The following is a 115,343-nucleotide window of genomic DNA, read 5'->3' as shown; positions in this document are numbered from 1 at the left end:
AGAAGCTCTTCACCGCCATGGGCGCACTCCAGATCGAGAACCAGGCGCGTATTTGACACTCCGCCACCGTTCCCGGTCTGGGAACCAGCTTCGGCCGTGGCGGGGCCACCGGATTCCTCCAGGATCTGGCCAACGCAGACTGCATCATCATCCAGGGCTCCAACATGGCGGAGGCCCACCCGGTGGGCTTCCAGTACGTGGTGGAGGCGAAGAAGCGCGGCGCGAAGATCATTCACGTCGACCCCCGGTTCACCCGGACCAGCGCGCTGGCGCACAGCTACGTCCCGGTGCGGGCCGGCGCGGACATCGCGTTCCTGGGCGGGATCGTCAACTACATCCTCAGCAACGAAAAGGACTTCCGGGAGTACGTGGTCGCGTACACCAACGCGTCCATGATCGTCAGCGAGGACTTCCGGGACACCGAGGACCTGGACGGGCTGTTCTCCGGCTACGACCCCGAGACCAACGCCTACGACCAGGCGTCCTGGGCGTACGAGGGCCAGCAGGACGACGAGGCGGCCACCCAGGACGAGGGGGAGTCGCACACCGACCGGGAGACCGCCTCCGGCCTGGAGCAGGAGTCGCACGGCCCGCCGGTGCCCGCCGACGTGCCCCGCGACCCCACGCTGCAGCACCCCCGTTGCGTCTACCAGGTGCTCAAGCGGCACTACGCCCGCTACACCCCGGAGGTCGTGGAGCAGGTCTGCGGCGTGCCGCGGGAGAAGTTCCTCGAGGTCTGCGAGGCCTGGACGGCCAACTCCGGCCGCGAGCGGACCACCGCGCTGGTCTACTCGGTGGGCTGGACCCAGCACAGCGTGGGCGTGCAGTACATCCGCACCGGCGCGATCATCCAGCTGCTGCTGGGCAACATGGGCCGGCCGGGCGGTGGCGTGATGGCGCTGCGCGGGCACGCCAGCATCCAGGGCTCCACGGACATCCCGACGCTGTTCAACCTGCTGCCCGGCTACCTGCCGATGCCGCACCACACCCAGCACGAGACGTTCCGGGAGTGGGTCGACGCGATCCGGCACCCGGAGCAGGCCGGCTTCTGGGCCGACGCCGAGGCGTACGCGGTCAGCCTGCTCAAGGCGTACTGGGGTGACGCGGCCACGGCGGACAACGACTGGGGCTACGGCTGGCTGCCCCGGCTGACCGGCGACCACGGCACGTACCAGCAGGTCCTGGACATGATCGACGGCAAGATCAAGGGGTACTTCCTGCTCGGGCAGAACCCGGCCGTCGGCTCGGCCCACGGCAAGGCCCAGCGCCTGGGCATGGCCAACCTCGACTGGCTGGTGGTCCGCGACCTGTTCATGATCGAGAGCGCCACCTTCTGGAAGGACGGCCCCGAGGTCGCCACCGGTGAGATCGTGCCCACCGAGTGCCGCACCGAGGTGTTCTTCCTGCCCGCGGCCTCGCACGCCGAGAAGGAGGGCACGTTCACCCAGACCCAGCGGATGCTCCAGTGGCGCGAGAAGGCCCTCGACCCGCCGGGCGACTGCCGCTCCGAGCTGTGGTTCTTCTACCACCTGGGCCGTCTCGTCCGGGAGCGGCTGGCCGGCTCGACGCTGCCCCGCGACCAGGGCATCCTCAACCTGACCTGGGACTACCCGCTGCACGGCGAGCGCGGCGACGAGCCCAGCGGCGAGGCGGTGCTCAAGGAGATCAACGGCTACGACGTCGCCACCGGCGCGCCGGTGCCCAACTTCACCTCGCTCAGGGCCGACGGCTCGACCGCCTGCGGCTGCTGGATCTACTCCGGCGTCTACAAGGACGGGGTCAACCAGGCGGCCCGCCGCAAGCCCGGCGCCGAGCAGGACTGGGTGGCCCGCGAGTGGGGCTGGGCGTGGCCGTCGGACCGGCGCACCCTCTACAACCGCGCGTCCGCCGACCCCGAGGGCCGGCCCTGGTCCGAGCGCAAGAAGTACGTCTGGTGGGACGCCGAGGCCGGCGAGTGGACCGGCTACGACGTGCCCGACTTCGAGAAGACCAAGCCGCCGTCGTACCGGCCGCCCGAGGGCGCGAGCGGCGTCGAGGCCATCTCCGGCGACGACGCGTTCATCATGCAGGGCGACGGGAAGGGCTGGCTGTACGCGCCCAGCGGCCTGATCGACGGCCCGCTGCCGACGCACTACGAGCCGGTCGAGTCGCCGGTGCGCAACCCCCTCTACACCCAGCAGGCCAACCCCACCCGCAAGGTGTACGAGCGGTCCGACAACCTGACCAACCCGAGCCCGCCCGAGCGGCACTCCGAGGTCTTCCCGTACGTCTTCAGCACCAGCCGGCTCACCGAGCACCACACCGCCGGCGGCATGAGCCGGCAGCTGGCGTACCTGTCGGAGCTGCAGCCGGAGATGTTCGTCGAGGTCTCCCCGGAGCTGGCCGCGGAACGCGGCCTGGAGCACCTGGGCTGGGCCCACATCGTCACCGCCCGGGCCGCGATCGAGGCCCGGGTGCTGGTCACCGACCGGCTCACCCCGCTGCGCATCGACGGCCGGGTCGTGCACCAGCTCTGGCTGCCGTACCACTGGGGCGGGGAGGGCCTGGTCACCGGCGACTCGGCCAACGACCTGATCGGCATCACGCTCGACCCGAACGTGCTCATCCAGGAGAGCAAGGTCGGCACCTGCGACATCCAGCCGGGCCGCCGCCCGACCGGGCCGGCGCTGCTGGAGTACGTGGTGGGCTACCGGGCCCGGGCCGGCCTGGAACCGGACCACCACACGCCCCTGCAGACCAGCCCCGAGCCGGAGGAGGCCTGATGGCCGGTCCGAACAGCCTCTACGGCCCGTTGGACCCCGCGCCGGACGCGGGTCACGTCGACGCGCCGCCCCGGATGGGCTTCTTCACCGACACCAGCGTCTGCATCGGCTGCAAGGCGTGCGAGGTGGCCTGCAAGGAGTGGAACCTGATCCCGGACGACGGGTTCAACCTGCTGGGCCAGTCGTACGACAACACCGGCGGCCTGACCGCGAACTCGTGGCGCCACGTCGCGTTCATCGAGCAGCCGGTGGCCAACCGCGGCGGCGCCACGGACAGCCCGGGCGCGTTCGCCGGACTGCCGGTCGGCCCGTCGGTCAGCGCGCACACCGCCGTGGTGGCGGCCGGCTCCGGGCAGGACATGGGCACCGACCCGGGCATCCCGCCCGCTGTCGACGCGCTCGCCGCCGCGGCCACGATCGCCCCGCCGCGGGCCGAGCCGCAGTTCCTCGGCATGCCGATGGCCGACCTGCCCGGCCGCACGATGGACGCGCCGCGCAGCGACTTCCGCTGGCTGATGATGTCCAACGTCTGCAAGCACTGCACCCACGCCGCCTGCCTGGACGTCTGCCCGACCGGCGCGCTGTTCCGCACCGAGTTCGGCACGGTGGTGGTGCAGGAGGACATCTGCAACGGCTGCGGCTACTGCATCCCGGCCTGCCCGTACGGCGTGATCGACCAGCGCCAGGACGACGGCCGGGCCTGGAAGTGCACGATGTGCTACGACCGGATCGGCGACGGCCTGACCCCGGCCTGCGCCAAGGCCTGCCCGACCGAGTCGATCCAGTACGGCGAGCTCGACGAGTTGCGCGCCCGCGCCCAGCACCGGGTGGAGAAGCTGCACGAGCAGGGCGTCGACTCGGCCCGCCTGTACGGCAACAGCCCCGACGACGGCGTGGGCGGGGACGGGGCGTTCTTCCTGCTGCTCGACGAGCCGGAGGTGTACGGCCTGCCCCCGGACCCGATCGTGACCACCCGGGACCTGCCGGACATGTACAAGCGGGCCGCGGTGGCGGCGCTGGCGATGGCCGCCACGGTGGTCGTGTCCTTCCTGGGACGGCGCCCATGAGGCCGCGCGAGGAAGCGGAACGTCCCCGCGACGAGTCGCTCAGCCCGCCCCCCGCGGGCCGGCCCGGCAGCGGCCTGGCCCGCGACGAGGCGGCCGGCGGCCCGGTCCGCGACCCCGCCGTCAAGGGACGCCGGCGGGGCGGCGGGGGAGGCCGGGGCGGGGACCGGTCCATGGTGCCGCCGGCCGAGTTCCGGTCCTACTACGGCCGGCCGATCGTCAAGGCCGCGGTCTGGCACCACGACGTCGCCGCGTACCTGTTCACCGGCGGTCTCGCCGCGGGTTCCGCGCTGCTCGCGGCCGGCGGCGACGCCTCCGGGCGGCCCGCCCTGCGCCGCGCCGGCCGGGTCGGCGCCCTGGGCGCGCTCGTGGCCAGCACGTACTTCCTGGTCCACGACCTGGGCCGGCCGGAACGCTTCCTGCACATGCTGCGGGTGGCCAAGCCCACCTCGCCGATGTCGATGGGCACCTGGATCCTCAGCGCGTTCGGCGCGGCCGCCGGCGCGGCGGCGGTGGCCGAGGCGGCCCCGCTGCTGCCCGAACGGGGAGTGCTCGGCGTGGCCCGCAAGCTGCTGCCGCCGGCGGGCACGGCCGGACAGTACGGCGCCGCCCTGGTGGCGCCGGCCCTGGCCACCTACACGGCGGTGCTGCTGGCCGACACCGCGACGCCGAGCTGGCACGCGGCGTACCCGGAACTGCCCTATGTCTTCGCCGGCAGCGCGCTGGCCAGCGGGGCCGGGGTCGGCCTGCTGGCCGCCCCGGTCGCGCAGGCCGGCCCGGCCCGGCGGATGGCCGTCTTCGGCGCCGCGATGGAGCTGTACGGCGCGCACCGGGTGGAGACCACCAAGGGCATCCTCAGCGAGCCGTACGCGCTCGGCCGGCCCGGCCGGCTGCTGCGCACCGGGCGGGCGCTGACCGCGCTGGGCGTCGCCGGGGCGGTGCTCGGCCGGCGCAGCCGGGTCGTCTCGGCGCTGTCCGGCCTGTCGCTGCTGACAGCCTCGCTGGCCACCCGGTTCGGCATCTTCGAGGGCGGGCTGGCCTCGGCGCGCGACCCGAAGTACACCGTCCTGCCGCAGCGGGAGCGGCTGGCCCGGCGGGCGGCCGAGAACGGCGGCGCCCCGGACGCCAAGACCCAGGGGCCGGCGCAGTAGCGACCGCCGCGCCGGGCGGTCAGCCGGCGAGCAGCCGGCCCACCTCCTGGGCGCGGTCGCCCAGGGCGGTCCGCAGCATGGCCGCCGTCTGCTCGCTGGACCGCTCGGGATCGGCCAGGGCGGCCGCCGCGGCGTCCAGGACGGCCTGGTCGTCCAGCCCGGCGAGCAGCTGCTTGGCCGCCTGCTCGGGATCCACCCCGGCGGCCTGCTGGAGCAGGGCCAGCATGTCGGTGAACACCACTTCGTGCGTGCTGCGCCCGGTGCGGCCGACGGTCTGCTGCCAGGGGGCCACGCGCAGGGCGGCGCGCTGCGGGTTGTCCTCGGCGTTGGGGCTCATCCGGGAGTTCCACCACGCGTCCATGCGGGCGTTGAAATCGGACTGGGTGATCGTGGCCATGTCGTCTTCCTCGGCTTCCAGTAGGCCCCAGGGCCGGGTGTCGCGCTCCTGGGCGGTGGTGTAGCGGGCGGAGAAGTGCGCGTGCTGGGTGTGGGCGTTCGACCCGGTGTAGGCGCGCGCCGTCCAGCCCCACGAGCGGGACCAGATCCGGCGGTTGTAGATCACGTTCTGCAGGCGGTCGTCCCGGCCCTGGCGGTGGCGGACGACGATGATCTCCACCGCCTTCGGCATCGTCCAGCCGGGCGTGCGCAGGTCCCGGTCCACGTCGATGGCGTGGACCTCGTTGATCGAGTCGGCGTCCTCGTACGGCGTGCTGCCGGTCTCGTCCGGGTTGTGGTCCGACGAGCTCTGCGCGTGCGCGGTGTCGCCGATGGAGCCGTCGCTCGACTTGTCCCGGCCGGGCGCGACCTGGTTGAACTCACTCCTGAGGGTCACCAGGCACGGCACCAGGCTCCAGCTCGCCATCGGACGCCTCCTCCCACGGGTCGGGGACGGGCGCGCCGGCGTACTGCTCGGCGGGGCCGGGATCGTGCGGCTCGGCGTACCTCTCGCCGGCGGCGATGTCCGCGGGGGACAGCTGCGGCTCGTCGGGGTCCGGTATCCGCCGGGCGAACGGCTCGGTCGTCACGGGGGGCTCCTGTCGGAAATTCCCGGTCCGGATCGGACCGGCGCGGCTGCGAGCCGCGTCAGTACCCCCGACCCGGGACGGCCACCCCGGAGCGACCGGGAATTGCCGGGATGTGCCACTCCCGACGGTCGTCAACCGGCGTGGTCCAGCCGGCGGGCGCCGGCCGGGCGCTGCCCAGGGTGCCGAGCGCCGCCAGCACGGCCGTGTGCCGCAGCGCTCGCAGAGCACTGACGGCGCCGGCCCCCGCGCTCACCCGACCAGCACCGTGGTCCCGTCGCCGTGGGCGGCCAGCAGCTCGCCGATCACCGGGTGGCCGGGCAACTCGCCGGCCACCAGCAGCCCGCCGGAGGTCTGCGCGTCCGCCAGCAGCAGCAGCTCGTCCTCGCCGACCCCGGCCGCGACCAGGTGCGGCCGCACCCAGTCCAGGTTGCGCCGGGTGCCGCCGCTGACGTGGCCGGCGGCCAGCGCGTCCCGGGCGCCCTCGAGATACGGCACCGCGGCGGCGTCGATCCGCGCGGTCAGCCCGCTGGCGCGGGCCAGCTTGTGCAGGTGCCCGAGCAGGCCGAACCCGGTCACGTCGGTAGCGCACACGACGCCGGCGGCCAGCGCGGCCTCGGCGGCGGCCCGGTTCAGCTCGGTCATGGCCGCGACGGCCTGCGGGAACACCTCACCGGTCCGCTTGTGCCGGCTGTTGAGCACCCCGAGACCCAGCGGCTTGGTCAGGGTCAGCGGCACCCCGGCCACCCCGGCGTCGTTGCGCATCAGCCGGTCCGGGTCGGCGATGCCGGTGACGGCCATCCCGTACTTGGGCTCGGGATCGTCGACGCTGTGGCCGCCGGCCACGTGGCAGCCGGCCTCCCGGGCCACGGCCAACCCGCCGCGCAGCACCTCGGCGGCCAGTTCCATCGGCAGCACGTCCCGCGGCCAGGCCAGCAGGTTGATGCCGACGACGGGCGCGCCGCCCATGGCGTACACGTCGGACAGCGCGTTGGCCACGGCGATCCGGCCCCAGTCGTAGGCGTCGTCCACCACGGGGGTGAAGAAGTCGGCCGTGGCGACGATCGCGACCCCGCCGGAGATCCGCACCACGGCCGCGTCGTCCCCGTCGTCCAGCCCGACCAGCAGCTCCCCGGGGCCGCGCGGCGCGGACTCACCCAGCAGGCCGGAGACCACGGTCTCCAGCTCGCCGGGAGGGATCTTGCAGGCGCAGCCGCCGCCGTGCGCGTACCCGGTCAGCCGCCGGGCCTGTGTGCTCGTCACCATCGCACTCTCGCATGACCGGGGGCATCCCGCCGTGCGGGGCCGGGGCGGGCGGCCTAGGGTGATCGGCGGAGGCGTTCAGGTGGCTGGTGCCCCTCCCGGTCTTCAAAACCGGTGTGGCCCAGTATCTGGGCCGGGCGGGTTCGATTCCCGTCCGCCTCCGCCACTCCGCAGTCGCCCGTTGAGCTGTGGACGCGGTCGCTGTGAGTACGGGAAAGTGTTTGCCGGCGGACGCGGCGGTGGGTGATGCTCCGGCTGTGCCGGCTCTTCCAGTGCTGTGGTTGTGTGGCCCTTCGGGCGTGGGCAAGTCCGCCGTGGCGTGGGAGCTGTTCACCGGGCTGCCCGCAGCCGGGTACATCGACATCGACCAGGTGGGCATGTGCTTCCCGGAGATTCCGTCCGATCCCGGCCGCACCTTGCTGCAGGGGCGCATCCTCGGTCGTGCGGTCGCCAACTTCGCGGCGGCCGGCGCCGGCTGCCTCATCGTCTCGGGATGTATCGACTCCCGCCGGGGCATCCATACCGAGTACCTGACGCGGGCCGCGCTCACCGTGTTACGGATGCGTTGTGACCAGCCGGAGCTGCGCCGGCGCCTGGAGGCCCGGGCCCGTCCCGGGGAACAACGGGAATCGGCGCTGCGCGACGCGGAGGTCCTCGACCGCGGTTCGCTCGACTACCCGGTCCTGGACACCACCGGGCGCACGGTCGCCGAGGTACTCCGAACCGTCCGCGACCGGTGGCCGGACCAGCCCGTCCGACAGCCCGGTCCCTGGCCGGACCCGCCGCGAACGCCCGGTGAGATCCTCTGGCTGTGCGGTACGACGGCGGTCGGCAAGTCGATGATCGGCTGGGAAGTGGCTGACCGGTCGCGGCGTGCGGGACACATCACCGGGTTCGTCGACCTGCAGCAGATCGGCTTCCTCCACCCGGCGACCGGGCACGATGCCGGCCACCACCGGCTCAAGGCGGCGAATCTCGCCGCTGTCTGGGCCGACTTCCACGGGTACGGCGCCCGGCGCCTGGTGGTGGTCGGCCCGGTCGAGCACCACAGCCAGGTCCTTCGCTATCTCCGGACCCTGCCCGCCGCCACCGTGCGGCTCTACCGGCTGCACGCGGGTCCCGACCAATTGGCCGAGCGCATCCGGCAGCGAGGGCTGGGCGGCGGCCCACCCATCGCCGGTGACGAGCTGCGTGGCCGACCCGCTGTCGTGCTGGCTCGTGCGCGCGAAGCTGCGGTCGCGCAGGCGGCGGCGTTGGAAAGCGCCGATATCGGCGACGTGCGGATCGACACCGACGGCCGTACCGTCGAGGATGTCGCCGACGAGATCAGCAAGCGGAGGGGTTGGTGATCGACGCCCGGCGGCCGTGATCATCCTGCTCCTCGCCTGGCCGAGGTGAGCCGTCCCGCCCACCTCGGGCCGCTCGCAGTACGGTGGATCGGCGGCACGCGACGGAGGAGGCAGGGGTTGGCTGAGGCCACGGTTGACCGGCGCAGGCTGGTCCCGCGTACCGATGCGGTGCTCGCCGATCCCCGGCTCGTCGAGGCCGCCGCCCGGCTCGGCCGTGGGCCGGTCAAGGCCGCGGTCGTCGCCGCCCAGCAGCGGGTCCGCGCCGGCGAGCTGGAGCCCGCCCAGGTCGCCGCGGCCGCGGTCGCCGCCCTGCCCGGCACCGCCGGCGGGCTGCGGACCGTGCTCAACGCCACCGGCGTCATCCTGCACACCAACCTGGGCCGGGCCGCCCTGTCGCCGGCCGCCCTCGCCGCGGTCGTCGCCGCCGGCGGGCACACCGACGTCGAGCTGGACCTGGGCACCGGCCGCCGGGCCCGGCGCGGGCGCACCGCGCTGGCCGCGCTGGCCGCCGCGGTGCCCGCCGCCGGGGACGTGCACGTGGTCAACAACGGCGCCGCCGCGCTCGTGCTGGCCGCCACCGCGCTCGCCGCCGGCCGGGAGATCGTGGTCAGCCGGGGTGAGCTGGTCGAGATCGGCGACGGGTTCCGGCTGCCCGACCTGCTGGAGTCGACCGGGGCGCGGCTGCGCGAGGTCGGCACCACCAACCGCACCGCGCGCGCCGACTACGCGGCCGCCGTCGGGCCGGACACCGGTTTCATCCTCAAGGTGCACCCGTCCAACTTCGTGGTGCGCGGGTTCACCCGGGCCGTCGAGGTGGGCGAGCTGACCGGTCTCGGGGTGCCGGTGGTCGCCGACATCGGCTCCGGGCTGCTCGCGCCCGACCCGCTGCTGCCGGCCGAGCCGGACGCCGCGTCCACGCTGGGCGCCGGGGCCGACCTGGTCATCGCCAGCGGCGACAAGCTGCTCGGCGGCCCGCAGGCCGGGCTGCTGCTGGGCGCCGCCGAGCTGGTCGGGCGGCTGCGCCGGCATCCGCTGGCCCGCGCCCTGCGGGTCGACAAGCTGACCCTCGCCGCGCTGCAGGCCACCCTGACCGGCCCGGCCACGCCGACCTGGCAGGCGCTGCGGTACGACCCCGGCGCCCTGCGGGCCCGCACCGAGCAGGCCCGCGCCGGGCTGGCCGACGCCGACGCCGAGCTGGTGGAGTCCGTCGCGGTCGTCGGCGGCGGCGGGGCGCCCGAGCTCGAGCTCCCGTCGTGGGCGCTGTCGCTGCCCGGCCGGTACGCCGAAGCGCTGCGGCTGGGTCCCACCCCGGTGGTCGGCCGGGTCGAGCGGGGCCGGCTCCTGCTGGACCTGCGGTGCGTGCCGGCCGACCGCGACGCCGACCTGGTCGCCGCCGTCCGGGCCGCGGTCGTGGCCGGCCGCGCCGAGGGCCGCTGATGCACGTCCTGGCCACCGCCGGGCACGTCGACCACGGCAAGTCCACGCTGGTCCGCGCGCTGACCGGGATGGAACCCGACCGGTGGGCCGAGGAACGCCGCCGGGGCATGACCATCGACCTGGGCTTCGCCTGGACGTCGCTGCCCTCGGGCGCCACCGTCGCGTTCGTCGACGTGCCCGGGCACGAGCGGTTCGTCGCCACCATGCTCGCCGGGGTCGGGCCGGTGCCGGCCGCCGTCTTCGTCGTCGCCGCGGACGAGGGCTGGCGGGCGCAGTCGGCCGAGCATCTCGCGGCCCTCGACGCGCTCGGCGTACGGCACGGCCTGCTCGTCGTCACCCGCAGCGACCTCGCCGATCCGGGGCCCGCCACCGCGGCGGCCCGCGCCGAGCTCGCCGCCACCTCGCTCGGGGCGGTCGAGGCGGTCGCGGTCAGCGGCGTCACCGGCACCGGGATCGACGCGCTGCGGGCCGCCCTGGACCGGCTCGTCGCCCGGCTGCCCGCGCCCGACGCGGCGGCTCCGGTCCGGCTGTGGATCGACCGCTCGTTCACCGTCCGGGGCGCCGGGACCGTGGTCACCGGCACGCTCGGCGCGGGCGAGCTGCGGGCCGGCGACGAGCTGGAGCTGACCGGGGCCGCCCGGCCGGTGCGGGTGCGCGGGCTGCAGAGCCTCGGCGCCGCGGCCGGGCGGGTCGGCGCGGTGGCGCGGGTGGCGGTCAACCTGCGCGGCGTCGACAAGGAGACGGTCGGCCGCGGCCGGGCGTTGCTGACCCCCGGCCGGTTCCGGCTCACCGACCTGGTCGACGTCCGGGTGCACGGGGACCCGGTGGCCGGGCTGCCCGCGACCGTCACGCTGCACATCGGATCCGCCGCCGTCAGCGCCCGGGTCCGGCCGCTGGGCGCGGACACCGCCCGGCTGCGGCTGCACAGCCCGCTGCCGCTGCGGATCGGGGACCGGGCGCTGCTGCGCGATCCCGGCCGGCACCACGTGGCCGGCGGCGTGACCGTGCTGGACGTCGTACCGCCCGGGCTCGACCGGCGGGGCGCGGCCGCGGCCCGGGCCGCCGTGCTGGCCGAGCTGCCGGGCCGGCCCGACCTGGCCGGCGAGCTGCGCCGCCGGCTGCTGGTACGCCGCGACGACCTGCTCCGGATGGGCGTCGAGGAGCCGGGCGACCCGGTGGCCGGCGACTGGCTCGCGGACCCGGCGCACTGGTCCGGGCTGGCCGGGCGGCTGGCCCGGGAGGTGGACCGGCACGCCCGGGAGCACCCCCTGGAGCCCGGCGCCCCCGTCGAGGCCCTGCGGCGCCGGCTCGGCCTGCCCGACCGGGCGCTGGTCGAGGCCCTCGTGCGCCCGCCGCTGGTGGCGCGGGGCGGGCGCGTCTCCACCGCCGGGGCCGGCGTGCCCGCCGAGCTGGTCGCGGCGGTGGACCGGGCCTTCGACGGGCTGGGCGACCGGCCGTTCGTGGCGCCGGAGGCGTACCGGCTGGCCGAGCTCGGGCTCGGCGCCCGGCAGCTCGGCGCCGCCGTCCGCGCCGGCCTGGTGGTGCAGCTCGCGGACAACGTCGTCCTGCGCGCCGACGCGCCGCGGCGGGCGGCGCAGGTGCTGGCGCGGCTGCCGCACCCGTTCACCGTCAGCGAGGCCCGGCAGGCGCTGGACACCAGCCGCCGGGTCGCCGTGCCGCTGCTGGAGCTGTTCGACAGCACCGGGGTCACCCGGCACACCGCCGACGACCGCCGGGTGGTGGCGGCCGCTGAAGTCGCGCCCCGCTGAGCCGCCGGCCCGTTCAGACCACGAGCAGTCCCAGCCGCGACCCGGAACGCCGCAGCGCGGACACCGCATGGTCCAGCGGCAACCGGCCCGGGGCGCCGGTGCGTCCGTGGCGCAGGCGCAGCACCTCGGAGGCGTGGCTGATCGGCAGCGGCAGCGTCGGATACCGGCTGAGCGCGGTCCGGCTCAGGTGCGGGTGTTGCCCGGCGAAGGTGGTGAGCGCCCGCCACTGCGCGGCCCCGGCGTACGCGTCGCAGATGGTGCCGGGCGGGTCCGGCAGGGCGGTCACGGCGGCGAAGGCCCGGCTGCCGGCCAGCCACCATTCGGCGGCGTCGAGCGCGGGCCGGGCCGCCGACTCGCACCAGTACGGCACCAGCCCCGCGGTCAGCACCTGCCACGGGTCGATCAGCCGGCCGCTCTCCACCACACAGCTGTCGCTGTCGCGGCCGGAGCTGTCCAGCCATTCCCGGTACAGGTCGGCCACGCAGGCGCTGAGCACCTCCGGCCCCGGGTACAGCACCCGGTGCACCGGCCGGGCGGCGTCCGCCCCGAACCGCCGCAGCTCGCTGTCGAGTTCCGGCTCGCCGGCGGTCTCGGCGTAGCGCGGCGGCGTGTCCAGGTGCGGCGTCGACCAGCGGTCCTCGCCCAGGCTCTCCAGCAGCCGCCGGAACGACGGGTTGTCCACCGTCTGGTCCTCGTGCCGCAGCCCGTTGGCCGGGCTGCCCAGCTGGAAGCTGTGCCGGTCGGTCAGCTCCAGCACCGGCCAGGTCCGGGTGTCCCGCAGCGTCAGCGCGGTGCCGCCCGGCCGCAGGCCGGTGTGCAGGAACTCCCGGTACGCGGCGGGCAGCCGCTGCCAGCGCACGTGCAGGGTCACCGTCGCCCCGCACAACGGGCCGCGCCCGGCCGGGTCGTGCACCTGGCGCACGGTCACGCCCGGGTTCCCGGCCAGGATCAGGTCGGCCAGCTGCGCGCCCCACTCCATCGCCGCGGGCCAGTCGCCGACGCTGCCGCCCGGCCACGGCACCCGGACGGTGAAGCCGGTCGGCAGCCAGGGCGCGCCGAGGGCCGCGGCCAGGTGCGCCGCGCTGCCGTGGGCCGACCCCAGCACGACCGCCGGGTACGGCCCGGCCGGGTAGCGCCCGGTGACCCAGCCGGCCACCGCGGCCGCGTCCACCCGGTCCACCTGGGCCAGCGGCACGGCTTCGGCGCAGTCCTCGTACGCCAGCGCCGGGCCCCGCAGGTCGCCCGGCAGGTTGCCGCGCCGGCCCAGCACCGGCACCCGGTCCAGGTCCTCGCAGCCACGCCGCAGCAGGGCCCGGGAGACGGCCTCCAGCAGGGGCCGTTCCGGGCCGTCCGGGCAGACGACGCGCTCGGCGCCGAGAGCGGGCGGCGCCAGTGGATCCGTCACGGCGGGCTCCTTCGGGTGGGGCGTACGGCGGGCAGGGGTGACGGCCGGGGTCGCCGGGCCGCGTCCCACCCGGCCGGCGCCTCGTCCCGTCCCGTCCGCGGCGCCGGCGGCCGCGCGGCGAGTACCCCGGTCCGCGCCGAACATTCGTGGTATCTGCGCCGTCGCCGGCTCAGCTCACGGTCAGGCGGGCCAGCTCGGTCAGGGTGGCCGGGACGTCGCCGGTGCGGCCCAGGATCCGGCGCTGCCGCTCGGCGCCGGTGCCCGTCCGGCGCAACCGCTGCAGCCCGTCGTGCGTGCCGGCCAGGTCGCCGTGCCGGGCCAGGACCGGGGTGACGGCGGCGACCAGCTCACCGACCAGGTCCCAGGCCGGCCGGGCGACGCCGCGGACCGGGTCCAGCAGCGTGCCCGCGAGGCCGGCGTGGGCGGCGTTCCAGTGCGCGGCGCGCAGCACGTGGTCGGGGACCTCCGGGGCCGGCCGCCCGGCCACGACGTCCTCGACGGCGGCGCCGACCAGCCCCCGGATCAGGCCGGCGACCAGCACGGCGTCGTCGACGGTCAGGCCGACGTCGCCGACCCGGACCTCCACTGTGGGCCAGGTGGCGGACGGGCGGGCGTACCAGAGCACCATGCTCTCGTCGAGCATCACGCCCGAGGCGACCAGCGTGCGCACCGTACGGTCGTAGCCGGCGCCCGAGCCGTGCAGCGGCGCCGGTCCCAGGCCGGGCCAGCGCTCCAGCTGCATCGACCGCCAGCTGGCGTGCCCGGTGTCCGCGCCGGAGAACAGCGGCGAGTTGACCGTCAGGGCCTGCACCACCGGCAGCCACACCCGCAGCCGGTCGCAGACCCGGACGGCGAGCTCGCGGTCGCTCACGCCGACGTGCACGTGGCAGCCGCACACCGCCGGGTCGTGGGCGATGGGGCCGTAGTGCCGCCCGATCGCCCGGAACCGGGGGTTGTCGGTGACCGTGCGCCGCGGGTCCGCGATCGGGGTGGCGCCGATCGCGACCAGGGCGGCGCCGGTGGCGGCGGCCGACTCGGCGGCGGCCCGGCGCAGCCCGCCGAGCTGCTCGCGGACCTCGGCCAGCCCGGTGCAGACGCCGGTGACCATCTCCACCATGCTGTGCCGGACCTCCAGCCGGCTCTGCGCCCGGGCCGCGCCGGTGAGGCCGGCCAGCACCTTCTCCACCACCGGGGCGTTCTCCCCGGTGACCGGGTCGAGCAGCAGGAACTCCTCCTCCACGCCCACCGTCAGGACCATCGTCTCCACCGTTCACGCAGGGCGGCGCCGGGCCGCGGGGCGGCCCGGCGGGGGATCGGCGCCGGCCGGCTCAGTCCGGGCGGACGGCGGTGAGCAGGACGACGGCGATGCGCTCGGCGTGCGCGTACGCCGGGCCGTCGAGCTCCTCGCCGTAGACGTCCGGGTCCACCTCACGATAGGACCACCGCAGGTCCGTGCCGGCCAGCACCTCGGCGGCGGCCTGCCGGAACGGGTCCCGCCCGGCCACGATCCCGGTGCCGCTGAACAGCACCAGGGAGCCGCCCGGGGTGAGGCGCTCGGCGGCGGCGCCGAGGACGGCCAGGGGCAGCGCGTGCCCGTGTTCGCCTCCGCCGTCGCGGTAGGCCCGGCCGGCCGGATCGATCATGAACGGCGGGTTGGAGATGATCAGGTCGAAGTCGCCGTCGACGTCGGCGAGCAGGTCGCTGCGGACGGGCCGGACTCCGGGGGTGCCGGCCAGGTCGGTGTTGACCGAGGCGAACCGCAGCGCGGCGTCGTTGACGTCGACGGCCAGCACCTCGGCCTCCGGCGCGCGCTTGGCCACGGTGACCGCCCCGGCCCCGGTGCCGCAGCCCACGTCCACGGCGCGGCGCACCGGTCGCCGGCGGGTCCGCAGCTGGGCGGCCGCGGCGTCCGCCATCCGGTGGGTGTCCGGGCCGAAGAAGACCGCGTCGGCCGCGGTGGTGGGGAAGGACGAGTGCACGAACAGCTCGCCGTCGTACGAGGAGAAGCGCACCCGGCTGCGCCAGCCGTCCCCGTCGCGGTCCAGGACGCCGGCGTCGTCCATGAGCGCGAGGAACGGCCCGGGGAGCACGCCGGGGCCGAACGGCCGGCTCCAGCCGAACACGTCCCGCAGGTCCCGCGCGCGGGCGTGCCCCGCGCGCGCGTTCACCCGTTCGTGGGTGGCTGGTGTAACGGTGGTGAACGCATAACCGCTCTGCTGGAGGAGACGGCCCAGGCGGCGCAGCGCGGTATCGGCCGCGACGTCGGCCGTCGCCCTGGTCCTCGTCTGGTTCGTCGTGGTCATGGGCGCGTGATGCCCGGGAACACGTCAGTCATTCCTGCTGATTTCGTGCGTTTCCCAACGAGGAATGCGACGAATGGTGACGGCAGCGTCGATGACCTGACTCTTCCCGACACTTCGGGCGCTGCCCCATTGCCCGGCCCGGGATCGACCACGACCATCGTCGTCGCCAGCGATGCCGCCGCCGAAAGGACACCACGAGACGTGCAGCCAGACTCCGCCACCCACGGAACGGGCCTCGACGAGCCCGCCACCGTCGACCTCAGTGGCCGGTGCGTCGGCAACTCGTACATCCTGATCTGCCCCGTCGGGCAGGGCGCCACCGGCACGGTGTGGCGGGGGATCGAGCGCACCTCGGGCGAGCAGGTCGCCGTCAAGCTGCTGCACGAGGGCCTGCTGCGCCAGCCGAAACTGGTCACCCGCTTCGTGCAGGAGCGCACGATCCTGATGCTGGTGCGCCACGAGCACATCGTCGGCGTCCGGGACCTGTTCAGCGCCGGCGAGTCGCTCGGCCTGGTGATGGACTTCGTGGCCGGCGGCAGCCTGCGCGAACGGCTGCGCTCGGCGGGCACCCTGGCCGGCGCCGAGGCGGCCCGGCTGCTCGCCCAGGTCGCCGCCGCGCTGGCCGAGGCGCACGCGCTGGGCGTGGTGCACCGCGACGTCAAGCCGGACAACATCCTGCTGCAGACCGTCGACGGGCGCGCCGACTCTCGGCTCACCGACTTCGGCATCGCCCGGGTCGTCGACGCGGCCGGGCTCACCACGCCGCACGCCATCATCGGCACGCCGCACTACATGGCCCCGGAGGTGATCAGCGGCGGCGACGCGGGCCCGGAGGCCGACGTGTACGCCGTCGGCGTGGTCCTCTACGAGCTGCTCACCGGGCGTACCCCGTTCACCGGCGAGCCGCTCGCCGTGCTGCGCCGCCACCTGGACGACGCGGTCACCCGCCCGCCGGGCCTGTCCGACCCGGCCTGGGCGGTGATCGACGCGTGCCTGGACAAGGACCCGCGGCGGCGCCCGCCCGGCGACGAGCTCGCCCCGATGCTGCGCGACCTGGCCCGGATCGCCGCCGGCGAACCGCCCCTGCCCGCGCCGCTGGGCCACGGCGACACCGAGCCCCCGGGCGGGGTGGCCCCACCCGCCCCGCCGCGCCCGGCCGTCGCCCCCCGCCGCCGCCCGCTGAACCGGCCGCGCAGCTGGGTCTGGGGCCGCTCGGGGGCGATCATCGCGCTGATCGCCGGGGCGCTGACCGCCTCCGCGGTCGGCGGCTACACCGTGTGGCAGGCGATCGGCGCGCCGGCCGCCGCCCGCACCAGCGCCGGACCGGCGCCGGCGCAGGCGCTGGGCACCCCCGGGCCGAGCGCCGCGGCGCCGGCCGTGCGGGTGGCGGAGCGGGGCTCGGCCGTCCCGCCGGGCGACGGCGCCCGGTCCTCCGCCGCCCGGTCCTCCGCCGCCGCCGGCGGCCCGGCGAGGGAGTCGCGGCGTCCCCCGGCCGGGCTGCCCGCCGGCGCGCCGGCCGCCGGCGCGTCGGTGGGAGCGGCCGCCGAGGTGGCCTTCGGGCCGTGGCAGTGCGGCGACGAGCTGAACTGGGACATCGGCCATCCGGTGCTGGCGCGGCCCTGCCATGCCGTGGGCGCCGCGATCCGGGTGGTGGGTCACATCGAGGCCGGCCCGGGCGTGCAGGCGGACGTCTCGCTGGCGGTCCGCGAGGCGGGCACCGACGAGGTCGTCGCCGGGCCGTACACCTGCGAGGGCATGATGTTCACCGACTTCGCCCCCGAGCACACCTGCGGGCCGGTGGACCTGGAGGCGCCGCGCGGGCACCGCTACGTCGTGGTCGAGTCCTGGCGGTACACCGGCCGGTCGCTGCTGCCGGGCGGCGAGGCGCAGGGCCGCGAGTTCACCTGGTGAATCCGAGGCTGCGCAGGTAGGACGCGCCGTACTCGTGGACCTCGGCGAGGTTGACCCGGGCGTTGTCAAGCACCTCCAGCACCTGGGTCAGCCCGTACGACGCCTGCAGGAGGGCCTCGGACTGCGTCTCGGCGGCGGACCAGCCGAGCCGGTCGGAGATCGCCTGCAGTTGCTCGATGATCTCCGCCACTGTGTGGTGCGAAGCCGCGAAGTGGTCGAGGCACGCTTCGATCTCCACCTTGAGCTCGCCCAGCGTGGAGAAGACCTCGGTCTCGTGGAAGTCGTCGTCTCCGCCGCCCCGCGACCACAGCGGCGGGTCGTCTGGATCACTAGGAGTAGGCACGTCCTCACGCTAAGTGTGAGTCGGTCTGCCGGTCCATGACGCCATCGTGACGGCACGATCCTGCACAGAGACGGCCCGCTGGCGTCCGCCACGAGCATCGGCAAGGATCAGCGGGCACTCGGTCCGGACGCTCGGAGGTCGACGTTCCATGCAACTGCGGATCGCCGTCGCCGATCCCCTGCCGGTGTTCCGTCACGGCGTCCGGCGAATTCTGCACGACGCCGGCTTCGAGTCTGACGCGCCAGAGGACCTCGCCGGCTGGGTCCGCGACGAGCAGGTCCGGGCCGTGGTCCTGACCATCCGGTCGGAGACCGACTGGGAGCTGCTGGAGGAGCTGCACCACAGCCGGTCGGAGGTCGTGCTGGTCGCCCTGCTCGACCAGGTGTCGGTCGCCGCGTCGGTGCGGGCGCTGCGCGCCGGGGCGGCCTGCGTGGTCGCCCGCGATGCCAGCCCGTCGGCCCTGAGCGAGGCTTTCGCCGCGGCGGTACGGGGCCAGAGCCTCGTGCCCGTCGAGGTCCTGCGCGCCCTGTCCCGGCCACCGGAGCCCGCATCGGACCGGCCGACGCCGGACCAGCGCAAGTGGCTGCGCGGCCTGGCCGCCGGCCGGACCGTCGGTCAGATCGCCGTCGAGGCGGGGTACTCCGAGCGGATGATGTTCCGGCTGTTGCGTGAGCTCTACACCCGGCTGGGCGCAGAGAACCGCACCGACGCCATCGTCAGGGCTCAGGCGCGTGGCTGGCTCTGATCACCCGAGCAGGTCCCGCAGGCGGGGGAGCACCCGATCGGACTCCTCGGCGGTGAGGGCCGCGAACAGCACCTGCCGCCGCCGGGCCGCGCCGGGAACGTCGTGGTCCACCGCGATCGCCCGGCGGTACGCCGCGACGGCCGCCTCCTCGTCGCCGCCGTCCTGCAGCGCCAGCCCGGCCAGGGCCAGACCATGCGTCTCGTGCAGCCGGTAGGAACCGGGTTGACGGTCCAGCAGATCCCTCGCGCGCTGCGCGGCCTCCCGGAACGCGGCCGCGGCGAGCCGGTCGTCGCGGCCGGTCCGGTAGGCGGCCACTCCCTTCACGGCGATCGCTTCGGCGACCAGCGGGTTCCGCCGGAACCGGGCGGCCACCCGCGCCGCCACCAGGGCCGGCTCGATCTCGCCGCGCCACAGCCGCACCGTGGCCAGCGTCGTTCCCGCCGTCCGGGTCAGCTCCGGGCTGCCCACCCGGGTGCCCACGCGGTACGCCGCCGCCGCGGCGGCCAGCGCGTCCTCGCGGCGGTCGCGGAGCATCCACGCGCGCGCCAGCACCTCGTCGCACCGAGCGCCGAGCACGTCGGCCCCGGCGCGCCGGGCGGTGTCGCCGGCTTCCCGGGCCAGCTCCAGGCAGCCGCGTTCGCCCAGCTCCAGTCGGATCGCCGCCTCGCTGAGCCGGAGCCGTACCCGGAGCAGTTCGGAGCCGGACGCGTCCCCGCCGACGGCCTGGCGCGCGGTCCCGATGCCGTCCAGCGCCGCGGTGAAGTCACCGGTCTCGGCCCGGCACAGGGCCAGCCCGGCCCAGGCCGCGGCGATCATCCGATGCCCGGCCGGCGCCGCCCGGAGCGCGTCGCCGTACCGGGCCGCGGCCCGCCGGACCTCCCCGGCCCGGAAGTGGTAGCCGCCCAGCTGGACCAGCAGGGTCAGCTGGTTGTCGGTGCTGCGCAGCGCGTTGTTCAGCCTTCCGGCCGCGTAGAGCGTCAGGATGGCCTGGTCCAGCCGGCCCTGGTGCGCCAGCGCCCGGCCCAGCAGGGCAGCGTTCTGCACCTGCTCGCCCAGGTCGGTGAGCTCGCCGGACAGCCGGCGCAGCCAGGGCGTCAGCACGTCACTGTGGCCCCACTCCTTCAGGTGGCGTTCGTCGAGGTCCGTCATGAGGGCCAGCGCATGGGACGCGTTGCCGGCGGAGACGTGCAGGTCGATGGCGTCGAGCGCATCCGCCAGATCGGCCAGGCAGCCGGCCGGCCGGCCCCGCGCGGCGGCCTCGAGGAACCGGGCGGCGTGCCGGCGCCGCTCGGCCAGGGTCCCGGGCGCGAGGGCGACCGTCAGTCGCTCCGCCTCCGCGGCGGGCAGGTGGTGACGATCGCCGTGCCGGCGGACGACGCGCCGCCGGACGAGTTCGGCCAGGATCGCGCCGACCTCCGGTTCCGGCAGCTCGGCGAGGTGAGCCACCGCGTCGGCGCGGGCGGGGCGGCCGTAGACCGCCAGCGCCTGCAGCACGCCGGCCCCGGCCTCGTCGAGGCTGTCCAGCAGCGCGGCCTCCAGGCCCGGGGGACCGGCCCCCGCGGGGAGCGGGTCGTAGGCCGGCGGGGACTGGCCGGCCCGGATCCCGTAGATCAGCTCGGCCGACCGCGGCCGCCCCCCGGTCACCCGCTGCAGCTCGGGTTCCGGCAGCGTGGCGAGGCCCACCGCGCGGGTGGCCTCCAGGTCGGCCAGCAGACGGCCGAAGAACGGCGAAGGCAGGCCCTCGGCCACGCGGACGCGGGCCAGACCGCGCAGCGGCAGGGGTTCGGCCGTGACGAACAGGAGCTGGACCCGGTGCCCGTGGTGGCCGGCCAGCTCGGCGAGGAGCAGGCCCAGCCCGTCGTCCGGCAGCGCGCCGCCGGAGAGCAGTTCCTGCGCGTCGTCGACGACGAGGAGCACCGGTTGCCGGCCGAGCCGGTCGAGCACCTCGTCCAGGCGGGTGAGCAGGTCCATCTCCGGGCCGGCCAGCCGTTCGAGCAGCCGGTCGTGGTCCTCGGGATCGGGCACGGCGCGGGCCAGGCTCTCCAGGACCGAGTTCACGGTCACGGCCGGGTTGCCGGTGGCGGTCAGGTATCTCGCCGTCCGCTCCCGGGCGAGGTCGTGAGCGAGTTGCACGGCGATGGCCGTCTTGCCGATGCCGGGTTCGCCGTACAGCTCGATCGCCACGGTGCCGGGCTGCGCCAGGGCCGCCTTCAGGTCGTCGAGAACGCCGACGCGGTCCTGCACCGGCACCGGCACGAAGTCGGGGAGGGCCGGGACGTCCGGCGGGGGCCGCGTCGGGCCGGCGCCGCCGGTCCGGTCGCGGGCGAGCCGCTCCTTGATGTGCCGGGCCAGCTCGGCGATCGTCTGCTTCACCAGTGGCGACGCGATCGACCGGCGGCTCAGGGCGGTGAGGTCGGGCATGGTGCGGCCGGACAGCAGGTCGGCGACGGCGTCGGCGCCCCGGAGCCGCTTGTCGGTGACGGCGTCGGTCTGGACGAGGTGCACCGGCAGGATCAGGTCGGCGCGGCCCCGGCGCTGCTCGGCCCGCCGGAACAGCTCGACCTCCTCCCGGCAGTATCCGCTGCCCAGGAACGACGGTGTCACGATCGGGATGAGGAACCGGGCGCCGCCCACCGCCGCCTCGATGACCTCCTGCCAGTTGTCGCCCCAGAGCATCGTCTGGTTGTCCTGGAAGATCGTGAAAGGCTCGCCGGTCTGCAGGCGCACCTCGTCGGCCAGCCGGTTGCGGAAGCCGGTGATGAATTTGTTCAGGATCCGGTCGTCCTCGCGGGCGTAGCTGAGGAACGCGTCCGGCATGTCTTCGGGCTGCACACCGCGATCCTGAACCCGGCTGTTCGTCGATGTCCATCGATCTGTCTGATGGTGCACGAGACCGTTACGCACCGTGGCCGCAGGCGCTAGTCTGCTCCCCCTGGGGCGCCTGGGCCGGTGGCCGCGCCGGAAGGCTTCACCCCTCCCGGCGCGGCCCCGCTCGGCGGGGCCCGGTCGTCCACCCCGGGTCGCGTCGGCGACCGCTTCCCGCCCTCATGATCCCCCTGGCCATGAGAGCCCGTACCGCCCGGCCGGCCCTGGTCCGTGGCCGGCTGACCCCCGTCGCTCCCCAATAGAGCATCGCCGCCGGTCCCGGGCCAGAAGTCGACCGGCATCGATTGCGCAAGTGGGCAGTGAGCGGCGATGCTGATCGGCATCGGGCCCGGACCCGGCTTGCGCACGAGCGCAACGTCGAGTCCCGCGGGCCTTGCCCGCACCGTCGCGGGCGTGATGCAGTCGCGGCCGAACGGGGGTACGGGCAGTGGGTGACAGGCGATGACGAGGGCCACCACGGTCATTGCGCCATTGGGCCGGTGGGGACTGTCCCCGCACGCGGACCTGGTCTACCGGACCCTGACCCTGTCCGGACCGGCCACCGGCGCGCAGCTGTCCCGCCAGGTCGACGTGCCCGAGGCGCGGATCGGTCGCGCCGTGGAGGAGCTGTTCGCCGTCGGCGCCGTCCGGCCCGGCTACCACGGCCGGGAGCGCGTCTGGTCGGCCGTCGAGCCCGGCCGGGTCACCGCGCTGCTGCAGCGCCGCCGCCACCCTGCCGCGGTCGGCGAGGTGTACCAGCGGCACCTGGCCACGGTCGCCGGCCTCCACCTCGACCGGATCCCGCCGGGCCTGCTGCGCCGGCTGCCCACCCGGCAGGCCACCCGCGGCCGGATCGCCGAGCTCGCCGCGGCCGAGCGGCACGAGCATCTGGCCATCAACACCGAGGACGTCATCAGCCCGGACGCCGTGGCCGCGGCCGACCCCGTCGACCGGGCCCTGCTCGCCCGCGGCGTGCGCCTGCGCACGCTCGGGCGGCCGCGGCGGGGTGTCACCTGGCGGGAGCCGCTGCCGGGCAGCGAGCACCGCGAGGCCGAGAGCCTGCCGCTCAAGCTCATGGTGTTCGACCGCCGGGCGGCCATCTTCCCCGCGGACCCCGCCGACTTCGAGGCCGGGGCGGTGGAGGTGGCCGACCCCGACGCCGTCGACCGGCTGGTCCAGGTCTTCTGCCGGCTCTGGGTCACTGCCGCCGATCCTCAGCGACAAGGGGTGCCACCCATCATGCTCACCACCCGCGAGCAGGCCATTCTCGACATGCTGGCCGCCGGCCACAGTGAACAGACCGCCGCCCACGAGCTCGGTCTCAGCCGGCGGACCGTGGTCTACGCCCTGCGCGGCCTCATGGACCGTCTCGGTGTCGAGAACCGCTTCCAGCTCGCGCTCGTCCTCGGCGCCGCGCACGCGATCGCCGTACCGTCCCCCGCCGTCCCGGCCACCCACCCCGTCGAGGAGTCCCGATGATGAGCCCGCGCACGCTGTCCGCCGCCGCCCTGGCGGCCGCCCTGCTCGCCGTGGCGCCGGCCGCACCGGCCGCGGCGGCGGTCCCGGCCGGCGGGACGACGGCGCCGCCGCCGGTCGTCAGCCCCCTGGTCGTCCACCCGGGGACGCCTTACCCCGGGGGCGTCGTCGACGAGCCGAACGGCAACTGCGGCACCTGCTTCTGAGCCGGCCGGCCGTCACAGCGCCGGCGGCGTGAAGCGCTCGCCGTACGTCTTGGCCAGCTCGGCCGCCCGCGCCGCGAAACCGGCCGGCCCGCCCGGGTACTGCCGGACGTAGCGCAGCACGCCGCCGGTCCAGGCCGGGAAGCCGATGCCGAGCAGCGAGCCGATGTCGCCGTCGGCCTCCGAGCGCAGCACGCCCTCGTCGCGGCAGCGCAACGCGTCCAGCGCCTCCGCGAACATCATCCGTTCCTGCAGGTCGATCAGCGGGATCGCGCGGCCCTCGGCGGTGGCCAGGGCGGCCAGGCCGGCCCAGAGCCGGCCGCGGCGGCCGGCGTCGTAGTCGTAGAAGCCCCGGCCGGCCGCGCGTCCGGGCCGGTCGTGCTCGTCCAGCATGCGGTCCACGACCGCGTGCCCGGGCAGCACCGGGAAGTCGTCGCCGGCGGCGGCCTCGAACTGGCGCCGGATGCGCTGGATCAGGCTCAGCGACACCTCGTCGGCCAGCGCCAGCGGCCCGGTCGGGTAGCCCGCCTGCAGCGCCGCCTGCTCGATCGACGGCGCCGGCACGCCCTCGGCCAGCATGGTGACCGCCTCGTCGAGGAACCGCCCGATGACCCGGCTGGTGAAGAAGCCCCGGCCGTCGTTGACCACGATCGGGGTCTTGCCGATCCGCCGGGCCAGGTCGAACGCCCGGGCCAGGGCCGCGTCGCCGGTCCGCTCGCCGACCACGATCTCCAGCAGCGGCATCCGGTCCACCGGCGAGAAGAAGTGCATGCCGATGAAGTCCGCCGGCCGGCGCACCCCGGCGGCCAGGCCGGTGATCGGCAGCGTCGAGGTGTTCGAGGCGAGCAGGGCGTCCGGGGCGAGCACCGGCTCGGCCTCGGCGAACACCGCGTGCTTGAGCGCCGGGTCCTCGAAGACCGCCTCGATGACCGCGTCGCAGCCGGTCAGCGCGGCGACATCGGCGGTGGCGGTGATCCGGGCCAGCACGGCCGCGGCGCGCTCGGCGTCCAGCCGCCCCTTGGCGACCTCGCGGGACAGCAGCTTCTCGGCGTGCCCGCGGCCCCGCGCGGCGGCCTCGGCGGTGACGTCCTTGAGCACGACGTCCAGCCCGGAGCGGGCGCACGCGTACGCGATCCCGGCGCCCATCATCCCGGCGCCGAGCACCGCCACCCGGGTCACCGGGGCGACCTCGACGGCGGGCCGGCTCGCGCCGCCGTTGACCGCCCGCAGGTCGAAGAAGAACGCGCCGATCATGTTCTTGGCGATCTGCGAGGTCAGCAGCGACACCAGGTAGCGCGTCTCCACCCTCAGCGCGGTGTCCACATCGACCTGGGTGCCCTCGACCGCCGCGGCCAGGATCGCCTCGGGCGCCGGCAGGCGGTTGCCCTTCAGCTGCTTGCGCAGGTTCGCCGGGTACGCCGGCAGCTGCGCGGCCAGGGCCCGGCCACCGCCGGGGATCCGGTACCCGGGCCGGTCCCAGGGCTGGGCCGCGTCCGGGTGGGCGGCGATCCAGGCCCGCGCGCCGGCCAGCATCTCCTCGGGGGTGCCCACGACCTCGTCCACCAGCCCGGCGGCCCGGGCGGCGGCGGGACGGAACTGCCGTCCGGTCAGCAGGATCCTGGTCAGGGCGTCGGCCAGGCCGAGCATGCGGACGGTGCGGGTCACGCCGCCGGCGCCGGGCAGCAGCCCGAGGGTGACCTCCGGGAAGCCGATCCGGGCGCCCGGCGCGTCCAGCGCGATCCGGTGATGGCAGGCCAGCGCGATCTCCAGCCCGCCGCCCAGCGCCGAGCCGTTCACCGCGGCGACCACCGGGCGGCCCAGCCGCTCGAGCCGGCGCAGGTCCGCCTTGATGGTGGTGAGCAGCGCGGTGAGGGCGGGCGCGTCGGCCGGCGTCGCCTTGATCATCTCGGGCAGGTCGCCGCCGGCGAAGAACGTCGGCTTGGCGCTGGTGACGATCACGCCGGTGAGCTCGTCCCGCTCGGCCTCGAGCCGGTCCACGGCCGCGGTCATCGACGCGGCGTAGGCCCGGCTCATCGTGTTGGCCGACTGACCGGGATCGTCCAGGGTGAGCGTGACGACACCGCCGGCGTCGCGGTCGTACCGGATCGTGCCCGTCATGCTGGGCCTGCCTTCGTCATGCCCTCGTGGCAGTCGGTCATGACAACCTCTCGATGATCGTGGCGACGCCCATGCCGCCGCCGATGCACAGGGTGACCAGGGCCCGGCGCAGGTCCCGGCGTTCCAACTCGTCCAGCGCGGTGCCCAGCAGCATGGCCCCGGTGGCGCCGAGCGGGTGGCCCAGCGCGATCGCGCCGCCGTTGACGTTCACCCGCTCCGGGTCCAGGCCCAGGTCGCGGGTGTACTTGAGGACCACTGCGGCGAACGCCTCGTTGATCTCGAACAGGTCGATGTCCTCGACGCCCAGCCCGGCGGTGGCCAGCGCCTTGCGGGTGGCCGGGATCGGGCCGGTGAGCATGAGGGTCGGGTCGGCCCCGCTGACCGCCGCCGCGACGATCCGCCCGCGCGGCGTCAGCCCGAGCTCCCGCCCGGCGGTGTCGGAGCCGATCAGCACCAGCGCCGCGCCGTCCACGATGCCCGAGGAGTTCCCGGCGTGGTGGACGTGGTCGATCTCCTCCAGCCAGTGGAACTTCTGCAGCGCCACCGCGTCGAAGCCGCCCTGCTCGCCGATCGCCGCGAAGGACGGGCTGAGCTTGCCCAGGGCGGCCCGGGTGGTGTCCGGCCGCAGGTGCTCGTCCGCGGCCAGGATCACCCCGCCGGTACGGTCGCGCACCGGCACCACCGAGCGGGCGAAGTGCCCGCCGGCCCACGCCTTGGCCGCGCGTTCCTGCGAGCGCAGCGCGTAGGAGTCGACGTCGTCGCGGCCGAAGCCCTCCAGGGTGGCGATCAGGTCGGCGCTGATGCCCTGCGGCACGAACGAGGTGGCCAGGGCGGTCTCCGGGTCCATCGCCCAGGCGCCGCCGTCGGAGCCCATCGGCACCCGCGACATCGACTCGACCCCGCCGGCCAGCAGCAGGTGGTCCCAGCCGGACCGTACCTTGGCCGCCGCGATGTTGACCGCCTCCAGCCCGGAGGCGCAGAAGCGGTTGAGCTGGACGCCGCCGACGTGGTCGGGCAGCCCGGCCAGCAGCCCCGCGGCCCGCGGCAGGTCGCCGCCCTGCTCGCCGACCGGCGTGACGATGCCCATCACCAGGTCGTCCAGCCGGTCGGTGTCGAAGCCGGGCAGCCGCTCGCGCAGCGCGTCGATCAGGCCGACGGTCAGCGTGATCGGCTTGACGCCGTGCAGGGAACCGGTGGCGCGGCCACGGCCGCGGGGGGTGCGCACGGCGTCGTAGACGTACGCCTGACCGTCAGAGGGCACGGGCGATCAGCTCCTTCATGATCTCGTTGGTGCCGCCGTAGATCTTCTGGGCGCGGGCGTCGGCGTACATCTGGGCGATCGGGTACTCGGTGGTGTAGCCGTAGCCGCCGAACAGCTGCAGGCAGCGGTCGACCACCTCGCACTGGCCCTCGGTGAGCCAGTACTTGGCCATCGCGGCGGTGGCCACGTCCAGCTCGCCGCGGACGTGCCGGGCGATGCAGTCGTCCAGGAAGACCCGGCTCGCGCGGGTCCGGGTGGCGCACTCGGCGAGGACCATGCGGGTGTTCTGGTGGCCGATCAGCGGCTTGCCGAAGGCGGTGCGCTCCTTGACGTACGCCACGGTCAGCTCGATCGCGCGTTCCATGGCGGCGACCGCGCCGATGCCGATCACCAGGCGTTCCTGGGGGAGCTGGCCCATCAGCTGGGCGAAGCCCAGGCCCTCGGCGCCGCCGAGCAGGTTGGCGGCGGGCACCCGGAAGTCGTCGAAGAACAGCTCGGCCGTGTCGTTGCCCTTGAGGCCGATCTTGGAGAGCAGCCGGCCGCGGCGGAAGCCCGGGCTGTCCTCGCCGACCTCGCAGACGAGCAGCGAGACGCCGGCGGCGCGCTGGGCCGGGTCGGTCTTGGCGGCCAGGATGACGAGGTCGGCCAGCCCGCCGTTGCTGATGAAGGTCTTCGCGCCGGAGACCAGGTAGTCGTCGCCGTCGCGCACCGCCCGGGTGCGCATGGCCTGCAGGTCGGAGCCACCGTCGGGCTCGGTCATCGCGATCGCGCCGATCAGCGTGCCGTCGCACAGGCCGGGCAGCCAGCGCCGCTTCTGCTCCTCGGTGCCGTAGGCGACCAGGTAGCCGGTGACGATGCCGCTGTGCACGGCGAGCCCGAGGCTGCTGTCGCCCGCGCGCATCTGCTCGTCGAGCAGCACGGCCTCGTGGGAGAAGCCGCCGCCCCCGCCGCCGTACTCGGCCGGGACGGAGAGGCCGAGCAGGCCCAGCTCACCCGCCCGGCGGTAGTGCTCGCGGTCCGGATGGCCCTGGGCGAGCACCCGGGCGGTGTGCGGCAGGACCTCCTTGGCGAAGAAGGCGCGGACCAGATCGGCGAGCTCGTCGTGCTCCGGCTCGCGCCACGGTGAGGCTCCCGGCGTCGGCATGGTTCCACCCTGGCGAGTTATTGGCGGACTGTCAATAGTTCGGCGCAGCGGGCCGGGTCGTCCGCGAAGGGCAGGTGCCCGCACCCCGGCAACACCACGTGCCGGGCGGCCGGGAGCTCCGCCCGGGCCCGCGCGGCCTGGCGGCGGTGCGGCAGGACCAGGTCCCGCGTACCCCAGGCGATCGTGACCGGGATGCCGCCGAGCGCGCCGGGATCGGCCCCGACCGGCAGCCGCCAGACGCCGAACGCCCGCCGGGCGGCGGCGAAGCCGGGCGCGCGCGACAGGGCCCGGGCCGAGCCCAGGCAGTCCTCGGGCGACAGCCGGCCGGGGCGGCCGTAGAAGATCCCGCAGAGCGCGACGCGGCCGGCCCGGGTGGCGAAGAGGCGGGGGAGCGCGGGGGCGAGCGCGGTGCTCAGCCCGCGCGCCCCACCGACCACCGTCTGGCACCAGCGCCGGCTCACCGGACCCCAGAACCCGACCGGCGCGAACGCGGTGACGGCCGCCGCCCGGCCGCGCCGGCCCAGCTCCAGGGCTATGCCACCGCCGAGGGAGCTGCCGGCCAGCTCGGGGCGCGCGAGGCCGAGCTCGTCGAGGAAGGCGGCCACCAGATCGGCCAGGTGACCGACGGACCCGGGCGGCGCGCCGGCCGGCGGGAGGTCGCCGGGCGCGGATGGGTGGCCGGGAGCCGGCTGATCCACCGGGGGCCACAGCGGGGACTCCCCGAAGCCCGGCAGGTCCAGGGCGATGACCTCGCGATGCCGGGCGAGCTCGCCGAGCACCGGCTCCCACACCTGCCGCCGGCTGCCGATACCGTGGATCAGGACCAGTGGCGGACCGCTGCCGCGGCGCTCGTGAGCCAGCATCCCCGCACTCCTTATTGACAGCCCGACAATAACGGTGCCACGGTAACTCATGACGTACGACTACGACGTCCTGGTCATCGGCTCCGGCTTCGGCGGGGGCGTCACCGCGTTGCGCCTGACCGAGAAGGGCTACCGGGTCGGCGTCCTGGAGGCGGGCCGCCGCTTCACCGACGAGCAGTTCGCCAAGACCTCCTGGCGGCTGCGCGATTACGTGTACGCCCCCGCCCTCGGCTGCTACGGCATCCTGCGCCTGACCCTGCTGCACGACGTGCTGGTGATGTCCGGCGCCGGCGTGGGCGGCGGCTCCCTCGGCTACGCCAACACGCTCTACGAGCCGCCGGACGCGTTCTTCGCCGACCCGCAGTGGGCGCCCATCACCGACTGGAAGACCGAACTCGGCCCCTACTACGACCAGGCCAAACGGATGCTCGGCGTGGTCACCAACCCGGTCGAGACGTTCGCCGACGTGACGCTGCGGGCGGTCGCCGAGGATCTGGGGGTGGCGCACACGTACCGGCGTACCCCCGTGGGTGTGCTCTTCGGCGAGCGGCCCGGCGCCGCCGTGCCGGACCCCTTCTTCGGCGGCGCCGGACCGGCCCGGCGCACCTGCACCTCGTGCGGCGCCTGCATGACCGGCTGCCGGGTGGGGGCCAAGAACACGGTGGTCAAGAACTACCTTCACCTGGCCGAGGCGGCCGGCGCGGCGGTCCATCCGCTGACCACGGTGGTCGCGGTCCGGCCGCGGCCGGACGGGGGGTACGACGTGGACACCCGCGCCACCGGCGGCGTGCGCCGGCGGGCCCGCCGTTTCACCGCCGCCCAGGTGGTCTTCGCCGCCGGCGCGCTCGGCACCCAGCGGCTGCTGCACCGGATGCGCGACCGCGGGCTGCTGCCGGCGGTCTCCGCCCGGCTCGGCGAGCTGAGCCGGACCAACTCCGAGTCCATCCTGGGCGCCCGCACCCGCCGCCGCGACCTCGACGTGAGCCGGGGCGTGGCGATCACCTCGTCCATCCACCCCGACCCGGTCACCCACGTCGAGCCGGTCCGCTACGGCCGCGGCAGCAACCTGCTGGCCCTGCTGGCGACCGTGCTGGTGGACGACACCGGCGGCCGCCGGCGCTGGGTGGCCGGCCTCCGCGAGCTCGCCCGCGGCTGGCGCGACCTGCGCCTGCTGGCCGTGCCCCGGCGCTGGTCGCAGCAGACCATCGTGCTGCTGGCGATGCAGCCGCTGGACAACTCGGTCACGGTGCACACCGCCCGGACGTGGCTGGGCCGCCGCCGGCTGACCACCCGGCCGGGCATCGGCGAGCCGAACCCGGCCTGGGTGCCGGCCGCGCACGACGTGGCCCGCCGGGTCGCCGCGAAGATCGACGGGGTGCCGCTGGGCGCGGTCACCGAGCTGGCCGGCCGGCCGGTGACCGGCCACTTCATCGGCGGCTGCGCCATCGGCACGGACCCCGCGACCGGCGTGGTCGACGCCTACCAGCGGCTGTACGGCCACCCCGGCCTGCACGTGATCGACGGCTCGGTGGTCGCCGCCAACCTGGGGGTCAACCCGTCGCTGACGATCACCGCGCTGGCGGAACGGGCGGTCGCGCTGTGGCCCAACGCCGGCGAGCCGGACCCGCGGCCGGTCCTCGGAGCGCCGTACGCCCGGGTTGCGCCGGTCGCGCCGCGGTCCCCGGCGGTTCCGGCGTCGGCGCCCGGCGCGCTGCGGCTGGGATGAGCCCCCGGCCACGCCCCGGCGGGCTCCGAGCGTCCCTCCGAGCTGCCGGCGGATAGGGTCGGGCGGTGACTGTCGACGCGGCGCAGGGGCGCAGACGGCTGGAGCCGGACGTCCGGCGCGGGCAGATCCTGACCTGCGCGGTCCGGCTGTTCGGCGAGCGGCCGTACGCCGAGGTGTCCACCACCGACATCGCCCGGGCCGCCGGTGTCGCCCGCGGTCTGATCAACCACTACTTCGGCACCAAGAAGGATCTCTACCTCGAGGTCATCCGGGTGATGCTGACCATCCCCGAGGTGGCCGTGCAGAGCCTGCCCGCCGGCGACCTGCGCACCCGGGTCGACGCCAGCGTGGCCTGGTTCCTGGACGTGGTGTCCCGGCACAGCACCTCGTGGCTGGCCGCGGCGACCGCCGCCGGCACCGGCCGCGACCTCGACGTGGAGCGGGTGCTGACCGAGGCGGAGGACACCGCGGCCGACTACGTGCTCATCGCGGTCGGGCTGGCCGAGGAGGCCGAGCACCGCGAGGAACTGCGCGGGATGATCCGGGCGTACGTGGGGATGGCCACCGCCACCGCCAAGGAGTGGCTCAACCGCGACGCCCTGACCCGCGCCCAGGTGCACCTGCTGCTCGCGACGACCCTGCTGGCCATCGTGGAGCAGGTGTTCCCGACCGTCGTGGCGCCGCCGCGCTGAGCCTATTGGCAACCCGCCAACAGCTTGCTAACGTTCGGCGGCATGACAGGCAACGGGGGCTGAGATGGCGCCCCGGATCGCGATCATCGGTGCCGGCTTCGGCGGGGTGGCGGTCGCCGCGGCGCTGCGGCGGGCCGGTTTCCACGACTTCGTGCTGCTGGAGAAGGCGGAACGGCCGGGCGGGGTGTGGCGGGACAACGCGTACCCGGGCTGCGCCTGTGACGTGCCCGCGCCGCTCTACTCCTTCTCCTTCGCCCCCAACCCGGGCTGGTCCCGGCGTTTCCCGCCGCACACGGAGATCCTCGAGTACCTGGACCGGTGCGTCCGCGACCTGGGGCTGACCCCGCACCTGCGCCTGGGCACCGAGGTGACCGGCGCGCAGTGGGACGAGGCGGGGTCGCAGTGGACGCTGGACCTGTCCGACGGCACCCGGCTGACCGCCGACGTGCTGGTGCCGGCGGTGGGCCAGCTGTCGCGGCCGGTCGTGCCCCGGCTGCCCGGTGCCGAGCTGTTCCGCGGGCCGGCCCTGCACACCGCCCGCTGGGACCCGGCGCTGCGGATCGCCGGGAAGCGGGTGGCGGTCGTCGGCACCGGCGCCAGCGCCATCCAGCTCGTCCCCGCGATTGCCGGCACCGCCGCACAGGTCGTGGTCTTCCAGCGCACCGCGCCGTGGACCCTGCCCAAGCCGGACCGCCGGTACGGCCGGCTGCGCCAGGCGCTGTACCGCCGGGTGCCCGCGCTGATGCGCCCGCCGCGGGCCGGCACCTGGGCGATGACCGTCTTCACCGGCGCGGCCCTGCTCGGCAACCGGTTCGCCGGCGCGTTCCTGCGGACCGCCTCGCGGGCCCAGCGCCGCTGGCAGGTCCGCGACCCGCGGCTGCGGGCCCTGGTCACCCCGGACGAGCCGATGGGCTGCAAGCGGGTGCTGTTCACCAGCGCCTGGCTGCCCACCCTGGCCCGGCCGGACGTCGAGCTCGTGACCACGCCGATCGACGCGGTCACCCCGACCGGGATCCGTACCGCCGACGGCGCCGAGCACCCGTGCGACGTGCTCGTCTACGGCACCGGCTTCGCGGCCACCGACTTCCTCACCCCGATGCGGGTCACCGGGCGGGGCGGCGAGCGGCTCGACGAGGTGTGGCGCGACGGCGCACACGCGTACCTGGGCATGGCCGTGCCCGGCTTCCCCAACATGTTCCTGGTGTACGGGCCGAACACCAACACCGGCAACACCTCGGTGGTGTACTTCCACGAGGCGCAGGCCCGCTACATCGTCCAGGCGGTACGCGCCCTGGCCGCCGGGTCACCGCCGCTGGACGTACGCCCGGACGTGGCCGCCGCCTACGACGCCGAGCTGCAGTCCCGCCTGGCCGGCAGCGTCTGGACCGCCTGCAACAGCTGGTACCGCACGCCCAGCGGCCGGGTCGTCACGAACTGGCCCGGGATGGCCGGGGAGTACCGCCGCCGCACCGCGCGCCTGCGCCCGGGGGACTACCGTCCGACCGCCCCGGCGGCACGCCCGTGACGCGGTCCCGGCCCCGTCGCGGCGTGGCCGGCGGGCGGGGATCAGGGCCAGGTGGCGGCGGAGGCCGGCGCCGCGGCGCCGAAGCGCAGCCGGAAGTCGGTGAGCGTGACGGTCAGCAGGGGTCGCCGCCCGGCGAGGTGGCCCAGCGGGCCGCCCGCCTCGATCCGCCACGTGGCGGATCCCAGCCGCAGACCCGCTCGTCCACGCACCGGGGTGCGGACCACGCTCCCGGCCAGGGCCTGCGCCACCGACAGCGGCGTCGGCCAGCGCCCGGGCAGCCGCGGGCCGCGCCGGACCGCGGCCGAGGCGATCGGGGCCGGCCGGTCGCCGGGCTCCGGCCCGGTGCTGGCCGCCGCGACCAGGTGGCCGTCCGGCGCGGTCCGCAGCTCGAGCTCGGCCAGGTCCTTGGGGATGCCCCACAGCTCCCGGCCGCCGTCGCGCGAGGCCACGCTGTCCACCCAGATCCGGGTGATGCTGACCCGCGGCCGGCCCCGCTCGTGCACCAGCACGGCCGCGAGCAGCTCGCGGTACTCCAGGACGCCGCCCGGCTCATAGCTCACCCAGGCCGCGCCGACCAGCGCGCGGCCGCCGAAGGGGATGGGCCGCACCGCGGCCGCGAGCGGCGGGGGCAGCGCTGGCAGGTCGGCGCGGGGCACCGCGAAGACCGAGAGGTGGAGCTGGCCGCGCAGGTCCCACGGCTGGGGTGGATACATGGACGCGAGCCTCCCGGTCGGCGGGATCGACGAGGCTCATCCTAAGGGAGTGCGACGCTCGGAGGTACGGATGCCGGAGGGACAGGGGCCGCTGCACGGGCTCAAGGTGGTCGAGCTGGCCGGGATCGGGCCCGGCCCGTTCGCCGCGATGCTGCTGGCCGACCTGGGCGCGGACGTGGTGCGGGTGGACCGGCCCGGCCCGGGCTCGCCGCTGACCGTGGAGCCGCGGTTCGACCTGCTCAACCGCGGCAAGCGGTCGATCGCCGTGGACCTCAAGACCGCCCGGGGCCGGGAGCTGGTGCTGGCCCTGGCCGGGCGGGCCGACGCGGTCATCGAGGGCTTCCGGCCCGGGGTCGCCGAGCGGCTCGGCGTCGGCCCGGACGCGGCGCTGGCCCGCAACCCGCGGCTGGTCTACGGGCGGATGACCGGCTGGGGCCAGGACGGGCCGCTCGCCGCCAGCGCCGGGCACGACATCACCTACCTGGCGATCACCGGCGCGCTGCACGCCGTGGGCCGGGCCGGGGGACCGCCGCAGGTGCCGGTCAACCTGCTGGGCGACTTCGCCGGCGGGTCGCTCTACCTGGTGGTCGGCCTGCTGGCCGCGCTGCGCGAGGCCGGCCGGACCGGCCGCGGCCAGGTGGTCGACGCCGCGGTGACCGACGGCGCGGCCCACCTCACCACCCTGCTGCACGGCCTCGGCGCGGCCGGCCAGTGGCGCGACGAGCGCGGGGTGAACCTGCTCGACACCGGCGCCCCGTTCTACGACGTCTATCCGGCCGCGGACGGCCGGCACCTCGCGGTCGGCGCGCTGGAGCCGCAGTTCTACGCCGAGTTCATCCGCCTGCTCGACCCCGGCGACGACCTGCCGAAGCAGTACGACCGGGCCCGCTGGCCCCAGCTGCGGGCCCGGATCGCCGCCGCGTTCGCCACCCGCACCCAACGGGAGTGGGCCGAGGTGTTCGAGGGCACCGAGGCCTGCGTCGCCCCGGTGCTGTCGCTCACCGAGGCGGCCGGCCATCCGCACCTGGCCGGCCGGGGCACGTTCGCCCGGGTCGGCGGGGTGGTGCAACCGGCCGCGGCCCCGCGGTTCTCGGCGACCCCGCCCGGGCCGCCCGGTGCGCCCACCCGGCCCGGCGAGCACTCCCGCGAGGTGCTCGCCGACTGGGACCTGGGCGCCCCGGACGACTGGCTCGAGCCCTGACGGGATCGGCCCGTCTCTATGGTTCACCCGGCCCGAGCAGGCGTACCGTGAAGGTGTCGCTCGGATCACGGCGACGCCGGGCTCCGCGGGACGGGGAGTCCCCCGCCGGCCGCAGCGACGGCACCGCCGTTCACGCCGCGGCAGCCGGGCCGCGGCCCGTCGTTCCAGGGGGACCGTGATGAACACCGAGAGCACGCACGACGACGCGGAACTGCCGGGCCGGGATCACGGCGCGTTCGGGCCGGGCGCGGGCAGCCGGTGCTGGCCGCTGCCCTCGGACAGCGAGGAGGCCCAGCTCGCCCTGCCGGACGGTGACCCGGGCGCCGACGAGGCCGCGCTGGCCGGGTCCGTGCACGCCCGCCGCCGCCCGCACCGGGCGGACCGGGGCCGGCTGGTGCGCGCGGTGCGGCCGCTCGTCCCGCTCGAACCGGCGGACCTCGCCGCGGTGGGCTTCGACGAGCAGCGCGCCGCCTCGCTGGCCTGCGCCGAGCCCGGGGCGCCCGGGCCGCGCACCGCCTACGAGTGCATCGCCGCGATCTGCGCGGCCGAGCGGGCGGCCGCCTGAGCCGCCCGGGGACCGCCGCGGCCGGTGGCGGATTCCGTGTGCGACTCGCCGGCTCGTGCCGGCGTATCGTTGGCCGTGTTCCCCGCACCGGCTCCGGTGGCCCTCGTCCCTGCCTCACCTGCGCTCTGTTCCAGGACCCGTGCCCGACGACGCTCATCCATGACAGGAAGTCCGATGGCACGTTCGACCACGACGAGCACCCCGGCGGCCTCGCCCCGGCTCTGGCTCGAGTCCCCCCGCACCCCCAGTCCCGTCGTGCACGGCTGCTGGTGGCCCCGGTCCGCCGACCCGGCCGCCGAGCTGCCCGCCCTGGTGCTCGCGCTCGACGCCCTGGGCAGCCCGATCGTCCGGGTCCGGGTCAGCGCCGCCGGCTGGAGCCGCCGCCCGCACGAGGTCGACGTGGCCGGCCGCCCGGTCACCGTCGGCTACTTCTCCGGCCAGTCCACCGGCCTGCTGACGGCGAGCTGCGCCGGCGGCGGCGCGCTGGCCGTCCGCGTCGTGCCCTGGGCCGGCCCCCGCGAGGCGGACTGGGACGTCCCGGAGAGCCGCGCCGCCGCCTCCTGACCGCGCGGCTCAGCGCCCGGCCGGCCCGCGGGCGTGCTGCAGGGTGGCGATCAGGGCGAGCGTCGACTCCGCGCCCTGGTTGAGGTTCGGCCCGTCCGGGGTCAGCCCGTCGTAGCCGCCGCCGGTGGCCCGGTCCCACATGACCGCGCCGGTGTCGTTCTCGCCCAGGAACCACCCGATCGACTGCCGGACGCCGTCGTGCCAGGTGGCGTCGCCGGTGGCCGCGGCGGCGGTGGCGCACGCGTCGGCCAGCGCCGCCACCTCGATCGGCTGCTGGTCGTACCGCTGCCGGGGCGTGCCGTGCTGCCAGCCGGCCGCCGGCAGCACCGACAGCCGGCCCTCGGCCAGCTGGAGGTCGCGCAGCCAGGTCAGCATCCGCAGCCCGGCGGCCCGCAGGGCGACGTCCTGCCGAGCCTGCCCGGCCAGGATGACCACCTCGGCCAGCGCGGCGCTGGCGTAGGTCAGCCGCCGCCGGGGCCACGACCAGAGCGGATCGGAGTCCGGCCAGCCGACGGCCTCGGCGGCGTCGGCCAGCAGCGCCGCCGCCCCGGCGTGGTCCGGGTGCCGGCGCAGCACCTCGGCGGCGCCCAGCCCAGCGAAGGTCATGGCGTGCGGCGCGGGGGAGCGGCGCGCGGCGCCGAGGGTGAACGCGTGCAGCGCCTCCTGCTGGATCCACGGCGCCGGGCCGCGGGCCGCCGCGGTGCCCAGGCCCCACAGCGCCCGGCCCCACCAGTCGCCCAGCCCGGCCTCGTCGGTCCACCGCCGGTCGTAGCTGAGCCGGTTGTGGAACGCGCCGTCGGCGTCCTGCGCGTGGGTGAGGAAGGTCAGGTACACCTCGGCGAGCCGCAGCACCGCCGGCGCCGGGTCGGGCTCCCGGCTGACCACGACCAGGCCGCGGGCGACGTCGTCGGTGCAGTAGCCGTGCTCGCGCCGGGCCACGGCGTGCCGGGCGTGTTCCAGCAGCCCGGTGTCGTCGCTCAGCCTTGCGAGGTGGGCGAAACCGGGCGACGGGGCCTGCCCGCGCCGCACCGGTACGCCCACAGCCGCGGTCACGCCGGCGCCGTGGCGGTCCGCGCCGCGCCCGTCGCCAGACCCTCGGCCAGCGCCTCGTAGCGGGCGGCCACGGCGGGCCAGCCCAGCGTGGCGGCGTCGCCGGTGGTCCGGGCCAGGGCGGGCTGGGCCAGCACCTTGCGGATCGCGGTGGCCAGCGCCCGTGGGTTGCGGTGCGGCACGAGCAGCCCCGGCCCGTCGGTCAGCAGCTCCACGGCGTGCGGGAAGGCGGTGGCCACCACCGGGACACCGGCGGCGACGGCCTCGATCAGCACCCCGGAGGTGACCTGCTCGACCGAGTCGTACGGCAGCACCACGACGTCGGCCGAGCGGATCAGCGCGCCCAGCGCCGCGTCGTCGAGGTACTGCGGGCGGTAGTCCACGGCGTGCGCCACGCCCAGCTCGGCGCCGAGCTGGTGCAGCCCGGCCCGGTACGCCTCGCCGTGCCGTTCGAGCACCTTGGGGTGGGTGCGCCCGGCGACGGTGTAGACGGGGTCGAGCCGGCGCAGGTAGGGCAGCGCCCGGAGGACCCACTCGATGCCCTTGCCGGGGCCGAGCAGACCCCAGGTGAGCAGGTGCGGTCGGGGTCCGCGGACCACGGGCGTACCGGTGTGGTCGGTGGCGCCGTGCGGGATCGCGGAGACCTTGGCCGGGTCGACGTCGTAGCCGACGATGACGCGGTCGTGCGCGGTCTGCGTCATGGTGACGACCGCGCCAGCGGCCCCGACGATCTGCTCCAGCACCGACCTCTGCCGGGGCGTGGGGCGGCTCAGCACGGTGTGCAGGACCACGATGCTCGGCACCCGCAGCCGGCGCATCAGCCGCAGCACGTCGGCGCCGTCGGCGCCGGGGTAGATGCCGTACTCGTGCTGGATGATCGCGATGTCGTAGCCGTTGAGGGCGTCGGCCGCGTCGCGCCAGCCGTTGCTGTCGTGTCCCGCCCAGGTGTGTGTCACCCCGGGGCCCGGCGACCCCTCGCCGGCGCCCGTGGTGACCCGGACCACCCCGCTGCCCGGCGTGCCGGCGGTGAGGGCCGCGACCAGAGCCGCGTTGAAGGACGCCAGGCCGCACAGGGTCGGCGGGTGGGTGCTGAGAAAGCCGTACGTGGTGGCCACAGGGCCTGCCTTCCGGTTCGGAACTGCATCGAGCCGCGCCCGGCCGCACCGGCGGGGAGCCGGTTCCGGGTCGTGGATCGCAGACGGCGGGCGTCGTCGACGCCGCTGGTGCCGGTCGTGGAAAGCCCGCTGACGAGCCGTGCTCGGGGCCACCGCTGGGTGGGGGGTCGTCGGGGGCGGGTGCCGCCAGCCTACGCGCCGCCGGCGGATCCGCAGCTGACGGCTTCGTCACCCGGCCCTCGCATCGACGAAGACAACTGGCTCTTTACGGCCTCGTCATGTCTTGGTAACTTCCTGAAAAGCCTTGCAACAGATTGCAAGGACTTTCAGCACCCCCGTTTCCGAGCCCCGCGGCGCCACCGTGCCGCGGGCCCTCGGCGCACCCTGAGGAGCCCAGCGGTGAAGGTGAGACTCCGGAAACGACTCGGCGCGGCGGCCGTGCTGGCCATTGCCGCGGCGACATTCGGCACCGTGGCGGCGGCGTCCGCCGCGAGCAGCGTGACCGTCTACTTCCAGCGCCCGGCCGGCTGGACAACAGTCAACATCCACTACGCCCCGGACGGCGGCGCCTGGACCAGCGTGCCGGGGGTGGCGATGCAGCCGGCGTGCGCCGGGTGGCTGTCGCGCACCCTCGACCTCGGCGCCGCGTCCGGGCTGCAGGTCGTGTTCAACAACGGCGGCGGTGTGTGGGACAACAACCACGGCGCCAACTACCGCCTGGGCACGGGCGACGTGACGGTCGCCGGCGGCGTGACCGGCGCCGGGAACCCCTGCGCGCCCGCCACACCCCCGCCGACCGTGACACCTTCGCCGGCCCCGCCGACCGTCGCGCCCACTCCCACCGGGAGCCCGCTCGGCGGCGACCCCCGCGAGGACTCCATCTACTTCGTCATGACGGCCCGCTTCAACGACGGCGACAGCGCCAACAACCGCGGCGGCACCCAGCACGTGAAGTCCGGCAACGCGGCCCACGACGACCCGATGTTCCGCGGCGACTTCGCCGGCCTGATCGACAAGCTGGACTACATCAAGGGGCTGGGCTTCTCCGCCATCTGGATCACCCCGGTGGTGCTCAACCGCTCGGACTACGACTACCACGGCTACCACGGCTGGGACTTCTACCGCGTCGACGGCCGGCTGGAGTCGCCCGGGGGCACGTACCAGGATCTGATCGACCGGGCCCACGCCAAGGGCATCAAGATCTATCAGGACGTGGTCTACAACCACAGCTCCCGCTGGGGTGCCAAGGGCCTGTTCACCCCCACCGTGTACGGCGTCCGCGACAGCCAGTGGAGCTGGTACTACGACCAGCCCACCGGCGCGCAGTACGACGGCACGTCGCCCTACAACGGTGACCTGTGGTCGACCGCCGAGCCCGTCGGCAACACCTGCCTGAACTGGGGCAAGCCCACCGGCGGCCGGAGCGCCGAGGGCTACACGCTGTACGCCTGCCAGTGGCCCAGCCCCACCTCCGGCATGTTCCCGGCCGAGTACTACCACCGCTGCTGGATCGGCAACTGGGAGGGCGAGGACGCGCGCAGCTGCTGGATCCACGAGGACCTGGCCGACTTCAACACCGAGAGCGCGGTCGTCCAGAACTACCTGATCAACGCCTACAACCGGTACATCGACATGGGCGTGGACGGCTTCCGGGTGGACACCGCCGTGCACATCCCGCGGGTGACCTGGAACCGGCGCTTCCTGCCGGCCATCCAGCAGCACGCGGTCGCCGCCCACGGCGCCAAGGGCCGGGACTTCTACGTCTTCGGCGAGGTCGCCGCGTTCGTGCACGACAAGTGGAACCGCGGCTCGGTCAACCACTCCGCGCAGTTCTTCACCTGGAAGGAGCGCAAGGAGTACAGCCCGGACGACATCCGGGCGGCCGCGGAACAGTTCGACTACGAGAACCTGATGGGCCCGGGCAACCAGCCGACGAGCACCAACGCCTTCCTCGACGGCAACACCTACCACGCGCCGGACCACAGCGCGTTCTCCGGCATGAACGTCATCGACATGCGCATGCACATGAACTTCGGCGAGGCCGGCAACGCCTTCGGCAACGGCCGGGACTCCGACGACAGCTACAACGACGCCACCTACAACGCCGTGTACGTCGACAGCCACGACTACGGGCCGAACAAGTCCTCGACCCGCTACGCCGGCGGCACCGACGCCTGGGCCGAGAACATGACCCTGATGTGGACGTTCCGCGGCATACCCACCCTGTACTACGGCTCGGAGATCGAGTTCCAGGCGGGGAAGCCGATCGACTGCGGGCCCACCTGCCCGCTGGCCACCACCGGGCGCGCGTACTACGGCGACAAGATCGCCGGCACCGTCACCGCGTCCGACTTCGGCGTGGTGAGCAGCGCCTCCGGGGCGGTGGCCACCACGCTGGAGCAGCCCCTGGTCAAGCACGTGCAGCGGCTCAACCGGATCCGCCGGGCCGTCCCGGCGCTGCAGAAGGGCCAGTACTCCACCGAGGGCGTCTCCGGCTCGATGGCCTTCAAGCGCCGGTTCACCGCCGGCGGCGTCGACAGCTTCGCGCTGGTGGCGGCCGGCGGCCCGGCGACCTTCGCCGGCATCCCGAACGGCACGTACGTCGACGCGGTCACCGGGGACGTCAAGGCCGTCGGCAACGGGACGCTGGCCGCCTCGGTCAGCGGTAAGGGCAACCTGCGCGTCTACGTGCTCGACCGGCCGGGCAACCCGGCGCCCGGCCGGATCGGCACGGCGGGCCCGTACCTGAAATAGGGCCTACCGTGGCCGGATGATCGCCACCCCGGGACTGCGCTTCCGCGACCACGTTCTCGCCGTACCGCTGGACCACGACGACCCGCACGGGACGACCATCGACCTGTTCGCCCGGGAGGTGGTCGCCCCGGAGCGCGCCGGGGACGACCTGCCCTGGCTGCTCTTCCTGCAGGGCGGCCCGGGCGGCAAGGCGCCGCGGCCCACGGCCGCGGACGGCTGGCTCGGCCGGGCATTGCGCACCCACCGGGTGCTGCTGCTCGACCAGCGGGGGACCGGGCGCAGCGCGCCGGTCACGGCCCGGACCGTGGCCGGCATGGATCCGGTACGCCTGGCCGCCCACCTGCGCCACTTCCGGGCCGACAGCATCGTGGCCGACGCCGAGCTGCTGCGCGCCCGGGTCGCGGGCGGCCGCCGGTGGGACACCCTCGGCCAGAGCTACGGCGGGTTCATCACCCTCGCCTACCTCTCCCGGGCCCCCGAGGGCCTGGGCACCTGCTACGTGACCGGCGGCCTGCCGGGCATCACGGCCACCGCCGACGAGGTGTACGCCCGCACCTACCCGCGCGTCGCGGCCCGCAACGCCGAGTTCTACCGGCACTTCCCGCAGCACGTGGCCACCGTCCGCCGGCTCGCCGACCACCTGACGGACCACGAGGTGCTGCTGCCGGACGGCGACCGGCTCACCGCGCGGCGGCTGCGCTTCCTCGGCAACTCCTTCGGCACCAGCACCGGCTTCGCCGAGCTGCACTGGCTGCTCGACGAGGCCTGGCACGGCGCCGGGCCGGCCGACGGCTTCCGGTACGCCGTGATGGCGGCGACCGGCTTCGTCGACGCCCCGATCTTCGCGATGCAGGAGTTCACCTTCGCCCAGGGCGCGTGGGCGCCGGGCTGGGCCGCCGAGCGCGCCCTCGCCGCCCACCCGGAGTTCGCCGAGGACGCCGACCCGCTGCTGTTCACCGGCGAGATGATGTACCCCTGGATGTTCCGCGAGATCGCCGCGCTGCGCCCGTTCGCCGCGGCCGCGGACCTGCTGGCCGCCCACGACGACTGGCCGGTGCTGTACGACGCGGCGCGGCTGGCGGCCAACGAGGTCCCGGTCGTCGCGGCGGTCTACTTCAACGACATGTACGTCGACGCCGACCTGCAACTGCGCACGGCCGGCGCGATGGGCAACACCCGGGTGTGGATCACCGACGAGTACGAGCACGACGGCCTGCGCGTCGCCGGCGACCGCGTCCTCGGCCGGCTGATGGACATGGCCGCCGGCCGCTGCTGACGCGACCGTGCATCATCTGCGGGCCCCGCCGCGAACCGCCCCGGCGACGGGACGGGCGGCGTACCGTCGTCTCACCATGGAGCTGTACTGGTGGTCGATCGAGGTCTTCGACGGCGCGGCGCTGCCGGCGTCGCGCTGGCAGGACGCGCACGGCGAGGCGCTGACCGAGGCCGCGATCACGCACGGCGCGTACGCCTGGCAGTGGCACGCCCACTCGTGGGGCGTGCTCTTCGAGATCGCCTTCCGCGGCGACGAGCAGTGGGCCGTGTTCCGCGACCTGCCGGCCGTCCGCGCCGCGCTGGACGCGGTGCCCGACCCGGTCAACGGCCTGCTGGTCTACCCGGGCCGCGGCGGCAGCTCGGGCCGGGCGCAGCCCCGCCGCCCCCGGCCGGTCACCGGCGCCGGCGCGGCGGCGCTGCCGATCGAGCCGGAGCCGCTGGGCGCCGTCCTGGCCACCTGCCACCCGGCCCCCACGCCGGCCGGGGTCGGCACGGCCTGAGGGTCGATCGGCACCCACAGCGCGACGGCTGCCCCCGAGAGCGACGTACCCGGGACGCGCCGGCACCGCCGCGCGCCACCCGCCGGCCGGTTCCGGCCACACCTCGGTTGCCGCCGCCGCGGCCGTCCCGGCGAGGATCACCACCGCGACCGAGATGATCACCAGGGTGACGCCGTACCGGCCGACGCCGCCGGGGTCGAGCCCGTCCTGGACCATCACCCCCCTGGCCGGCCGCATGTCCGGCCATGATCAGGGCAACCGGGGCCGGCGAGGCCGCGCGCGTCCACCCGCACATGATCAACGCTGCGGTGTTCGCCCGGACACGCCTGCGCCGGCGGCGAGCGCCGGTCAGCCGAGCGGCGCGGTCACCGTGAACGAGGCGTCCGCCCGCAGCGCCGCGCTGCCGTCGTTGCGGTCGATGCGCAGCTCGTAGTTGTAGTGCCGCAGGTAGAAGCCCGGATAGTTGTACGACTCGAACGAGGTCCCGCTGCCGGTCAGCCCGGCCCGCCCGCAGAACGTGGCGTCGTTGCGGAACGTCGCCGTGCCGTCGTTGGCCGCGAGCACCAGGCGGTTGTTGGCGTGGCGCAGGTACCGGCCGGCCGGGTTGACCGACTGGAACGAGGAGCAGTTGCCGTTGGCCAGGCCGGCGCCGACGGTGAAGGTCGCGTCCAGCCGGTCCGTGGCGGTGGCGATCGGCTCGATGTAGCCGAGGCTGTTGCGGTGGCGCACGTACCGGTCGGGGAAGTTGACCGAGCGCAACGACCGGTTGCCGGTCGGGACCGCGGTGCTGTCGCCGACGTTCTCGCGCAGCACGGTGAAGTGCCGCACGGTGCCGGAGAGCCCGGGCAGCTCGGTCTTGGCCGACCAGGTGTTCAGGTCGGCGCTGTCGGCGTAGTAGTAGCGGCCCGCGCCGTACTGGTCGAAGTAGAGCCGCCACGAGCCGCTCGGCAGCTGGACCAGCGCCGGCCCCTCCAGGCCCGCGCCCCAGCCTGCCCAGTTGCCCGTGCCGGTTAAGGTCCACGGCCCGGTCAGCGCGCCGGCGGTGGCGTGCTCGATGTACTTGGTCGTCTCGTTCTTGGCGAAGGCGTGGTAGGTGCCGCCGGACTTCACCACGAAGGTGTCGATGTGGTTGGCCGGGATCCCGATCGGGGTGCGGGCGCTCCAGGCGGAGAGGTCGCCGTTGGTCGCGGTGATCTTGTACGGCTGGAACTGCCCCGCCGTCCCGGTGCTGGACGCCGAGAAGATGACGTTGACGCTGCCGTCGGAGTCCCGGAACCACTCCGGCGCCCAGGTGCTGCCGGTCGCGCCGTTCAGCCCGACCGTCACGGTGCGCAGGAAGGTCCAGGTCACGTGGTCCAGGCTGCGGGCGAAGCCGATCGTGTTCCCGGTCCAGTTCGTGGTGTAGACCAGGTAGTAGTAGCCGTCGGTGTGCCGCATGACGCTCGGGTCGCGGATCAGCCCGGACGGCGGGGTGTAGGCGTTCGCCCGGATCAGGCTGTAGTTGGTGGCGTTGGCGGAGTCGTAGACGTACATGTTCGACTCGCTGGAGTTGGTGAACGCGGTCATCAGGTAGTGCGGCGCGGGACCGGCGGCGGCCGCCGGCTGCGCGCCCGGTCCGGTCAGTGCCGTGCCGGCCAGGACGCCGGTCACCGCCGCGGTCAGGAGACGGCGCTTGCGCGTACGGGGGATGGGCACGGCGGTTCCTCCCGGGGGATCGGGGTGATGTGACCGTTAACAACCGGTGACGTGGTTCATCTCAGCGCAATACATTGATCCGCGTCAAGGCATCGGACACCCCGGGGATGCGCCGCGGCGCCGATGCGGGCAGACTGCCTCCGGTGGAGGGGGCTCAGTTGCTCGGCGGCCGCTATGCGCTGCTCGACCAGATCGGTGTCGGCGGCATGGCGGTGGTCTGGCGTGCGCGTGACGAGGTGCTCGGCCGCCCGGTGGCGGTGAAGCTGCTGGCCGGCAAGCACGCCGGGCAGCCGGACGCCCGCGACCGGATCCGGGCCGAGGCGCGCGCGGCGGCGGCGCTGTCGCATCCCAACATCGCCCAGGTGTACGACTACGGCGAGGCCGGCTCGGTGCCGTACGTCGTGATGGAGCTGGTCCGCGGCGGCACGCTGGAGGACCGGATGGACGCCGGGCCGATCTCCCCGCGCTTCGCGATGCGGGTGGCCGCCGAGGTGGCGGCGGCGCTGGCCGCGGCCCACACCGACGGGCTGGTGCACCGCGACATCAAGCCGGCCAACGTGATGGTCACCGAGACCGGCGCCAAGGTCGTCGACTTCGGCATCGCCGCCGCCATCGACCCGGCCGGCAGCGGCGAGGAGGAGTTCGAGGTGCTCGGCACCCCGGCCTACCTGGCCCCGGAACGCCTCACCGGCGACGGCGTCGAGCCGGCCTCGGACGTCTACGCGCTGGGCGTGCTGCTCTACCGGATGCTCTCCGGGCACTCGCCGTGGAGCGCGGACACCACCACCCAGATGCTCAGCGCGCACATCTACGTCGACCCGGACCCGCTGCCGGCGCAGCCCGGCGTGCCCGACTACGTCACGGCGCTGTGCAACCGCTGCCTGAGCAAGGACACCACCGAGCGGCCGAGCGCCCGGGAGGCGGCTGCGCTGCTGGCCCAGGGCGCGGGGCTACGCGTGGTGGAGGACGCGGTCCCCGCCGGCATGAACGGGCCGAGCCGCGACAGCGAGCCGTCGGTGCTGATCCGGCGCCGATCCGCCGGGCCGTCCGCCGCGGCTGCGGGACCGTCGGCTGCAGGTTCGGGGTCGTCGGCTGCGGCTGCGGGGTCGGGCGCGGCGGCCGCCGCCGGGTTCCCGGGCATCGGTCCCGGGACCGGCCAGCCCGCGGCCGGTGCTGTTCCCGGGCAGCCCGTGGCCGGTGTGCCCGGCCAGCCTGCGGCCGGTCCTGTTCCCGGCCAGCCGGCGGCCGGTGCCGTTCCCCGGCAGCCCTCGGGCGGCCCCGACGCCTGGCCGCCCGGGGCGGAGATCGGCTCGTCCTCGAGGGGCGCCGCCGCTTGGCCGCCCGGGGCGGGGATCGGCTCGTCCTCGGGCGGCGCCGACGCCTGGCCACCCGGGGCGGGGATCGGCCCGTCCTCGGGCGACGCCGACGCCTGGCCACCCGGGGCGGAGATCGGCCCGTCCTCCGATGGCGCCGACGCCTGGTCACCCGGCATCGGACCGGGGCGGCCCTCGGCGAGTGCCGGTCCCGGGCAGCCCGCGGCTGGTGGACGTCCCCGACAGCGTGCCGCCGGCGCCGCCTCTGGGCAGCATGGTGCCGGTTCTGGTCCGGGTCCGGTCCGGCCGGCGGCGTTCACCGCGGCCGGCGCGGCAGGTGGCACCGGCGGGCGGGACGCGGTCGATCCGGCGGCGCTCGGCTTCCCCTCCGACCGCGACCGGCGACCCGGCGACGTGGGCGGGGCGGCGCTGCGCGCGGCGGCCTTCGGGCCCGGAGTGGCCGCCGCGGCCGAGGCGGCGGTCTCGGCCGCCCACGGCCGCCCCGGTGCGGCGGGCCAAGGCGCTGCGGCGAGTCCGGGCGCTGCGGCGGGTCCGGGCGCTGCGGCGGGTCCGGGCGCTGCGGCGAGTCCGGGCGCTGCAGCAGGAACGGGCGCTGCGGCGGGTCCAGGCGGTGCGGCGGGACCGGGCGGTGCGGCGGGACCGGGCGGTGCGGCGGGACCGGGCGGTGCGACGGGCCGAGGCGGTGCGACGGGCCGAGGCGGTGCGGCCGGAGCAGCCGAGGCGGCCAGGGCGGCCGGAGCAGCCGGGGCGGGAGTAGCCGGACCAGTCAGACCAGCCGGAGTTCCCGGAGCCCCCGAAAGCGTAAGAGCTGCCCGGAACACCGGAAACGCCGGGACGAGCGGACCCCCCAACCGCCCCGGCCCCGCGCCGGTCGGAGCCGTCACCGGATCGGGTGAATTTGCCTCCCCCCGCGCCGCTGCCCGAGCCGCCGCCCGTCGCCGCCGGCGCCGGGTCGTGCCGGTCGCCGCGGCGGTCCTCCTCGTCGCCCTCACCGGCGTCCTCTGGTGGCTCGCCGGTCCGGACGACCGGCCCGGCCGGCAGGCGGCCGCGCCGGGGGTCGGCGGCACCGCCGCCCCGGCCGGCAAGCCCTCGGCCGGCGCCTCCTCCGGCGCGGTCGCTCCGGTCCCCACGGGCCCGGACGGCGCGCCGGTGCCCGGTGCGGTCGACGCGACGGCCCCGGGTGCCGACGGTGTGACCGGCCGTCCGCCGCTCGCCCCCGGCCTGTCGCCGCCCCCGGGCGGCGGGACCGCCCCCACCACGACCACGCCGGTCCCTGACCCGGAGCCCACCGCCACCACGACCGCGCCGCCGACCGACCCCCCGGCGGCGGAGGAGCGCACCTTCACCTCGCCCGCCGGCTCGGTCCGGGCGACCTGCCCGAGCGCCTCCACCGCGAAGCTGCTGTCCTATTCGGCGACCAGGCCCTACAAACTGGACGACGTCGACGAGGGGCCGGGCGACAGCGTGGGGGCGGTCTTCAAGCGTGGCAACAGCGTGGTCCGGATGACCGTCACCTGCGCCGACGGGGTGCCGTCCAGCAGCACCGACTAGGGCCGGCCGGGGCGTCAGCGGCGCGGGGGGATGACCCCGTCCACCGGCAGCGTCGGCACGTCGACCGGGACGGTTTCCGGGTACTTCAGGCCCGTACCCGTGTTGAGCACGACCACCCGGTCGGCGCCGCCGATGAAACCGCTCTCCCGCAGTTGCCGTGCCGCGGCCAGGCAGGCCGCGCCCTCCGGGCAGATGAACGTGCCCTCGTCCCGGGCCACCAGGAGCTGCTCGGCCAGCAGCGCCTCGTCGCTGACCGCCACCGCCGTGCCGCCGGTGGCCCGGACGGCGTCCAGCACGAGGAAGTCGCCCAGCGCCTTGGGCACGGTGATGCCGAAGGCGACGGTGCGGGCGTCCGGGAACGGCCGGCTCACGTCGGCGCCCTCCCGGTACGCCTCGACGATCGGCGCGCACCCCTCGGCCTGCACCGCGACCAGCCGCGGCAGGTCCGGGCCGAGCCAGCCCAGCTCCTGCATCTCGCGCAGCGCCTTGTGGATGCCGATGATCCCGACCCCGCCGCCGGTCGGGTAGAGGATGACATCCGGCGCCCGCCAGCCGAGCTGCTCGACGATCTCGTAGCCCATCGTCTTCTTGCCCTCCAGCCGGTACGGCTCCTTGAGGGTGGAGACCTCCTGGTAGCCGGTGCGGTCCCGGACCGCCGCGTTGATCAGCCGGCCGGCGTCGCCGATCAGGCCGTCGACGAGGTACAGCTCCGCGCCGGTGGCGACGCACTCGGTACGGGTGATGGCCGGCGCGTCCACCGGCATCGCGATCAGGCAGGTCAGGCCCGCGCGGGCGGCGTAGGTGGCCCAGGCCGCCCCGGCGTTGCCGTTGGTCGGCATGGCCACGCCGGTGACGCCCAGCTCCGCCGCCCGTGAGACGCCGACGGCGGCCCCGCGGGCCTTGAACGAGCCGGTCGGCACCAGACCCTCGTCCTTCATCAGCAGCCCGGGCACCCCGATCCGGGCGCCGTAGCGGGGCAGCGGCAGCAGCGGCGTCATGCCCTCGCCCAGGCTCACCACCCGGTCGGGGGCGCGGACCGGCAGCATCTCGTGGTAGCGCCACAGCGTCGCGGGGCGCGCGGCGAGGGCCTGCCGGGTCAGGGTGCGGCCCGCCCGCTCGACGTCGTAGCGGGCCAGCAGGGGTACGCCGGCGTCGCTGACTCCCTGCACGACGTCCGCGTCGTGGCGGGCGCCGGTCCGGGAGCACTCCAGGTGGCTGAGGGCGGAGTAGGTCGTGGTCATGACGATCAGCTTGCGACCCCGGGGGTGATCGTGGCCGGGCGGGGTGACGGCGACCGCGGCGATGCCTTAGCGTGATGGCGTTGTTGCCTTGGGTGATTTTGGAGGGTTCATCGTGCTGCGCCGCTGGCATCTCGCCGCCTTCGCCGTGCTCGCCGCGCTCGCGCTGGCCTGTGAGGGCGCCGGGAACGCCGCCGGTGAGCCCGCCGGCCCACCGCAGAAGGGATTGCCGGTCTCGATGGCGGCGCTCGGCGATTCGATCACGGCGGGCTACGGCACGTGTTTCACGCTCGTCGCCTGCGGCCGCAACTCGTGGTCGACCGGCGGCGGCGCCGCGGTGGACAGCCATTACCGGCGGATCCGCGAGGGCAACGCGGCGATCAGGGGCCACGCCGAGAACTACGCCGTGCCCGGCGCCCGGGCGCGGGACCTCACCGCCCAGGTCGTCCGGGCGGTCGACGACCAGGCCCAGTACGTCACCGTGCTGATCGGCGCCAACGACGCGTGCGCCGGCCGGGTCGCGGACATGACGGGACCCGGCGACTTCCGCGAGCAGGTCGACACGGCGCTGGCCCGGCTGAAGAAGGGCCTGCCGAAGGCGCGCGTGCTCGTGGTCAGCATCCCCGACCTGTACCGGCTGTGGCAGCTGGGCCACGACGACGAGCGGGCCGTCCGGGCCTGGAGCCGCGGCGTATGCCAGTCCCTGCTGGCCCGGCCGACCTCCACCGCGCGCGCCGACGAGCGGCGCCGGCGCCAGGTGGCGGACCGGGTGGACGCCTACAACCGCGAGCTGGCCGCGGCGTGCGAGGACTACGGCCGGCGGTGCCGCTGGGACGGCGGCCGGGCGCACCGGGTGCGGTTCTCGCTCGACCTGGTCAACGAGCTCGACTACTTCCACCCGGACGTCGAGGGCCAGAACGAGCTGGCCGACGTGACCTACCCCGGCCGCTTCGGCTGGTGACCGCCGGGGCCGGTCACGGCTTGCGGGCCACGCCCCCGTAGACCGAGACCTCCGCGTCGGTGGGGTCGCCGTCCGGGTCCGGGCCGTCCGGGCGCCAGCGGTTGACCAGCTCGACGCCCGGCTCGGCCAGCTCCAGGCCGGCGAAGAAGCCCTCGATCCGCTGCCGCGGGCGTACCTGCATGGTGACCCCGGTGCGGCGGTAGATCTCGGCCACGCGTTCCCACGCCTCGGGCGCGAAGTCGCCGGTCAGGTGGGACAGCACCAGGTGGCTGCCCGGGGGCAGCGCGTCCAGCAGGCGGGCGACGATGCCGTCCGGGTCGTTCTCGTCGCCGATGAAGTGCAGGATGGCGATCAGCAGCAGACCCACCGGGCGGCCCAGGTCCAGCGTGGCGCGCAGCTGCGGCGAGTCGAGGATGGACGCCACGTCGCGCAGGTCCGCGTCGAGGTATTCGGTGCGGCCCTCGGGCGTGCTGGTCAGCAGCGCGCGGGCGTGGGCTAGCACGATCGGGTCGTTGTCGACGTAGACGATCCGGGCCGCCGGGTTGACCTGCTGGGCGACGTGGTGCACGTTGGGCGCGCTCGGGATGCCGGTGCCGATGTCGAGGAACTGGTCGATGCCGCGCTCGGCGGCCAGGAACCGGACCGCCCGGCGCAGGAACGCGCGGTTCTCCCGGGGCGGCGTGCGGCTCGCCGGATTGGCCTTGATGCCCTGCTCGGCGGCGGCGCGGTCGGCGGCGAAGTTGTCCTTGCCGCCGAGCAGGTAGTCGTAGACCCGGGCCGGGTGGGGGCGGTCGGTCTGCAGGTCGACCGGCGGCTTGGGCTGATCCATGGGGAGATCGTAGGCGGTGGATGCCCGTCAGGGGCGTACCGCCCAGTCCTGGACGTCGATCTGGCTGCCGCCGTAGCGCGGCGCGAAGATGCTGAGCACCCCGAGCGTGCGCAGCCGCTCGTGGTCGACCAGCGGGTCGGAGAAGTAGATCGCGGCGGAGGTGGAGCGCAGGGTCCAGTCGCTCCAGCCGGCGGCCTTCGAGGCGGTCTGGATGTGCAGCTTGTGGGTCGAGGAGTCCCCGCTGGCCACGTAGAGGTTGTCGGCGGCGTCGACCGCGATGTCCCCGCGGCTGGAACGCTCCAGGAACGGCGTGTACGTCTGGTGCCACACCTTGGAGGCCTTGTCGCGCCAGTAGTGCACCAGCACGGCGCTCTCCCGGGCGGCGGTGAAGTCGGTGGTGTTGGGGGCGGACGCCGGCAGGTGCGAGGCGAGCACGTGCACGATCCCGGCCTTGTCCACCACCTGCGACTCCTGGTTGATCAGCCCGCGGTTCTGGCCGATCGCCCAGACCCGCAGCCCGGCCGCGTCGGAGATCAGCGGCGCGCTGCCGGTGGTGGCCACGACCGTGCCCGCGTTGTTGCGCCAGGTCCGCCCCTCGTCCCGGCTGTACGCGTAGAACAGGTCGTGGTTGGTGCTGGCGTCGGAGGTCTCCCGCACGGTCCACGTGGCGTGCAGCAGGCCGGTGCTGTCGTACTCGAGCCCGAACAGGTAGGCGTTGTTGTTGGCGGTGGTGCCGTCGATGAACCGCCCGACGGAGGTCCACGCGCCGCCCGCGTACTCGTAGAGCACCTCGTCGCCGGCGCCGCTGGTGCCGGTCCGCAGGGCGAGTTGCAGCTTGCCGGCCGGGGTGGTGAGGAACTGCGGATAGGTCATCGTCGGCATGCCCGCCCCGGTCAGGCTGGTCACCAGCGGGCCGAAGCTGCCCGGCGACCAGGCCGCCGGCCCCGGGGAGGTGGCCAGCCCGGCCACGGACCGGCGGTAGCGCAGCACCGAGGAGTGCATGTCGAAGGCCAGGTGGATGCTGCCGTCCTGGCGCGAGACGCCGATGCTGATCGTGTTGTGCGAGTCGGTGGAGGTCGTGGCGTAGTCGGTGAGCCGCAGGTTCTGCCAGCCGCCGCCGGGCAGCTGTCGCCGGGACAGGTTGACGTGGCCGCTCTGGTCCCAGAAGGCCGTGTACTGCCAGCCGGCCACGGTGGTGATGCCGTCCTGCTGGAACGACTCGCCGTTCATGTAGCCGGTGTAGGTCAGCGCGGTGCGGCCGGTCGTGGTGAGCACGGTGACCGAGCTCTGGGTGACCGAGGGCGCCGCCGCCAGGGCGGGGGACGCCACGAGGGTCCCCGCGAGGATCAGGACGGTGGTGGCGGCCATGAAACGTTTCATCGACGACCTCGAGGTCTGCGGTGGTGCCGGAAGGTTTCGCAGACGTTAAGCCGCCCGGCCCGGGACAGTCAAGGGCGTCGATGTCAGGGGTCAGGGCGTGGCGTCGAGGACCCGGTGCAGCGCGGCCACGATGGACCCGCGGTCCGCGCCGGCCGCCCGCGCCCGCCAGACGTACTCCTCGGCGGCGCGCAGCACCGGCTCGTCGTCGGCCGTGGCCGCCGGCCGGGCCGGGGGGCCGGCCACCCGGGTGCCGCCGCCGCGGCGGGAGACGACCAGGCCGGCCGCCTCGAGCTCCCGGTACGCCCGGGCCACCGTGCCCACCGCCAGGCCGAGGTCGCCGGCCAGCTGCCGCAACGGGGGCAGGCGCTCGTCCGGGGGCAGGGCTCCGCTGCCGATCAGCGCGGCGAGCTGCCGGCGCACCTGCTCGTAGGGCGGCGTCGGGTCGGTCGTCGTGACGCTCAGCTGCGGCGGCTCGTTCATGCGCGGGCCCGCTTGCCCGGCAGGAGCAGGCACGCGCCGTACCAGGCGGCGAACGCGAAGGCGAGGAAGCCCAGGGCCGTCAGCGCCTGGCCGGCGCCGTCCCACCAGCCGGCCCCGCAGGTCACCTCGCTGCTCTGCAGCAGGAGCCCGGCCGTCAGCGCGATGCCGGTCAGCGGCACGAGCACCAGCACGCCGGTCCCGGCGGTGACGACCTCGGCGGAACGCCGCCGCAGCGCGTCGTCGGCGGTGGCCGGCTCGGCGGCCTGCGGCCGGCGGACCACCCGGCGCAGCGTGAACGCCGCCAGGGCGAGCCCGGCGACGACGGCGGCCAGGGCCGGGACCGTGTAGTACGCACCGGGCCAGGGTCCGCGGGTCCCGCCGGGGCAGGCCAGCACGCGGCCGCCGGCCTCCGGCGCGCCGGTCCTGGTGGTGAGGGTCGCGAGGGCGAACAGGGCCACCGTGGACACGGTGACGCCCGTGCCCAGCGCCCTCGGCACGTAGTCGAGCGTGCGGCGGACCCGGAGCCCGGCGCGGCGGACCGCGCCGGCCGGTCGACCGCGGGTGAGCTCGCCGGTCAGCGCGCCGGCGAAGACGCCCATGCCGAAGACCGGCGCCGCCAGCAGGTCCCCGCGACCCGCCTCCGGGATCCGGACGGCGACGAGCGCCGCGGCGGCGCCGGCGACGATGCCGGCCAGCCGCCACTTCAGCGCGGGGTCGCGGCGGCGGGTCGCCGGCGCCGGCACGGTGAGCGGCCAGAGGGCCCGCACCACCACGAGGGCCGCGGTGCCGAGCAGGAGCAGCACCAGCATCGCTCGGGCGAACACAGGCACGCGACATCCTCCTTGTATCAATCACTTGATACAAGCAAGCGTGTCAGGTCAGCCGAATTGTGTCAACACAAGACGTCAGACCACGGTGTCCAGCGCGGTGCCCAGCCGGCCGATGTCCGCGGCGCCGGTGCCGGTCTGGCGCTCGTGCAGGGCGTCGTTCTCGCTGCGGGTGAGGACCGCCTTGTCCTTGGCCGCGACCTTCTCGGCGGCCTTGGCCGCCAGGTCCTCCGCCAGCTTCAGCTGGACGCGCTGGAACTCCGTCCGCGCGGTGACGGTGCCGGAATCGGTCGAGCCGATGGCCTCGACTGCCATGGTGAACCCCTGTCGTCGTCGCTGACTGTCGGGCCTCACCATCGGCAGGGTCGCGGCGCTCCGCAGACTTATCGCCGGGCGATCTCCCAGGCGTCGCGCAGGGCCGTCCCGCGCAGCGCGGCGTTGATGCCCAACCAGCGCAGGGGCTCGGGCTCCCAGCCCCGGGACCGGTGCCCGGTCCAGGGCAGCCGGGTGCGCTCGGAGTCGGTGCCGGTGATCAGGTCGGCCAGGGTGCGCCCGGCCAGGTTGGCCGCCGCGACGCCGTCGCCGACGTAACCGCCGGCCCAGCCCAGGCCGTCGGCGAGGCCGACCGACGGCATCCAGTCGCGGGGGATGCCCAGCGGGCCGCCCCAGCGGTACGCGAGCGGCGGGTCGATGCCGAACAGGTCGGTCAGCGCCCGGCGCAGGGCCGCGAAGACCGCCGGCTCCCGGTCGTACGCCGTGCGCACGCGCGAGCCGAAGTGGTACGGCGCGCCCCGGCCGCCGAACGCCAGCCGGTCGTCGGCGGTGCGCTGGCCGTACACGATGAGGTGCCGGTGGTCGGTGAACGTCTCGCGCCGGGCCAGGCCGATGCGCTGCCACACCTCGTCCGGCAGCGGCTCGGTGGCGATCATCAGCGAGTACACCGGGGCGAGGGCGCGCCGGTGCCCGGCCAGCGCGGCGGTGTAGCCCTCCAGGGCGCGGACCACGACGTCCGCGCGTACCGTGCCGTGGTCGGTGACCACCGACCCGCGGGCCAGCCGCAGGGCCCGGGTGCCCTCGTAGATCGTGACGCCGCGGCGCTCGACCGCCGCGGCCAGCCCGCGCGCCAGCGCCGCCGGCTGCAGGGCGGCGCAGTCCGGGCTGAACGTGCCGCCGACCACCCCGGCGGCCCCGCACCTCTCCCGGGCCGCGGCCGCGTCCAGCAGCGTCACGTCCAGGCCGTACTCCCGCGCCTCGGCGGCCTCGGCCTCGGCGCGGCGCAGCTGGGCGGCGGAGCGGGCCAGCGCGACCGTGCCGCCCTTGGCGAAGTCGCAGTCGATGCCCTCGGCCGCGGCGGCCCGGCCCACCTCGTCCACCGTCCGGGCCAGCGCCCGGTGCATGGCCACCGCCTGGTCGCGGCCGTGCCGGCGGGCCAGCGCGCCCACCGGCACCGGGAACAGCCCGGAACACCAGCCGCCGTTGCGCCCGGACGCGCCGAAGCCGGCGTACCGCGCCTCCAGCACCGCGACGCGCAGCGACGGATCGGCCCGGGCCAGGTAGTACGCCGTCCACAGCCCGGTGTACCCGGCCCCCACGATGGCCACGTCCACGCTGCGGTCGCCGGGCAGCGCCGGCCGGGCCGCCCTCGGCTCACCGAGGGCGGACAGCCAGAAGGAGGGGCTCACATCGTGAATTGTCATGGGTTTTCCGCCGCGGGTCGGCTCAGAGCTTGGTCCACGCCTCGGTGAGCACGCCGCGCAGGGTGTGCTCGATCTCGGCGAAGTGCTCCTCGGTGCAGACCAGCGGGGGAGCCAGCTGGATCACCGGGTCGCCGCGGTCGTCGGCCCGGCAGTACAGCCCGGCCTCGAACAGCGCCTTGGACAGGAAGCCGCGCAGCAGCCGCTCGGACTCGTCGGCGTCGAAGGTCTCCTTGGTCGCCTTGTCCTTGACCAGCTCGATGCCGAAGAAGTAGCCGTCGCCGCGGACGTCGCCGACGATCGGCAGGTCGCTGAGCCGCTCCAGATAGGACCGGAACAGCGCCGAGTTGGCCCGGACGTGGCCGTTGAGGTCCTCGCGCTCGAAGATGTCGAGGTTGGCCAGGGCGACCGCGGACGCGACCGGGTGCCCGCCGAAGGTGACGCCGTGCGAGAACGAGTTGCCGCCGGTCAGGAACGGCGCGATCAGCCGCTCGGACGCGATCATCGCCCCCAGCGGCACGTAGCCCGAGGTCAGGCCCTTGGCGCAGGTGATGATGTCGGGGGTGTAGCCGTACCGGGTGGAGCCGAAGTACTCGCCGAGCCGGCCGAACGCGCAGATCACCTCGTCGGAGACCAGCAGCACGTCGTAGCGGTCGCAGATCTCGCGGACCCGCTGGAAGTAGCCGGGCGGCGGCGGGAAGCAGCCGCCGGCGTTCTGCACCGGCTCCAGGAACACGCAGGCCACCGTGTCGGGGCCCTCGAACTCGATGGCCTCGGCGATCCGGTCGGCGGCCCAGATGCCGAACTGCTCCTCGCTCATGGACTCGTCCGGGCGCCGGTAGAAGTTGGTGTTGGGCACCTTGAGCGCGCCCGGCACCAGCGGCTCGAACTCCTGCTTGATCAGCGGCAGCCCGGTCAGCGACAGCGCGCCCATGGTGGTGCCGTGGTAGGCGATGGCCCGCGAGATGGCCTTGGTCTTCATCGGCTTGCCGGTCAGCTTGAAGTAGCCGCGGGCCAGCTTCCAGGCGCTCTCCACCGCCTCGGAGCCGCCGGTGGTGAAGAAGACCCGGTTCAGGTCGCCGGGGGTCAGCCCGGCCAGCCGCTCGGCGAGCTCCACCGCGGTCGGGTGCGCGTAGGACCAGAGCGGGAAGTAGGCCAGCTCGGAGGCCTGCTTGGCGGCCGCGTCGGCCAGCTCGCCGCGGCCGTGCCCGGCCTGCACCACGAACAGCCCGGACAGCCCGTCCAGGTAGCGTTTGCCGTTCTGGTCCCAGATGTACGGCCCGGAGCCGCGCACGATGACCGGCACCTCGCTGGCCCGCGCGCCGGTGTACGACGACATCCGGGTGAAGTGCATCCAGAGGTGGTCCCGGGCGGACCCGGAGAGGTCTTCGGTCATCGTGTCCCCCATGCGTAGGTCTGCTTGGCGAGCTTCAGGTACATGAACGTCTCGGTGCCGGTTACCCCCGGCACCGCGCGGATGGCCTCGTTGAGCAGGCTCAGCAGGTGCTCGTCGTCGGTGCAGACGAGCTCCACCAGCAGGTCGTAGCCGCCGGCGCAGATGACCACGTAGTCGACCTCGGGGATCGCCGCGAGCTGCTCGGCGACCGCGCGCATGTCGCCGACGCACTTGACGCCGACCATCGCCTGGCGGGCGAAGCCCAGCATCAGCGGGTCGGTGACCGCGACGATCTGCATCATCCCGCCGTCGAGCAGCCGCTGGACGCGCTGGCGCACGGCCGCCTCGGACAACCCGATGATCTTCGCGAGCCCGGCGTAGGACATCCGTCCGTCACGCTGCAGGTGTTCGATGATCTGCTTGTTCACGTCGTCGAGCGCCAGGTCCGTCACGCAGCGATTCTGGCGTGCGGACCGGCGGATGGCAACGGAATCCGTCGGCGCATTCCGGCGGCTCCCGCGATTCCGTGGCGGGGCCGACCGTGCTCTGTGGAGCGGCGGCCGGATGCGGTGACGGGGCGGTGACGCTGTGGTCATGGGACTGGCTTCCGGTGGGTGGGGGGTAACCCTGCTGACTGCGTTTATCGCAGAATCTTGGACCATTGACAAGTGTTTCCGTCGCGATAGCGTGATCGCAACACGTTTTCAGTGCAGGAAGGGCTTGTCATGCGCGTACTGCTCGTCGGCGCCGGCGGGGTGGGCTCGGCCGCCGCCGGGATCGCCGCCCGCCGCGACTTCCACGAGGTGTTCGTCGTCGCCGACCACGATCTCGCCCGGGCGCAGGCCGCGGTGGCCGGGCGGGAGGGCTTCGTCGCCGCCCGGGTCGACGCCTCGTCGGCGGACGCTGTGGCCGCGCTCTGCCGCGAGCACGCGATCACCCACGTGCTGAACGCCGTCGACCCGCGGTTCGTCATGCCGATCTTCGACGGCGCCCGCCGGGCCGGCGCGCACTACATCGACATGGCGATGTCGCTGTCGCACCCGCACCCCGACGAGCCGTTCTCCCGCACCGGCGTGAAGCTCGGCGACGAGCAGTTCGCCGCGGCCGACGACTGGCGGGACGCCGGCCTGCTGGCGCTGGTCGGGATGGGCGTGGAGCCCGGCCTGTCCGATGTGTTCGCCCGGTACGCGGCCGACCACCTCTTCTCCCGCATCGACGAGATCGGCATCCGCGACGGCGGCAACCTGGTGGTGGCCGGCTACGACTTCGCGCCCTCGTTCTCGGTGTGGACCACCATCGAGGAGTGCCTGAACCCGCCGGTCATCTGGGAGGCCGGGCGCGGCTGGTTCACCACCGAGCCGCTCAGCGAGCCGGAGGTCTTCGACTTCCCGGGCGGCATCGGCGAGGTCGAGTGCGTGCACGTCGAGCACGAGGAGGTGCTGCTCATCCCGCGCTGGGTCGACGCCCGGCGGGTCACCTTCAAGTACGGGCTGGGCAAGGAGTTCATCGACGTGCTGAAGACCCTGCACAAGCTGGGCCTGGACCGGACGGCGCCGGTGCGCGTCGGCGGCGTGGAGGTGTCACCGCGCGACGTCGTGGCGGCCTGCCTGCCCGACCCGGCCGGCCTGGGCGACCGGATGACCGGCAGCACCTGCGCGGGCACCCTGGTCAGCGGGACCGGCCGCGACGGCGAGCCCCGCGAGGTGTACCTCTACCACGTCGTCGACAACGAGTGGTCGATGCGCGAGTACGGCTCCCAGGCGGTGGTCTGGCAGACCGCGGTCAACCCGATCGTCGCCCTGGAGCTGCTGGCCACCGGGGTGTGGCAGGGGGCCGGCGTCCTCGGCCCGGAGGCCTTCGACGCCGTGCCCTTCCTCGACCTGCTCACCGCGTACGGCTCACCCTGGCAGATGCGCGAGCAGTGACTCCGCCAGGATGTCCAGGCCGCGCGCCACCTGCTCCTCGGCGATGACCAGCGGCGGCAGGAAGCGCAGCACGTTGGCGTAGGTGCCGCAGGTCAGCACCAGCAGCCCGGCGGCGTGGCAGGCCCGGGCCACCGCCGCCGTGCGCAGCGGATCGGGCTCCAGCGAGCCCGGCTTGACCAGCTCCAGCGCCAGCATCGCGCCCCGGCCGCGCACCTCGGCGATGCCCGGGTCGCCCTGGGCCAGCGCGGTCAGCCGCAGCATGAACTGCGCCTCGAGGCGCTTCGCCGCCGCGTTGAGGTCCAGCTCGTGCATGGTCTCGATGGCCGCCAGCGCCGCCGCGCAGGCGATCGGGTTGCCGCCGTACGTGCCGCCCAGCCCGCCCGGGTGCACCGCGTCCATCAGCTCGGCCCGGCCGACCACGCCGGCCAGCGGCAGGCCGCCGGCCATCCCCTTGGCCGTGGTGACCAGGTCCGGTTCCACGCCCTCGTCGGCGCAGGCGAACCAGGATCCGGTACGGCAGAAGCCGGTCTGCACCTCGTCGGCGATGAACACCGCGCCGGCCTCCCGCGCCCACGCGGACAGGGCGGGCAGGAAGCCGGGAGCCGGCACCACGAAGCCGCCCTCGCCCTGGATCGGCTCGATCAGCACCGCCGCCACGTTCGCCGCGCCGACCTGCTTCTCGATGACGTCGATCGCCCGGGCCGCCGCCTCCGCGCCGGAGAGCCCGCCGTCGCGCAGCGGATACGACATCGGCGCCCGGTAGACCTCCGGCGCGAACGGCCCGAACCGGTGCTTGTACGGCATCGACTTCGCGGTCAGCGCCATCGTCAGGTTGGTCCGCCCGTGGTACGCGTGGTCGAACACCACCACCGCCTGCCGCCCGGTCGCGTGCCGGGCGACCTTGACCGCGTTCTCCACCGCCTCGGCGCCGGAGTTGAACAGCGCCGCCCGCTTGTCGAACGTCCCCGGCGTCAGCGCGGCCAGCTGCTCGCACACCGCCACGTACGACTCGTACGGCGTGACCATGAAGCAGGTGTGGGTGAACCGCTCGACCTGCTCGCGCACGGCCGCCACCACCCGCGGCGCCGCGTTGCCGACGCTGGTCACCGCGATGCCGGAGCCGAAGTCGATCCACTCCCGGCCGTCGACGTCGTGCAGGCTGCCGCCCGCGGCGTGGTCCACGTAGGACGCCACCATCGAGGTGACGCCCCGGGCGACCGCGGCGTGGCGGCGCTTGTGCAGCTCCTCGGAACTCGGCATCGCTCAGCCCTCGAGACTGTGCATGACGTGCTTGATCCGGGTGTAGTCCTCCAGGCCGTACACGGAGAGGTCCTTGCCGTGACCGGAGTGCTTGAAGCCGCCGTGCGGCATCTCCGCGACCAGCGGGATGTGGCAGTTGACCCAGACGCAGCCGAAGTCCAGCCGCCGGGTCATCCGCATCGCCCGGCCGTGGTCACGGGTCCACACCGACGACGCCAGGCCGTACTCGACGCCGTTGGCCCAGGCCACCGCCTCGTCCTCGTCGGTGAACCGCTGCACGGTGATGACCGGCCCGAACACCTCGTCCTGGATGATCTCGTCGCTCTGCCGCAGTCCGGAGACGACCGTGGGGGAGTAGAAGTAGCCGCGGTCGCCGACCCGGGCGCCACCCGCCTCCAGGCTGGCGTGCCCGGGCAGCCGGTCGATGAAGCCGCCGACCCGCTCCAGCTGGCGCGCGTTGTTCAGCGGGCCGTAGAGCACGTCCTCGTCGTCCGGCGCGCCGGTGCGGGTGCCCCGGGCCTGCTCGGCCAGCGCGGCCACGAAGTCGGTGTAGACGCCGGGGGCGGCCAGCACCCGGGTCGCCGCGGTGCAGTCCTGCCCGGCGTTGAAGTAGCCGGCCTCGGCGATCGCGGCGGCGGCCGCCTCGACGTCGGCGTCGTCGAAGATCACCACCGGGGCCTTGCCGCCCAGCTCCAGGTGCGTCCGCTTGAGGTCGGCGGCCGCGGTCGAGGCCACCTCCATGCCGGCGCGGACCGAACCGGTGATCGACACCATCCGCGGGGTCCGGTGCGCGACCAGGGCCCGGCCGGTGTCGCGGTCGCCGGTGACGACGTTCAGCACGCCCGGGGGCAGGAACTCCGCGGCGATCTCGGCCAGCATGACCGTGGTGACCGGCGTGGTGTCGGACGGCTTGAGCACCACGGTGTTGCCGGCCGCGAGCGCCGGGGCCAGCTTCCACACCGCCATCATCAGCGGGTAGTTCCAGGGCGTCACCTGCGCGCACACGCCGACCGGCTCGCGCCGCACGTAACTGGTGTAGCCGCTCAGGTACTCCCCGGCCGACCGGCCCTCGAGCAGCCGCGCGGCGCCGGCGAAGAACCGGATCTGGTCGACGGCCGGGGGCAGCTCCTCGCTCGCGGTCAGGCCGAGCGGCTTGCCGGTGTTCTGCGACTCGGCCGCCACCAGCTCGTCGGCCCGCGCCTCCACCGCGTCGGCGAACCGCAGCAGGGCCCGCTGCCGCTCGCCCGGGGTGGTGTCCCGCCACGTCTCGAACGCCGTGGCGGCCGCCTGCATCGCCCGGTCGACGTCCGCCGGCCCCGACACCGGCGCGGCCGCGAAGACCTCGCCCGTGGACGGGTCGATCAGGTCCTCGTACCGGCCGTCGGCCGGCTCGGCCGCCGCCCCGCCGATGAAATTGGTCAGCACGCGCTTGGTGGTGCTCATCCGGCCTCCCACTGAGATATCACGTCTCGCGGAGACATCTTTTCACCGAATCCGCAGCAGACAAGACCTGAGATCACTGTTTCCGTGGCGATGGCCGATCTCAGCGGGGCGTGACGGTGTGCGCCCGGCGCAGCGCCAGGCCCGCGGCGCCGCCGGCCGGGATGATCAGCCAGCAGGAGAGCAGCCGGTAGATCAGCACGGCGGCCGCCGCCGGGACCGCGGTCGCCCCGCTCGCGGTCAGCCCGGCGACCAGCGCGGTCTCGATGACCCCGACGCCGCCCGGGGTCAGCGGCACCTGCCGGACGATCTGCACACCGAGGTAGATCCCGGCCAAAGTGGTCACTCCCACCGGCAGGCCCAGCGCCCGGGTGGCCGCGGCCAGGCAGAGCAGGTCGGTCAGCCAGTTCACCGCCGCGTAGGCCAGGGCCACCGCCCAGTCCCGCGCCCGCAGGCCGGCCCCGGCCCGCCAGGCGCCCCGGGCCGAGGTCAGCAGCCGGCCGGCCCGCCGCCCGGCCCCGCCCGCCCACGCCGGTTCCCCGCCGGCGGGCGCCCGCCCCGGACGCGCCGCGAAGCGCCGGCCCAGCACGACGCCGGCCGTGGTCAGCGCGGCCAGCGCGGCGACCACCGCCGGCGGGCGCCAGCTCAGGTAGCTGCCCGGATCGCGGGCCACCACCCCCGCGCCGCCGACCACGTACAGCAGGGTCAGCCCGCCGAGGGAGGCCAGCCCGGACACCACCGCCGACGCGGCGCCGACCCGCCGCGGCACCCCGGCCCGGCGGTACTCCCTGATCGCGTACCCGGTGGAGACGGCGGCCCCGGCCGGCAGGCTGATCGACATCGCCGACCGGGCCAGCGTGATGGCCAGCAGGCGCCGGACCCGCAGCCGGACACCCAGGTTGCCGAGCAGGTGCTGCTGCTGCCGGGCGAACGCCAGCAGCGACACGACCTGCAACGCGGCGGCCAGCGCGACCCAGCCGTACCCGGCCCCGGCCAGGGCGGCGAGGAACTCGCCCGGGTCGGGCAGCCGCCCGCGCAGACCGACGACGGCCAGCGTGACGACCGCGGCCCCGACGGCCACCAGCCGCAACCACCGCGGCCCACCGCCCCGGCGCGCCACCTCGGCCGGGCGCTCCTGCACCACGGACGGCGGACGCGACATCGCCCGATCCTCGCAAACCCGGTCCAGCCCGGGGCGGCTACTCCGCCTCGTCCCGGGCGTCGACGTGCGCCAGCACGGCCGGGTCGGCGCTGCGCAGCCGGTCGACCTCCTCGCCCGCGTCGCAGGTCAGCAGCGCGATCTCCACGGACTCCGGGGTACGGACCAGCACCCGCCAGGTGGCGCCGGACTCCTCCCAGCGGCGCAACCGCGCCAGCTCCTCACTCATCGCACCCTCCTCTGCGGACACCCTGCCACGACTCTCGGGGTGCCGTCGGGGTCATTCCCCGATGTGGGGCGCGCTCGCCCGGCGGCAGGCTGAGCTCATGCCGAGACTCGTCAGATTCTGCGCCTGCACCGCCCCGGCCCTCATGCTCGTCTACGGCCTGCTGCGTGTCGTCGACGGCCTGGACGGGGACCGGCACAACGGCCCCGCCTGGGACGTGGGGCACGTCGCCTTCTTCACCGCCATCGTGCTGTTCGCCGTGTTCGCCGTGGCCCTGCGCCGCCTGGACCGCCCCGCCGCCACGGCGTCCCGGGTGCTCGTCGAGGCGGCCACGGCCGCCGTGCTGTTCGGCGGGGCCTGCTTCCTCTGGGTCATCACCGGCGACCTTTTCGCGGACTTCCACAACGCGGCGCCGCTGCCGGAGGCGCTCGACCTGATCGGGCCGGCGCTGTTCCAGGTGGGCCTGCTGGTGCTGCTCGTCCGGCTGGTCCGGGCGGGCCGGCTGCCGTTCTGGAGCCCGGTCGCGGTGCTGGTGGGCTTCGTGGCGATCGGCGCCGACCTCGACCTGCTGCCGGTCGGCTCGGCGCTGGTGCTCGTGGCCCTGCTCCCGCTGGCCGTGGCCCGGCCCGGCCGTCGTGAGGATAGCCTTACCGGCACGACGAGCCGGTAGGGAAGTGATGTCATGGCCGACAGGCCGGTCAGGGCGGCGAGGGTCGGGCAGGTCACCCGGGTCGAGCAGCTCAGCCCGCACATGGTCCGCATCGTGGTGGGCGGCGCCGGCCTGGCCGGGCTGGACGCCGGGGCGTACACCGACCACTACGTCAAGATCCTGTTCCCGCGGCCGGGCGTGGCGTATCCGGAGCCGTTCGACCTCGCCGTGATCCGCCAGACCCTGCCCCGCGAGCAGCAGCCGCTGGTCCGCACGTACACGGTGCGCCGCTGGCGGCCCGAGGTGCCGGAGCTGTGGATCGATTTCGTGGTGCACGGCGACGAGGGCGTCGCCGGGCCGTGGGCCGCCGCGGCGCGCGTCGGCGACCCCGTCCGCTTCCAGGGCCCCGGCGGCGGCTACGCGCCGGACCCGGACGCCGGCTGGCACCTGCTGGCCGGCGACGAGAGCGCCCTGCCGGCGATCGCGGCGGCCCTCGAGCGCATGCCCGCCGGCGCGACCGTGAGGGCGTTCATCGAGGTGGAGGACGCCGCCGAGGAGCAGAAGCTGGAGAGCCCCGGCGACGCCGAGATCACCTGGCTGCACCGCGCCGGCCGGCCGGTGGGCGAGGCGCTGGTGGCGGCCGTGCGCGGGCTCGCCTTCCCGCCGGGGGAGGTGCACGCGTTCGTGCACGGCGAGGCCGCCTTCGTCAAGGAGCTGCGGGCGCTGCTGCGGGTCGAGCACGGCCTGCCGATGAGCCGGCTGTCCATCTCGGGCTACTGGCGGCGCGGCCTGAACGAGGACGGCTGGCAGTCGAGCAAGCGCGAGTGGAACCAGCAGGTCGAGCGGGAGCAGGAGGCGGCCGCGGGCTAGTCCGCCGCCGTCCGCAGCCAGGCCGCGGTGTCGCGGGGCAGCATGCCGTCCCGCGGCGGCGGCCCGCTGGCCAGCAGCACCTCGCCGTCCGGGAGCCGGGCGTCGGTGTCCCCCATCGCCACGGCCAGGGTGACGCCGCAGCCCCGCTCGGCCAGCAGCAGCCCGTCGCCGGTGACCGACCAGCGCACGGTGTCGGCGGCCGGCAGCGCGCGCCGCAGCTGCAGCGCGCGCCGGGTCAGGTGCAGGGTGGACGCCGGGTCGGCCGCCTGCGCCTCGACCGACAGCTCGCCCCAGCCGGGCGGGACCGGCAGCCACGGCGGCATCGCGCCGGGCGGGGAGAAGCCGTACGCACCGGCCGGGTCGCGGCGCCAGGGCAGGGGCACCCGGCAGCCGTCGCGGGACGCGCCGCCGCGGGCCCAGGCCGGGTCCTGGCGGGCCGCCGGGGGCACGTCCACCTCGGGCAGCCCGAGCTCCTGGCCCTGGTAGAGGTACGCCGCGCCGGGCAGGGCGAGCACGGCGAGGATCGCGGCGCGGGCCCGGGCCGGGCCGCCGTAGCGGGTGACGGCGCGGCGCACGTCGTGGTTCTCCACCACCCAGGTCACCGGCGCGGTCCCGTTCGCGTGCGACAGCAGGTCGGCTCCCGTGGCGGCCCACACGTGCGGGTCCCACGGCGCGGTCACGAACGCGAAGGCGAACGCCTGGTGCAGCTCGTCCGGGCGCACGTAGCGGGCGGCGCGGTCCGGCGCCAGGTTGACCTCGCCGATCAGGACGCGCGGCGGGTCGTACGAGTCGGCCAGCCCCCGCCACTGCCGGTAGACGTGGTGCACCTCCTCCTGGTCGCAGGCCAGCGGGTTGCCGCGCAGCCGCATCGGCTCGGGGACCGTCCCGGCGGGCAGGTCCGGCAGCCCGGGCGCCTTGAACAGGCCGTGGGCCACGTCGATGCGCAGCCCGTCCACGCCCCGGTCGAACCAGAAGCGCAGCACCTCGTCGAAGAACGGCGCGGTCCGCGGGTCGCGCCAGTTCCAGTCCGGCTGCTCGCTGGCGTACAGGTGCAGGTACCACTGGCCGGGCCGGCCGTCGGGCTCGGTGATCCGGGTCCAGGCCGGCCCGCCGAACACGCTCGGCCAGTTGTTGGGCGGCCGGGCCCCGCCGGGGCCGCGGCCGTCGGCGAAGTGGAACCGGGCGCGGGCCGGGCTGCCCGGCGCCGCGGCCAGCGCGGCCCGGAACAGCGGGTGCGCGGCCGAGCAGTGGTTGGGCACGACATCGATGAGCACCCGCAGCCCGAGCTCGTGGGCCCGGGCCAGCAGGACGTCGAAGGCGGCCAGGTCGCCGAAGAGGGGGTCGACGTCGGTGTAGTCGCTGACGTCGTAGCCGTGGTCGGCCTGCGGGGACCGCTGGAACGGCGTCAGCCAGATCGCCGCGGCGCCGAGGCCGGCGACGTGGTCCAGGCGGGCGGTGAGGCCGGCCAGGTCGCCGACGCCGTCGCCGTCCGCGTCGGCGAAGGAGCGCGGGTAGATCTGATAGACGGCGTCGCTCATGTCCACAATGTTTCCCCTTCGCGGCGGTGAAATTGCTTGACAGTTTCTGCAAGGTCTTGCAGGACCCGGCCGCCGGGGGTTAGCGTGCGTCGTCGCCCCGCCATCGGAAGGCCTCAATGTGGAAACCCTCCTGCTCAGACGGCGGCTGATCGTCGTCTGGACCGTCGTCCTGGCCATGCTGCTCAGCGTCGCCGCGGCCGGCCCGGCCCGCGCCGCCGGCACCGCCGAGCCCATCGCCGAGCCCACCGCCGCCGCCCTCGCGGGCTGGGGCTTCGACGCGCCCGCCCCCTCGGAACAGTTCTACTTCGTGCTGCCGGACCGCTTCGCCAACGGCGACAGGTCCAACGACACCGGCCGGCTGCCCGGCGACCGGCTGGCCACCGGCTTCGACCCGGCCGACAAGGGCTTCTACCACGGCGGCGACCTGCAGGGGATCATCAACGGGCTGGACTACATCCAGGGGCTGGGCACCACCGCGATCTGGCTCGCCCCGGTCTTCAAGAACCGCCCGGTGCAGGGCAGCGGCTCGGACATCTCGGCCGGCTACCACGGCTACTGGATCACCGACTTCACCCAGGTCGACCCGCACTTCGGCACCAACGCCGACCTGGAGCGGCTGGTCCGGCTGGCGCACAAGCGCGGCATGAAGATCTACCTGGACATCATCGTCAACCACACCGCCGACGTCATCAAGTACGCCGAGAACAAATACGACTACATCGACAAGGCCACCTCGCCCTATCAGGACGCCCAGGGCCGCGAGTTCGAGGACCGCAACTACGCCGACGGCAGCCGGGCCTTCCCGAAGCTGAACGACCAGTCGTTCCCGTACACGCCGGTGATCGACGCGAAGGACCGCGGCGTCAAGAAGCCCGCCTGGCTCAACGACCCGACGATGTACCACAACCGCGGCGACTCGACGTTCGTCGGCGAGAACAGCGAGTACGGCGACTTCTTCGGCCTCGACGACCTGTTCACCGAGCGCCCCGAGGTCGTCGCCGGGATGACCAAGATCTACGGCGACTGGATCGCCCGGACCGGCATCGACGGCTACCGCCTCGACACCGTCAAGCACACCGACCTGGCCTTCTGGCCGCAGTTCGCCGCCGGCATCGACAAGGCCGCGCGCCAGGCCGGCAAGAAGGACTTCTTCATGTTCGGCGAGGTCTACAGCGCCGACCAGGAGATCGAGTCCACCTACGTGCGCCGCGGCGGCCTGCCCGCCACCCTGGACTTCTCCTTCCAGGCCGCGGCCAAGACGTTCGCCGCCGACGGCGGCTCGGCCAAGGCACTGTCCGGCCTGTACGCCGCGGACGACCTCTACACCACCGCCGACACCGGCGCCGACCGGCTGCCCACCTTCCTGGGCAACCACGACATGGGCCGGATCGGCTCGTTCATCGCCGCCGGCGGCACCGACCCGGCCACCCACCTGCGCCGCGACCAGCTGGCCCACGAGCTGATGTTCCTCACCCGCGGCCAGCCGGTGATCTACTCCGGCGACGAGCAGGGCTTCACCGGCCCCGGCGGCGACAAGGACGCGCGGCAGGACATGTTCGCCAGCAAGTCGGCGGACTACCTCGACGACGACCTGCTCGGCACCGACCGCACCCACGCCGTCGACAACTACGAGACCTCGCACCCGCTCTACCGCACGATCGGCGAACTGGCCGAGCTGCGCCGGGCCCACCCGGCCCTGACCACGGGCCTGCAGGTCGACCGGTACGCGGCCGACGGCCCCGGCGTCTTCGCCACCTCCCGGATCGACCGCAAGTCCCGCACCGAGTACGTGGTCGCGGTCAACAACGCCACGACCGCGCAGACCGTCACGCTGGACACGTGGACGCCGGGTGCCTCCTTCGCCGGCCTCTACGGAGCCACCGGCGCGGCGGCCACCGGCGCGGACGGCAAGCTGACCGTCACCGTCCCGGCCCTGTCCTCGGTCGTCTACCGGGCGGCCAAGCCGATCGCCCAGGCGGCGGCCGCCCCCACCGTGAAGCTCACCGCGCCCGGCGCCCTGGTGCCCACCCGCACCGAGCTGACCGCGACGACCACCGGCGACCCGCTGGCCACGGTCACCTTCGCCGCGCAGGTCGGCGCCGGCCCGTGGCGGCTGCTCGGCACCGCCGACAAGGCGCCGTACCGGATCTTCCACGACCTGACCGGCCTGGCCGGCGGCACGCCGGTGCGGTACAAGGCGGTGGTCCGCGACGGCCGGGGCCGGCTGGCCGTGAGCGGCACCTCGATCAAGGTCGGCACGCCCCCGGTGACCGCCGGACCCGACTACGCGATCGTGCACTACAACCGGCCGGCCGGCGACTACGACGGCTGGGGCCTGTACGCCTTCGGCGACGTCGAGAGCACGACCACCTGGCCGGCCGGGCAGCCGTTCGACGGGGTGGACGCGTACGGCCGGTTCGCCTGGGTCAAGCTCAAGCCCGGCGCCAGGAACGTCGGCTTCATCGTGGTGGACTCCAACGGCGTCAAGGACGTCGGCGCGGACCGCTTCCTGGATCCCACGAAGACGCCCGAGATCTGGCTCAAGCAGGGCGACCCGGCGATCGTCACCACCGGGCCGGCCGCGCAGCAGGACCCGAACACGGCGGTGCTGCACTACCGCCGCGCCGACGGTGACTACGCCGGCTGGGGCCTGCACGTGTGGGACGGCGCCGCCAACCCGACCGAGTGGTCCGCGCCGCTGCAGCCCGCCGCGACCGACAAGTTCGGCGTGACGTTCCGGGTGCCGCTGGCCGCCGGGGCCACCGGGCTCAACTACATCATCCACAAGGGCGACGCCAAGGACCTGCCCGACGACCAGCGGCTGGACTTCGCCACGACCGGGCGGGAGGCGTGGCTGCTGTCCGGCGTACCGGATCGGCTGCTGCCCGTGGTGCGCCGGGCCGGCGGCGGTGTCGCCGACCTGACCAGGTCCGCCGCCGTCTGGATCGACCGGGCGACCATCGCCTGGAAGACCGGCCTGGGCAGCTCGCTGGAGCCGGTCGGGGCCGGCACCGACGGCCGGGTCTACGACCTGGTCTACGCGCCCGAGGGCGGCCTGAGCATCGTGGACGGGGAGCTGGCCGGCGCGCACGGCAGCATCCGCCTCGACGCCCGGCGCAACGGCCTGACCGAGGCCCAGCGGCAGGCCAACCCGCACCTGTGGCAGTACCCGGCCTTCCGGCTGCGCGACCTGTCCAAGCTCAAGGACGTGCTGCGCGGCCAGGTGGCGGTCACCGAGCGCGACGCCGAGGGCAAGCTGCTCGCGGCGACCGGGGTGCAGACCGCCGGCGCCCTCGACGACGTGTACGCGCCGGCGGCCAGGGCCCAGCTCGGCGCGACCTTCCGCGGCGGCCGGCCCACCCTCGCCGTGTGGGCGCCCACCGCCCGGACGGTGTCGCTGGAGCTGTCCGACACCCCGGCGGCGGCCGCCCGGACCGTCGCCATGGCCCGGGACGCGCGCACCGGCGTGTGGTCGGTCCGCGGTGACCGCAGCTGGAAGGGCAAGTTCTACCGCTACCGGGTCACCGCCTGGCAGCCCGCGGCGAACAAGGTCGTCACCGCCTCGGTCACCGACCCGTACTCGGTGGCCCTGTCGGCCGACTCCACGCACACCCGGATCGCGGATCTGTCCGACAACAAGCCGGCCGGCTGGGACAGGCTGCGCAAGCCGGCGTACACCCCGGGAAAGCTCCAGGTCTCCGAGCTGTCGGTGCGGGACTTCTCCATCGCGGACAGCACGGTCCCGGCGGCCGAGCGCGGCACGTACGAGGCCTTCACCGACCCGCGGACCGCCGGCATGAAGCAGCTGAAGGCGCTGGCCGCCGCGGGCACCACCCACCTGCACCTGCTGCCGGTCTTCGACTTCGCCACCATCCCGGAGAAGCGCGCCGACCAGCAGCAGCCCGCCTGCGACCTGCCCGCGCTGCCCCGGGACTCCGCCGAGCAGCAGAAGTGCGTCGCCGCCGTGGCCGCCGAGGACGGCTACAACTGGGGCTACGACCCGCTGCACTACACGACCCCCGAGGGCGGCTACGCCGTCGACCCGGACGCCCGGACCCGCGAGTTCCGGGAGATGGTCGCCGGGCTCAACACCAGCGGTCTGCGGGTGGTCATGGACGTCGTCTACAACCACACCTCGGCGGCCGGCACCGACCCGCACTCGGTGCTCGACCAGATCGTGCCCGGCTACTACCAGCGGCTGCTGGAGGACGGCACGGTGGCCAACTCCACCTGCTGCGCCAACACCGCGCCGGAGCACACCATGATGGGCAAGCTCGTCGTGGACTCGCTGGTCACCTGGGCCAAGGCGTACAAGGTCGACGGCTTCCGCTTCGACCTGATGGGCCACCACCCCAAGGCCAACATCCTGGCCGTGCGGGCCGCGCTCGACCGGCTGACGGTCGCCCGCGACGGCGTCGACGGCAAGAGCATCTACCTGTACGGCGAGGGCTGGGACTTCGGCGAGGTGGCCGGCGACGCCCGCTTCGTGCAGGCCACCCAGCGGAACATGGCCGGCACGGGAATCGGCACCTTCAACGACCGGCTCCGCGACGCGGTGCGCGGCGGCGGCCCGTTCGACGACAACCCGCGCATCCAGGGCTTCGGCTCCGGGCTGTTCACCGACCCGAACGGCGACCCGGCCAACGGCACCGCCGCCGAGCAGAAGGCCCGGCTGCTGCACCAGCAGGACCTGATCAAGGTGGGGCTGACCGGCAACCTGGCCAAGTACCGGTTCACCGGGTCGGCCGGCACGGCCGTCACCGGCGACCAGATCGACTACAACGGGGCCCCGGCCGGCTACACCGCGGCGCCCGGCGAGGCGATCACCTACGTCGACGCGCACGACAACGAGATCCTGTACGACGCGCTGGCGTACAAGCTGCCGGCGGGGACCTCGGCGGTGGACCGGGCCAAGATGCAGTCCGTGGCCCTGGCCACCACCGCCCTCGGGCAGGGCGTGGGCTTCGTGACCGCGGGCAGCGAGCGGCTGCGCTCCAAGTCGCTGGACCGCAACTCGTTCAACTCCGGCGACTGGTTCAACCAGATCACCTGGGACTGCGCGAAGGGCAACGGCTTCGGCCGCGGCCTGCCCCCCGCGGTGGACAACGAGAGCAAGTGGCCGTACGCCAAGCCGCTGCTGGCCGAGGAGAAGCTGGTGCCCGGCTGCGACGCGGTGAACCTGGCCGACGCCCGCTACCGGGAGCTGCTGGCGATCCGCCGATCGTCGCCGGTGTTCGGCCTGCGGACCGCGGCCGAGGTGCAGAAGCGGCTGTCGTTCCCGCTCTCCGGCGCCGCGGAGACCCCCGGCGTGATCACCATGCGGCTCGACGGGCGCGGCCTCGACCGCCGCTGGAGGTCGGTCACGGTCGTCTTCAACGCCACCCCGGCGGCGGCGACCCAGACCGTCGCGGCGCTCAAGGGCGCGAACGTGACCCCGCACCCGTTGCAGCGCGACGCGGGATCGTTCGACCGGGCCACCGGCACCTTCACCGTCCCGGCCCGGACCACGGCGGTGTTCGTGCAGGGCTGATCGGCTCTAGACGTACGGGCCTGCCGGTGGTCACCATCGCTGCATGGGTGACTACCGGCAGGCGTACGAGCGCAGTCTCCGCGACCCCGAGGGTTTCTGGCGGGAGGCCGCCGAGGCCATCGACTGGGACAGCCCACCCGGGCGCATCCTGGACGACGGGGCCGCGCCGATCTACCGGTGGTTCCCCGACGCCCGCCTCAACACCTGCCACAACGCCCTCGACCGGCACGTCGCGGCCGGGCGGGGCGAGCAGGCGGCGCTGATCCACGACAGCCCGGTGACCGGGACCGTGCGCACGTACAGCTATCGCGAGCTGCGCGACGAGGTGGCGCTGTTCGCGGGCGCCCTGCGCCGTCTCGGCGTCGGTCCGGGCGACCGGGTGGTCATCTACATGGCGATGATCCCGGAGGCGGTCATCGCCATGCTGGCCTGCGCCCGCCTCGGCGCGGTCCACTCCGTCGTCTTCGGCGGCTTCGGCGCGGCCGAGCTCGCCGCCCGCATCGACGACGCCCACCCCACGGTGATCGTGGCCAGTTCCTGCGGCATCGAGGCGTCCCGGGTCGTCGAGTACCAGCCGCTGCTCGCGCGCGCCCTGGAGCTGGCCACGTACCAGCCGGCGCACTGCGTGATCCTGCAGCGCCCGCAGCTGCTCGCCGACCTCACCCCGGGCCGCGACGTGGCCTGGGCCGACGCCGTCGCGGCGGCCGAGCCGGCGGAGTGCGTGCCGGTGGCGGCCACCGACCCGCTCTACATCCTCTACACCTCCGGCACGACCGGGCGCCCCAAGGGCGTGGTCCGCGACAACGGCGGGCACGCGGTGGCGCTGCGCTGGTCGATGAGCGCGATCTTCGCGGCCGGCCCGGGCGACGTCTTCTGGGCCGCGTCCGACGTCGGCTGGGTGGTCGGCCACTCCTACATCGTGTACGCGCCCCTGCTCACCGGCGCCACCACCGTGCTGTACGAGGGCAAGCCGGTCGGCACCCCGGACGCGGGGGCGTTCTGGCGGGTCGTCGCCCAGCACCGGGTGAACGTCATGTTCACCGCGCCGACCGCCATCCGCGCGGTCAAGAAGGAGGACCCCGAGGGCAAGCTGCTGACCGGGCACGACGTGTCCAGCCTGCGGCTGCTGTTCCTGGCCGGGGAGCGCCTCGACCCGGAGACGTACGCCTGGGCCGGGGAGCGGCTGGGCGTACCGGTGATCGACAACTGGTGGCAGACCGAGACCGGCTGGCCGATCGCCGCCAGCCCGCGCGGCCTGGAGACGCTGCCGACCAGGCCCGGCTCGCCGTCGGTGCCGGTGCCCGGCTACCGGGTCCGGGTGGTGGACCCGTCCGGCGCCGACGTGCCGCCCGGCGAGGACGGCTCGATCGTCATCGGCCTGCCGCTGCCGCCCGGCTGCCTGCCGACGCTCTGGCAGGACGACGAGCGGTACGTGCGCTCCTACCTGTCGGCGTTCCCGGGCAACTACCTGACCGGCGACGGCGGCCGCTTCGACGCCGACGGCTACTTGTACGTCATGGGCCGCACCGACGACGTCATCAACGTGGCCGGCCACCGCCTGTCCACCGGCGCCATGGAGGAGGTGCTGGCCGCGCACCCGGCGGTCGCCGAGTGCGCCGTGATCGGGGTGCACGACCCGCTCAAGGGCCAGCTGCCCCGCGGCTTCGTGGTGCTCAAGGCCGGCTTCGCCGGGCAGCCGGAACAGCTCAGCGCCGAACTGGTGGCGATGGTCCGCGACCGGATCGGCCCGGTGGCGGCGCTGCGCCGGGTGGACGTGGTGCCGGGGCTGCCGAAGACCCGCTCGGGCAAGATCCTGCGCCGGACCATGCGCGGCATCGCCGACGGGGTCCCGGAAGCGGTGCCCTCCACCATCGAGGACCCGGCCGTCCTGGACGCCCTGCGGCCCATCCTCACCGACTGATCAGGTGTTGAACGGCCGCCGGGCCACCAGCAGGACGTGGGTGACCGGCCAGTCCAGCGGCTGGCCGTCCACCGTGCTCAGCGTGGCGGTCGGGGCGATCCGGTTGTCGATGATCCAGTCGTTGCGGGACGTGCCGGAGGCCGGGTCCACCTCGAAACCGACGTCGGCCAGCAGCGACTTCCAGTCGGCGTACTCCAGGCCGCAGAACTGCTCCTGGACCTCGGAGAGCCAGTTGTCGGCGTAGTCCTTGCGGGTCAGGAAGTCCATGGCCGCGCCCAGGGTGAGCTCGACCGCGGCGCCGGCGGGGGAGTGCCGGAACGGGAAGCGGAAGTCCACGGCGAACTGCTCCAGCCGGGCCCGGGTCGACAGGCCGCCCACGTAGGCGGCGACCTGCGCGGCGGACAGGCCGGCCAGGTCCGTGCGCGGGGCGGGCGGATTGTCCCCGTCGGTGTCGTCCAGGGTCAGGCGGACCGGGCGGTCGCGGCCGTCCGGACCGCAGACGTCGCTGTTGATCCAGACGCCGCCGGGCGCGGTGTGGTCGTAGATGGCCTGCGCGAACCGGCGCAACGAGGCCCAGCGGTCGCCGTAGGACCAGATCTCGTGGGTCAGCGCGAACGTCAGGGTGGTGTCGATCGAGCGCGGCGGGAAGATGGCGCCGCCGAGCACGTTGCGGCGGTAGAAGAACACGTTGGCGTTGGCGAACACGCCCTGCGCCTTCTTGTGCACGCACTCCTCGTACAGGTGCCGGGCGACCTCGACGCCGATCAGGTCGCTCTCGCGCAGCGCCGGTTCCCGGTCGGCCAGCTCCAGCACCGCGCCGGCCCCGCAGCCGATGTCGACGATCCGGCCCGGGCGCACGTGCTGCTCCACCTGCTGCCACTTGCGGGCCGCGCTGTCGGCGAACGCCTCCACGTACGTCCGGTAGTTGCGGGTCGCCGTCAGCCCGCCCTCGTCGCCGACCACCGGGTCGTTGACGACCGTGCGCACGCTCTCCACCAGCCGGTAGCGGTCGAAGACGTCGGCGGTCGCCGGGTGGGCCAGCTCACGCCAGCCCTCGTCGCCCGCCGCCAGCCGCAGCAGCACGTCCCAGGGCCGGGCCGGCACCGGCTCCGACTCGGCCTCCACACCGGCGATCCGGAAACCCAGCGCCGCGTAGAGCCCGGCGACCGGGGTCGAGCAGGCCACCACGGTGTTCGCCGGGGTCAGCTCCAGGCCGGTGGCCACGGTGATGGTCTTGAGGGTCACCTCGGCGAAGCGGTCGGTGGGCGCGGTGTCGAACACCGGCACCACGACCGAGCGCAGGCCGGCGAGCACGCTGAAACGCTCGATGGCGGCCTCGCGGCGGTGGTACGGCACCGGGTTACGCTTCGTGTTCTCGTGGTTCGCCGACGTCACCGCCCAGACAATGGTCACACCTGGCCACCGCCGCAGGTAGTCGGCCTGGAAGCGGGTAAGGACGTGGTGACGGCCCGGGAACAGCAAGAAGGAAGTTTCCATCACGTCGTTGATACCGTACGGACACGCCGACCACGACATGCGGAGACTGTGATGCCTGAACGATCTGATCGCCGGCACCGGGTAGTGGTCGTCGGAGCCGGCTTCGGCGGGCTCTTCGCCACGAAGTCGCTGCGCCGGGCCGAGGTCGACGTCACGTTGATCAACGGTACCGCCTACCACCTCTTCCAGCCGCTGCTCTACCAGGTGGCCACCGGCATCCTCTCCGAGGGCGAGATCGCCCCGCCGATCCGGGAGATCCTGCGCCGCCAGGACAACGTCGACGTCAAGCTCGGCTGGGTCCGCGACGTCGACGTGGCCGCGCGCACCGTCGCGGTCGAGGCGCCCGGCATCGACTACACCGTCGAGTACGACACCCTGATCGTGGCGGCGGGCGCGTCCCAGTCGTACTTCGGCAACGACGGCTTCGCCGACCACGCGCCCGGCATGAAGAGCATCGACGACGCCCTCGAACTGCGGGCCCGCATCTTCGGCGCCTTCGAGCTGGCCGACCTGCAGAGCGACCCGGCCGAGGCCGACCGCTGGATGACGTTCGTGGTGGTCGGCGCCGGCCCGACCGGCGTGGAGATGGCCGGCCAGATCGCCGAGCTGGCCCACCGCACCCTGCCCGGGCAGTACAAGCACATCGACCCGCGCCGGGCCCGGATCATCCTGATCGACGCGCTGCCCGCCGTGCTGAACACCTTCGGCGACCACCTCTCCACCCGCGCGCTGCGCCGGCTGCACCTGCTCGGCGTCGAGGTGGAGCTGGAGACCAAGGTGGTCGACGTGGACGCGACCGGCATCGAGGTGGAGACCAAGCGCGGGCACCAGCGCATCGAGTCGATGACCAAGATGTGGGCCGCCGGGGTGGCCGCCCCGCCGCTGTCCCGCAAGCTCGCCGAGGCGGCCGGCGTCGAGACCGACCGGGCCGGCCGCATCAAGGTCAACCCGGACTGCACCCTGCCCGGGCACCCGGAGATCTTCGCCGTGGGCGACATGTTCTCGCTCAACCAGCTGCCCGGCGTCGCCCAGGTGGCCATCCAGAGCGGCCGGTACGCCGCCGACCAGATCAAGCGCCGGCTGGCCGGCAAGGAGCCGGCCAAGCCGTTCAAGTACTTCGACAAGGGCAGCATGGCCACCATCTCCCGGTTCTCGGCGGTGGCCAGCGTCGGCAAGCTGCGGGTCTCGGGGTTCCTGGGCTGGCTGATGTGGCTGGCGGTGCACCTGCTCTACCTGGTCGGCTTCAAGAACAGGGTCACCGCGGTGCTGCACTGGGCGGTCAGCTTCCTGGGCCGGGGCCGCTCCGAGCGGGTGGCGACCTTCCAGCAGGCGTACGCCCGGGCGGCGGTACGCGCGTACGGCGACCCGTTCGAACGCCGCCGCGCCGACGCGGCCGCGGCGCCGTCGCCGGCCGCTCAGCCCACCGACGCGGCGATCAGGTAACCCGCGTCCCCGACGACGTGCAGCAGCGGCGCACGGTCACCGTCGACCTTGCGCCGCAGGCACGTCAGCGAGAGCCCGACCAGCGCCGCCGAACGAGCCGCCCCACACCCGGTCCGGCAACATGCCGTCCAGCAGGACGGCATCGGGCCCGAACTCGGCCGCGACCCGGACAGCCTCGGCGCCGGTCCCGGCGCTGCGGACGTCCCAGCCCTCGTAGCCCAGCGCCATCGTCAGCAACTCGGCGAGAGCCGGTTCGTCGTCCACCACCAGGATCCGGGCCGGCCGGCCGGAACCGGCGGTCGGGGCGTCCGGGTCCGGTGAGCGGCGGTTGTGCGGAGCCTGTGGGGTGGGGGGTGCTGGGCCGCTTGTCTTCCGCGTGTGCGGCGGTTTCCGGTCTCCGCCTCCGTTTGCACCCGCGCCGGTCGCCCTTCGCCGCTCGCTTTCGGATCGGTTTCCGCTTCCTGCCCGCGCGGGGTCGGCTCGTCTTTCTGCCCGCCGGGGTCGGTTTGTCTTTCTGCCCGCCGGGGTCGGTTTGTCTTCCTGCCGCCAGGGTTAGCTTTGCTTCCTACCCGCCGGGGGTCGGTTTTGCCTTTCTACCCGGCCGGGGTCGTTTCCGCGTTCTGTCCGCCGGGGTCGGCTTTCGCTTACTGTTCTCCCGGCGACTGCTACCGCTTTCCCTTCGCATTCCGCCGCCCCCATGTGAGCCTCCCTCGGCTGGCTTGGCCTTCCGCAAGCGCTGCTGCGCCGGCATCCCTTGTCAGCTTCCGCCTTCTTCCGCAGCCGCGCCCGCGTGGGTTCGGCTCTGCTCACCCTCCGCGTCGACGTCCTCTCGTCTTGTGGTCCACCACTGTCGCTTTCGGGCGTTCGTGCCGGATCTTGTGGCGGCCAGGGCGTTCACGTGGCCGTAGTTTTCCAAGATCGTTGCGGGGGCGGGGGCGGAGAAGGACGGACGTGGTTCCGCCGACGGTTTCTTGCGTCCGCGTCGGATCCCTGCTGCACTCGGTTCGGTAGCTTGTGGGCGTCGGCTTCCTCTGGCCCTTCGCGTCTGCTTCCGCTTGTCTTCGCCTCCGCGTGACGCTTATCCTTCCCGGCATTTCGGGCGCTCGCCCCGGATCTTGTGGCACCCGGAGCGCTATCGGGGCCGTAGCTCACCAAGATTGCTGGGTGGTCGGTCAAGCGGAGCGGCATTGCGTCAACCGGCTGGTGTGGTCGCGGGAGCCAGAAAGCAGAAGCGGAACGCTGAACGCCACCCCGAACCCACAAAGAAGCCGCAACCCGAAAACCCCTAGGCAGCCAGCGCCGCGTACCGTCCCCCAACCGAAACCAGCTCCGCATGACTCCCCGACTCCAGAATCCGACCGTGATCCACCACCGCGATCTGGTCGGCGTCCCGCACGGTCGACAGCCGGTGCGCGATGGTCACCGTCGTCCGTCCCCGGGCCAGCTCGTCGAAGGCCCGCTGCACCGCCCGCTCGGTCGAGGTGTCCAGCGCGCTCGTGGCCTCGTCCAGCACCAGGATGCGGGGGTCGCGCAGCAGCGTGCGGGCGATGGCGATGCGCTGCTTCTCGCCGCCGGAGAAGCGGTGGCCGCGGGAGCCGACCACCGTGTCGTAGCCGTCCGGCAGCCCGGCGATCAAATCGTGGATCTGCGCCGCGCGGGCGGCCTGTTCGATCTGGGCGTCGGTGGCGTCGGGGCGGGCGTACCGCAGGTTTTCGCGCACCGTGGTGTGCAGCAGGTAGGTCTCCTGGCTGACCACCCCGACCACGCTCGCCAGGTCGCTCAGCCGCAGGTCGCGCAGGTCGATCCCGTCGATGGTGAGCCGGCCGGCGGCCGGGTCGTGGAGGCGGGCGATCAGCGCGGCGAGGGTGCTCTTGCCGGAGCCGGTCTCGCCGACCAGGGCCAGCGACGTGCCGGCCGGCACGTCGAGGGAGACGCCGGCGATCGCCGCGGTCTCGCTGCCGGGGTAGGTGAAGGTGACGTCCTCGAAGCGCAGGTGTCCGCGGACCGGCCGGGGCAGGGGCACCGGCGTGGCCGGGTCGTCCACGTCGACCGGCAGGTCGAGGTATTCGAAGATGCGGGCGAACAGGGCCAGGGAGCTGGTCAGCGAGACGCCGACGCCGAGCAGGCCCATCAGTGGCCGGAACAGTCCGGCCTGCAGTCCGGTGAAGGCGACCAGGGTGCCGATGCTCAGCGTGCCGGCGGTCGGCGGGAGCCCGGCGCTGAGGTAGATGAGCGCCGGGATGGCGGCGAAGATGATGCTCATCGCGGCCATCCGCCAGCGGCCGGCCAGTTCCGAGCGCAGCTCGAGGTCGATGAGCCGGGTGGAGGAGGCGGTGAACCGTTCGACCAGGGCGGCGCCGGTGCCCATGGTCTTGCTCAGCTGCACTCCGCTGATCGACAGTCCCTCCTCGACGGTGACGTTGAGGTCGGCGAGTTCGCGCTGGCGCCGGGCGGTGATCTCCTTGCGCATCCGGGCGACCCGGCGGGTGAGCAGGACGGCCGGGGGCAGGACGACCAGCGAGACCAGGGAGAGCTGCCAGGACAGCGCGGCCATGGCGACCGCGGTGGCGACGGCGGTGGTGAGGTTCGAGGCGATCGAGGTGGCGGTGGAGGTGACCACCGCCTGCATGCCGCCGATGTCGTTGGTGATGCGTGACTGCACCTCGCCGGTGCGGGTGCGGGTGAAGAACGCGATGGACTGCCGGTGCAGGTGGGTGAAGACGTCGACGCGCAGCCGGTGCATGACCTGCTGGCCGACGGTGGTGGAGATCCAGGTCTGGACGACGCCGAGCGCGGAGGTGACGGCGGCGACGGCCACCATGCCGGCGACCAGCCAGGCCAGCAGCGTGCGGTCCTGCTGCGGCAGCGCGCGGTCGATGACCTCGCGCAGCAGGAAGGGCGACGCCATGGCCAGCACGGACGAGGCGACGATGATCGCGGTGACCACGGCGAGCTGCAACCGGTGGGCGCGGAAGAGCCGGCCGATGCGGCGCAGGGAGACCTCGCGGGCCTGCTTCTTCTCGGCGGCGGTGACGGTGGGGGTGCGGACTGCCAAGAGCGGGACCTTCTTCCGGTACGGAGATTGCTGAGGTTACCTCATCATGAGGGAACAACCGCAACCCCTGGTACGGTATTCCCGTGCAGCCCGCGGACGAGAACCTGGCCGAGCTGTTCTGGGCCGTCGCCCGCAGCCTGCGGCACCTCACCAAGGAGACGCTGGAGCCGCTGCACGTCTCGCCCTCGCACAGCCGGGCCCTGACCGTGCTGCTGCGGCACGGCCCGATGCGCCCGGGCGCCCTGGCCGAGCACCTGCGCATCGCGCCCCGTTCGGCCACCGAGGTCGTGGACGATCTCCAGCAGCGCGGGCTGGTCGAGCGCGCCCCCGATCCGGCCGACCGCCGGGCGACCCTGCTGCACCTGACGCCGGCCGGCACGGCGATCGGGGACGCCATCCGCGAGGCCCGGCACGCCACCGCCGAGCGCTTCTTCGCCGGCCTGAGCGGGGTGGACCGCGCCGAGCTGGCCCGCATCCTGCGCCAACTGCGCGAATAATCCCCTTTGTGTAGTGTGTTGATCATGCGCAGGATCCTGATCGTCGGCGCCGGCCAGTCCGGTCTCCAGCTCGCCCTCGGCCTGCGCGCGGACGGCTACGACGTCACGCTCGTCTCCGCCCGGACGCCGGACGACCTGCGCGCCGGCCGCCCGCTGAGCACGCAGGGCATGTTCCACGACGCGCTGGAGACCGAGCGCGCCCTCGGCCTGGACCTCTGGGAAGGCCGGGCGCCGGCCTTCGAGGGCTTCCGGGTCACCCTGTCCGCGCCGCCCGGCCCCCCGGCCCTGGCCTTCAACGCCCGGCTCAGCCGGCCCGGCCAGAGCGTCGACCAGCGGCTCAAGATGGCGGCCTGGCTGGAGCTGGCCGAGCGGCGCGGGGTGACGGTCGAGTACCGCGCGGTCGGTACGGGGGAGTTGGCGGACCTCGCCGCCCGCCACGACCTGACCGTGGTGGCCGCCGGCAAGGGCGATCTGGTGTCCGTCTTCGCGCGGGACCCGCGGCGGTCGGTGCACGACGCGCCGCAGCGGGCGCTCGCCGTCGCCTACGTGCACGGCCTGGCGCCCGATCCGGACTTCCCGGCGCCGCACATCGGCTTCCACGCCGTACCCGGGCTCGGTGAGCTGGTCGTCGTCCCCGCCCTGACCCTCTCCGGACCGTGCGACATCCTCTTCTGGGAGGCCGTGCCCGGCGGCCCGCTCGACCGGTGGGCCGGTCCCGGCCCGATCGGGCCCGGGGAGCACCTGGCGACCACCCTGGAGCTGGCCTCCCGGTACGTGCCGTGGGTGGCCGAGCGCGCGGGCGCCGTCGAGCTGACCGACGACCGGGCCACCCTGTACGGCCGGTTCGCGCCGGTGGTGCGCGAGCCGGTGGCCCGGCTGGACGGCGACGCCGTGGTGCTGGGCATGGCCGACGTGGTGGTGGCCAACGACCCGATCACCGGCCAGGGCAGCAACACGGCCGCGAAGTGCGCCACCGCCTACCGGGCCGCGATCCGTGAGCGGGGCGGCCGGCCGTTCGACGAGGGGTGGATGCGCGCCACCGCCGAGGCGTTCTGGTCCTCGACCGCACGCCCGGTGACGGACTGGACCAACGCGATGCTGCAGCCGCTTCCGCCGCACGTGCAGCGCATTCTCGGCGCGGCGGCGGGTAACCCGGTGGTGGCGACCCGGTTCGCCGACGGCTTCTGCGACCCGGCGGACCTCGAGGAGTGGTTCCTGGCCCCGGAGGCGGCCGAGCGGTACCTCGCCTCGGTGTGACGCGGCGTTACCTGGATCACTCGACTGACCGATCGGCCAGCTTCTGACCGATCGGTCAGGCATGCTGGTGGGCATGGCCCGTACCAGTACCCGCGACGAGATCCTCGCCGCCGCCGCGGAGCTGTTCTCCCGCGCCGGCTTCAAGGGCGCCTCGTTGCAGGACATCGCCGCGGAGGTGGGCTGCTCCAAGGCGACCTTGCTCTACCACTTCGACAGCAAGGAGGCCATGTTGGCCGCCCTGGTGGCGCCGGCCGCCGCCGAGCTGGCCGAGCTGACCGCCCGGCTGGAGACGCTCGACGGCGAGGCGGCGCGCGCGGCGGCCATCGACGGGTTCGTCGACCTGGTGCTGCGGTACCGCCGGGAGGCCGGGCTCATCTACTACGGCTCGCTGGATGTGCTCTGGACGCCGGCCTTCGCCGACGCCCAGCCCATGATCGAGAACCTGTGCGCCGCCTTCGCGGCCGGCTCGACCGACCCGGTCGACCGCATCGCGGCCGAGGTCCTGCTGGCCGGCATCTGCTCCGTCGCCATCGACAAGCCCGATGACGAGACCCTGCGCACCGCCCTGATCGCCGTGGCGAGGCGCGCCCTGCTCACCCCCCGATCCAAGGACTGACATGGCAACCCTGTTGTACCGCCTCGGCCGGGCCTCGTTCCGGCGCCGCAAGCTCGTGGTCGTGCTCTGGCTGGTGCTGCTCGCCGCGCTGGGCGGGGCGGCGCTGGCCTTCAAGGGCCCGTCGTCGAGCGACTTCACCATGCCCGGCACCGAGTCGCAGCGCGCGATCGACGCCCTGCAGCGCGAGTTCCCGGAGGCCAGCGGGGCGACCGGCACCATCGTGGTGGCCGCGCCGGCCGGCGGGACCCTGGCCGATGCCGCGCTCAAGCCGGCGGTCGAAGGGCTGGTCAAGGAGGCGTCGGCGCTGCCCGGCGTGCTGGGCGCGGTGGATCCGTTCGCCGCCAAGGCGCTCTCCCCGGACGGCCGGTACGCGCTGATCCAGGTGCAGTTCGCCACCCGGGCCGACGAGGTCACCGACGAGCAGCGCACCGCGTACGAGCGCAGCGGGCAGGCCGCCGAGGCCGCCGGCCTGCGCGTCGAGCACGGCGGCGAGGTGATGAACTCCGAGCCCGAGGTCGGCGGCACCGAGAGCATCGGCGTCATCATCGCCCTGGTCGTCCTGGTGGTCACCTTCGGCTCGCTGGTCGCCGCGGGCATGACCATGCTCAACGCGCTGATCGGCGTCGGCGCCGGCATGGCGGGCCTGTTCGCGCTCAGCAGCGTGGTCACGCTGACCAGCACCGCGCCGGTGCTCGCGCTGATGCTGGGCCTCGCGGTCGGCATCGACTACTCGCTGTTCATCACCTCCCGGCACCGGCAGAACCTCGTCGACGGCCTGGCGCCCCAGGAGGCGGTCGCCCGCGCGGTGGGCACCGCGGGCTCCGCCGTCGTGTTCGCCGGCGTCACCGTGGTCATCGCGCTGGCCGGCCTGGCCGTCGTGGACATCCCGTTCCTGACGGTCATGGGCCTGGCCGCGGCGGGCACCGTCGCGGTCGCCGTGCTGGTCGCCATCACCCTGCTGCCGGCCCTGCTCGGGTTCGCCGGGCAGCGGGTGCTGCCGCGCCGGCTGCGCGCCGGGGCGACCCGCTCGGCCGCGCACGCCGAGCCCACCGAGGGCTTCGGCTTCCGCTGGGCCCGGATGATCATCAAGCTGCGGATCCCGGTCATCCTGGTCGGCGTGCTGGGGCTGGGCGCGCTGGCCCTGCCGGCCGCCGACATGCGGGTGGCGCTGCCCGGCGCGGGCGCCGGGCCGGTCGGCACGCCCGGCCGGGACGCCGCCGACCTGATCACCCAGGGCTTCGGCCCCGGCTTCAACGGCCGGCTGGCCCTGGTGGTCTCCGGCGATTCCCCGCAGCGGACCGCCGCAGCCGTGCAGCAGGTGACCCAGCTGTTGCAGGGCACCCCGGACCTGCTCGCGGTGACCCCGCCCAACCTCAGCCGGGACCAGCGCACCGCGCTGCTCGGCGTGCTGCCGCGGACCGGCCCGACCGACGCGGCCACCGAGGACCTGGTGCACGAGGTACGCGACCGGGTGGCCGGGGTGAGCGGCGCGGACGTGGCGCTGACCGGCCAGACCGCCGTGGGCATCGACGTGTCCGAGAAGCTCTCCGACGCCATGCCGGTCTACCTGCTGCTGGTCGTCGGCCTGTCGGTGCTGCTGCTGATGCTGGTGTTCCGGTCCGTGCTGGTGCCGGTCAAGGCCGCGCTCGGCTTCCTGCTCACCGTCGGGGCCACGTTCGGCATCACCGTGCTGGTGTTCCAGAAGGGACACCTGGCCGGGCTGGTCGGCCTGGACACCCCCGGGCCGCTGATCAGCTTCCTGCCCATCCTGCTGATCGGCATCCTCTTCGGTCTCGCCATGGACTACGAGGTGTTCCTGGTGTCGCGGATGCGTGAGGACTTCGTGCACGGCGAGACCGCGCAGGAGGCCACGGTCAGCGGCATGGGGCACGGTGCCCGGGTGGTCACCGCCGCCGCCCTGATCATGACGTCGGTCTTCGCGGGCTTCGTCCTGCTGGACGACCCGGTGATCAAGTCGATGGGCTTCGCGCTGGCCATCGGCGTGGCGATCGACGCCTTCGTGGTGCGGATGACCATCGTGCCGGCGGTGATCTCGCTGCTCGACCGGTCCGCCTGGTGGCTGCCGCTCTGGCTGGACCGGGTGCTGCCGAACGTCGACATCGAGGGCGAGCGGCTGCGCGCGGAGCTCGCCGACGAGCCCGGCCGGGAGCCGGTCACCGTCTGAACGGAGCGGGGCAGGGACAGCCGGGGCGTGCATCGCACGCCCCGGCTGTTTATTGCCGGATTGTTACCTGTTCGGTGATCTAGAAACTTGCGCAGCGTCTTCCGCTCTGAATAGGTTGCCTTCGACAACAAAACCATGTGAAAGCCAGACCCCTCCCGGAGGCATCCATGACGTTGGCGAGGTGGTGCGAGCGATGAGTGACGCGCCGATCCTCCTGGAGATGCGTTCCATCACCAAGGAGTTCCCCGGAGTCAAGGCCCTCTCCGACGTCAACCTGGTGGTGCGCGCCGGCGAGATCCACGCCATCTGCGGTGAAAACGGTGCCGGCAAGTCCACGCTGATGAAGGTGCTCAGCGGGGTCTACCCGTACGGCACGTACGACGGTGACATCGTTTACCAGGGTGCGCAGACCCGCTTCTCGGACATCCGCGCCAGCGAGCGCGCGGGCATCGTGATCATCCACCAGGAGCTCGCGCTCATCCCGGAGCTCTCGATCACCGAGAACATCTTCCTCGGCAACGAGCCCCGCCGCCGCGGCGCGATCGACTGGAAGTCCGCCCAGCGCCAGGCCCGCGAGCTGCTGGCCCGGGTGGGCCTGCGCGAGAACCCGGACACCCTGATCAAGGACATCGGCGTCGGCAAGCAGCAGCTGGTGGAGATCGCCAAGGCGTTCGCCAAGGACGTCAAGCTGCTCATCCTGGACGAGCCCACCGCCGCGCTGAACGAGGCGGACTCCCGGCACCTGCTCGACCTGCTCCGCGGTTTCCGCGAGCGGGGCATCACCTCGATCATGATCTCGCACAAGCTCAACGAGATCGAGTCGATCGCCGACCAGATCACCATCCTGCGCGACGGCAGGACGGTGGAGACGCTCGACGTCAAGGCCGACGGCGTCGACGAGGACCGCATCGTGCGGGGCATGGTGGGCCGCGAGCTCAGCAGCCGCTTCCCCGACCACACGCCCAAGATCGGCGAGGTGTTCTTCGAGGTCCGCGACTGGAACGTGCGGCACCCGATCTCCGCCGAGCGCCAGGTCTGCAAGAACTCCAGCTTCGTGGTCCGCCGCGGCGAGATCGTCGGCTTCGCCGGCCTGATGGGCGCCGGGCGCACCGAGCTCGCGATGAGCGTCTTCGGCCGCTCGTACGGGGTCTGGGAGTCGGGCACGATCATCAAGGACGGCAAGGAGATCGTGCTCAAGTCGGTGGCGGACGCGATCGCCCACGGCCTGGCCTACGTCAGCGAGGACCGCAAGGCGATCGGCCTCAACCTGCTCGACGACATCAAGACGTCGACGGTGGCCGCCAAGCTGTCCAAGATCACCAAGCGGGGCGTCCTCGACGAGGTCGCCGAGTACCAGGCGGCCGAGGCGTACCGCAAGGAGCTGCGCACCAAGGCTCCCACGGTGGACGAGGGCGTCTCCAAGCTCTCCGGCGGCAACCAGCAGAAGGTCGTCCTGGCGAAGTGGATGTTCACCGACCCGGACCTGCTGATCCTGGACGAGCCCACCCGCGGCATCGACGTGGGCGCGAAGTACGAGATCTACGGCATCATCCAGCGGCTCGCCGACCAGGGTAAGGGCGTCATCGTCATCTCCTCGGAGCTGCCCGAGCTGATCGGGCTCTGCGACCGCATCTACACCGTGTTCGAAGGCCAGATCACCGGCGACATCCCTCGCCAGGACGCGGACCCGGAGACCCTCATGAAGCAGATGACCTCGACGAAGAAGATGCAGACCCGATGAGCCGATTCAAGGACCTTCAGAAGAACCTGTTCGGAGGCACGACCTCCAACGCCCGCCAGTTCGGCATGATCTTCACGCTCGTGGCGATCGTCCTGCTGTTCCAGTTCCTGACGGACGGGCTGACGCTGCGATCGGACAACCTGATCGCGCTGTTCCAGCAGAACTCCTACATCCTGATCCTGGCCATCGGCATGCTGATGGTGATCGTGGCCGGCCACATCGACCTGTCGGTCGGCTCGGTGGCCGCGTTCGCCGGCATCCTGGTCGCCAAGTCGATGGCCGAGTGGGACCTGCCCTGGCCCGTGGCCATCCTGTTCGGCCTGCTCATCGGGGCCGCCATCGGCGCCTGGCAGGGCTTCTGGGTCGCCTACATCGGCGTGCCGGCGTTCATCGTGACGCTGGCCGGCATGCTGCTGTTCCGCGGCGGCAACCAGTTCATCGGCAACGCCAACACCATCCCGGTGCCGGAGGGCTTCCGGGTGATCGGCTCCGGCTTCCTGCCCGAGGTGGGTCCCAACACCGGCTACAACAACCTGACCCTGCTGCTGGGCCTGGCCGCCTGCGTCGCGGTGATCTGGCGCGAGCTGCAGTCGCGCCGCACCCGGCACGAGATGGACGCCGACGCCGGCCCGCTGTGGGTCTCGATCCTGCGCCTGGCCGTGATGGTCGGCGTGATCGCCTTCGCGGCGCTGCGCTTCGCCAGCGGCCGCGTCGGCACCAGCTTCCCGGTCTCCGGCATCATCCTGGTCGCGCTGGTGCTGCTGTACTCCTTCTACACCCGCAACACCGCCGGTGGCCGGCACATCTACGCGGTCGGCGGCAACTCGCGGGCGGCGGAGCTCTCCGGCGTCAAGCTCAGGCGGGTCAACTTCTTCGTCATGATGAACATGTCCGTGCTCGCCGCGCTGGCCGGCATGATCTTCGTGGCCCGCTCGGCGGCCTCCGGCCCGCAGGACGGCAACGGCTGGGAGCTGGACGCCATCGCCGCCGTCTTCATCGGCGGGGCGGCCGTGTCCGGCGGCATCGGCACGATCAGCGGCTCGATCGTCGGTGGTCTGGTCATGGCGGTGCTCAACAACGGGCTGCAGCTGCAGGGCGTCGGCACCGACCGGGTGCAGATCATCAAGGGCCTGGTGCTGCTGCTGGCGGTCGCGCTGGACGTCTACAACAAGAGCCAGGGGCGCTTCTCGATCATCGGAAGCCTGATGCGCCCCTTCCGCCGGGAGGCATCCGCCGCTCCGGCTACGTCGGAAGCGGAGCGCGAGCCCGCCACGACAACGGTGTCCGGCTGACGGCCACCGACCCCTCTCACCCGTTTCACCTCTGAAGAAGGGCAACACCCCCCCATGCGTACATTCTTTGCCAAGACGGTGGCCATCGGCGCCATCTCGATGCTGGCCCTCACGGCCTGCGGCGGCGGCCGCGACGAGGAGTCCGGCTCGGACGCCCCGGCCAAGGGCTTCGCGGCCAACTCCCTCATCGGTGTGGCCCTGCCGGCCAAGACCTCGGAGAACTGGGTTCTCGCCGGCGACCTGTTCACCAACGGCCTGAAGGAGGCCGGCTTCCAGAGCGACGTGCAGTACGCCGGCGCGTCGACCACGGTCGCCGACCAGCAGGCGCAGATCACCGCCATGGTGACCAAGGGCGCGAAGGTCATCGTCATCGGCGCGACCGACGCCGCGCAGCTGTCGACCCAGGTCGCCGCCGCGCACGCCGCCGGCGCGAAGGTCATCGCGTACGACCGCCTCATCACCAACACGCCGGACCTCGACTACTACGTCGCGTTCGACAACTTCAAGGTCGGCCAGCTCCAGGGCCAGGCCCTGCTGGACGGCATGAAGGCCAAGAAGCCGGCCGGCCCGTACAACATCGAGCTGTTCTCCGGCTCGCCGGACGACAACAACGCCGGTGTCTTCTTCAACGGCGCGATGGACGTGCTCAAGCCGGAGATCGACAAGGGCAACGTCGTCGTCGCCTCGAAGCAGACCGACGTCAAGCAGACCGCCATCCAGGGCTGGAAGGCCGAGGGTGCGCAGGCCCGCATGGACCAGCTGCTGACCTCGACCTACGGCAGCAAGGAGCTGGACGGCGTCCTCTCCCCGAACGACACCCTGGCGCGCGCGATCATCACCTCGATCAAGAGCGCCGGCAAGAAGGTCCCGGTCGTCACCGGTCAGGACTCCGAGGTCGAGTCGATCAAGTCGATCATGGCCGGCGAGCAGTACATGACGATCAACAAGGACACCCGCACCCTGGTCAAGGAGACCATCAACATGGTCAAGGCCCTGCAGGCCGGTAACGCCCCGCAGGTCAACGACCAGAAGTCCTACAACAACGGCAGCAAGGTCGTCGACACCTTCCTGCTCCCGCCGGTCGCCGTCACCAAGGCGAACGCGGCCGAGGCGTACGCGAACGACCCGAAGCTCGCGCCGCTGACCAAGTCCTGACGACTGGATAGCACCTGAGGTCCTGGGGTCCCCGGAGTCCGTCTCCGGGGACCCTTCGTCGTGCCGGCGCCGACATAACGGACAATGAACCCGTACCGGAAGGAGGTCGTCCCGTGGTGACACCCGTACGGTCCGGCCTGCCCCGGGCCGGGCGCCCGGCGGAGACCCCGCTGCCCGCGGCCCCGGTCGCCAGCCAGGAGGAGATCCGCCGGCAGAATCTGGGCGCCGTCCTGCGGCACGTGCACGTGCACGGGCCGACCTCGCGCGCCGAGCTCACCGCCCGGCTCGGGCTCAACCGCAGCACCATCGGGACGCTCGCCGCCGACCTGGCCGCCGCCGGGCTGGTCACCGAGGAGGCCGAGGCGCCCACCGGCGCCCGCCGCGCCGGCCGGCCCTCGCTGGTGGTCAGCCCCCGCTCCGGCCGCGTCCACACGTACGCGCTGAGCATCGAGGCCGACCGGCTGCGCGCCGCCCGCATCGGCCTCGGCGGCCGCATCCTCGACCTGCGCGAGACGCGCCGCCCGCCCGGCATGCCGGTCCTCGACGCCGTGGCGCCGCTGGCCGGCCTCGTCCGCGCCATGGCGGACGCGGTCGACGCCGGCGCGCTGGTGATCGGCGGCGCCGTCGCGGTGGCCGACACGAGCCGCGACGCCGAGGGCCGCATCCGCATCGGCGCCACCGACGAGACCCTGGGCGACGTGCTCGGCGCCGAGCTGGCCGGGCCCCGCTTCGCCACCGGCGACCTCGCCGACGTCGCCGCGCTCGCCGAACACGTCCGCGGGGTGGCCGCGGGCGTCGACGACCTGGTCTACCTGCACGGCGACCTCGGCGTCAGCGCCGGCATCATCACCGGCGGCCGGCTGGTGGCCGGGCACCGGGGCCGCGGGGGCAAGGTCGGTCACATGGTGGTCAACCCGCAGGGCCCGCGCTGCGGCTGCGGGTCCCGCGGCTGCTGGGAGACCGAGGTCGGCGAGGGCGCGCTGCTGCGCCGGGCCGGGCGCGACCCGGGGGACCGGGCCGCGGTGCTGGAGGTGCTGCGGTCCGCGGTGGGCGGCGAGCCGGCGGCCCGCGCGGCGGTACGGGAGGTCGCCGACTGGCTCGGCTTCGGGGTGGCCAACCTGGTCAACGTGGTGAACCCGGACCTGGTGGTCTTCGGCGGGTCGCTGCGCGAGGTGTACGCCGCCGGCGCGGGCACCGTCCGCCGCCGGCTGGACGCGATGGCCCTGCCGGCGTCCCGCGAGCACGTGCAGCTGCGCGCCGCCGCCCTGGGCCGCAACGCCGCCCTGGTCGGCGCGGCCGAGCTCGCCTTCGAGCGGCTGCTCGCCGACCCGCTGAACGCCGGGGTTGCGGGGTAGGTGGACACTGGAGCCCGGCCCGCAGGCGATGACGGAGGCGGCTACATGACGGGAACACCGGCGGGCGCCGCCACCCTGCGCTGGGTGACCATGCTGGCCTGGCTGCTGCCGCCGCTGGTCGAGCTGCCGCTGGTCGCCGCGCTCAGCTCGGGCGTGCCGCAGATCGGCCGCGCGGCCGTCTTCGGCGTCCCGGCCACCCGGGCCGTGGTGCTGTTCGCCCTGGCCGCCGCGCTCGCCGGCGTGGTGGCCGTGCTGCGCGGCACCACCGGCGTGGCCCGGGCGGCCGTCGCGGGCGCGCTGTCCATCGCCGCGGGGACGGTGGCCGCGCTGGCCGCCGGCTTCCTCTTCGACAGCACCTTCCCGCTGCTCGGCGTGCTGCCGGCGCACTCCGCGCTGGCCCTGGCCGTGCTGGCCGGGGCGACCCTGCGGGAGCCCACCGCCGACTGACGGGGCCGGTCGGCGCGGGCCCCGGCCGGCGTCGGGCTCAGTAGTGCCGGCGCGCCGCGAGACCGGGCAGCAGGGACAGGCCGGCGATGATCGCGCCGCCGACCATCAGCACGTACGCCAGCAGCAGCGCCTCGCCGCCCCCGCCGCCGCCCACGGCGATCGCGACCAGCGTCAGCACGAAGCCCAGCAGCACCGGCAGCCCGGCCAGCACCCAGGCCGCGGTCTTCTGCGCCGGGCTCCACCGCGACGAGCCGGACACCAGCAGCAGCCCGGCGAGCGGGCAGATCACCGGCATGACCACCGAGCCGGCGGTGATCAGGGCTATCCCGGCGTACTCCAGGGCGCTGGACGTGCCGGCGGCGGGCGGCGGCAGCGGCGCCGGCGCGGCCGGGCGCCGCAGGTGGGCCGGCATCCGGCCGCGCCGGGCGGCGGCCGCGAGCGCCTCCGGCGGGCCCAGCCGGTGCAGGATGTGCCGCGGGTCCTCCAGCGGGTCGGCCACCGAGGTGCGCCGCATCGCGATGTAGTCGGCGACGGTGGTCATGAGCTCGTCGCGCAGGCCGGGCTCGAGGTCCTCGCTGGCGCCCCAGAGCGCGGCCAGATAGTCCAGGACGAGCACGTCCGTGTGCGCCAGCGGCGTGGTGTCGTGGTGGTGCGGTACGGCCGTCATCCGGATCCCCCTGAGCTGAGCGCGACAAGTGCAGTCAGCATCGCGGCGGTCCGCCCCGGCGCACATCTGGCCCGGGGCCGATCCCCCGGCCGGCTCTCTGCCTTTCGGCCGATCCGGCCCCGGTGGGCGGCCCGGGCCCGGGTGGGGCGATAGTCCGTTTCGCGGATGGTCGAGGGGCCGTTCGTCCGGCAGCCTGGTCCGGTGGATCACGGGGATGCTGCGACGAGTCCCGCGGCGCCGGGTTTTGCTACATCCGGGCCGTTCACCGCCGATGCTTTCAGCATGGCCGAGGACACCCGTGCGCCCGCACGCTACGTGTGGATCACCGTCGGCCTCGCCCTGGCCAGCTGGCTGTGGTTCGTGCTGTTCCGCACCGTGGGCGCCGGGCACGTGGCGATCGCCTACCTGGCCGTGCCGCTGGGCGGAAGCTTCGCGGTGGCGGCGCTGTTCCAGCTGTGGCGCACCGTCCGCGGCGACCGGACGGCCGGCCGCTTCTGGCTCACCCTGCTGATCGCCGCCTCGGCCATGACGGTCGGCTACGTGCTGATGGCCGTCAACGCCGCCCGACGCTCGGTGGGCGACATGCCGCCGGACATGACGCTGACCGCCGCCGGCTGCATCGGCCTGGGTTTCGCGCTGGCCATGTGGGCCGTCGCCCGGGTGCCGGTGGGCGCGATGGACCCGGCCGAGCGGTGGCGGATGAACCTGGACCGGCTGGTGGCGTTCCTGGGCTGCGCCACGGTGCTCTGGCACTTCGGGCTCGCGCCGATGGTGACCGCCGACGAACGGTGGGCGCCGCAGACGCTGTCGCTGGTCGGGCTGGCGTTCCTGCTCACCATCGGCGGCGTCACGAAGGTCTCCTACCTCGGGGACGGGCCGGTGGACCGCACCGCGATGCGGCTGGTCGCCGGGATGGGCCTGACCGCCGTGGGGGTGGCCGTGCTGGCCACCACGTTCGGCAACGCCGGGGGTGTGCCGTCGCAGGCGGTGGTGCTGCCGCTCGCGCCCGTGCTGCTCACCCTGGCGGTCCGGGCCCAGGCCCGGGCCACGCTGGTCGGCCGCCGGGGGTCCCGCCGGTCCTCGCCGCTGCTGCCGTACCTGGCGATCACGGCGGTGGACCTGCCGCTGCTGGCCGTGGCCGCCGGCGGGCTGCACTGGCCCGGGCGCGTGTCGCTGGCCGCCGCGGTGCTGGTCAGCATCCTGGTCGCGGTGCGGCAGTTCGTGGCCTTCCGCGACAACAAGCGGCTGCTCGAGGGCATCCGGGGCCAGGAGGTACGGCTGCAGCACGAGGTCAGCCACGACAGCCTGACCGGCCTGGCCAACCGGTCGCGGTTCCGCGGCGTGCTGCACGCCGCGCTGGTCACCGGCGCGTCGGCGACCGTGCTGCTGGTCGACCTGGACGATTTCAAGACGGTCAACGACTCGCTGGGCCACGACGTGGGCGACCACCTGCTGGTTGCGGTGGCCGACGTGCTGCGCGAGCACTGCGGCGCCGACGGGCTGCCGGTGCGTATCGGCGGCGACGAGTTCGCCGTGCTGCTCACCGGCGGCGCCACCGTGGGGGAGACCGTCGCCCAGCGCATCCTGGACGCGCTCACCCGGCCGATCAGCGAGCACCGGCTGCTGGTGCAGGCCAGCATCGGCATCGCGACCGCGGCGCCGGGCGCGACGCTGGACAGCGTGCTGCGCGACGCCGACGTCGCCATGTACGCCGCCAAGGGGCACGGCAAGGCCGGCTACGTGCGCTACGTGCCCGGTATGGAGGAGCCGATCCTGGCCCACATCCAGCTCGGCGGCGAGCTGCGCCGGGGCCTGGACGAGGGCGAGTTCCGGGTCGTCTACCAGCCGGTGGTGGGCCTGGACGACGGCAAGATCATCGGGGCCGAGGCGCTGGTGCGCTGGGACCACCCGGTGCGCGGACCGGTCCCGCCGACCGAGTTCATCCCGGTCGCCGAGCGCACCGGGCTCATCGTCGAGCTGGGCCGCTTCGTCCTGCGCGAGACGTGCCGCCAGACGGTCGCCTGGTGGGCCGAGTTCGGCCCCGAGGCGATCCAGAAGCCCGGTGTGAACGTCTCGGCCCGGCAGCTGCACGACCCCGACTTCGTCGGCGACGTGCTGAGCACGCTGGCCGAGTTCGGGCTGCCCCCGGACCGCCTGGTGCTGGAGCTGACCGAGTCGGCGGTGCTGCGCGGCAGCCAGGTCTCGCGCACGCTGCACGAGCTCGACCGGCTCGGCGTCGCGCTGGCCCTGGACGACTTCGGCACCGGCGAGTCGTCGCTGAGCCTGCTGCGCTCGTTCCCGGCCTCGATCGTCAAGCTGGACAAGTCGTTCGTGGACGGCATCGAGATCGACGACGCCGCGGCCGGCGGCCGGGACGCCCGGCAGGCGGTGGCCCGCGCGGTCATCCAGCTGGCGCACGCGCTGGGCCTGGACGCGGTGGCCGAGGGCATCGAGAACGAGGCGCAGGCTGAGCAGCTGCGGCTGCTCGGCTACACCCTCGGGCAGGGCTATCACCTGGCCCGGCCGATGCCGGGCGAGGAGTTCGGCCGGCTGCTCGCCGCGCAGCGCACCGCGATCATCGCCTGACCCCGCCCGGGCCGCAGGTTCGGCCGATGCCGGGTGTGTCCACATCGGCCGGATCCGCGGCTTTGGCGGCGTCTTACCGCTCGTAGAGCCAAACTTTTGAATATTTCGAAGATTCTTTTGGCCACTTGAGCGAAACAAACCATTAACATCAGCAAGCGAACGACTTCGATGCAGCAAAAGTGCTCCGACGAGGCGGACGGCTCGGCGAGCCGCAGCCCGAGCGGCCGATGCCGTGTGCCCTCGTCATTCCCGCACCACCGACCGGGAGGCAGTGCAAGCGATGCAGAACGAGTCCACCGTCAGCCGCCGTCATCTTCTGGGCGCCGCCGCAGCCGGCGCCGCCGCGGTCGGCGCCTCCGCCGTCCTCGCCTCGCCCGCCGAGGCGGGCGGGCGCAGGCTCGCGCGAGTGCCCCGCGACAAGATCAGCGTGCAGCTCTACACGCTGCGCAACCAGCTCGCCATCGACCTGCCGGCCAGCCTGGCCGAGCTGGCCGAGATCGGTTACACCCGCGTCGAGCACGCCGGCTTCGTCGGCCGGACCGCGACCGAGTTCCGGGCCGCGCTCGACGCCGCCGGGCTGCGGGCCACCTCCGGCCACGTCGGCATCCCGCAGCCGTTCAACGCCTCCACCTGGCAGGCCGCGCTCGAGGACGCGCTGATCGTCGGCAACAAGTACATCGTGCACCCGTACTTCGGCACCGGCGCGAACGGCCAGCCCATCCGCGACGGCTCGGTCTACCGGGCCTTCGCCCGGGACCTCAACAAGGCCGGCGCGCTGGCCCGCCGGGCCGGGCTCAGCTTCGGATACCACAACCACCACAACGAGTTCCTGCCCCAGGACGGCGGCCGGCGCACCGGCTACGACATCCTGACCCGGGAGACCGACCCCGGGCTGGTGCACCTCGAGGTGGACCTGTACTGGGCGTTCCGCGGCGCGCACGACCCGGTGGACCTGATCCACGCCAACCGGGGCCGGATCCGCCAGGTGCACGTCAAGGACCTGGCCGTCTCCGGCAGCTTCGAGGACCCGGGCGCCGGCCTGATCGACTTCGGCCGGATCTTCGAGCACTCCCGCGAGGCGGGACTCGTGGAGTACATCGTGGAACGTGACGACGCGGGCAGTCCGCCGCGTACCCCGGCCGACGCGCTGACCACCGCGGAGGTCGGCTTCCGGTACCTCGACAACCTCCGGTTCTAGAGGGGACAGCCGAATGAGGAAGACCCTGCTGCACGCCGTACCCGTGCTGGCTCTCGTCGCGACCGCCCTGACCGTCCCGGCCGGCGCGGCCACCGCAGCCGCCCCGGCCGAGCCACCGGCCGACGCCCATTTCCAGAAGGTGACCCTCGACGACTTCCCGGGCGAGCCGATCGCGCTGGCCGTGCTGCCCGACCGGCGGGTGCTGCACACCGCCCGCACCGGCGAGGTCCGGATCAACGACCCGAGGAGCGGGCGCAACGTCCTGGCCGCGAAGATCCCCGTCTACCAGCACGACGAGGAGGGTGTGCAGGGCGTCGCGATCGACCCGGATTTCGCGCGGAACAAGTGGGTCTACATCTACTACTCGCCGCCGCTGAACACGCCCGCCGACGACCCGGCGACGCCCGCGGTCAACGAGGGTGACGCGCCCGAGACGGGCACCGCCGCCGACTTCGCCCGGTTCAAGGGCGTCATGCGGCTGTCGCGTTTCAAGCTCACCGGCAACACCCTGGCCCTGGCCACCGAGCAGAAGATCCTCGAGGTCGGCACCGACCGGGGCATCTGCTGCCACGTCGGCGGCAAGATCGACTTCGACGGCCGGGGCAACCTGTACCTGTCCACCGGCGACGACACCAACCCGTTCGCCTCCGACGGCTACGCGCCGCTGGACGAGCGGGCCGGGCGCAACCCGGCCTTCGACGCCCAGCGCACCGCGGCCAACACCAACGACCTGCGGGGCAAGCTGCTGCGGATCAAGGTGGGGGCCAACGGCAGCTACACCATCCCGAAGGGCAACCTCTTCAAGCCGGGCACGGCGTACACCCGCCCGGAGATCTATGCGATGGGCCTGCGCAACCCGTTCCGCTTCGCCGTCGACGAGAAGACCGGCGTCGTGTACATGGCCGACTACTCACCCGACGCGAACAGCCCCAACCCCGCGCGCGGACCGGCCGGGCACGGGCGCTGGATGGCCATCGACAAGCCCGCCAACTACGGCTGGCCGTACTGCGTGACGCCCGACCTGCCGTACGTCGACTACGACTTCGCCACCAAGACCTCCGGCGCGCCGTTCAACTGCGCCGCGCCGGTGAACGAGTCGCCGCACAACACCGGCCGGCGCAAGCTGCCGCCGGTGGAGAAGGCGGAGGTCGTCTACTCCTACGGCGCCTCGGCCGAGTTCCCCGAACTGGGCACCGGCGGCATCGGCCCGATGGGCGGGCCGGCGTACCACTTCGACGCCGGGAACCGGTCCGCGACCAAGTGGCCGCGGTACTACGACGGCAAGCCGCTGTTCTACGAGTGGACCCGCGACTACGTGCAGGAGTTCACCCTGGGCCCGGCGAACGAGGTCGCCGCGATCCGCCAGGTGCTGCCGTCGATCGTCTTCGACAACCCGATGGACCTGGAGTTCGGTCCGGACGGCGCGCTCTACGTGCTCGAGTACGGCGACGGCTACTTCTCCGAGAACCCGGAGGCGCAACTGGCGCGCATCGACTACGTGCGCGGCAACCGCACCCCGATCCCGAAGATCACGGCCACGCCGACGCTCGGCGAGGCGCCGCTGACCGTGACGTTCTCCAGCGCCGGCACCACCGACCCCGACGGCGACAGCCTGCGCTACGCCTGGGACTTCGACGCCGACGGGATCGTCGACTCCCGGCAGCCGAACGCGGTCCACACGTTCACCGAGAACGGCAACTACCGGCCCGTGCTGAAGGTGACCGACCCGACCGGCCGCTGGGCCTCGGCGGAGCTGCTGCTCCCGGTCGGTACGGCGGCCCCGCAGGTCACCCTGACCACCACGCCCGGCCCGGATCAGCCGTTCGAGTTCGGTGACACGGTGAACTACACGGTCACGGTGGTCGACGACCAGCCGGTCGACTGCTCCCGGGTGACGGTGACCTACATCCTGGGCCACGCCCAGCACGGTCATCCGCTGTCCACGGCCACCGGCTGCGCCGGCTCCATCCCCACGTTCCTCGACGGCGGGCACACCGGCGCCGAGGGCCTGACCGCGGTGTTCGTGGCGTCGTACACGGACTCCGGCGCCCCGCCGCAATCCGGCTCGGACGAGGTCGTGCTGACCCCGTCCGCCGGCTGAGTCACGCACCCCCGGGGTCACCGCCGTCACCCGACGGCGGTGACCTCGGCCGTTCCGGCCGCATCGGCGGCCCGTCTGCGTCACCCTGGTAGCCGTGGGGGTGCACCTGGAGCAGTGGTGGGCGCAGTTCCTCGAAGCGTCCGACCGTTTCGACGCCGCCTACCTGGTGGAGGGCCTGAGCGACCTGATCGGCCCGCACATCAGGGCACCCCTGCTGCGCCGCGAGGTCAAGATCGCCGCGGACACGGTGGTCCGCTACCTGGAGCGCCCGGCCAGCGCCGAGCGGGCCGAGCAGGCGCGGGAGGCCACCGAGCGGCTGTCGCGCACCCTGGAACGGATCCGCGAGCGCTCCACGGGCGCGGCGATCGCCACGGACGAGGCGGCGATCCTCGAGCAGGCGCTGCGCGGCGAGTACGCGGCGGCGGCCGCGGCGGCCGAGCGCCTGGTCGACGCCAAGCGCCTGCAACGGCTGTTCGTCACCGCGCTGCGCCTGGAGCGCTTCGACATCCCGATGGCCCTGCGCCTGCTGGAGGGCGGGCAGAACCCGCGCGAGGCCGTCCGATCGGGCCACCTGATCGGCCGGTACAGCTGGTGGCCGTCCTGGCTGCTGCGGATCGTCACCGAGCGGGCCCTGGCCGGCACCCTGGACGAGGACACCATCACGGCGCTGGACAAGTGCGCGTACGCCGAGCTGACCCCGCTGCAGGCCAACCTGGCCCGCAAGCTGCTGGGCGGCAACGAGGCGCTGATCGCCACGGCGGCGCACCGGCTGATGAGCCTGGGGGAGACGGACGCCGCGGCCCGGCTGCGCGAGGGCGATGTCACCGCGGTGGCCCTGGCCGCGCGGCTGAGCGCGCTGTAGGCGATCCGGCAGCCGGGTCCGGCGCGGCGGCTGTCCTGCCGGTCATGCAGACCTCCGGCGAGGGGAAGTGTCGCGCTTCCCCTGGCCGGAGGTCTACTCATGTCCGAGATCGACGCGTCGTGCCGGTGCTCATGATCAGTATGCCTAGGCGCCGCCGGCGGTCAGCGTCACCGTCTGCGGCTGGAACGACGTGCCGTTCACATCCACGCCGGCCGCCTTGGCCCGGGTCAGCGCCTGCTGGATGTAGTCGTTGGTGAAGGCCAGGCCCTCCGGCTGCTTGGTCAGCACGGTGTCGCCGGTCTGGTTCTTCGTGGTCAGCGACAGCTCCACCGTCTGCTTCCAGTCGGCGTCGTTGATCACGCCGATGCCGCCCGCCGCCGGCCAGATGAGCTTGTTGACCTCGTTCATCTGCCAGAGCTGGTGGCTCTTGCCCAGCTTCGAGCCCTTGGCCACCACCAGGTCACGGCAGGCCTGCGCGTTGTCCCGGCAGTACGCCCAGCCCTTGATCGTGCCGGCCAGGAACTTCACCGTCTGCTGCTGGTACGCCGGGTCGTTGAGCTTGTCGGTGTTGGCCCACACCGCGTCCTGCAGCATCGACGAGCCCTCGGTCTTCCAGTCGATGACGCTGAAGTCCCCGGGCTGGTAGAGCGCGCCCGTCGCCGGGTTCTTGGCCTCCAGCAGCTGGGCGTACTCGTTGTAGCTCATCGCCTGGGCGGCGTCGATCTCCTTCTTGAGCAGCGCCTGCATGTCGAACTGCTGCTGCACCAGGGTGACGTCCTTACCCGGGTCCAGCCCGGCCTTGGTCATGCCGGCGAACAGCTCGAACTCGTTGCCGAAGCCCCAGTTGCCGACCTTCTTGCCCTTGAGGTCGGCCGCCTTGGTGATGCCGCTGTCCTTCCAGGCCACCTGGTACGTGCCGGACCGCGCGAAGATCTGCCCCACGTCGGTGATGCCGGCGCCCTGCTCGCGGGACGCCAGCGCCTTGGGCACCCAGGCCACCGCGTAGTCGGCCTTGCCCTGCGCCAGCACGGTCTGCGGCACGATGTCCACGCCGCCCTCGAGCAGCTGCACGTCGAGGCCCTGTTCCCGGTAGAAACCCTGGTCCACCGCGGCGATGTAGCCGGCGAACTGGGCCTGGTAGAACCACTGCAGCTGGAGCTTGATCGGGGTCAGGGCGCCGCTGGCGCCCGGGGTCGGTGTCGAAGGGGTGTCCGCCGTGCCGCAGCCGGTGAGGGCCAGGGCGGTGGCGAGAACGGCGGCGGGGAGAAGGCGCTTCTTCACTGCGGAACTCCTCAAGAGAGCAGTCGGGTTTTCCAGGGCATGACGATCCGCTCCAGCAGGAGCGTGGCCAGGTAGAAGAGCAGTCCGAGCAGGCAGGCGCCGACCACGAAGGCCCAGGCCCGGGGGTAGGCGGTGAACGCGGCGGCGGAAGTGATCCGCGAGCCGAGCCCGGTCTGCAGCCCGCCGAAGTACTCGGCGACGACCGCGGCGATGACGGCCAGCGACGACGCCTGGCGCAGGCCGGTGAACACGAACGGCAGCGCGCCGGGCAGCCGGACCAGCCGGGTGAACGTCCAGCCGCCCGCCGCGTAGCTGGTCATCAGCTCCCGGTGGGTGGGGTCGACCTCGCGCAGACCGCGCAGGGTGTTGACGAAGACCGGGAAGAACACGATGATCCCGGCGACCAGCCGGCGCGGCACGCTGGAGGTCGACTCGAACATGTTGTTGAGGATCGGGGCGAGCGCGATGATCGGCAGCGCGTTGGCCACCGCGGCCAGCGGGATCGACACCTCGGACAGCAGCCGGAAGCGGCTCGCCGCCATGGCCGCCAGCACCCCCGCGGCCGTGCCCCAGGCCAGGCCGATGAACGCGTTGAGGCCGCTGGCCAGCGCCGCGTCCCAGACGTTGCCGCGCTGCGCGACCAGCTCGTGCCCGATCGCCGACGGCGCCGGCAGGATGAACGGCGCGATCCGGCCCAGCGAGACCAGCAGCTCCCACCCGATCAGGGCGGCGATGCCGACCAGCACGGGAGGGGCGACCCGCAGCAGCGACCTCATGAGGTGGCCGCCGCCGCGGCGTCGCCCCGCAGGGCGCGGCGGACCTCGGTGATCGCGTCGAAGTACGCCGGGGACTGCCGGGCGGCGTCGTCGCGGGCGGGCAGGTCGACGTCGACGGTCGCGGTGATCCGGCCCGGACGGGGTGACATCACCACGACCCGGTTCGACAGGAAGACCGCCTCCGAGATGGAGTGCGTGACGAAGACCGTGCTGGTGCCGGTCTTGGCGCAGATGGCCAGCAGCTCGGCCTGGAGCCGTTCCCGGGTCATCTCGTCGAGCGCGCCGAACGGCTCGTCCATCAGCAGCAGCGGCGGGTGCACCGCCAGCGCCCGGGCGATCGCGACCCGCTGCTGCATGCCGCCGGAGAGCTGGGCCGGGTAGTGCCCGGCGAAGTCGGCCAGCCCGACCAGCGCCAGCATCTCGGCGGCCCGGGCCCGGCGCTCGGCCCGGGAGGCGCCGCGCAGCTCCAGCGGCAGCTCCACGTTGCGCTGCACGGTGCGCCACTCGAAGAGGCCGGCCTGCTGGAACGCGATGCCGTACTCCTGGTCCAGCCGGGCCCGGGAGGCCGGCTTGCCGGCCACCTCGACCGTCCCGGCCGTCGCCGGGATCAGGTCGGCGATCAGCCGCAGCAGGGTGCTCTTGCCGCACCCGGACGGGCCGATCAGCGAGACGAACTGGCCGTGGCCGATCGTCAGGTCGATGCCGGACAGGGCGACGACCTCGTCGGGCCGGCCCGGGTTGAACACCTTGGACACGTTGGTGAGGGCCACGGCCGTCACATCGTCACCACCGAGACACGTCGTCGGTGCCGCATCAGCGGCAGTTCCAGCAGGCTGACCAGGGCGGCGACGACGAGCCCGAGCAGGGCCGCGCCGAGCATGGCGGTGTAGACCTTGGCGGGATCGCTGGTCGCCTCCCGGGAGTACTCGATGATGAGCCGGCCGATGCCGCCGCGCGTGCCGGTGGAGATCTCACCGACCACCGCGCCCACGACGGCGGCCGCGCCGGCCAGCCGCAGGGCCGGGAACAGGTACGGCAGCGACGCCGGCAGGCGCAGCTTCACCAGGGTGCGCCACCACCCGGCGGCGTAGCTGCGCATCAGCTCGACCCCGGCCGCCTGCGGCGACTGCAGCCCGCGCAGCATGCCGACGGCGACCGGGAAGAAAGCCAGGTACGCGGCGATGACCGCGACCGTCATCCACTCCGGCCAGATCGTGCCGCCCCACCCGGCGATCAGCGGGGCCAGCGCGACCAGCGGCACGGTCTGCGACAGGATCACGTACGGCAGCAGCCCCCGCTCGACGAGCCGGAACCGCTGCATGGCCACCGCCAGCAGGAAGCCGATCACCGCGCCGGCCGCGAAGCCGAGCGTGGTGATGCCCAGCGTGAACAGGCCGGCGCTGAGCACCACCCGCCAGACCGGCCGGCCGCCGGTGAGCTCCGGGCGGCCCAGCCGGGTCAGCATGTCCCACACGTGCGGCATGGACAGGTCGTCGGCCCGGGGCAGGATGCGGACGCCGAGGAGCACCGTCCCGTCCGGGTTGCCGACGGCCTTGTAGCCCTCCCAGAGGGCAACCAGGACCACCAGCCCGATCAGGGCGCTCAGGACACGCCTCACCGGACCACCGGAATGATCTTCTCGCCGTAGGCCCGCAGCGTCGCCTCTTTGCCGTCGTGCTGCAGGTAGACCGCGAACTGGTCGACCCCCAGGGCCCGCAGCCGCTCGAGCCGCTCGAGGTGGTTCCCGACCGGGCCGAGGATGCAGAACCGGTCCACCACCTCGTCCGGCACGAACGCGGTGTGGCTGTTGCCGGCCCGGCCGTGCTCGGCGTAGTCGTAGCCCTGCCGGTCCTTGATGTAGTCGGTCAGCACCTGCGGCACGGCGCCGTCGGCGCCGTAGCGGGCGACGATGTCCGCGACGTGGTTGCCGACCATGCCGCCGAACCACCGGGTCTGGTCGCGCTGGTGCGCGAGGTCGTCGCCGACGTAGGCCGGGGCCGCGACGCAGAACTTGATGGCGTCCGGGTCGCGGCCCGCGCGGGCGGCGGCGCGGCGCACCGCCGCGATCATCCAGGCCGCGATGTCCGGGTCGGCGAGCTGCAGGATGTAGCCGTCACCCACCTCGCCGGTCAGGGCCAGGGCCTTGGGCCCGTACGCCGCCACCCACACGTCCAGCCGGCTGTCGGGCGCCCACGCGAACTGCAGCTCCTGCCCGCGTACCGTCACCTTCTCGCCGCTGGCCAGGCCCTTGACGACGCCGATGCTCTCGCGCAGCTCGCCGAGGGTGTTCGGCGGCAGCCCCAGCACCCGCAGGGCCGAGTCGCCCCGGCCGATGCCGCAGATCGTGCGGTTGCCGTACATCTCGTTGAGGGTGGCGAACTGGGCGGCGATGACGGTCCAGTCCCGGGTGCCCGGGTTGGTGACCATCGGACCGACGATCACCCGCTCGGTGTCGCTGAGGATCTTGCTGTAGATGACGAACGGCTCCTGCCACAGCACGTGCGAGTCGAACGTCCACACGTGGCTGTAACCCAGCTCCTCGGCCTTGCGCGCCCACTCCACCACCTCCATGGCGGGCGGGTCGCACTGCAGGACGACGCCGATGTCCATGGCCGTCACCGCACCTTCGGGAAGCCGAGGTCGATCTCCGAGGAGGCCGGGTCGGGCCAGCGCGAGGTGACGACCTTGCTGCGGGTGTAGAACTGGATGCCCTCCGGTCCGTACATGTGCAGGTCGCCGAAGAGCGAGGACTTCCAGCCGCCGAAGCTGTAGTAGGCCACCGGCACGGGCACCGGCACGTTGACGCCGACCATGCCGCAGTTGACGTCGTACTGGAACCGCCGCGCCGCCCCGCCGTCGCGGGTGAAGATCGCCGTGCCGTTGCCGAACTCGTTGTCGTTGACCAGTTCCAGGGCCTGCTCGTAGGTGTCGGCGCGCACCACCGACAGCACCGGCCCGAAGATCTCGTCGGTGTAGAGCGGCGAGTCCGTCGGCACCTTGTCCACCAGCGACGCGCCCAGGAAGAAGCCCGGCCCGGCGCTGACCGGCGCGTCCCGGCCGTCCACCACGACCTCGGCCGCGCCGGCGCCGGCCAGGTAGCCGGCCACCTTGTCGCGGTGCTCGCGGCTGATCAGCGGGCCCATCTCGGCGGCCGGGTCGCTGGCCGGGCCGACCGCGATCCGGCCGATCCGGTCCTTGATCGCGGCGACCAGCGGGTCGCCGACCGCGCCGACGGCCACCACGACCGAGACCGCCATGCACCGTTCGCCGGCCGAGCCGTACCCGGCGCTGACCGCGGCGTCCGCGGCCGCGTCGACGTCGGCGTCCGGGAGCACGACCATGTGGTTCTTCGCGCCGCCCAGCGCCTGCACCCGCTTGCCGGCCCGGGTGCCCTGCTCGTAGACGGTCTTCGCGATCGGCGTGGAGCCGACGAACGACAGCGCCTGCACGTCGGGGTGGGCGATGAGCGTCTCGACGGCCTCGCGGTCACCCTGCACCACGTTGAACGCGCCGTCCGGCAGCCCGGCCTGGCGCAGCAGGTCGGCCAGCACCAGCGAGACCGACGGGTCCTTCTCGCTGGGCTTGAGCACGAACGTGTTGCCGCAGACCAGGGCGTTGCAGAACATCCACATCGGGACCATGGCCGGGAAGTTGAACGGCGTGATGCCGGCGACCACCCCGAGCGGCTGGCGGATCGAGTAGACATCCACCCCGGTCGAGGCCTGCTCGCTGTAGCCGCCCTTGAGCAGGTGCGGCGCGCCCGCGGCGAACTCGATGTTCTCCAGCCCGCGGGCCAGCTCGCCGCCCGCGTCGGCCACGGTCTTGCCGTGCTCCTGGCTGACCAGCGAGGCGATCTCCTTGCGGTTGGCGTCGACCAGCTCGCGGAAGCGGAACATGACCTCGGCCCGGCGGGACAGCGACGCCGCCCGCCAGGCCGGGAAGGCGGCCTTGGCGGCGGCCACCGCGTTGGCCGTCTCGGCCGCGGTCGCCGCCACGACGTACGCCTGCTGCTCGCCGGTGGCCGGGTCCCAGACCGGCAGCCGCCGGCCGCTGGCGCCCTCGACGGCAGCGCCGTTGAGCCAGTGCTTGATCTCGCGCATGGTGGCCTCCTAGACCAGGTAGTCCGAGAGTCCCCGGCGGACGTAGCGGCCGTGGCCCTTGCGTCCGGTGTATTGGTCGCCGCGGACCACGACCGTGCCGCGGGAGATGACGGTGTCGACCCGGCCGTCGATCTCCCAGCCCTCCCAGGCCGAGTGGTCCATGTTCATGTGATGGGTGGCCGCGCTGATCCGGGTCCGCCCGTTCGGGTCGTAGAGCACGATGTCGGCGTCCGAGCCGGGGGCGATGACGCCCTTGCGCGGGTACAGGCCGAACATCCGGGCGGGGGTGGTGGCGATCGTCTCCACCCAGCGGGCCAGCGACAGCTTGCCGTCGACCACGCCCTGGTAGAGCAGGTCGACGCGGTGCTCGACGCTGCCGATGCCGTTCGGAATCTTGGAGAAGTCGCCCAGGCCCAGCTCCTTCTGGTCCTTCATGCAGAACGGGCAGTGGTCGGTGGAGACCACGGCCAGGTCGTTGGTGCGCAGCCCGCGCCACAGGTCGGCCCGGTGGCTCTCGTGCTTGCTGCGCAGCGGGGTCGAGCAGACCCACTTGGCGCCCTCGAAGCCCGGCGCGCCCAGCTGGTCCTCCAGCGTCAGGTACAGGTACTGCGGGCAGGTCTCGGCGAACACGTTGCGGCCCAGGTCCCGGGCCGCCGCGACCTGTTCGAGGGCTTTGGAGGCGGACAGGTGCACGATGTAGAGCGGGCAGTCCGCGGCCACGCTGGCCAGCCAGATGGCCCGGCTGGTGGCCTCGGCCTCCAGCTCCTGCGGGCGGGTCAGGCCGTGGTGCACCGGGTCCGTCTCGCCGCGTTCCAGGGCCTGCTTGACCAGCACGTCGATGGCCGGGCCGTTCTCCGCGTGCATCATGATCATGGCGCCGTTGTCGCGGGCCTTCTGCATCGCGCGCAGGATCTGCCCGTCGTCGCTGTAGAACACCCCCGGGTAGGCCATGAACAGCTTGAAGCTGGAGATGCCCTCGTCGGTGACGAGCTGGTCCATGGCCTTGAGCGACTCGTCGGTGACGCCGCCCAGGATCATGTGGAAGCCGTAGTCGATGTGGCAGTTGCCCTCGGCCTTGGCGTGCCAGGCGGCCAGCCCGTCCTGGACCACCTCGCCGTAGCGCTGGACGGCGAAGTCGATGATCGTGGTGACCCCGCCGAACGCCGCCGCCCGGGTGCCGGTGTCGAAGGTGTCGCTGGCGTGCGTGCCGCCGAACGGCAGCTCCATGTGGGTGTGCGCGTCGACCGCGCCCGGGATGACGTACTTGCCGGTGGCGTCGACGGTCTCGACATCGCCGGGGCCGCGGCCGGGCGCGAAGATCGCGGCGATGGTCTCGCCGTCGACCAGCACGTCAGCGGGGGAGGCCCCGGTCGGCCCGACGACCGTGCCGCCCTTGATCAGGTAGCTGCCTTCAGTCCGGTCAAGGGCGGCGGCGGGGCGGTTGGACGGGGTCACGGGGTCACCAGCCCGTCGTAGCTGTCCGGGCGGCGGTCGCGGTAGAACTGCCAGCGGTCGCGGACGGTGGCGAGCAGGTCCAGGTCCAGGTCGCGGACGATCAGCTCCGGGTTGTGGGTGTCGCCGACCGCGCCGACGAACTTGCCCTCCGGGTCGACGAAGTAGGACTGGCCGTAGAAGTCGTTGTCGCCGAGCTCCTCGACGCCGGTGCGGTTGATCGCGCCGATGAAGTACTCGTTGGCGACCGCGCTGGCCGGCTGCTCCAGCTGCCACAGGTACGACGACAGGCCGCGGCTGGTCGCCGACGGGTTGAAGACGATCTGCGCGCCGTTCAGGCCCAGCGCCCGCCAGCCCTCGGGGAAGTGCCGGTCGTAGCAGATGTAGACGCCGACCTTGCCGACCGCGGTGTCGAACACCGGGTAGCCCAGGTTGCCGGGGCGGAAGTAGAACTTCTCCCAGAAGCCGTTGACCTGCGGGATGTGGTGCTTGCGGTACTTGCCGAGGTACGTGCCGTCGGCGTCCACGACGGCCGCGGTGTTGTAGAGGACGCCGGGCTGCTCCTGCTCGTACATCGGCAGGACCATCACCAGGCCGAGCTCGGCGGCCAGGGCCTGGAAACGTTCGGTGGTGGGGCCCGGTACGGACTCGGCGTAGGAGTAGAACGCCTTGTCCTGGACCTGGCAGAAGTAGGGGCCGTAGAACAGCTCCTGGAAGCAGATCACCTTGGCGCCCTGGGCGGCGGCGTCGCGAGCGTAGTCCTCGTGCGCCTTGATCATCGATTCCTTGTCGCCCGTCCAGTTGGTCTGGACGAGGGCGGCTCGGATGAGGTTGCTCATCGCGGTGGCCCCTCTCTGAGCTCAGTGGTGGCGTGGGTCACCCCACGATTGTGATCGTCCGTCCACCCGCTGTCATCGTCCCCAGGTCATCGCTTGACACCAGGGGCTGATGATGGAGCACACTAATGACACAACCCAGAGCGGACAATTACTCAGCTGTTACCAAATGTTTCGGAGTCGTCAATTTGCTTGGGCTCATCACGGGCGCGGTGGAGGACCGCAGCGCCCGGGGGATCGCCGCGGCCGTCAGCCGGCTCGTCACCGCCGGTGACCTGCCGGTCGGCGCGCGGCTGCCCACCGTGCGCGACGTCGCCCGCGGGCTCGGGGTCAGCCCGACCACGGTCAGCGAGGCCTGGCGCAGCCTGAGCCGGGCCGGGGCGATCCAGACCCGCGGGCGGTCCGGCTCGTTCGTCGCCGCCCCGGTGCTGCCCCGGCGGCGCCTGCGGTACGCGCAGCTCAGCGGCCTGCAGACGGGCATGGCCCGGGACTTCTCCACGGGCGTGCCCGACCACGACCTGCTGCCCGGCGTCACCGACTCGCTCCGCCGGATCGGCGACGCCCGGCTCACCACCAGCTACCTGGACGTGGCCGTGCTGCCCCCGCTGGAACGGGTGCTGCGGCAGCGCTGGCCGTACCTGCCCGACCACCTCACCGTGGTCGACGGCGCCCTCGACGCGCTGGACCGGGTGACCGCCACCCTGGTCCGGTTCGGCGACCACGTGCTGGTGGAGAACCCGGCCTTCCCGCCCGTGCTCGACCTGCTCGAGACGGTGGGCGCGACCGTGGTCGGGGTGCCCATGGACGACCACGGCATGTGCCCGGACGCGCTGGGGGAGGCGCTGCGCACGTACGACCCGGTCGCGGTCTACCTGCAGCCCCGGGCGCACAACCCGACCGGGGTCAGCATGACCGCGCGCCGGGCCGGCGAGCTCGCCGACGCGCTGGCCGCCTACCCCGAGGTGACCGTCGTCGAGGACGACCACGCCGGCGACGTCGCCACCGCGCCGCCGGTCAGCCTGGGCACCCGGCTGCCGGACCGCACCGTGCACGTGGCCGGCTTCTCCAAGAGCCACGGCCCCGATCTGCGCCTGGCCGCCCTGGCCGGTCCGGCGCCGCTGGTGACCGCGATCAACGACCGGCGGCTGCTCGGGCCCGGCTGGTCCAGCCGCCTGCTGCAGGCCGTGCTGCTCGACCTGCTGACCGACGACGCCGCGGTGGCCCAGGTGGCCCGCGCCCGGGAGACGTACGCGCACCGCCGCGCCGCCCTGCTGTCCGCGCTGGCGGCCCACGGCGCCACCGCGACCGCCGCCGACGGCATCAACCTGTGGCTGACCGTCGAGGACCAGCAGATGGCCATGCTGGCGCTGGCCGCCCACGGCATCGCCGTCGCCCCCGGCGCGCCCTTCGAGGTCACCCCGCTCGGCGCCGACCACGTCCGGGTCACCGCCGGCCTGGTCCGCGACGACTTCGACGCGCTGGCCGCCGTCCTGGCTTCCGCCGCCGGCGCGACCGCGCGCGGCAGCGGCTCCCGTACCCGCCCGCACCCGCGGGGCTGGCGCTGACCCCTTTGGAGAACCCCATGACCGATGACCTGCTCGCCCGGCACCAGGCCGTGCTGCCCTCCTGGGTGACGACCTACTACGGCGACGACGCGATCGAGCTGGTGAGCGGCTCCGGCCGGCGTGTCACCGACGCGAACGGCCGCAGCTACCTGGACTTCTTCGGCGGCGTGCTGACCAACATGCTGGGCTACGACATCGCCGAGGTCCGCGAGGCGGTGGAACGCCAGCTGGCCACCGGCATCGTGCACAGCTCCACGCTGTACCTGATCCGCCGCCAGGTCGAGCTGGCCGAGAAGATCGCCCGGCTCTCCGGCATCCCCGACGCCCGGGTGTTCTTCACCAACTCCGGCACCGAGGCCAACGAGGCCGCGCTGCTGTTCACCACCAACCACCGGCGGTCCAACCAGATCCTGGCCGTCCGCAACAGCTATCACGGCCGCTCGTTCGCGGCGATGGCGATCACCGGTCACCGCAGCTGGTCGGCGAGCGCGCTGAGCCCGGTCTCGGTGTCCTGGCTCAGCTCCGGCGACCGCCTGCGCGGGCGGATGAAGGGCCTGTCCGACGCCGAGCACATCGACGCGGCGGTCGAGGACCTGCGCGAGGTGCTGGCCACCACCACCTCGGGCGACGTGGCGGCGCTGATCGCCGAGCCGATCCAGGGCGTGGGCGGCTTCGTGCACGCCCCCGACGGCCTGCTCGGCGCGCTGAAGAAGGAGCTCGACAACCACGGCATCCTGCTGATCGCCGACGAGGTGCAGACCGGCTGGGGCCGCACCGGCGACCACTTCTGGGGCTACCAGGCGCACGGCGTGCAGCCGGACCTGATCACCTTCGCCAAGGGCATCGGCAACGGCTTCGCCCTGGCCGGGGTCGTCGGCCGCGCCGAGCTGGTCAACGCGGTCCCGGCGACCAGCTTCTCCACCTTCGGCGGCAACCCGGTGTCGACCGCCGCCGGCAACGCGGTCCTGGACTACGTGCTCGACCACGACCTGCAGGCCAACGCCAAGCGCACCGGCACGATCCTGCTGGACGGCCTGCGCGCGGCGGTCGGCGACGCCGGGATCGTGGGCGAGATCCGGGGCCGCGGCCTGATGATCGGCATCGAGTTCGTCCGTCCGGGCACGACGGAGCCGGACCCGGCCGCGACCCTGCGGGTCTTCGACGAGTGCCGCAAGGGCGGCCTGCTGGTCGGCAAGGGCGGCCTGTACGGCAACGTGCTGCGGATGGGGCCGCCGCTGACCCTGACCGACGACGAGGCCCGCGAGGGCCTGGCCATCCTGGTCGACGCGATCCGCACGGCCGACGCCGAGGCGTTCTGAGGGCGGGGCCGGTGCCCGCAGCGGGCACCGGCCCCGGTCAGCCGGTGGCGCGGTCGAGGAAGGCCGGCCCGTCGCGCCGCGGCGCGACGATCGGCACGGGCAGCGGCCGCGGCCGGGCGACCGCGTATCCCTGCACGAAGTCGACGCCGATCGTCCGCAGCAGCTCGACGGTCGCGGCGTCCTCCGCGGACTCCGCGGCGGTACGGATGCCGAGCGCCTGGCACATGCCCACGACGGCCTGCACCGTGATCCGGTCGAAGGGGGACCGGGTGAGACCGGTGACGAAGCTGCCGTCGATCTTGAGCTGATCGACGGGCAGCCGGCGCAGCACCGACAGCGAGGAGTACCCGGTGCCGAAGTCGTCGAGCGCCAGCTCGCACCCCCGGCGCCGGACGGCCTGGGCGAAGACCACGGCGGCGGGCAGGTCCCCGATCGCGGCCGACTCGGTGACCTCGAACGTGATCATGCGCGGGTCCACCTCGTGCTCGTCGAGGGCGCGCAGCACGAAGTCGGCGAGGCCGGGGGCGGACAGCGTACGGCCGGAGAGGTTGATCTGGTAGTGCGCCGTCTGCGGACCCGACCCGATCACCGCGAGGCTCTGCCGTACCACCCACCGGTCGACGGCCACGATGTCCGCGCCCCGTTCGGCCATCGCCAGGAAGGTGGCCGGCGGCTGGGGCCGGTCCGCCTCGTCGAGCACCCGGAGCAGGATCTCGTACCGGTTGATCTCGTTCAGGGCCAGGTCGAGGATCGGCTGGGCGTGCAGGCGCAGCCGGCCGGAGCGGATCGCCGCGCCGACCTCCATGCGCACCGCGTCCGTCCGGGCCCGGGCGGACCGCGGCCCGGCCAGGACGGACAGCGCCGAGGGCCGCCCGCGGTGGCCCTCGCGCCCGGCCCACATCGCGTCCAGCAGCAGGTCGTGACCGCTCACCGGCACCTCGCCGGTGCACGCCACCAGGCCGCTGCGGGCCCGCAGCCGCACGCCGCCGGCGGTGGTGAGCGTGAGCTGGTGGTGCACGGAGGTCGCCTGGGCGGTCGCCGTCTCGAGGTCGTGGAAGAAGACGCCGAACTCCGCCGGTGACAGCATGCCGGCGAAGTCGGTGTCCGGCACGACGCGGCTCAGGACGCCCGCGACGGTCCTGGTGACCTGGTCGGCCCGCCCGGCGGGCAGCGACCCGGCGGGCTCGACCGTGATCACCAGCAGCGCGCCCGGTCCGCTGCCGGCGGCCCGGTCCACCATCCGCAGGAAGGTCTCCCGGTCCACCGGGCACTGCGCGACCGGGCGATGACCGTGGTCCGCGCCGTTGAGCCGGTCCCGGCGCAGCCGCCGGGTGTGCTGCTGGCGGTCCAGCTCGCGGCGCGTGACGTCGTGCCCGGTGGCGATGATCCCGGTCGGGTTCCGGCCGTCCGGGCTGAGCAGCTCCACCAGGCACTGCACGTACCGGACGGTGCCGTCGGCCCGCAGCAGCCGGAACGTGACGTCGGTCGGGGCCCGGCGGGTCCAGCCCCGCTCGACCGCCTGCCGCACCCGGTCGCGGTCGTCCGGGTGGATGCCGTTGAGCAGCACGTCCCGGGCGACGTGGGTGGCCACCGCCGGGTAGCCGAACAGGCGGGACATCTCGTCGGACCAGGTCAGCCCGCCCGTGGCGGCGTCCCACTGCACCCAGCCGGCCTGGGCCGACTCCGCGGTCCGCCTGATCCGGGCGGCCTCGTCCACGTGGGGCGCCAGCACGTCCTCGACGTCGAGGTCGCCGAGCAGGTTGCGGCCCTCGGCGGTCGCCTCCGCGTACTCCCGGAGCACCCGCTCGGCGGCGCGGCGGCCACGGGCCCGGTCCAGAGCCGACGGCTGCCGGGCCGCGGCGAGTTCGATGATGTCGTCGAGGTTCACTTGCGCCTCCTGCCCGCCGGGACGACGAAGCCGTCGTCCTGGGCGAGCTGCAGCAGTTTGCGGCGGCCCTCCACCTTGTACTCCCGGACCGTGTTGTGGGAGATCCCGAGCAGCCGGGCGATCGTCCGGTCCGGCACCCCGTCGTGGGTCAGGCTCATGACCTCACCCATCCGGGGCGGCAGCAGCTGGATCCAGCCGGCGAGCCGGTCGGCCGCCTCCCGGGGGGTCTCCGGCGCCGCGATCTCCGGCATGCTGAGGTCGTCGAAGAACAGGGTCGGCGTGCGGCCACGCCGGGCCTGGTGCCGGCGCAGGATGTTGCGGGCGGCGCCCATGACGTACGCCCGGGGATCGTCGTAGTGCTGGACGTCCTGCCACTTCGCGCGGATGGCGATGAAGGCCTCCTGGGACACGTCCTCGACCATGCCCCGGTCCGCTTCCAGCCGCTGGAGGAAGGTCTCGACATCGAGGTGGTTGCGGATGAAGAAGCCGGTGAAACTCGCGTCCAGGGCGCTGTCGCGCAGGGTACCGGCCTCGGTCGCCGGCTGTTCCGGCATGCTCACGCGGCGTCCCGTGATGTCGTGGCGGACGGTCCCCGCAGCTCCACCACACGGTGGCCGTCGGTGTCCCGCTCGTCGATGCGTACCGTGCCCGGGCGCCGGGCGAGGCGGGCCAGCCCGGCCGCCCGGGCGGCGGTGCGCACCGACCGCTCCCGTTCCGTCTGCAACCGCGTGCGGTGCCGGATCCAGGTGCGGACGAGCCCGCTGACTCCGAGTCCGCCCGTGACCGCCAGGGCTGCGCTGAGCAGCTCTCCGCTGATGTGCTCCACCGGTTCTCCTGCTCGTGGTCGGGCCCTCCGTGCCGGGCCTCTGATCACTACTCTCTGTGGACAGCGGGATTGTGGGGGTGCGGCGTCGTGCCATGTTCGGACGAAGATCGCCGTCGATGCGCTGAGCTGCGGTACGTGCGACGAACGGACCTATCACCCGGACCGTACGGCCGATGTTCGTGACCAGCCGGTAGCGTCACTCTCCGCTTACGGGCTGTCAGTGGGCGGGGCCGCATCCCCGGGTGATATTTCGAACGTGTTGCCGTCTGCCTCTGTTGCTCCTTGATCCGGACCGTCACCATCTGCGTGTGACTGACACTTCCGTGATTCTCGCCCTGGTGGTCATCGCGGCCCTGGGGTTCGACTTCACGAACGGGTTCCACGACACCGCCAACGCGATGGCCGGCTCCATCGCCACCGGGGCTCTGCGGCCCAAGGTCGCCGTCGCGCTCTCCGGCGTCCTCAACCTCGTCGGCGCCTTCCTCTCCGTCGAGGTCGCGCTCACCGTCACCAACGCCGTGGTGAAGATCCAGGGCTCCACCGGCGGCCCCCGGCCGGAGCTGCTCGCCGACGGCGGCACGGCGCTGCTGCTGATCGTGCTGGCCGGGCTGGTCGGCGGCATCGTCTGGAACCTGCTGACCTGGCTGCTCGGCCTGCCCTCGAGCTCCTCGCACGCGCTGTTCGGCGGCCTCATCGGCGCCAGCATCGCCGGGCTGGGCTGGGCCGGGGTCAACTGGACCGGCGACGGCAGCAAGCTCGACGGCGTCGTCGGCAAGGTGATCCTGCCGGCGCTCATGTCGCCGGTCATCGCCGGCGTGGTCGCCGCGGCCGGCACCTGGCTGGTCTACCGGGTCACCGTCGGCGTCGCCCGGCGGTACACCGAGAACGGGTTCCGCTGGGGGCAGATCGGCAGCGCCTCGCTGATCTCCCTCGCGCACGGCACCAACGACGCGCAGAAGACCATGGGCGTCATCACGCTGGCGCTGATCGCCGCCGGCGACTGGACCGACACCGGCGCCATCCCGTTCTGGGTGAAGGCCGCCTGCGCGGTGGCGATCGCGCTCGGCACCTACCTCGGCGGCTGGCGGATCATCCGGACCCTCGGCAAGGGCCTGGTCGAGATCGCCCCGCCGCAGGGCCTCGCGGCCGACTCGGCGTCGGCCACGGTGATCCTGGCCAGCAGCCACCTCGGCTTCGCGCTGTCCACCACGCACGTGGCGACCGGCTCCATCCTGGGCTCGGGGGTCGGCCGGCCCGGGGCGCAGGTGCGCTGGCGGGTGGCCGGCCGGCTCGTCGCCGCCTGGCTGATCACGCTGCCGGCCGCCGCGCTGGTCGGCGCCGCGATGTGGTGGGTGGGCGACCTGCTCGGCGGCGGCCTGGCCGGCTCGATCGTCATCTTCGCGATCCTGGTGGCGCTGGCCGGCCTCATGTACCTGCGGTCGCGCCGGGAGCGGGTCGACCACCACAACGTCAACGACGACTGGGACGGCGCCCCCGCGGCCGCCGAGCCCGTGCCCGCCGCCACCGCGAGCTGAGAGGAGCCCCGCCGTGCACAACCTGGGATTCGCCCTGGAGGGCGCCTGGAAGGTCCTGCTGGCCGGCCTGCTGCTGGGCGCCGCTTCGCGCTCGGGATCCGCTCGCTGGCCTACGGCGCGGGCCGCGACGCCGAGGTGCACGAGTCGGGCGTGACCGGGGCGACGACCCGGCCGGCCGGCACGGTCGCCGGCTACGTCCTCTTCGGGGTCGTGGTGCTCGGCATCCTGCTGGGCCTGGCGTACATCGTGGCCGGCGGGTTCGGCAAGACGCTGAGCTTCGCGCACGTGTTCCCGGCGATCGTGGACAAGTAACCGCCGCCATGGGCGACCTCCGCGCGAACTTCCTGACCCGGGCCGTGGAGTGGCTGCGGGCCGGGTATCCGGCCGGCGTGCCCCGCGGGGACTACGTGGCCCTGCTCGGTGTGCTGCGCCGCAAGCTCACCGAGGACGAGGTCCGCCGGATCGCGGTGGACCTGGCGGAACGGTCCGTGCTGGCCGGCGCCGACCCGATCAGCACCGCGGACATCGAGCAGATGATCTCCGCGGCGATGCTGCAGCAGGCGACCCCCGAGGACGTCGTGCGGGTCTCGGCGCGGCTGGCGGCCGGCGGCTGGCCGCTGGCCGATCCGCCCGAGGCCGGCTGACCGCGGCCGGCGGCCGGGCCTGCCCGTCGCAGGCCCGGCGCGTTCCGGTCAGCTCGGGTGGTGCACCTCGGCCAGCCGGTAGACCGGCGTCGGCAGGCCCTCGTAGCGGGCCTTGAGCTGCAGGGCCAGGTAGAGCGAGTAGTGCCGGGACTGGTGCAGGTTCCCGCCGTGGAACCACAGGTGCGGCTGGCGGGTCGGCTTCCACATGTTGCGCTGCTCGCCCTCCCACGGGCCGGGGTCCTTGGTGGTGTCCGAGCCCAGCCCCCACACCTTGCCCACCCGGTCGGCGGTCTCCTGGTCGACCAGGTCGGCGACCCAGCCGTTCATCGAGCCGTAGCCGGTGGCGTAGACGACCAGGTCCGCCGCCAGCTCGGTGCCGTCGGCCAGCACCACCGACGTCTCGGTCAGGTGGTCCACCTGGCCCTGCACCAGCTTGACCCGGCCGTCGGCGACCAGGTCGGCGGCGCCCACGTCGATGTAGTAGCCCGAGCCCCGCCGCAGGTACTTCATGAACAGCCCGGAGCCGTCGTCGCCCCAGTCGTGGCGGAAGCCGGCCTTGTCCAGGCGGGCGTAGAACTCGCGGTCGCGCTCGGCCATCTGCTCGTACAGCGGGATCTGGAACTCGTGCATGATCCGGTACGGCAGCGAGGCGAAGATCAGGTCGGCCCGCTCGGTGCTGACCCCCGCCGCCACGGCCTCCTCGGAGTACAGCGGGCCCAGGCCGATCTCCATCAGCGACGCGGACTTGACGATGTGCGTGGACGAGCGCTGCACCATCGTCACGTCGGCGTCGTGCTCCCACAGCGCGCCGCACAGGTGCCGCTGCCGGCGTCGAAACGCGCGGAGCGCACCTCGGCCCGCGACCAGTACGGCACCTCCATCACCCGGGTGTACATCTCCAGCCAGTCCGCGATCTTGTCCTTGGGCGCGAACACCGGCCAGCTCGGCGGGAACGGCAGGTAGGGCAGGTGGTCGTACCAGACCGGGTCGTGCAGGCAGAGGCTCTTGTAGCGCCCGCGCCACTGGTCGCCGGGGCGGTCGTGGCGGTCGAGCACCAGCGCCGGCACGCCGAGCCGGCGCAACCGGGCGCCGAGGGCGATGCCGCCCTGCCCGCCACCGATGATCACGACGTACGGCTGGCGCTCGTACCCCAGGGTCCGCTCCTCGTCCTCCCGCTCCTCCCGCCACGAGCGGCGGCCGGGCCGCAGCTCGTGCTCGACGCCCATCGGGCGGCGCTCCTCGAAGCCCTTGAGCTCCCGCAGGGTGGTCAGCAGGGTCCACGCCCGGCCGTCGCGCAGCCGCAGGTGGCCGGTGCCGCGGCCGACCCGGGTCTCGAAGCGCAGCCACGCCTCGGTGACGCCGTCGGCCTCGGTGGGCTCCCCGGTGAGCGCGAAGCCGCGCGGATCCACGTCGTCGAGCCGGGCGGCGAGCAGGTCGGCGACGCCGTCGGGGCCCTCCACCGTGGTGATGTTCCAGGAGAACGCGACCAGGTCGCGCCAGAAGCCGCCGGCGTCGAACATGGCGGCTGCCCGCGGGACGTCCCGGTCGCGCAGCGCGCCCTCGAAGGCCGTGAGCCAGTCCTGCACCCGCTGTCGTGTCGCTGTCATGCCTGCCAGCACACGACCGGGGGACGGGCCCGCGCCAGGGTTGCACCATGTTGCATCGCGTGTGGCGGCGGTCACAGCAAGCGAGTTAGGCTCGCCGGGTCGGGAGGAGGCCGGGCGTGGGCGAGCTGAGCGCGGTCCGGCCCGGCACCGACCTGTCCCGGCACGCCCGCGAGCTCGTCCGCGTGCACGACGCCGTGCTCGGCGGCGGCAGCACCCGGGTCCGGCCCCGGCCGGTGGTCGCCCGTTCCTGGTCGCGCGTGCTGCGGACCGGGCTCGACCCGGACGGCGCCAACGCGCGCGACCCGCTGGACCCCGGCGAGGTGGAACGCCGCCGCCGCGCGTCCCCGCTGCACCTGGTCATCGACGAGCTGGCCCAGGTCATCCGGCACGTCGCGCTGCTGGTGGTGACCGACGCCGACGGGGTGGTGCTGTGGCGGGTCGGCGGCCCGGCCGTGCTGCGCCGCGCCGACGCGCTGGGCTTCGGCGCGGGTGCGACCTGGACCGAGTCCACGGTGGGCACCAACGCCATCGGCACCGCGCTGGTCGAGGGCGCGCCGGTGCAGCTCTTCTCCGCCGAGCACTTCGAGCAGGCCCAGCACGCGTGGTACTGCAGCGCCCACCCGATCCACGATCCGGTGACCGGCGACCTGCTGGGCATCGTCGACGTCAGCGGGCCGGCGCTGACCCTGCACCCGGCGATCGCGGCCCTGGTCGAGACCGGCGTACGGCTGGCCGAGTCGCAGCTGTGGCGCCACCACGCGGCCCGGCTGGACCGGCTGCGCCGCCGCGCCCAGCACATCGCCGGCACCGCCACCGGCCCGCTGCTCGTCGTCGACGACCACGGCTGGGTCGCGCACAACGCCGGCGTGGCCGTCCGGGACCGGATCGCCGTGCCCCGCGCGGCCACCGCCCTGGCCGTGCCGGGCCTGGGCCTGTGCCTGCCGGAGCGGCTGCCGGAGGGCTGGATCGTGCGCCCGGCCGGACCGGCGCACGGCCTGCGGGCGCGGCTGGACCGCACCGGGCCGCCGGTGCTGTCGGTGGCGGGGCCGGACACACTCTGGCGGACGCCGCTGACCCGGCGGCACGCGGAGATCCTGACCCTGCTGCACGGCGCGGGCGCGGCCGGGCTCAGCGCCGGACGCCTCAGCCAGGCCCTGTACGGCGACGGCGCGCACGTGGTCACCGTCCGGGCCGAGGTCTCCCGGCTGCGGCGGGTGATCGGCGCCCTGGTGGCGACCAACCCGTACCGGCTGGCGCCCGGGGTCAGCCTGGAGATCAACTCCTGAGAAAAATTATTGATCCGGAGTGGGAGCGCTTCCGTACTGAGGGCTGAGGTCCTACGACAGGAAGGCTCAGGCGACAGAATGAATCGCTCCCGTACTCCCGCCAGGCGCTGGCAGATCGCCGGCGTCGGCGCCGTCGCCGTGGCACTCGTCGGCGTCGGCCTGGGTGTGGCGTCGGCCGCCGAGGCCACCGCCCCCACGGTCAACTGCCCGGCCGTCGCCGGTGAACTCGGTGCCGTA

At 73.9% G+C, this 115,343-nt stretch carries 92 protein-coding genes, 1 tRNA gene and 2 pseudogenes (1 of these 95 running past the window's edge); 48 read left to right on the top strand and 47 right to left on the bottom strand.

What is annotated here, in order from left to right; genetic code table 11:
* The 3 genes and pseudogenes from fdh to nrfD all read left to right on the top strand — a co-directional run.
* A pseudogene (fdh, locus tag Ani05nite_RS36685) lies at positions 1-2,741 on the top strand (formate dehydrogenase) (its annotated part extends 514 nt beyond the left edge of the window); the annotation flags it as partial.
* A 20-nt stretch (positions 2,742-2,761) separates the two neighbouring features.
* Positions 2,762-3,829 carry a 4Fe-4S dicluster domain-containing protein gene (locus tag Ani05nite_RS36680; RefSeq protein WP_203776121.1) on the top strand — a complete coding sequence of 356 codons (1,068 nt, stop codon included), beginning with the start codon at positions 2,762-2,764 and terminating at the stop codon, positions 3,827-3,829.
* A 170-nt stretch (positions 3,830-3,999) separates the two neighbouring features.
* A complete protein-coding gene (gene nrfD, locus Ani05nite_RS36675; RefSeq protein ID WP_239131009.1) occupies positions 4,000-4,977 on the top strand; it encodes an NrfD/PsrC family molybdoenzyme membrane anchor subunit in 978 nt (325 codons plus the stop codon).
* A gap of 19 nt (positions 4,978-4,996) precedes the next feature.
* On the opposite strand, the gene Ani05nite_RS36670 is transcribed toward nrfD, so the two are convergent.
* The 3 genes from Ani05nite_RS36670 to selD all read right to left on the bottom strand — a co-directional run bounded on the left by Ani05nite_RS36670 (position 4,997) and on the right by selD (position 7,265).
* Positions 4,997-5,839 (bottom strand): hypothetical protein, encoded by an 843-nt coding sequence (locus Ani05nite_RS36670; RefSeq protein ID WP_203776117.1) that lies wholly within the window; start codon positions 5,837-5,839, stop codon positions 4,997-4,999.
* Entirely contained in the window at positions 5,793-6,002 is a 210-nt protein-coding gene (locus Ani05nite_RS36665; protein WP_203776115.1) for a hypothetical protein, read from the bottom strand. Before Ani05nite_RS36665 ends, Ani05nite_RS36670 begins: the two co-directional genes overlap by 47 nt.
* A gap of 249 nt (positions 6,003-6,251) precedes the next feature.
* Positions 6,252-7,265 (bottom strand): selenide, water dikinase SelD, encoded by a 1,014-nt coding sequence (gene selD, locus Ani05nite_RS36660; protein WP_203776113.1) that lies wholly within the window; start codon positions 7,263-7,265, stop codon positions 6,252-6,254.
* A gap of 67 nt (positions 7,266-7,332) precedes the next feature.
* Here selD and Ani05nite_RS36655 point away from each other — a divergent pair.
* The 4 genes from Ani05nite_RS36655 (at position 7,333) to selB (ending at position 11,817) form a co-directional block, all read left to right on the top strand.
* Positions 7,333-7,428 (top strand) — tRNA-Sec (locus Ani05nite_RS36655).
* Positions 7,429-7,450: 22 nt separating this feature from the next.
* Entirely contained in the window at positions 7,451-8,611 is a 1,161-nt protein-coding gene (locus Ani05nite_RS36650; protein WP_203776111.1) for an ATP-binding protein, read from the top strand.
* A 117-nt stretch (positions 8,612-8,728) separates the two neighbouring features.
* On the top strand, positions 8,729-10,048 hold the full coding sequence (gene selA, locus Ani05nite_RS36645) for an L-seryl-tRNA(Sec) selenium transferase (protein ID WP_203776109.1): 1,320 nt from the start codon (positions 8,729-8,731) through the stop codon (positions 10,046-10,048).
* Positions 10,048-11,817 (top strand): selenocysteine-specific translation elongation factor, encoded by a 1,770-nt coding sequence (gene selB, locus Ani05nite_RS36640; protein ID WP_203776106.1) that lies wholly within the window; start codon positions 10,048-10,050, stop codon positions 11,815-11,817. Before selA ends, selB begins: the two co-directional genes overlap by 1 nt.
* A gap of 13 nt (positions 11,818-11,830) precedes the next feature.
* Here the strand turns inward: selB and Ani05nite_RS36635 are convergent, their stop codons facing one another.
* The 3 genes from Ani05nite_RS36635 to Ani05nite_RS36625 all read right to left on the bottom strand — a co-directional run bounded on the left by Ani05nite_RS36635 (position 11,831) and on the right by Ani05nite_RS36625 (position 15,525).
* Positions 11,831-13,222: a hypothetical protein gene (locus Ani05nite_RS36635; protein ID WP_203776104.1), complete on the bottom strand. Its 1,392-nt coding sequence runs from the start codon at positions 13,220-13,222 to the stop codon at positions 11,831-11,833.
* A 169-nt stretch (positions 13,223-13,391) separates the two neighbouring features.
* A complete protein-coding gene (locus Ani05nite_RS36630; protein WP_203776102.1) occupies positions 13,392-14,480 on the bottom strand; it encodes a carboxylate-amine ligase in 1,089 nt (362 codons plus the stop codon).
* Between the two features lie 70 nt (positions 14,481-14,550).
* Positions 14,551-15,525, bottom strand: coding sequence for a methyltransferase (locus Ani05nite_RS36625; protein WP_203776100.1), 975 nt, complete (start codon positions 15,523-15,525; stop codon positions 14,551-14,553).
* A 201-nt stretch (positions 15,526-15,726) separates the two neighbouring features.
* On the opposite strand from Ani05nite_RS36625, the gene Ani05nite_RS36620 reads away from it, so the two are divergent.
* The gene (locus Ani05nite_RS36620; RefSeq protein ID WP_203776098.1) at positions 15,727-17,436 is read left to right on the top strand and encodes a serine/threonine-protein kinase; all 1,710 of its coding nucleotides are present in this window, start codon (positions 15,727-15,729) and stop codon (positions 17,434-17,436) included.
* Here Ani05nite_RS36620 and Ani05nite_RS36615 read toward each other — a convergent pair.
* On the bottom strand, positions 17,426-17,779 hold the full coding sequence (locus Ani05nite_RS36615) for a hypothetical protein (protein WP_203776096.1): 354 nt from the start codon (positions 17,777-17,779) through the stop codon (positions 17,426-17,428). The genes Ani05nite_RS36620 and Ani05nite_RS36615 overlap by 11 nt on opposite strands.
* A 148-nt stretch (positions 17,780-17,927) precedes the next feature.
* On the opposite strand from Ani05nite_RS36615, the gene Ani05nite_RS36610 reads away from it, so the two are divergent.
* Positions 17,928-18,524 carry a helix-turn-helix domain-containing protein gene (locus Ani05nite_RS36610; protein ID WP_203776095.1) on the top strand — a complete coding sequence of 199 codons (597 nt, stop codon included), beginning with the start codon at positions 17,928-17,930 and terminating at the stop codon, positions 18,522-18,524.
* On the opposite strand, the gene Ani05nite_RS36605 is transcribed toward Ani05nite_RS36610, so the two are convergent.
* Positions 18,525-21,356: an AAA family ATPase gene (locus Ani05nite_RS36605; RefSeq protein WP_203776094.1), complete on the bottom strand. Its 2,832-nt coding sequence runs from the start codon at positions 21,354-21,356 to the stop codon at positions 18,525-18,527.
* Positions 21,357-21,851: 495 nt separating this feature from the next.
* Here Ani05nite_RS36605 and Ani05nite_RS36600 point away from each other — a divergent pair, with 495 nt between their 5' ends.
* Complete coding sequence (locus Ani05nite_RS36600) at positions 21,852-22,868, top strand: helix-turn-helix transcriptional regulator (RefSeq protein WP_203776093.1); 1,017 nt, start codon at positions 21,852-21,854, stop codon at positions 22,866-22,868.
* Complete coding sequence (locus tag Ani05nite_RS36595; protein WP_203776092.1) at positions 22,865-23,071, top strand: hypothetical protein; 207 nt, start codon at positions 22,865-22,867, stop codon at positions 23,069-23,071. Before Ani05nite_RS36600 ends, Ani05nite_RS36595 begins: the two co-directional genes overlap by 4 nt.
* A 12-nt stretch (positions 23,072-23,083) precedes the next feature.
* Here the strand turns inward: Ani05nite_RS36595 and Ani05nite_RS36590 are convergent, their stop codons facing one another.
* The 4 genes from Ani05nite_RS36590 to Ani05nite_RS36575 are packed head-to-tail and all read right to left on the bottom strand — an operon-like array spanning position 23,084 to position 28,454.
* On the bottom strand, positions 23,084-25,186 hold the full coding sequence (locus tag Ani05nite_RS36590) for a 3-hydroxyacyl-CoA dehydrogenase NAD-binding domain-containing protein (protein WP_203776091.1): 2,103 nt from the start codon (positions 25,184-25,186) through the stop codon (positions 23,084-23,086).
* Positions 25,187-25,223: 37 nt separating this feature from the next.
* The gene (locus Ani05nite_RS36585; RefSeq protein ID WP_203776089.1) at positions 25,224-26,447 is read right to left on the bottom strand and encodes an acetyl-CoA C-acetyltransferase; all 1,224 of its coding nucleotides are present in this window, start codon (positions 26,445-26,447) and stop codon (positions 25,224-25,226) included.
* Positions 26,437-27,591 (bottom strand): acyl-CoA dehydrogenase family protein, encoded by a 1,155-nt coding sequence (locus Ani05nite_RS36580; protein WP_203776087.1) that lies wholly within the window; start codon positions 27,589-27,591, stop codon positions 26,437-26,439. The genes Ani05nite_RS36585 and Ani05nite_RS36580 overlap by 11 nt, the downstream gene beginning before the upstream one ends.
* A gap of 17 nt (positions 27,592-27,608) precedes the next feature.
* Positions 27,609-28,454: an alpha/beta fold hydrolase gene (locus Ani05nite_RS36575; RefSeq protein WP_239131007.1), complete on the bottom strand. Its 846-nt coding sequence runs from the start codon at positions 28,452-28,454 to the stop codon at positions 27,609-27,611.
* A gap of 49 nt (positions 28,455-28,503) precedes the next feature.
* Here Ani05nite_RS36575 and Ani05nite_RS36570 point away from each other — a divergent pair, with 49 nt between their 5' ends.
* The 3 genes from Ani05nite_RS36570 to Ani05nite_RS36560 all read left to right on the top strand — a co-directional run bounded on the left by Ani05nite_RS36570 (position 28,504) and on the right by Ani05nite_RS36560 (position 32,397).
* Complete coding sequence (locus tag Ani05nite_RS36570) at positions 28,504-30,180, top strand: GMC family oxidoreductase (protein ID WP_203776085.1); 1,677 nt, start codon at positions 28,504-28,506, stop codon at positions 30,178-30,180.
* A gap of 65 nt (positions 30,181-30,245) precedes the next feature.
* The gene (locus tag Ani05nite_RS36565) at positions 30,246-30,872 is read left to right on the top strand and encodes a TetR/AcrR family transcriptional regulator (RefSeq protein ID WP_203776083.1); all 627 of its coding nucleotides are present in this window, start codon (positions 30,246-30,248) and stop codon (positions 30,870-30,872) included.
* Between the two features lie 64 nt (positions 30,873-30,936).
* The gene (locus Ani05nite_RS36560) at positions 30,937-32,397 is read left to right on the top strand and encodes a flavin-containing monooxygenase (protein WP_203776081.1); all 1,461 of its coding nucleotides are present in this window, start codon (positions 30,937-30,939) and stop codon (positions 32,395-32,397) included.
* 41 nt (positions 32,398-32,438) lie between these two features.
* Here Ani05nite_RS36560 and Ani05nite_RS36555 read toward each other — a convergent pair whose 3' ends face one another.
* Positions 32,439-33,110, bottom strand: a complete 672-nt coding sequence (locus Ani05nite_RS36555) for an acetoacetate decarboxylase family protein (RefSeq protein ID WP_203776079.1) — start codon at positions 33,108-33,110, stop codon at positions 32,439-32,441.
* 70 nt (positions 33,111-33,180) lie between these two features.
* Here Ani05nite_RS36555 and Ani05nite_RS36550 point away from each other — a divergent pair, with 70 nt between their 5' ends.
* From Ani05nite_RS36550 to Ani05nite_RS36540, 3 genes are all read left to right on the top strand, one after another.
* Complete coding sequence (locus Ani05nite_RS36550) at positions 33,181-34,311, top strand: CaiB/BaiF CoA transferase family protein (protein WP_203776148.1); 1,131 nt, start codon at positions 33,181-33,183, stop codon at positions 34,309-34,311.
* A gap of 178 nt (positions 34,312-34,489) precedes the next feature.
* The gene (locus Ani05nite_RS36545; RefSeq protein WP_203776077.1) at positions 34,490-34,876 is read left to right on the top strand and encodes a hypothetical protein; all 387 of its coding nucleotides are present in this window, start codon (positions 34,490-34,492) and stop codon (positions 34,874-34,876) included.
* A 174-nt stretch (positions 34,877-35,050) separates the two neighbouring features.
* The gene (locus tag Ani05nite_RS36540) at positions 35,051-35,440 is read left to right on the top strand and encodes a DUF5994 family protein (protein ID WP_203776075.1); all 390 of its coding nucleotides are present in this window, start codon (positions 35,051-35,053) and stop codon (positions 35,438-35,440) included.
* Positions 35,441-35,449: 9 nt separating this feature from the next.
* Here Ani05nite_RS36540 and Ani05nite_RS36535 read toward each other — a convergent pair whose 3' ends face one another.
* Entirely contained in the window at positions 35,450-36,493 is a 1,044-nt protein-coding gene (locus Ani05nite_RS36535) for a glycosyltransferase (protein ID WP_203776073.1), read from the bottom strand.
* Positions 36,490-37,605 (bottom strand): glycosyltransferase, encoded by a 1,116-nt coding sequence (locus Ani05nite_RS36530; protein ID WP_203776071.1) that lies wholly within the window; start codon positions 37,603-37,605, stop codon positions 36,490-36,492. The genes Ani05nite_RS36535 and Ani05nite_RS36530 overlap by 4 nt, the downstream gene beginning before the upstream one ends.
* A gap of 399 nt (positions 37,606-38,004) precedes the next feature.
* On the opposite strand from Ani05nite_RS36530, the gene Ani05nite_RS36525 reads away from it, so the two are divergent.
* The 3 genes from Ani05nite_RS36525 (at position 38,005) to Ani05nite_RS36515 (ending at position 42,134) form a co-directional block, all read left to right on the top strand.
* Positions 38,005-40,359 carry an alpha-amylase family glycosyl hydrolase gene (locus tag Ani05nite_RS36525; protein WP_203776069.1) on the top strand — a complete coding sequence of 785 codons (2,355 nt, stop codon included), beginning with the start codon at positions 38,005-38,007 and terminating at the stop codon, positions 40,357-40,359.
* 16 nt (positions 40,360-40,375) lie between these two features.
* Positions 40,376-41,635, top strand: coding sequence for an alpha/beta fold hydrolase (locus tag Ani05nite_RS36520; RefSeq protein ID WP_203776067.1), 1,260 nt, complete (start codon positions 40,376-40,378; stop codon positions 41,633-41,635).
* A 76-nt stretch (positions 41,636-41,711) separates the two neighbouring features.
* On the top strand, positions 41,712-42,134 hold the full coding sequence (locus tag Ani05nite_RS36515) for a hypothetical protein (RefSeq protein WP_203776065.1): 423 nt from the start codon (positions 41,712-41,714) through the stop codon (positions 42,132-42,134).
* Between the two features lie 348 nt (positions 42,135-42,482).
* Here the strand turns inward: Ani05nite_RS36515 and Ani05nite_RS36510 are convergent, their stop codons facing one another.
* The gene (locus Ani05nite_RS36510) at positions 42,483-43,829 is read right to left on the bottom strand and encodes a glycoside hydrolase family 43 protein (protein ID WP_239131006.1); all 1,347 of its coding nucleotides are present in this window, start codon (positions 43,827-43,829) and stop codon (positions 42,483-42,485) included.
* A gap of 143 nt (positions 43,830-43,972) precedes the next feature.
* Between Ani05nite_RS36510 and Ani05nite_RS36505 the strand changes: the two genes are divergently transcribed.
* The gene (locus Ani05nite_RS36505; RefSeq protein ID WP_239131005.1) at positions 43,973-46,714 is read left to right on the top strand and encodes a serine/threonine-protein kinase; all 2,742 of its coding nucleotides are present in this window, start codon (positions 43,973-43,975) and stop codon (positions 46,712-46,714) included.
* 14 nt (positions 46,715-46,728) lie between these two features.
* On the opposite strand, the gene Ani05nite_RS36500 is transcribed toward Ani05nite_RS36505, so the two are convergent.
* Entirely contained in the window at positions 46,729-47,955 is a 1,227-nt protein-coding gene (locus Ani05nite_RS36500) for a threonine synthase (protein ID WP_203776061.1), read from the bottom strand.
* 112 nt (positions 47,956-48,067) lie between these two features.
* Between Ani05nite_RS36500 and Ani05nite_RS36495 the strand changes: the two genes are divergently transcribed.
* The gene (locus tag Ani05nite_RS36495) at positions 48,068-48,913 is read left to right on the top strand and encodes an SGNH/GDSL hydrolase family protein (protein ID WP_203776145.1); all 846 of its coding nucleotides are present in this window, start codon (positions 48,068-48,070) and stop codon (positions 48,911-48,913) included.
* Between the two features lie 13 nt (positions 48,914-48,926).
* Here the strand turns inward: Ani05nite_RS36495 and Ani05nite_RS36490 are convergent, their stop codons facing one another.
* The 8 genes from Ani05nite_RS36490 to Ani05nite_RS36455 all read right to left on the bottom strand — a co-directional run bounded on the left by Ani05nite_RS36490 (position 48,927) and on the right by Ani05nite_RS36455 (position 55,971).
* Complete coding sequence (locus Ani05nite_RS36490; RefSeq protein ID WP_203776059.1) at positions 48,927-49,742, bottom strand: SAM-dependent methyltransferase; 816 nt, start codon at positions 49,740-49,742, stop codon at positions 48,927-48,929.
* A gap of 27 nt (positions 49,743-49,769) precedes the next feature.
* On the bottom strand, positions 49,770-51,122 hold the full coding sequence (locus Ani05nite_RS36485; RefSeq protein ID WP_203776057.1) for a BNR repeat-containing protein: 1,353 nt from the start codon (positions 51,120-51,122) through the stop codon (positions 49,770-49,772).
* A gap of 90 nt (positions 51,123-51,212) precedes the next feature.
* On the bottom strand, positions 51,213-51,602 hold the full coding sequence (locus tag Ani05nite_RS36480) for a GntR family transcriptional regulator (protein ID WP_203776055.1): 390 nt from the start codon (positions 51,600-51,602) through the stop codon (positions 51,213-51,215).
* The gene (locus Ani05nite_RS36475; RefSeq protein WP_203776053.1) at positions 51,599-52,432 is read right to left on the bottom strand and encodes a hypothetical protein; all 834 of its coding nucleotides are present in this window, start codon (positions 52,430-52,432) and stop codon (positions 51,599-51,601) included. Before Ani05nite_RS36475 ends, Ani05nite_RS36480 begins: the two co-directional genes overlap by 4 nt.
* Positions 52,433-52,507: 75 nt before the next feature.
* On the bottom strand, positions 52,508-52,744 hold the full coding sequence (locus tag Ani05nite_RS36470) for a hypothetical protein (protein WP_203776051.1): 237 nt from the start codon (positions 52,742-52,744) through the stop codon (positions 52,508-52,510).
* A 68-nt stretch (positions 52,745-52,812) separates the two neighbouring features.
* Complete coding sequence (locus tag Ani05nite_RS36465) at positions 52,813-54,126, bottom strand: NAD(P)/FAD-dependent oxidoreductase (RefSeq protein ID WP_203776049.1); 1,314 nt, start codon at positions 54,124-54,126, stop codon at positions 52,813-52,815.
* 22 nt (positions 54,127-54,148) lie between these two features.
* Complete coding sequence (locus Ani05nite_RS36460; protein ID WP_239131004.1) at positions 54,149-55,519, bottom strand: aspartate aminotransferase family protein; 1,371 nt, start codon at positions 55,517-55,519, stop codon at positions 54,149-54,151.
* Positions 55,516-55,971: an Lrp/AsnC family transcriptional regulator gene (locus tag Ani05nite_RS36455; protein ID WP_239131002.1), complete on the bottom strand. Its 456-nt coding sequence runs from the start codon at positions 55,969-55,971 to the stop codon at positions 55,516-55,518. The genes Ani05nite_RS36460 and Ani05nite_RS36455 overlap by 4 nt, the downstream gene beginning before the upstream one ends.
* Positions 55,972-56,244: 273 nt before the next feature.
* Here Ani05nite_RS36455 and Ani05nite_RS36450 point away from each other — a divergent pair, with 273 nt between their 5' ends.
* Positions 56,245-57,444 (top strand): saccharopine dehydrogenase family protein, encoded by a 1,200-nt coding sequence (locus tag Ani05nite_RS36450; protein ID WP_203776044.1) that lies wholly within the window; start codon positions 56,245-56,247, stop codon positions 57,442-57,444.
* Here Ani05nite_RS36450 and gabT read toward each other — a convergent pair.
* The 4 genes from gabT to Ani05nite_RS36430 form a co-directional block, all read right to left on the bottom strand.
* Positions 57,418-58,704 carry a 4-aminobutyrate--2-oxoglutarate transaminase gene (gabT, locus tag Ani05nite_RS36445; RefSeq protein ID WP_203776042.1) on the bottom strand — a complete coding sequence of 429 codons (1,287 nt, stop codon included), beginning with the start codon at positions 58,702-58,704 and terminating at the stop codon, positions 57,418-57,420. The two genes, Ani05nite_RS36450 and gabT, sit on opposite strands and share 27 nt — an antisense overlap.
* 3 nt (positions 58,705-58,707) lie before the next feature.
* Complete coding sequence (locus tag Ani05nite_RS36440) at positions 58,708-60,147, bottom strand: gamma-aminobutyraldehyde dehydrogenase (protein ID WP_203776040.1); 1,440 nt, start codon at positions 60,145-60,147, stop codon at positions 58,708-58,710.
* A gap of 100 nt (positions 60,148-60,247) precedes the next feature.
* Positions 60,248-61,306, bottom strand: coding sequence for a lysylphosphatidylglycerol synthase transmembrane domain-containing protein (locus Ani05nite_RS36435; RefSeq protein WP_203776038.1), 1,059 nt, complete (start codon positions 61,304-61,306; stop codon positions 60,248-60,250).
* A 37-nt stretch (positions 61,307-61,343) separates the two neighbouring features.
* Positions 61,344-61,532: a hypothetical protein gene (locus Ani05nite_RS36430; RefSeq protein WP_203776037.1), complete on the bottom strand. Its 189-nt coding sequence runs from the start codon at positions 61,530-61,532 to the stop codon at positions 61,344-61,346.
* Positions 61,533-61,629: 97 nt separating this feature from the next.
* Between Ani05nite_RS36430 and Ani05nite_RS36425 the strand changes: the two genes are divergently transcribed.
* Positions 61,630-62,199, top strand: coding sequence for a hypothetical protein (locus Ani05nite_RS36425; RefSeq protein WP_203776036.1), 570 nt, complete (start codon positions 61,630-61,632; stop codon positions 62,197-62,199).
* A 12-nt stretch (positions 62,200-62,211) separates the two neighbouring features.
* Positions 62,212-63,048: a siderophore-interacting protein gene (locus tag Ani05nite_RS36420; RefSeq protein WP_203776035.1), complete on the top strand. Its 837-nt coding sequence runs from the start codon at positions 62,212-62,214 to the stop codon at positions 63,046-63,048.
* Here Ani05nite_RS36420 and Ani05nite_RS36415 read toward each other — a convergent pair.
* Entirely contained in the window at positions 63,045-64,586 is a 1,542-nt protein-coding gene (locus Ani05nite_RS36415; RefSeq protein WP_203776034.1) for a glycoside hydrolase family 13 protein, read from the bottom strand. The two genes, Ani05nite_RS36420 and Ani05nite_RS36415, sit on opposite strands and share 4 nt — an antisense overlap.
* Positions 64,587-64,761: 175 nt before the next feature.
* Here Ani05nite_RS36415 and pulA point away from each other — a divergent pair, with 175 nt between their 5' ends.
* Together pulA and Ani05nite_RS36405 are read left to right on the top strand one after the other, a co-directional pair.
* Positions 64,762-70,116, top strand: coding sequence for a pullulanase-type alpha-1,6-glucosidase (pulA, locus tag Ani05nite_RS36410; RefSeq protein WP_203776142.1), 5,355 nt, complete (start codon positions 64,762-64,764; stop codon positions 70,114-70,116).
* A 43-nt stretch (positions 70,117-70,159) separates the two neighbouring features.
* Entirely contained in the window at positions 70,160-72,037 is a 1,878-nt protein-coding gene (locus tag Ani05nite_RS36405) for a propionyl-CoA synthetase (RefSeq protein ID WP_203776033.1), read from the top strand.
* Here Ani05nite_RS36405 and Ani05nite_RS36400 read toward each other — a convergent pair whose 3' ends face one another.
* Positions 72,038-73,450: a class I SAM-dependent methyltransferase gene (locus tag Ani05nite_RS36400; RefSeq protein WP_239131000.1), complete on the bottom strand. Its 1,413-nt coding sequence runs from the start codon at positions 73,448-73,450 to the stop codon at positions 72,038-72,040. It lies immediately after the preceding gene.
* A gap of 135 nt (positions 73,451-73,585) precedes the next feature.
* Here Ani05nite_RS36400 and Ani05nite_RS36395 point away from each other — a divergent pair, with 135 nt between their 5' ends.
* Entirely contained in the window at positions 73,586-74,977 is a 1,392-nt protein-coding gene (locus Ani05nite_RS36395; protein WP_203776032.1) for an NAD(P)/FAD-dependent oxidoreductase, read from the top strand.
* A gap of 111 nt (positions 74,978-75,088) precedes the next feature.
* Here Ani05nite_RS36395 and Ani05nite_RS36390 read toward each other — a convergent pair.
* Positions 75,089-75,250, bottom strand: a pseudogene (locus Ani05nite_RS36390) (response regulator); the annotation flags it as partial.
* A 1,012-nt stretch (positions 75,251-76,262) separates the two neighbouring features.
* The gene (locus tag Ani05nite_RS36385; protein ID WP_203776031.1) at positions 76,263-78,032 is read right to left on the bottom strand and encodes an ABC transporter ATP-binding protein; all 1,770 of its coding nucleotides are present in this window, start codon (positions 78,030-78,032) and stop codon (positions 76,263-76,265) included.
* An 83-nt stretch (positions 78,033-78,115) separates the two neighbouring features.
* Here Ani05nite_RS36385 and Ani05nite_RS36380 point away from each other — a divergent pair, with 83 nt between their 5' ends.
* The 9 genes from Ani05nite_RS36380 to Ani05nite_RS36340 all read left to right on the top strand — a co-directional run bounded on the left by Ani05nite_RS36380 (position 78,116) and on the right by Ani05nite_RS36340 (position 88,577).
* The gene (locus Ani05nite_RS36380; protein WP_203776029.1) at positions 78,116-78,529 is read left to right on the top strand and encodes a MarR family winged helix-turn-helix transcriptional regulator; all 414 of its coding nucleotides are present in this window, start codon (positions 78,116-78,118) and stop codon (positions 78,527-78,529) included.
* A 24-nt stretch (positions 78,530-78,553) separates the two neighbouring features.
* Complete coding sequence (locus Ani05nite_RS36375) at positions 78,554-79,786, top strand: styrene monooxygenase/indole monooxygenase family protein (RefSeq protein ID WP_203776027.1); 1,233 nt, start codon at positions 78,554-78,556, stop codon at positions 79,784-79,786.
* Positions 79,787-79,859: 73 nt separating this feature from the next.
* Complete coding sequence (locus tag Ani05nite_RS36370; protein ID WP_203776025.1) at positions 79,860-80,402, top strand: TetR/AcrR family transcriptional regulator; 543 nt, start codon at positions 79,860-79,862, stop codon at positions 80,400-80,402.
* Between the two features lies 1 nt (position 80,403).
* A complete protein-coding gene (locus Ani05nite_RS36365) occupies positions 80,404-82,587 on the top strand; it encodes an MMPL family transporter (protein WP_203776023.1) in 2,184 nt (727 codons plus the stop codon).
* A gap of 193 nt (positions 82,588-82,780) precedes the next feature.
* A complete protein-coding gene (gene mmsA, locus Ani05nite_RS36360) occupies positions 82,781-84,328 on the top strand; it encodes a multiple monosaccharide ABC transporter ATP-binding protein (protein WP_203776021.1) in 1,548 nt (515 codons plus the stop codon).
* A complete protein-coding gene (gene mmsB, locus Ani05nite_RS36355) occupies positions 84,325-85,620 on the top strand; it encodes a multiple monosaccharide ABC transporter permease (RefSeq protein WP_203776019.1) in 1,296 nt (431 codons plus the stop codon). Before mmsA (Ani05nite_RS36360) ends, mmsB begins: the two co-directional genes overlap by 4 nt.
* A gap of 54 nt (positions 85,621-85,674) precedes the next feature.
* Complete coding sequence (locus tag Ani05nite_RS36350) at positions 85,675-86,775, top strand: substrate-binding domain-containing protein (RefSeq protein WP_203776017.1); 1,101 nt, start codon at positions 85,675-85,677, stop codon at positions 86,773-86,775.
* Between the two features lie 113 nt (positions 86,776-86,888).
* On the top strand, positions 86,889-88,130 hold the full coding sequence (locus Ani05nite_RS36345; RefSeq protein ID WP_203776015.1) for an ROK family protein: 1,242 nt from the start codon (positions 86,889-86,891) through the stop codon (positions 88,128-88,130).
* Between the two features lie 45 nt (positions 88,131-88,175).
* Entirely contained in the window at positions 88,176-88,577 is a 402-nt protein-coding gene (locus Ani05nite_RS36340; RefSeq protein ID WP_203776014.1) for a hypothetical protein, read from the top strand.
* A gap of 37 nt (positions 88,578-88,614) precedes the next feature.
* On the opposite strand, the gene Ani05nite_RS36335 is transcribed toward Ani05nite_RS36340, so the two are convergent.
* Positions 88,615-89,244, bottom strand: coding sequence for a hypothetical protein (locus Ani05nite_RS36335; protein WP_203776012.1), 630 nt, complete (start codon positions 89,242-89,244; stop codon positions 88,615-88,617).
* Positions 89,245-89,526: 282 nt separating this feature from the next.
* On the opposite strand from Ani05nite_RS36335, the gene Ani05nite_RS36330 reads away from it, so the two are divergent.
* The 4 genes from Ani05nite_RS36330 to Ani05nite_RS36315 all read left to right on the top strand — a co-directional run bounded on the left by Ani05nite_RS36330 (position 89,527) and on the right by Ani05nite_RS36315 (position 95,991).
* Positions 89,527-91,830 carry an EAL domain-containing protein gene (locus Ani05nite_RS36330; RefSeq protein WP_203776010.1) on the top strand — a complete coding sequence of 768 codons (2,304 nt, stop codon included), beginning with the start codon at positions 89,527-89,529 and terminating at the stop codon, positions 91,828-91,830.
* 280 nt (positions 91,831-92,110) lie between these two features.
* Positions 92,111-93,028: a sugar phosphate isomerase/epimerase family protein gene (locus tag Ani05nite_RS36325; protein ID WP_203776008.1), complete on the top strand. Its 918-nt coding sequence runs from the start codon at positions 92,111-92,113 to the stop codon at positions 93,026-93,028.
* 13 nt (positions 93,029-93,041) lie between these two features.
* The gene (locus Ani05nite_RS36320) at positions 93,042-95,129 is read left to right on the top strand and encodes a PQQ-dependent sugar dehydrogenase (RefSeq protein ID WP_203776006.1); all 2,088 of its coding nucleotides are present in this window, start codon (positions 93,042-93,044) and stop codon (positions 95,127-95,129) included.
* A gap of 94 nt (positions 95,130-95,223) precedes the next feature.
* Positions 95,224-95,991 (top strand): hypothetical protein, encoded by a 768-nt coding sequence (locus Ani05nite_RS36315; RefSeq protein WP_239130999.1) that lies wholly within the window; start codon positions 95,224-95,226, stop codon positions 95,989-95,991.
* Positions 95,992-96,135: 144 nt separating this feature from the next.
* On the opposite strand, the gene Ani05nite_RS36310 is transcribed toward Ani05nite_RS36315, so the two are convergent.
* From Ani05nite_RS36310 to Ani05nite_RS36275, 8 genes are read right to left on the bottom strand one after another with little or no spacing between them, the layout of a single operon-like run.
* Positions 96,136-97,272, bottom strand: coding sequence for an ABC transporter substrate-binding protein (locus Ani05nite_RS36310; RefSeq protein ID WP_203776004.1), 1,137 nt, complete (start codon positions 97,270-97,272; stop codon positions 96,136-96,138).
* A gap of 11 nt (positions 97,273-97,283) precedes the next feature.
* Positions 97,284-98,048, bottom strand: coding sequence for an ABC transporter permease (locus Ani05nite_RS36305; RefSeq protein ID WP_203776002.1), 765 nt, complete (start codon positions 98,046-98,048; stop codon positions 97,284-97,286).
* A complete protein-coding gene (locus Ani05nite_RS36300) occupies positions 98,045-98,827 on the bottom strand; it encodes an ABC transporter ATP-binding protein (protein WP_203776000.1) in 783 nt (260 codons plus the stop codon). The genes Ani05nite_RS36305 and Ani05nite_RS36300 overlap by 4 nt, the downstream gene beginning before the upstream one ends.
* Positions 98,824-99,666 (bottom strand): ABC transporter permease, encoded by an 843-nt coding sequence (locus Ani05nite_RS36295; protein WP_239130998.1) that lies wholly within the window; start codon positions 99,664-99,666, stop codon positions 98,824-98,826. The genes Ani05nite_RS36300 and Ani05nite_RS36295 overlap by 4 nt, the downstream gene beginning before the upstream one ends.
* A complete protein-coding gene (locus Ani05nite_RS36290; RefSeq protein ID WP_203775998.1) occupies positions 99,663-100,658 on the bottom strand; it encodes a TIGR03842 family LLM class F420-dependent oxidoreductase in 996 nt (331 codons plus the stop codon). The genes Ani05nite_RS36295 and Ani05nite_RS36290 overlap by 4 nt, the downstream gene beginning before the upstream one ends.
* 5 nt (positions 100,659-100,663) lie before the next feature.
* The gene (gene mmsA, locus Ani05nite_RS36285; protein ID WP_203775996.1) at positions 100,664-102,148 is read right to left on the bottom strand and encodes a CoA-acylating methylmalonate-semialdehyde dehydrogenase; all 1,485 of its coding nucleotides are present in this window, start codon (positions 102,146-102,148) and stop codon (positions 100,664-100,666) included.
* Positions 102,149-102,157: 9 nt separating this feature from the next.
* Positions 102,158-103,603 (bottom strand): dihydropyrimidinase, encoded by a 1,446-nt coding sequence (gene hydA / locus Ani05nite_RS36280; protein WP_239130997.1) that lies wholly within the window; start codon positions 103,601-103,603, stop codon positions 102,158-102,160.
* A complete protein-coding gene (locus Ani05nite_RS36275; protein ID WP_203775994.1) occupies positions 103,600-104,439 on the bottom strand; it encodes a nitrilase-related carbon-nitrogen hydrolase in 840 nt (279 codons plus the stop codon). Before Ani05nite_RS36275 ends, hydA begins: the two co-directional genes overlap by 4 nt.
* 209 nt (positions 104,440-104,648) lie before the next feature.
* Here Ani05nite_RS36275 and Ani05nite_RS36270 point away from each other — a divergent pair, with 209 nt between their 5' ends.
* Together Ani05nite_RS36270 and Ani05nite_RS36265 are read left to right on the top strand one after the other, a co-directional pair.
* Complete coding sequence (locus tag Ani05nite_RS36270) at positions 104,649-106,001, top strand: aminotransferase-like domain-containing protein (RefSeq protein WP_307836741.1); 1,353 nt, start codon at positions 104,649-104,651, stop codon at positions 105,999-106,001.
* 17 nt (positions 106,002-106,018) lie between these two features.
* Positions 106,019-107,320, top strand: coding sequence for an aspartate aminotransferase family protein (locus tag Ani05nite_RS36265; protein WP_203775990.1), 1,302 nt, complete (start codon positions 106,019-106,021; stop codon positions 107,318-107,320).
* Between the two features lie 37 nt (positions 107,321-107,357).
* Here the strand turns inward: Ani05nite_RS36265 and Ani05nite_RS36260 are convergent, their stop codons facing one another.
* The 3 genes from Ani05nite_RS36260 to Ani05nite_RS36250 are packed head-to-tail and all read right to left on the bottom strand — an operon-like array spanning position 107,358 to position 110,034.
* Entirely contained in the window at positions 107,358-109,208 is a 1,851-nt protein-coding gene (locus tag Ani05nite_RS36260) for an EAL domain-containing protein (protein WP_203775988.1), read from the bottom strand.
* On the bottom strand, positions 109,205-109,768 hold the full coding sequence (locus tag Ani05nite_RS36255) for an RNA polymerase sigma factor (protein ID WP_203775986.1): 564 nt from the start codon (positions 109,766-109,768) through the stop codon (positions 109,205-109,207). Before Ani05nite_RS36255 ends, Ani05nite_RS36260 begins: the two co-directional genes overlap by 4 nt.
* Positions 109,765-110,034, bottom strand: a complete 270-nt coding sequence (locus tag Ani05nite_RS36250) for a hypothetical protein (protein WP_203775984.1) — start codon at positions 110,032-110,034, stop codon at positions 109,765-109,767. Before Ani05nite_RS36250 ends, Ani05nite_RS36255 begins: the two co-directional genes overlap by 4 nt.
* A gap of 308 nt (positions 110,035-110,342) precedes the next feature.
* Between Ani05nite_RS36250 and Ani05nite_RS36245 the strand changes: the two genes are divergently transcribed.
* The 4 genes from Ani05nite_RS36245 to Ani05nite_RS36235 are packed head-to-tail and all read left to right on the top strand — an operon-like array spanning position 110,343 to position 112,213.
* Positions 110,343-111,569, top strand: a complete 1,227-nt coding sequence (locus Ani05nite_RS36245; RefSeq protein WP_203775983.1) for an inorganic phosphate transporter — start codon at positions 110,343-110,345, stop codon at positions 111,567-111,569.
* A 13-nt stretch (positions 111,570-111,582) separates the two neighbouring features.
* On the top strand, positions 111,583-111,723 hold the full coding sequence (locus Ani05nite_RS42165) for a hypothetical protein (protein ID WP_307836740.1): 141 nt from the start codon (positions 111,583-111,585) through the stop codon (positions 111,721-111,723).
* On the top strand, positions 111,720-111,881 hold the full coding sequence (locus tag Ani05nite_RS42160; RefSeq protein WP_307836739.1) for a hypothetical protein: 162 nt from the start codon (positions 111,720-111,722) through the stop codon (positions 111,879-111,881). The genes Ani05nite_RS42165 and Ani05nite_RS42160 overlap by 4 nt, the downstream gene beginning before the upstream one ends.
* 8 nt (positions 111,882-111,889) lie before the next feature.
* Entirely contained in the window at positions 111,890-112,213 is a 324-nt protein-coding gene (locus Ani05nite_RS36235; RefSeq protein ID WP_203775982.1) for a DUF3349 domain-containing protein, read from the top strand.
* A 48-nt stretch (positions 112,214-112,261) separates the two neighbouring features.
* Here the strand turns inward: Ani05nite_RS36235 and Ani05nite_RS41630 are convergent, their stop codons facing one another.
* Both Ani05nite_RS41630 and Ani05nite_RS41625 read right to left on the bottom strand, forming a co-directional pair.
* A complete protein-coding gene (locus Ani05nite_RS41630) occupies positions 112,262-112,996 on the bottom strand; it encodes a hypothetical protein (RefSeq protein ID WP_239130996.1) in 735 nt (244 codons plus the stop codon).
* A complete protein-coding gene (locus Ani05nite_RS41625; RefSeq protein WP_239130995.1) occupies positions 112,993-113,820 on the bottom strand; it encodes an NAD(P)-binding protein in 828 nt (275 codons plus the stop codon). The genes Ani05nite_RS41630 and Ani05nite_RS41625 overlap by 4 nt, the downstream gene beginning before the upstream one ends.
* Before the next feature lie 116 nt (positions 113,821-113,936).
* Here Ani05nite_RS41625 and Ani05nite_RS36225 point away from each other — a divergent pair, with 116 nt between their 5' ends.
* Positions 113,937-115,106 (top strand): sigma-54-dependent transcriptional regulator family protein, encoded by a 1,170-nt coding sequence (locus tag Ani05nite_RS36225; RefSeq protein WP_203775981.1) that lies wholly within the window; start codon positions 113,937-113,939, stop codon positions 115,104-115,106.
* The last annotated feature ends 237 nt before the right edge of the window (positions 115,107-115,343 follow it).

It is taken from the genome of Actinoplanes nipponensis (assembly GCF_016862275.1).
Lineage (GTDB): Bacteria > Actinomycetota > Actinomycetes > Mycobacteriales > Micromonosporaceae > Actinoplanes > Actinoplanes nipponensis.
Note: the sequence above shows the minus strand (reverse complement) of the source record. Positions and strands in the feature narration are given on the sequence as shown.

Excerpts from the sequence above, each read along its gene's own strand:
- Ani05nite_RS36680 (WP_203776121.1), top strand. The coding sequence starts at position 2,762 with ATGGCCGGTCCGAACAGCCTCTACGGCCCGTTGGACCCCGCGCCGGAC.
- nrfD (WP_239131009.1), top strand. The coding sequence starts at position 4,000 with ATGGTGCCGCCGGCCGAGTTCCGGTCCTACTACGGCCGGCCGATCGTC.
- Ani05nite_RS36670 (WP_203776117.1), bottom strand. The coding sequence starts at position 5,839 with ATGGCGAGCTGGAGCCTGGTGCCGTGCCTGGTGACCCTCAGGAGTGAG.
- selD (WP_203776113.1), bottom strand. The coding sequence starts at position 7,265 with ATGGTGACGAGCACACAGGCCCGGCGGCTGACCGGGTACGCGCACGGC.
- selB (WP_203776106.1), top strand. The coding sequence starts at position 10,048 with ATGCACGTCCTGGCCACCGCCGGGCACGTCGACCACGGCAAGTCCACG.
- Ani05nite_RS36630 (WP_203776102.1), bottom strand. The coding sequence starts at position 14,480 with ATGGTCCTGACGGTGGGCGTGGAGGAGGAGTTCCTGCTGCTCGACCCG.
- Ani05nite_RS36625 (WP_203776100.1), bottom strand. The coding sequence starts at position 15,525 with ATGACCACGACGAACCAGACGAGGACCAGGGCGACGGCCGACGTCGCG.
- Ani05nite_RS36610 (WP_203776095.1), top strand. The coding sequence starts at position 17,928 with ATGCAACTGCGGATCGCCGTCGCCGATCCCCTGCCGGTGTTCCGTCAC.
- Ani05nite_RS36600 (WP_203776093.1), top strand. The coding sequence starts at position 21,852 with ATGACGAGGGCCACCACGGTCATTGCGCCATTGGGCCGGTGGGGACTG.
- Ani05nite_RS36595 (WP_203776092.1), top strand. The coding sequence starts at position 22,865 with ATGATGAGCCCGCGCACGCTGTCCGCCGCCGCCCTGGCGGCCGCCCTG.
- Ani05nite_RS36590 (WP_203776091.1), bottom strand. The coding sequence starts at position 25,186 with ATGACGGGCACGATCCGGTACGACCGCGACGCCGGCGGTGTCGTCACG.
- Ani05nite_RS36580 (WP_203776087.1), bottom strand. The coding sequence starts at position 27,591 with ATGCCGACGCCGGGAGCCTCACCGTGGCGCGAGCCGGAGCACGACGAG.
- Ani05nite_RS36575 (WP_239131007.1), bottom strand. The coding sequence starts at position 28,454 with ATGCTGGCTCACGAGCGCCGCGGCAGCGGTCCGCCACTGGTCCTGATC.
- Ani05nite_RS36570 (WP_203776085.1), top strand. The coding sequence starts at position 28,504 with ATGACGTACGACTACGACGTCCTGGTCATCGGCTCCGGCTTCGGCGGG.
- Ani05nite_RS36560 (WP_203776081.1), top strand. The coding sequence starts at position 30,937 with ATGGCGCCCCGGATCGCGATCATCGGTGCCGGCTTCGGCGGGGTGGCG.
- Ani05nite_RS36555 (WP_203776079.1), bottom strand. The coding sequence starts at position 33,110 with ATGTATCCACCCCAGCCGTGGGACCTGCGCGGCCAGCTCCACCTCTCG.
- Ani05nite_RS36550 (WP_203776148.1), top strand. The coding sequence starts at position 33,181 with ATGCCGGAGGGACAGGGGCCGCTGCACGGGCTCAAGGTGGTCGAGCTG.
- Ani05nite_RS36545 (WP_203776077.1), top strand. The coding sequence starts at position 34,490 with ATGAACACCGAGAGCACGCACGACGACGCGGAACTGCCGGGCCGGGAT.
- Ani05nite_RS36540 (WP_203776075.1), top strand. The coding sequence starts at position 35,051 with ATGGCACGTTCGACCACGACGAGCACCCCGGCGGCCTCGCCCCGGCTC.
- Ani05nite_RS36520 (WP_203776067.1), top strand. The coding sequence starts at position 40,376 with ATGATCGCCACCCCGGGACTGCGCTTCCGCGACCACGTTCTCGCCGTA.
- Ani05nite_RS36515 (WP_203776065.1), top strand. The coding sequence starts at position 41,712 with ATGGAGCTGTACTGGTGGTCGATCGAGGTCTTCGACGGCGCGGCGCTG.
- Ani05nite_RS36500 (WP_203776061.1), bottom strand. The coding sequence starts at position 47,955 with ATGACCACGACCTACTCCGCCCTCAGCCACCTGGAGTGCTCCCGGACC.
- Ani05nite_RS36490 (WP_203776059.1), bottom strand. The coding sequence starts at position 49,742 with ATGGATCAGCCCAAGCCGCCGGTCGACCTGCAGACCGACCGCCCCCAC.
- Ani05nite_RS36485 (WP_203776057.1), bottom strand. The coding sequence starts at position 51,122 with ATGAAACGTTTCATGGCCGCCACCACCGTCCTGATCCTCGCGGGGACC.
- Ani05nite_RS36480 (WP_203776055.1), bottom strand. The coding sequence starts at position 51,602 with ATGAACGAGCCGCCGCAGCTGAGCGTCACGACGACCGACCCGACGCCG.
- Ani05nite_RS36470 (WP_203776051.1), bottom strand. The coding sequence starts at position 52,744 with ATGGCAGTCGAGGCCATCGGCTCGACCGATTCCGGCACCGTCACCGCG.
- Ani05nite_RS36465 (WP_203776049.1), bottom strand. The coding sequence starts at position 54,126 with ATGACAATTCACGATGTGAGCCCCTCCTTCTGGCTGTCCGCCCTCGGT.
- Ani05nite_RS36460 (WP_239131004.1), bottom strand. The coding sequence starts at position 55,519 with ATGACCGAAGACCTCTCCGGGTCCGCCCGGGACCACCTCTGGATGCAC.
- Ani05nite_RS36450 (WP_203776044.1), top strand. The coding sequence starts at position 56,245 with ATGCGCGTACTGCTCGTCGGCGCCGGCGGGGTGGGCTCGGCCGCCGCC.
- gabT (WP_203776042.1), bottom strand. The coding sequence starts at position 58,704 with ATGCCGAGTTCCGAGGAGCTGCACAAGCGCCGCCACGCCGCGGTCGCC.
- Ani05nite_RS36440 (WP_203776040.1), bottom strand. The coding sequence starts at position 60,147 with ATGAGCACCACCAAGCGCGTGCTGACCAATTTCATCGGCGGGGCGGCG.
- Ani05nite_RS36435 (WP_203776038.1), bottom strand. The coding sequence starts at position 61,306 with ATGTCGCGTCCGCCGTCCGTGGTGCAGGAGCGCCCGGCCGAGGTGGCG.
- Ani05nite_RS36430 (WP_203776037.1), bottom strand. The coding sequence starts at position 61,532 with ATGAGTGAGGAGCTGGCGCGGTTGCGCCGCTGGGAGGAGTCCGGCGCC.
- Ani05nite_RS36425 (WP_203776036.1), top strand. The coding sequence starts at position 61,630 with ATGCCGAGACTCGTCAGATTCTGCGCCTGCACCGCCCCGGCCCTCATG.
- Ani05nite_RS36420 (WP_203776035.1), top strand. The coding sequence starts at position 62,212 with ATGGCCGACAGGCCGGTCAGGGCGGCGAGGGTCGGGCAGGTCACCCGG.
- Ani05nite_RS36415 (WP_203776034.1), bottom strand. The coding sequence starts at position 64,586 with ATGAGCGACGCCGTCTATCAGATCTACCCGCGCTCCTTCGCCGACGCG.
- pulA (WP_203776142.1), top strand. The coding sequence starts at position 64,762 with ATGCTGCTCAGCGTCGCCGCGGCCGGCCCGGCCCGCGCCGCCGGCACC.
- Ani05nite_RS36405 (WP_203776033.1), top strand. The coding sequence starts at position 70,160 with ATGGGTGACTACCGGCAGGCGTACGAGCGCAGTCTCCGCGACCCCGAG.
- Ani05nite_RS36395 (WP_203776032.1), top strand. The coding sequence starts at position 73,586 with ATGCCTGAACGATCTGATCGCCGGCACCGGGTAGTGGTCGTCGGAGCC.
- Ani05nite_RS36375 (WP_203776027.1), top strand. The coding sequence starts at position 78,554 with ATGCGCAGGATCCTGATCGTCGGCGCCGGCCAGTCCGGTCTCCAGCTC.
- Ani05nite_RS36370 (WP_203776025.1), top strand. The coding sequence starts at position 79,860 with ATGGCCCGTACCAGTACCCGCGACGAGATCCTCGCCGCCGCCGCGGAG.
- Ani05nite_RS36365 (WP_203776023.1), top strand. The coding sequence starts at position 80,404 with ATGGCAACCCTGTTGTACCGCCTCGGCCGGGCCTCGTTCCGGCGCCGC.
- mmsA (WP_203776021.1), top strand. The coding sequence starts at position 82,781 with ATGAGTGACGCGCCGATCCTCCTGGAGATGCGTTCCATCACCAAGGAG.
- mmsB (WP_203776019.1), top strand. The coding sequence starts at position 84,325 with ATGAGCCGATTCAAGGACCTTCAGAAGAACCTGTTCGGAGGCACGACC.
- Ani05nite_RS36350 (WP_203776017.1), top strand. The coding sequence starts at position 85,675 with ATGCGTACATTCTTTGCCAAGACGGTGGCCATCGGCGCCATCTCGATG.
- Ani05nite_RS36340 (WP_203776014.1), top strand. The coding sequence starts at position 88,176 with ATGACGGGAACACCGGCGGGCGCCGCCACCCTGCGCTGGGTGACCATG.
- Ani05nite_RS36335 (WP_203776012.1), bottom strand. The coding sequence starts at position 89,244 with ATGACGGCCGTACCGCACCACCACGACACCACGCCGCTGGCGCACACG.
- Ani05nite_RS36330 (WP_203776010.1), top strand. The coding sequence starts at position 89,527 with ATGGCCGAGGACACCCGTGCGCCCGCACGCTACGTGTGGATCACCGTC.
- Ani05nite_RS36325 (WP_203776008.1), top strand. The coding sequence starts at position 92,111 with ATGCAGAACGAGTCCACCGTCAGCCGCCGTCATCTTCTGGGCGCCGCC.
- Ani05nite_RS36320 (WP_203776006.1), top strand. The coding sequence starts at position 93,042 with ATGAGGAAGACCCTGCTGCACGCCGTACCCGTGCTGGCTCTCGTCGCG.
- Ani05nite_RS36305 (WP_203776002.1), bottom strand. The coding sequence starts at position 98,048 with ATGAGGTCGCTGCTGCGGGTCGCCCCTCCCGTGCTGGTCGGCATCGCC.
- Ani05nite_RS36290 (WP_203775998.1), bottom strand. The coding sequence starts at position 100,658 with ATGGACATCGGCGTCGTCCTGCAGTGCGACCCGCCCGCCATGGAGGTG.
- mmsA (WP_203775996.1), bottom strand. The coding sequence starts at position 102,148 with ATGCGCGAGATCAAGCACTGGCTCAACGGCGCTGCCGTCGAGGGCGCC.
- Ani05nite_RS36275 (WP_203775994.1), bottom strand. The coding sequence starts at position 104,439 with ATGAGCAACCTCATCCGAGCCGCCCTCGTCCAGACCAACTGGACGGGC.
- Ani05nite_RS36265 (WP_203775990.1), top strand. The coding sequence starts at position 106,019 with ATGACCGATGACCTGCTCGCCCGGCACCAGGCCGTGCTGCCCTCCTGG.
- Ani05nite_RS36235 (WP_203775982.1), top strand. The coding sequence starts at position 111,890 with ATGGGCGACCTCCGCGCGAACTTCCTGACCCGGGCCGTGGAGTGGCTG.
- Ani05nite_RS41625 (WP_239130995.1), bottom strand. The coding sequence starts at position 113,820 with ATGACAGCGACACGACAGCGGGTGCAGGACTGGCTCACGGCCTTCGAG.